The sequence below is a fragment of the Capnocytophaga gingivalis ATCC 33624 genome (assembly GCF_000174755.1).
GTDB classification, from domain to species: Bacteria; Bacteroidota; Bacteroidia; order Flavobacteriales; family Flavobacteriaceae; genus Capnocytophaga; species Capnocytophaga gingivalis.
In genome coordinates, this window is the sequence record NZ_ACLQ01000034.1 from 1 (window position 1) to 96,791 (window position 96,791).

At 40.0% G+C, this 96,791-nt stretch carries 92 protein-coding genes, 1 tRNA gene and 1 pseudogene; 41 read left to right on the forward strand and 53 right to left on the reverse strand.

Annotated elements, in window-relative coordinates; genetic code table 11:
- The 5 genes from CAPGI0001_RS10970 to CAPGI0001_RS10990 form a co-directional block, all read right to left on the reverse strand.
- Nucleotides 1–292, reverse strand: a 292-nt coding sequence (locus CAPGI0001_RS10970) for a macro domain-containing protein (RefSeq protein WP_002670248.1), incomplete at its 3' end; no start/stop codon positions are given.
- Nucleotides 289–1,953, reverse strand: a complete 1,665-nt coding sequence (gene menD, locus CAPGI0001_RS10975; RefSeq protein WP_040360335.1) for a 2-succinyl-5-enolpyruvyl-6-hydroxy-3-cyclohexene-1-carboxylic-acid synthase — start codon at nucleotides 1,951–1,953, stop codon at nucleotides 289–291. The genes CAPGI0001_RS10970 and menD, both read right to left, overlap by 4 nt.
- Nucleotides 1,954–2,042: 89 nt before the next feature.
- Complete coding sequence (locus CAPGI0001_RS10980; protein ID WP_002670163.1) at nucleotides 2,043–2,744, reverse strand: DUF4197 domain-containing protein; 702 nt, start codon at nucleotides 2,742–2,744, stop codon at nucleotides 2,043–2,045.
- 40 nt (nucleotides 2,745–2,784) lie between these two features.
- Complete coding sequence (locus tag CAPGI0001_RS10985) at nucleotides 2,785–4,380, reverse strand: peptide chain release factor 3 (RefSeq protein ID WP_002670322.1); 1,596 nt, start codon at nucleotides 4,378–4,380, stop codon at nucleotides 2,785–2,787.
- Between the two features lie 103 nt (nucleotides 4,381–4,483).
- Nucleotides 4,484–6,430 carry a M3 family metallopeptidase gene (locus tag CAPGI0001_RS10990; RefSeq protein WP_002670276.1) on the reverse strand — a complete coding sequence of 649 codons (1,947 nt, stop codon included), beginning with the start codon at nucleotides 6,428–6,430 and terminating at the stop codon, nucleotides 4,484–4,486.
- A 402-nt stretch (nucleotides 6,431–6,832) separates the two neighbouring features.
- Here CAPGI0001_RS10990 and ansB point away from each other — a divergent pair, with 402 nt between their 5' ends.
- From ansB to CAPGI0001_RS13480, 7 genes and pseudogenes are all read left to right on the forward strand, one after another.
- A complete protein-coding gene (ansB, locus tag CAPGI0001_RS10995) occupies nucleotides 6,833–7,888 on the forward strand; it encodes an L-asparaginase 2 (RefSeq protein ID WP_002670236.1) in 1,056 nt (351 codons plus the stop codon).
- Nucleotides 7,889–8,038: 150 nt separating this feature from the next.
- Nucleotides 8,039–9,193: a dicarboxylate/amino acid:cation symporter gene (locus CAPGI0001_RS11000; RefSeq protein WP_002670229.1), complete on the forward strand. Its 1,155-nt coding sequence runs from the start codon at nucleotides 8,039–8,041 to the stop codon at nucleotides 9,191–9,193.
- A gap of 119 nt (nucleotides 9,194–9,312) precedes the next feature.
- The gene (locus CAPGI0001_RS11005; RefSeq protein ID WP_002670309.1) at nucleotides 9,313–10,242 is read left to right on the forward strand and encodes a PfkB family carbohydrate kinase; all 930 of its coding nucleotides are present in this window, start codon (nucleotides 9,313–9,315) and stop codon (nucleotides 10,240–10,242) included.
- A 3-nt stretch (nucleotides 10,243–10,245) separates the two neighbouring features.
- Nucleotides 10,246–12,147 (forward strand): class II glutamine amidotransferase, encoded by a 1,902-nt coding sequence (locus CAPGI0001_RS11010; RefSeq protein ID WP_002670273.1) that lies wholly within the window; start codon nucleotides 10,246–10,248, stop codon nucleotides 12,145–12,147.
- A gap of 162 nt (nucleotides 12,148–12,309) precedes the next feature.
- The gene (locus CAPGI0001_RS11015) at nucleotides 12,310–12,663 is read left to right on the forward strand and encodes a winged helix-turn-helix domain-containing protein (RefSeq protein ID WP_002670294.1); all 354 of its coding nucleotides are present in this window, start codon (nucleotides 12,310–12,312) and stop codon (nucleotides 12,661–12,663) included.
- Nucleotides 12,664–13,037: 374 nt separating this feature from the next.
- Nucleotides 13,038–13,703 (forward strand): annotated as a pseudogene (locus tag CAPGI0001_RS11020) (IS630 family transposase); the annotation flags it as partial.
- Between the two features lie 94 nt (nucleotides 13,704–13,797).
- Entirely contained in the window at nucleotides 13,798–13,971 is a 174-nt protein-coding gene (locus CAPGI0001_RS13480; RefSeq protein WP_262482335.1) for a hypothetical protein, read from the forward strand.
- A gap of 368 nt (nucleotides 13,972–14,339) precedes the next feature.
- Here CAPGI0001_RS13480 and CAPGI0001_RS11025 read toward each other — a convergent pair whose 3' ends face one another.
- Nucleotides 14,340–15,401, reverse strand: a complete 1,062-nt coding sequence (locus CAPGI0001_RS11025) for a hypothetical protein (protein ID WP_002670246.1) — start codon at nucleotides 15,399–15,401, stop codon at nucleotides 14,340–14,342.
- Between the two features lie 153 nt (nucleotides 15,402–15,554).
- Between CAPGI0001_RS11025 and CAPGI0001_RS11030 the strand changes: the two genes are divergently transcribed.
- Complete coding sequence (locus CAPGI0001_RS11030; protein WP_002670242.1) at nucleotides 15,555–16,685, forward strand: ISAs1 family transposase; 1,131 nt, start codon at nucleotides 15,555–15,557, stop codon at nucleotides 16,683–16,685.
- A gap of 135 nt (nucleotides 16,686–16,820) precedes the next feature.
- On the opposite strand, the gene CAPGI0001_RS11035 is transcribed toward CAPGI0001_RS11030, so the two are convergent.
- Both CAPGI0001_RS11035 and rbfA read right to left on the reverse strand, forming a co-directional pair.
- Nucleotides 16,821–18,029 carry an ABC transporter permease gene (locus CAPGI0001_RS11035; RefSeq protein WP_002670282.1) on the reverse strand — a complete coding sequence of 403 codons (1,209 nt, stop codon included), beginning with the start codon at nucleotides 18,027–18,029 and terminating at the stop codon, nucleotides 16,821–16,823.
- Between the two features lie 6 nt (nucleotides 18,030–18,035).
- Nucleotides 18,036–18,428, reverse strand: a complete 393-nt coding sequence (rbfA, locus tag CAPGI0001_RS11040) for a 30S ribosome-binding factor RbfA (RefSeq protein ID WP_002670299.1) — start codon at nucleotides 18,426–18,428, stop codon at nucleotides 18,036–18,038.
- A 124-nt stretch (nucleotides 18,429–18,552) separates the two neighbouring features.
- Between rbfA and CAPGI0001_RS11045 the strand changes: the two genes are divergently transcribed.
- From CAPGI0001_RS11045 to CAPGI0001_RS11055, 3 genes are read left to right on the forward strand one after another with little or no spacing between them, the layout of a single operon-like run.
- Nucleotides 18,553–19,239, forward strand: coding sequence for a DUF2461 domain-containing protein (locus CAPGI0001_RS11045; protein WP_002670320.1), 687 nt, complete (start codon nucleotides 18,553–18,555; stop codon nucleotides 19,237–19,239).
- Nucleotides 19,240–19,250: 11 nt separating this feature from the next.
- Nucleotides 19,251–20,540, forward strand: a complete 1,290-nt coding sequence (gene brnQ, locus CAPGI0001_RS11050) for a branched-chain amino acid transport system II carrier protein (RefSeq protein ID WP_002670317.1) — start codon at nucleotides 19,251–19,253, stop codon at nucleotides 20,538–20,540.
- Nucleotides 20,540–21,694 carry an aminotransferase class I/II-fold pyridoxal phosphate-dependent enzyme gene (locus CAPGI0001_RS11055; RefSeq protein ID WP_002670234.1) on the forward strand — a complete coding sequence of 385 codons (1,155 nt, stop codon included), beginning with the start codon at nucleotides 20,540–20,542 and terminating at the stop codon, nucleotides 21,692–21,694. Before brnQ ends, CAPGI0001_RS11055 begins: the two co-directional genes overlap by 1 nt.
- On the opposite strand, the gene CAPGI0001_RS11060 is transcribed toward CAPGI0001_RS11055, so the two are convergent.
- From CAPGI0001_RS11060 to CAPGI0001_RS11090, 7 genes are all read right to left on the reverse strand, one after another.
- Nucleotides 21,669–22,814, reverse strand: coding sequence for a CapA family protein (locus CAPGI0001_RS11060; protein WP_002670172.1), 1,146 nt, complete (start codon nucleotides 22,812–22,814; stop codon nucleotides 21,669–21,671). The genes CAPGI0001_RS11055 and CAPGI0001_RS11060 overlap by 26 nt on opposite strands.
- Nucleotides 22,815–22,844: 30 nt before the next feature.
- Entirely contained in the window at nucleotides 22,845–23,543 is a 699-nt protein-coding gene (locus tag CAPGI0001_RS11065; protein WP_002670157.1) for an SH3 domain-containing protein, read from the reverse strand.
- Nucleotides 23,544–23,601: 58 nt separating this feature from the next.
- Nucleotides 23,602–24,300: a hypothetical protein gene (locus CAPGI0001_RS11070; protein WP_002670256.1), complete on the reverse strand. Its 699-nt coding sequence runs from the start codon at nucleotides 24,298–24,300 to the stop codon at nucleotides 23,602–23,604.
- A 15-nt stretch (nucleotides 24,301–24,315) separates the two neighbouring features.
- Nucleotides 24,316–25,800 carry a cysteine--tRNA ligase gene (cysS, locus tag CAPGI0001_RS11075; RefSeq protein WP_002670193.1) on the reverse strand — a complete coding sequence of 495 codons (1,485 nt, stop codon included), beginning with the start codon at nucleotides 25,798–25,800 and terminating at the stop codon, nucleotides 24,316–24,318.
- Between the two features lie 77 nt (nucleotides 25,801–25,877).
- Entirely contained in the window at nucleotides 25,878–27,506 is a 1,629-nt protein-coding gene (locus tag CAPGI0001_RS11080; protein ID WP_002670154.1) for an AMP-binding protein, read from the reverse strand.
- A 19-nt stretch (nucleotides 27,507–27,525) separates the two neighbouring features.
- Entirely contained in the window at nucleotides 27,526–28,302 is a 777-nt protein-coding gene (locus CAPGI0001_RS11085) for a TerC family protein (RefSeq protein ID WP_198541650.1), read from the reverse strand.
- 66 nt (nucleotides 28,303–28,368) lie between these two features.
- Nucleotides 28,369–28,803 (reverse strand): helix-turn-helix domain-containing protein, encoded by a 435-nt coding sequence (locus CAPGI0001_RS11090; RefSeq protein WP_040360339.1) that lies wholly within the window; start codon nucleotides 28,801–28,803, stop codon nucleotides 28,369–28,371.
- Nucleotides 28,804–28,942: 139 nt separating this feature from the next.
- Here CAPGI0001_RS11090 and CAPGI0001_RS11095 point away from each other — a divergent pair, with 139 nt between their 5' ends.
- From CAPGI0001_RS11095 to CAPGI0001_RS13170, 3 genes are all read left to right on the forward strand, one after another.
- A complete protein-coding gene (locus tag CAPGI0001_RS11095) occupies nucleotides 28,943–30,022 on the forward strand; it encodes a M14 family zinc carboxypeptidase (protein WP_002670244.1) in 1,080 nt (359 codons plus the stop codon).
- Nucleotides 30,023–30,088: 66 nt separating this feature from the next.
- Nucleotides 30,089–30,571: an Lrp/AsnC family transcriptional regulator gene (locus CAPGI0001_RS11100; RefSeq protein ID WP_002670257.1), complete on the forward strand. Its 483-nt coding sequence runs from the start codon at nucleotides 30,089–30,091 to the stop codon at nucleotides 30,569–30,571.
- A gap of 24 nt (nucleotides 30,572–30,595) precedes the next feature.
- Nucleotides 30,596–30,733, forward strand: coding sequence for a hypothetical protein (locus CAPGI0001_RS13170; RefSeq protein ID WP_002670305.1), 138 nt, complete (start codon nucleotides 30,596–30,598; stop codon nucleotides 30,731–30,733).
- 85 nt (nucleotides 30,734–30,818) lie between these two features.
- On the opposite strand, the gene hemA is transcribed toward CAPGI0001_RS13170, so the two are convergent.
- A complete protein-coding gene (gene hemA / locus CAPGI0001_RS11105; protein ID WP_040360354.1) occupies nucleotides 30,819–32,057 on the reverse strand; it encodes a glutamyl-tRNA reductase in 1,239 nt (412 codons plus the stop codon).
- 194 nt (nucleotides 32,058–32,251) lie between these two features.
- Here hemA and CAPGI0001_RS11110 point away from each other — a divergent pair, with 194 nt between their 5' ends.
- The 6 genes from CAPGI0001_RS11110 to sucD all read left to right on the forward strand — a co-directional run bounded on the left by CAPGI0001_RS11110 (nucleotide 32,252) and on the right by sucD (nucleotide 37,845).
- Nucleotides 32,252–33,151, forward strand: a complete 900-nt coding sequence (locus CAPGI0001_RS11110; RefSeq protein WP_002670200.1) for a helix-turn-helix transcriptional regulator — start codon at nucleotides 32,252–32,254, stop codon at nucleotides 33,149–33,151.
- A complete protein-coding gene (locus CAPGI0001_RS11115) occupies nucleotides 33,148–33,774 on the forward strand; it encodes a hypothetical protein (protein WP_002670161.1) in 627 nt (208 codons plus the stop codon). Before CAPGI0001_RS11110 ends, CAPGI0001_RS11115 begins: the two co-directional genes overlap by 4 nt.
- A 90-nt stretch (nucleotides 33,775–33,864) precedes the next feature.
- The gene (ybiA, locus tag CAPGI0001_RS11120; RefSeq protein ID WP_002670223.1) at nucleotides 33,865–34,701 is read left to right on the forward strand and encodes a riboflavin biosynthesis intermediates N-glycosidase; all 837 of its coding nucleotides are present in this window, start codon (nucleotides 33,865–33,867) and stop codon (nucleotides 34,699–34,701) included.
- A 5-nt stretch (nucleotides 34,702–34,706) separates the two neighbouring features.
- Nucleotides 34,707–36,290: a DUF6138 family protein gene (locus tag CAPGI0001_RS11125; RefSeq protein ID WP_002670216.1), complete on the forward strand. Its 1,584-nt coding sequence runs from the start codon at nucleotides 34,707–34,709 to the stop codon at nucleotides 36,288–36,290.
- Nucleotides 36,291–36,363: 73 nt separating this feature from the next.
- A complete protein-coding gene (locus tag CAPGI0001_RS11130; protein WP_002670292.1) occupies nucleotides 36,364–36,834 on the forward strand; it encodes a DinB family protein in 471 nt (156 codons plus the stop codon).
- Nucleotides 36,835–36,972: 138 nt separating this feature from the next.
- The gene (gene sucD / locus CAPGI0001_RS11135; protein WP_002670324.1) at nucleotides 36,973–37,845 is read left to right on the forward strand and encodes a succinate--CoA ligase subunit alpha; all 873 of its coding nucleotides are present in this window, start codon (nucleotides 36,973–36,975) and stop codon (nucleotides 37,843–37,845) included.
- 193 nt (nucleotides 37,846–38,038) lie between these two features.
- On the opposite strand, the gene CAPGI0001_RS11140 is transcribed toward sucD, so the two are convergent.
- From CAPGI0001_RS11140 to CAPGI0001_RS11180, 9 genes are all read right to left on the reverse strand, one after another.
- Nucleotides 38,039–38,554, reverse strand: a complete 516-nt coding sequence (locus CAPGI0001_RS11140; RefSeq protein ID WP_050769254.1) for a glutathione peroxidase — start codon at nucleotides 38,552–38,554, stop codon at nucleotides 38,039–38,041.
- 77 nt (nucleotides 38,555–38,631) lie between these two features.
- A complete protein-coding gene (locus CAPGI0001_RS11145; RefSeq protein ID WP_002670156.1) occupies nucleotides 38,632–39,159 on the reverse strand; it encodes a hypothetical protein in 528 nt (175 codons plus the stop codon).
- A 7-nt stretch (nucleotides 39,160–39,166) separates the two neighbouring features.
- A complete protein-coding gene (locus CAPGI0001_RS11150) occupies nucleotides 39,167–40,804 on the reverse strand; it encodes a DUF6138 family protein (RefSeq protein WP_002670191.1) in 1,638 nt (545 codons plus the stop codon).
- Nucleotides 40,805–40,943: 139 nt separating this feature from the next.
- Nucleotides 40,944–41,456, reverse strand: coding sequence for a YqiA/YcfP family alpha/beta fold hydrolase (locus CAPGI0001_RS11155; protein ID WP_040360342.1), 513 nt, complete (start codon nucleotides 41,454–41,456; stop codon nucleotides 40,944–40,946).
- A gap of 22 nt (nucleotides 41,457–41,478) precedes the next feature.
- Nucleotides 41,479–42,525 (reverse strand): sugar-binding protein, encoded by a 1,047-nt coding sequence (locus tag CAPGI0001_RS11160; RefSeq protein WP_248601318.1) that lies wholly within the window; start codon nucleotides 42,523–42,525, stop codon nucleotides 41,479–41,481.
- A 30-nt stretch (nucleotides 42,526–42,555) separates the two neighbouring features.
- Complete coding sequence (locus CAPGI0001_RS11165; RefSeq protein ID WP_002670254.1) at nucleotides 42,556–43,998, reverse strand: M14 family metallopeptidase; 1,443 nt, start codon at nucleotides 43,996–43,998, stop codon at nucleotides 42,556–42,558.
- On the reverse strand, nucleotides 43,995–46,403 hold the full coding sequence (locus tag CAPGI0001_RS11170; protein WP_002670287.1) for a YfhO family protein: 2,409 nt from the start codon (nucleotides 46,401–46,403) through the stop codon (nucleotides 43,995–43,997). Before CAPGI0001_RS11170 ends, CAPGI0001_RS11165 begins: the two co-directional genes overlap by 4 nt.
- 1 nt (nucleotide 46,404) lies before the next feature.
- Nucleotides 46,405–46,713 carry a DUF4834 family protein gene (locus CAPGI0001_RS11175; RefSeq protein WP_002670180.1) on the reverse strand — a complete coding sequence of 103 codons (309 nt, stop codon included), beginning with the start codon at nucleotides 46,711–46,713 and terminating at the stop codon, nucleotides 46,405–46,407.
- A 140-nt stretch (nucleotides 46,714–46,853) separates the two neighbouring features.
- Nucleotides 46,854–47,396: a thioredoxin family protein gene (locus tag CAPGI0001_RS11180; RefSeq protein WP_002670259.1), complete on the reverse strand. Its 543-nt coding sequence runs from the start codon at nucleotides 47,394–47,396 to the stop codon at nucleotides 46,854–46,856.
- Between the two features lie 454 nt (nucleotides 47,397–47,850).
- Here CAPGI0001_RS11180 and CAPGI0001_RS11185 point away from each other — a divergent pair, with 454 nt between their 5' ends.
- Complete coding sequence (locus CAPGI0001_RS11185) at nucleotides 47,851–48,750, forward strand: cation diffusion facilitator family transporter (protein ID WP_002670240.1); 900 nt, start codon at nucleotides 47,851–47,853, stop codon at nucleotides 48,748–48,750.
- On the opposite strand, the gene CAPGI0001_RS11190 is transcribed toward CAPGI0001_RS11185, so the two are convergent.
- Nucleotides 48,739–49,818 carry an AMP-binding protein gene (locus CAPGI0001_RS11190; protein WP_002670260.1) on the reverse strand — a complete coding sequence of 360 codons (1,080 nt, stop codon included), beginning with the start codon at nucleotides 49,816–49,818 and terminating at the stop codon, nucleotides 48,739–48,741. The genes CAPGI0001_RS11185 and CAPGI0001_RS11190 overlap by 12 nt on opposite strands.
- 1 nt (nucleotide 49,819) lies before the next feature.
- A complete protein-coding gene (locus tag CAPGI0001_RS11195; RefSeq protein WP_002670198.1) occupies nucleotides 49,820–50,698 on the reverse strand; it encodes a CPBP family intramembrane glutamic endopeptidase in 879 nt (292 codons plus the stop codon).
- A gap of 195 nt (nucleotides 50,699–50,893) precedes the next feature.
- Between CAPGI0001_RS11195 and CAPGI0001_RS11200 the strand changes: the two genes are divergently transcribed.
- The 12 genes from CAPGI0001_RS11200 to odhB all read left to right on the forward strand — a co-directional run bounded on the left by CAPGI0001_RS11200 (nucleotide 50,894) and on the right by odhB (nucleotide 64,135).
- Complete coding sequence (locus CAPGI0001_RS11200) at nucleotides 50,894–53,068, forward strand: endonuclease MutS2 (RefSeq protein WP_002670269.1); 2,175 nt, start codon at nucleotides 50,894–50,896, stop codon at nucleotides 53,066–53,068.
- A gap of 5 nt (nucleotides 53,069–53,073) precedes the next feature.
- The gene (locus tag CAPGI0001_RS11205; protein ID WP_002670196.1) at nucleotides 53,074–53,694 is read left to right on the forward strand and encodes a hypothetical protein; all 621 of its coding nucleotides are present in this window, start codon (nucleotides 53,074–53,076) and stop codon (nucleotides 53,692–53,694) included.
- Between the two features lie 88 nt (nucleotides 53,695–53,782).
- Entirely contained in the window at nucleotides 53,783–54,568 is a 786-nt protein-coding gene (locus CAPGI0001_RS11210) for a diadenylate cyclase (RefSeq protein WP_002670261.1), read from the forward strand.
- Nucleotides 54,565–55,842 (forward strand): DUF2851 family protein, encoded by a 1,278-nt coding sequence (locus tag CAPGI0001_RS11215; protein WP_002670271.1) that lies wholly within the window; start codon nucleotides 54,565–54,567, stop codon nucleotides 55,840–55,842. Before CAPGI0001_RS11210 ends, CAPGI0001_RS11215 begins: the two co-directional genes overlap by 4 nt.
- 3 nt (nucleotides 55,843–55,845) lie before the next feature.
- A complete protein-coding gene (locus CAPGI0001_RS11220) occupies nucleotides 55,846–56,073 on the forward strand; it encodes a PspC domain-containing protein (protein WP_002670250.1) in 228 nt (75 codons plus the stop codon).
- A gap of 50 nt (nucleotides 56,074–56,123) precedes the next feature.
- A complete protein-coding gene (locus tag CAPGI0001_RS12840; protein WP_002670208.1) occupies nucleotides 56,124–57,125 on the forward strand; it encodes a TFIIB-type zinc ribbon-containing protein in 1,002 nt (333 codons plus the stop codon).
- Nucleotides 57,126–57,524: 399 nt separating this feature from the next.
- Nucleotides 57,525–59,960 carry a bifunctional aspartate kinase/homoserine dehydrogenase I gene (thrA, locus tag CAPGI0001_RS11230; protein ID WP_002670219.1) on the forward strand — a complete coding sequence of 812 codons (2,436 nt, stop codon included), beginning with the start codon at nucleotides 57,525–57,527 and terminating at the stop codon, nucleotides 59,958–59,960.
- A gap of 11 nt (nucleotides 59,961–59,971) precedes the next feature.
- Nucleotides 59,972–60,934, forward strand: coding sequence for a homoserine kinase (locus tag CAPGI0001_RS11235; protein ID WP_002670230.1), 963 nt, complete (start codon nucleotides 59,972–59,974; stop codon nucleotides 60,932–60,934).
- A gap of 130 nt (nucleotides 60,935–61,064) precedes the next feature.
- A tRNA-Thr gene (locus CAPGI0001_RS11240) sits at nucleotides 61,065–61,138 on the forward strand.
- Between the two features lie 88 nt (nucleotides 61,139–61,226).
- Nucleotides 61,227–62,045 carry a 3-methyl-2-oxobutanoate hydroxymethyltransferase gene (gene panB, locus CAPGI0001_RS11245; protein ID WP_002670237.1) on the forward strand — a complete coding sequence of 273 codons (819 nt, stop codon included), beginning with the start codon at nucleotides 61,227–61,229 and terminating at the stop codon, nucleotides 62,043–62,045.
- Nucleotides 62,046–62,048: 3 nt separating this feature from the next.
- Complete coding sequence (locus CAPGI0001_RS11250; protein WP_002670310.1) at nucleotides 62,049–62,756, forward strand: RluA family pseudouridine synthase; 708 nt, start codon at nucleotides 62,049–62,051, stop codon at nucleotides 62,754–62,756.
- 119 nt (nucleotides 62,757–62,875) lie between these two features.
- Entirely contained in the window at nucleotides 62,876–64,135 is a 1,260-nt protein-coding gene (odhB, locus tag CAPGI0001_RS11255) for a 2-oxoglutarate dehydrogenase complex dihydrolipoyllysine-residue succinyltransferase (RefSeq protein ID WP_002670288.1), read from the forward strand.
- Nucleotides 64,136–64,215: 80 nt separating this feature from the next.
- Here the strand turns inward: odhB and CAPGI0001_RS11260 are convergent, their stop codons facing one another.
- Nucleotides 64,216–64,575 (reverse strand): copper resistance protein NlpE, encoded by a 360-nt coding sequence (locus CAPGI0001_RS11260; protein WP_002670238.1) that lies wholly within the window; start codon nucleotides 64,573–64,575, stop codon nucleotides 64,216–64,218.
- A 162-nt stretch (nucleotides 64,576–64,737) separates the two neighbouring features.
- On the opposite strand from CAPGI0001_RS11260, the gene CAPGI0001_RS11265 reads away from it, so the two are divergent.
- The 4 genes from CAPGI0001_RS11265 (at nucleotide 64,738) to CAPGI0001_RS11280 (ending at nucleotide 68,974) form a co-directional block, all read left to right on the forward strand.
- Nucleotides 64,738–65,085, forward strand: coding sequence for a hypothetical protein (locus tag CAPGI0001_RS11265; RefSeq protein ID WP_002670327.1), 348 nt, complete (start codon nucleotides 64,738–64,740; stop codon nucleotides 65,083–65,085).
- Nucleotides 65,086–65,360: 275 nt separating this feature from the next.
- Nucleotides 65,361–65,774 (forward strand): hypothetical protein, encoded by a 414-nt coding sequence (locus tag CAPGI0001_RS11270; RefSeq protein WP_002670155.1) that lies wholly within the window; start codon nucleotides 65,361–65,363, stop codon nucleotides 65,772–65,774.
- A gap of 168 nt (nucleotides 65,775–65,942) precedes the next feature.
- Complete coding sequence (gene mgtE, locus CAPGI0001_RS11275) at nucleotides 65,943–67,298, forward strand: magnesium transporter (RefSeq protein ID WP_002670194.1); 1,356 nt, start codon at nucleotides 65,943–65,945, stop codon at nucleotides 67,296–67,298.
- Between the two features lie 11 nt (nucleotides 67,299–67,309).
- Complete coding sequence (locus tag CAPGI0001_RS11280; protein WP_002670290.1) at nucleotides 67,310–68,974, forward strand: DUF6909 family protein; 1,665 nt, start codon at nucleotides 67,310–67,312, stop codon at nucleotides 68,972–68,974.
- A gap of 11 nt (nucleotides 68,975–68,985) precedes the next feature.
- Here CAPGI0001_RS11280 and CAPGI0001_RS13545 read toward each other — a convergent pair whose 3' ends face one another.
- From CAPGI0001_RS13545 to CAPGI0001_RS11320, 9 genes are all read right to left on the reverse strand, one after another.
- Nucleotides 68,986–69,159 carry an OST-HTH/LOTUS domain-containing protein gene (locus tag CAPGI0001_RS13545; protein ID WP_002670182.1) on the reverse strand — a complete coding sequence of 58 codons (174 nt, stop codon included), beginning with the start codon at nucleotides 69,157–69,159 and terminating at the stop codon, nucleotides 68,986–68,988.
- Nucleotides 69,140–69,775, reverse strand: coding sequence for an NYN domain-containing protein (locus CAPGI0001_RS11285; protein WP_002670189.1), 636 nt, complete (start codon nucleotides 69,773–69,775; stop codon nucleotides 69,140–69,142). The genes CAPGI0001_RS13545 and CAPGI0001_RS11285 overlap by 20 nt, the downstream gene beginning before the upstream one ends.
- A gap of 3 nt (nucleotides 69,776–69,778) precedes the next feature.
- Nucleotides 69,779–70,891 (reverse strand): DUF8184 family protein, encoded by a 1,113-nt coding sequence (locus tag CAPGI0001_RS11290; RefSeq protein ID WP_002670173.1) that lies wholly within the window; start codon nucleotides 70,889–70,891, stop codon nucleotides 69,779–69,781.
- A 5-nt stretch (nucleotides 70,892–70,896) separates the two neighbouring features.
- Complete coding sequence (locus CAPGI0001_RS11295; RefSeq protein WP_002670328.1) at nucleotides 70,897–71,832, reverse strand: phospholipase D-like domain-containing protein; 936 nt, start codon at nucleotides 71,830–71,832, stop codon at nucleotides 70,897–70,899.
- Between the two features lie 25 nt (nucleotides 71,833–71,857).
- Nucleotides 71,858–72,247, reverse strand: a complete 390-nt coding sequence (locus tag CAPGI0001_RS11300; RefSeq protein WP_002670289.1) for a hypothetical protein — start codon at nucleotides 72,245–72,247, stop codon at nucleotides 71,858–71,860.
- Between the two features lie 176 nt (nucleotides 72,248–72,423).
- Nucleotides 72,424–73,038, reverse strand: a complete 615-nt coding sequence (locus CAPGI0001_RS11305) for a phospholipase D-like domain-containing protein (protein ID WP_002670187.1) — start codon at nucleotides 73,036–73,038, stop codon at nucleotides 72,424–72,426.
- Nucleotides 73,039–73,183: 145 nt separating this feature from the next.
- Complete coding sequence (gene lepA, locus CAPGI0001_RS11310) at nucleotides 73,184–74,980, reverse strand: translation elongation factor 4 (RefSeq protein WP_002670296.1); 1,797 nt, start codon at nucleotides 74,978–74,980, stop codon at nucleotides 73,184–73,186.
- Between the two features lie 85 nt (nucleotides 74,981–75,065).
- The gene (locus CAPGI0001_RS11315) at nucleotides 75,066–76,847 is read right to left on the reverse strand and encodes a MutS-related protein (protein WP_002670315.1); all 1,782 of its coding nucleotides are present in this window, start codon (nucleotides 76,845–76,847) and stop codon (nucleotides 75,066–75,068) included.
- 87 nt (nucleotides 76,848–76,934) lie between these two features.
- Complete coding sequence (locus CAPGI0001_RS11320) at nucleotides 76,935–77,270, reverse strand: hypothetical protein (protein WP_002670211.1); 336 nt, start codon at nucleotides 77,268–77,270, stop codon at nucleotides 76,935–76,937.
- 127 nt (nucleotides 77,271–77,397) lie between these two features.
- Between CAPGI0001_RS11320 and CAPGI0001_RS11325 the strand changes: the two genes are divergently transcribed.
- On the forward strand, nucleotides 77,398–77,763 hold the full coding sequence (locus tag CAPGI0001_RS11325) for a DUF488 domain-containing protein (RefSeq protein WP_002670214.1): 366 nt from the start codon (nucleotides 77,398–77,400) through the stop codon (nucleotides 77,761–77,763).
- A 52-nt stretch (nucleotides 77,764–77,815) separates the two neighbouring features.
- Here the strand turns inward: CAPGI0001_RS11325 and pckA are convergent, their stop codons facing one another.
- From pckA to CAPGI0001_RS11370, 9 genes are all read right to left on the reverse strand, one after another.
- Nucleotides 77,816–79,390: a phosphoenolpyruvate carboxykinase (ATP) gene (gene pckA / locus CAPGI0001_RS11330; protein ID WP_002670160.1), complete on the reverse strand. Its 1,575-nt coding sequence runs from the start codon at nucleotides 79,388–79,390 to the stop codon at nucleotides 77,816–77,818.
- Nucleotides 79,391–79,532: 142 nt separating this feature from the next.
- Nucleotides 79,533–80,189, reverse strand: a complete 657-nt coding sequence (locus CAPGI0001_RS11335; RefSeq protein ID WP_002670264.1) for an outer membrane beta-barrel protein — start codon at nucleotides 80,187–80,189, stop codon at nucleotides 79,533–79,535.
- A 39-nt stretch (nucleotides 80,190–80,228) separates the two neighbouring features.
- Nucleotides 80,229–82,220 carry a TonB-copper family protein gene (locus CAPGI0001_RS11340; protein ID WP_002670227.1) on the reverse strand — a complete coding sequence of 664 codons (1,992 nt, stop codon included), beginning with the start codon at nucleotides 82,218–82,220 and terminating at the stop codon, nucleotides 80,229–80,231.
- Nucleotides 82,221–82,228: 8 nt separating this feature from the next.
- Nucleotides 82,229–83,134, reverse strand: a complete 906-nt coding sequence (locus CAPGI0001_RS11345) for a hypothetical protein (protein WP_002670263.1) — start codon at nucleotides 83,132–83,134, stop codon at nucleotides 82,229–82,231.
- Between the two features lie 68 nt (nucleotides 83,135–83,202).
- Entirely contained in the window at nucleotides 83,203–83,583 is a 381-nt protein-coding gene (locus CAPGI0001_RS11350; RefSeq protein ID WP_002670209.1) for a hypothetical protein, read from the reverse strand.
- Nucleotides 83,584–83,592: 9 nt separating this feature from the next.
- Nucleotides 83,593–84,546 carry a signal recognition particle-docking protein FtsY gene (gene ftsY, locus CAPGI0001_RS11355; protein WP_002670265.1) on the reverse strand — a complete coding sequence of 318 codons (954 nt, stop codon included), beginning with the start codon at nucleotides 84,544–84,546 and terminating at the stop codon, nucleotides 83,593–83,595.
- Nucleotides 84,547–84,552: 6 nt separating this feature from the next.
- Complete coding sequence (locus CAPGI0001_RS11360) at nucleotides 84,553–85,692, reverse strand: AAA family ATPase (protein WP_002670158.1); 1,140 nt, start codon at nucleotides 85,690–85,692, stop codon at nucleotides 84,553–84,555.
- An 18-nt stretch (nucleotides 85,693–85,710) separates the two neighbouring features.
- Nucleotides 85,711–86,385 carry a tRNA (guanosine(37)-N1)-methyltransferase TrmD gene (gene trmD, locus CAPGI0001_RS11365; protein ID WP_002670153.1) on the reverse strand — a complete coding sequence of 225 codons (675 nt, stop codon included), beginning with the start codon at nucleotides 86,383–86,385 and terminating at the stop codon, nucleotides 85,711–85,713.
- Nucleotide 86,386: 1 nt separating this feature from the next.
- Nucleotides 86,387–87,001 carry a hypothetical protein gene (locus CAPGI0001_RS11370; RefSeq protein WP_040360347.1) on the reverse strand — a complete coding sequence of 205 codons (615 nt, stop codon included), beginning with the start codon at nucleotides 86,999–87,001 and terminating at the stop codon, nucleotides 86,387–86,389.
- Between the two features lie 210 nt (nucleotides 87,002–87,211).
- On the opposite strand from CAPGI0001_RS11370, the gene miaA reads away from it, so the two are divergent.
- On the forward strand, nucleotides 87,212–88,123 hold the full coding sequence (miaA, locus tag CAPGI0001_RS11375; RefSeq protein ID WP_002670285.1) for a tRNA (adenosine(37)-N6)-dimethylallyltransferase MiaA: 912 nt from the start codon (nucleotides 87,212–87,214) through the stop codon (nucleotides 88,121–88,123).
- A gap of 21 nt (nucleotides 88,124–88,144) precedes the next feature.
- Here miaA and CAPGI0001_RS11380 read toward each other — a convergent pair whose 3' ends face one another.
- From CAPGI0001_RS11380 to CAPGI0001_RS11410, 7 genes are all read right to left on the reverse strand, one after another.
- Entirely contained in the window at nucleotides 88,145–88,585 is a 441-nt protein-coding gene (locus CAPGI0001_RS11380) for a hypothetical protein (RefSeq protein ID WP_002670184.1), read from the reverse strand.
- A 13-nt stretch (nucleotides 88,586–88,598) separates the two neighbouring features.
- Nucleotides 88,599–89,291, reverse strand: coding sequence for a LytR/AlgR family response regulator transcription factor (locus CAPGI0001_RS11385; RefSeq protein WP_002670225.1), 693 nt, complete (start codon nucleotides 89,289–89,291; stop codon nucleotides 88,599–88,601).
- Nucleotides 89,288–90,367 (reverse strand): sensor histidine kinase, encoded by a 1,080-nt coding sequence (locus tag CAPGI0001_RS11390; protein ID WP_002670164.1) that lies wholly within the window; start codon nucleotides 90,365–90,367, stop codon nucleotides 89,288–89,290. Before CAPGI0001_RS11390 ends, CAPGI0001_RS11385 begins: the two co-directional genes overlap by 4 nt.
- A gap of 20 nt (nucleotides 90,368–90,387) precedes the next feature.
- On the reverse strand, nucleotides 90,388–90,975 hold the full coding sequence (locus tag CAPGI0001_RS11395; protein ID WP_002670232.1) for an outer membrane beta-barrel protein: 588 nt from the start codon (nucleotides 90,973–90,975) through the stop codon (nucleotides 90,388–90,390).
- A 93-nt stretch (nucleotides 90,976–91,068) separates the two neighbouring features.
- Nucleotides 91,069–91,677: a porin family protein gene (locus CAPGI0001_RS11400; RefSeq protein WP_248601319.1), complete on the reverse strand. Its 609-nt coding sequence runs from the start codon at nucleotides 91,675–91,677 to the stop codon at nucleotides 91,069–91,071.
- A 286-nt stretch (nucleotides 91,678–91,963) separates the two neighbouring features.
- Complete coding sequence (locus CAPGI0001_RS11405; protein ID WP_002670313.1) at nucleotides 91,964–92,554, reverse strand: porin family protein; 591 nt, start codon at nucleotides 92,552–92,554, stop codon at nucleotides 91,964–91,966.
- A 96-nt stretch (nucleotides 92,555–92,650) separates the two neighbouring features.
- Entirely contained in the window at nucleotides 92,651–93,586 is a 936-nt protein-coding gene (locus CAPGI0001_RS11410; protein ID WP_002670159.1) for a DUF6268 family outer membrane beta-barrel protein, read from the reverse strand.
- Between the two features lie 334 nt (nucleotides 93,587–93,920).
- Between CAPGI0001_RS11410 and lon the strand changes: the two genes are divergently transcribed.
- A complete protein-coding gene (gene lon, locus CAPGI0001_RS11415) occupies nucleotides 93,921–96,404 on the forward strand; it encodes an endopeptidase La (protein ID WP_002670262.1) in 2,484 nt (827 codons plus the stop codon).
- Nucleotides 96,405–96,519: 115 nt separating this feature from the next.
- Nucleotides 96,520–96,791 (forward strand): sll1863 family stress response protein (locus CAPGI0001_RS11420; RefSeq protein WP_002670255.1); only part of this gene is annotated, 272 nt, incomplete at its 3' end.

A 96,791-nucleotide genomic window follows, 5' to 3' on the forward strand; every position in this document is an offset into this window, starting at 1 on the left:
AACGAATAGGAGGGAGTCCTTTTTCATCTTTTCGTATCTTATGCTGTCCAATGATATTGACCACCCATATAAGCTCTTCCACTTGTACAAACTGGACAGCACCTAAGGCGAAGCCATCTTTCTCTTGATACCACTTTCGATATTGCTCTTCAGGAGCTTTCCATCGCTTGAATAGAGCAAGGACAAAGCCTTTTCCCCAGCCTCCTATATCATTGCATATATGTGTGATAATGATATTTCCCTCACTTTGAGGTAGGGTAGCATCAGCTTTTATGTATTCTATTTCAGTCATGATAAAGTGTTAAAATAATCTTTGAGTATGGTATCATTGAGCATTCGAGGAGTAAAAACCTCCAAGAGGATAGGATTTTCATGATCAGAAAAGAGTATTTTTAAGCCTTCAGTAAGGGATTCTTTGTTTTCTGCTTGTAGGTAAGTAATCCCATACATACGACAGAGATACTCAGCGGTAAGAGAGTGAGTTGTTTCTTGAAAAGTCTCAAAGAAAGACGTTTCCTTATCTGTTGGTAAGATGCGGAAGATGCCCCCACCCCCATTGTTTACGATGATGATTTTTAGGGTTTTAGGAATATAGTTGCACCATAAAGCATTGCTATTGTAGAAAAAACTTAAATCGCCTGTAATCAATAAAGTAGGTAAGGATTGTACCACACTAGCGCCTATGGCAGTGGAAGTACTGCCATCGATTCCGCTAGTACCACGATTGCAAAAGATTTCCCATCCGTCCTTGGCGGGGAAAAGTTGCACATAGCGAATAGGGGCACTATTACTAATTTGTATATGATAGGGAGTAGGGATTTGCTCAAGAATAGCTTGATATACGGCCATATCCGAGAAAGGGATTTGAGCTAAGAAAGCAGAACGCTTGGCAAGAGTTTCCTTATAGATAGGTAGCCAAACACCCTTGTAATCAAAGCTAACAAGAGGAAGCTCAGGGGTGACAGCCTCTAAGAAAGTATTAATATCCGTTTTGAAATGATGGGTAAGGGCAAAAAAAGTATCATAGCCCACCTGCTCATCTATATAATAGTGAGCTCTGGGAGGGTACTGGCGTAAAAACTCTTTTATTTTCTTAGAAACCACCATCCCCCCTATAGAGATAAGCACATCAGGCTGCAATAGTTCTTGGAGATTTCTCTTTTGTATAGGAGAAAGGAAAGTATCAATCATCCCAACAAACGATTCCGCTACTACATTAGCCGTACTTTCGGTAAGGACTAAGATAGAAGGATCCTTCTGGAGCCAATCGATCCATTTTTGAGCCATAGCATCAGGAGGCAATACTCCTATGAGTACCATTTTCTTAGGGTAGATCCAGTCTTTGGTGAATTGGAGTAATTTTTCACAATTTAGGGGTATTTGTTTTTTTATTCCTATCTCATTGTGAAAAGTCACTGTAGGAGCGGGTAGGGTTCGGTATAGAGGCTCTTCAAAAGGAGCGTTGATATGTACAGGCAAGAGTTTGAGAGCAGCGGTATTCAGCGCCTCATTGAGCAGATATTCGTTGAAGGAAAGCGCCTTATTCTCCTCAGATAGATTGGCATTGTAAGCGGTATGAGCCGCTAGAGCATGAGGCTGATGAATGGTTTGTCCATCGCCTATATCTATTTTGGAGGCAGGACGGTCGGCACTAATGACCACTAAAGGGATATTACTGTAAAAGGCCTCACTTACCGCAGGATAATAGTTGAGCAATGCTGAACCAGAGGTACAGGCCACTACTACTGGTTCTCTGAGCTGTTGGGCTAAGCCTAGGGCAAAGAAGGCCGCACAGCGCTCATCCACTATACTATAAGTGGTGAAAAAAGCATCACTGGCAAAGCCAATAGTCAGTGGAGCATTGCGTGAACCAGGGGAGAGGACTATATGTCGGATACCTTTTGCCTTGCAGGCAAGGAGTATCTGTTGGGCTAAGGGAATCTCGGGAAACAAAACGAAAATAAATTGAGTGAAAAAATCAAGAGTGAAAAATGAAGAGTGAAAAAGTGAAAATTTTTTCACTTTTCACTCTTTACTTGTGTTTATTGTTTAGCAAAAACTTTTTGTAATAAAGGTGTCGTTCTTGAGCTGATATTAGTACGTATATCCTCCTCTTTTTGAGCAATTTGTAAGAAAAGTCCATCGATAGCCTTTTCAGTCACATAGCTTGTGAGGTTAGGTTCCACTTTGGTTACCAAAGGAATGGAGTTATACTTAGTAATGATATTGTTCCATACCTGATCAGCACCTACTTTGCTTAGAGAGGCTTCAATTTTAGGAGAGAAAGCCTGTACTAAAGATTGAGTAGTGGTATTTTTCAGATACTCAGTAGCGGCATTTTTTCCGCCAGTAAGGATGGCTGTAGCATCGGAGAAAGAAAGATTCTTTACAGCATTAATAAAGATAGGTTTTGCCTGAGTTACTGCATCCTCAGCAGCACGGTTCAGTAGCTTTACTCCCTCATCGGCAAGGCTTCCCAGCCCAATGCTTCTTAGGGTCTTGTCCACCTTTTGGAGTGGTTCAGGGAAAAGAATTTTGGCCAAAGAACTGCCATAATAACCATCTTTTTGGCTAAGCAAATCCACTCCTTGGGAGATACCTAGTTCCAAGGCTTGTTTGAGTCCATTAGAAATATCTAAAGAGGACAAAGCTCCTGTTTGTTGAGTGTTGTTCATAATAGACTGCAAGTCAGCGCAGCTATTGAGGCAGAAAAGACTGCTTACTAATAAAACAATTTTTTTCATTTTTTTATTTTTTAAGGTTTAAGGTGTTAGAGTCCAATTACTACTTATCAAACTCACTAGTGAAGTGTAGCTTGAGTTGAGGATATTTTTGTTTGACCATTTCGATAGAGAAAGCGGAATCGGCCAAGAAGACCAATTGTCCCTGTTTATCACGAGCCAAGTACTTTTGTTTTACGCGGAGGAAGTCGAGATAATCAGGGTCTTTGGGGTTTTCAGGTTCTTCGACCCAACAAGCCTTGAAAATAGGGAAATTCTCATAACTACACTTGGCCCCATATTCGTGTTCCAAGCGGTACTGGATCACCTCATACTGGAGCGCTCCTACGGTACCAATGACTTTTCTTCCGTTGAAGTCCAAGGTAAAGAGCTGTGCTACCCCTTCGTCCATAAGTTGGTCAATTCCTTTCTCCAACTGTTTGGACTTGAGCGGATCGGCATTGTTGATATATCGGAAATGCTCAGGAGAGAAGCTTGGAATACCCTTGAAATGCAACACTTCCCCCTCGGTAAGGGTGTCCCCAATCTTGAAATTGCCGGTATCGTGTAGCCCAACAATGTCTCCAGCGTAGGAAATATCCACAACCTCTTTCTTTTCAGCAAAGAAAGCATTAGGGCTGGAGAACTTGAGTTTTTTGCCCAAACGTGTATGTAGGTAAGGTTTATTGCGCTCAAAAGTACCCGATACGATTTTGACAAAAGCCAAGCGGTCACGGTGGTTGGGGTCCATATTGGCATGTATCTTGAATACAAAGCCTGTAAAACCCTTCTCATTGGGCTGTACTATCCGTACATCGCTAGCCTTGGGTAGGGGAGAGGGAGCTATTTCTACAAAACAATCCAAGAGTTCTCTTACTCCAAAGTTGTTCAGAGCAGAGCCAAAGAAAACAGGCTGTTGGGTGCCATTGAGATAGGCTTGGCGATCGAAGGAAGGGTAAACCTCATAAACCAGTTCCAAGTCTTCACGTAGGCGCTGTGCGGATTGAGAGGAGATAAGCTCCTCCAGTTCAGGGCTGGAGACGTCATCAAAAGCAATAGTTTCCTCGATATTCTTGCGGCTATCTCCAGAGAAGAGATTGATGTTCTTCTCCCATATATTATAGATTCCCTTGAAGTCGTATCCCATTCCGATAGGGAAGCTCAAGGGAGTTACACGAAGCCCTAGCTTCTGTTCCACTTCGTCCAAGAGATCAAAGGCGTCCTTACCTTCGCGGTCGAGCTTATTGATAAAAACAATCATAGGAATATTGCGCATGCGACATACCTCTACGAGTTTTTCTGTTTGTTCCTCAACCCCTTTGGCCACATCGATCACTACGATGACACTATCCACAGCAGTAAGCGTACGGAAGGTATCCTCGGCGAAGTCCTTGTGACCGGGGGTATCCAAGATGTTTATCTTATGATCTTTGTAAGTGAAAGCCAAGACAGAGGTAGCCACAGAGATTCCCCTTTGGCGCTCTATTTCCATAAAGTCAGAAGTAGCTCCTTTCTTGATCTTGTTGGACTTGACTGCTCCCGCTTCCTGGATAGCTCCCCCGAAGAGGAGCAGCTTCTCGGTCAGGGTTGTTTTTCCCGCATCAGGGTGCGAGATGATGCCGAAAGTACGGCGCTTGCTAATTTCTTGTTCTAAGGACACTTTTTAATTGTCAATTATTAATTATTAATTTTCAGTTGTCAGTTGTCAGTTGTCAGTGATCAGAGGTCAGTTGTTAGTTTTTACAAGAATTAATCATTAACCATTAATCATTAATCATTAGTTTCATCATTTCTTGATAGTCCATAGTATTTCCTCTGGAGAGGATTAGTGATCGGAAGCGATCCCCATTCTGGCGCGTAAGACCTCCGTGTGACTCGAACCAGTGATAGGTATCTTCGGCTAATATCTCTGAATACTGATATGCATAATAGCCTGCGGCATAGCCCCCACCAAAGATATGAGAGAAATAGAATGAACGATAACGTACAGGGACTTCCTTAGGGAAACGCTTAATAGCCTCATTCTCAAAAGCAGCCACCTCGGTAACTTGAGCCGAGGCAGGAAGGGTATGCCACTGCATATCCAAATAAGCAGAAGACAAGACCTCACAAAAAGCATACCCACGATTGAAGTCGCGAGAAGCCTTTAACTTCTCTATCAGTGAAGGGGTGATGACTTCCTGCGAAAGATAATGGCGAGCATAGTGAGGGAGTACTTCGGGGTGGAGTGCCCAATACTCATTGAACTGAGAAGGAAATTCTACAAAATCTCTAGCTACAGCAGTACCGGCAAGGGTAGCATATTGTTGCTCGGCAAAGAAAGCATGTAACGCATGGCCAAACTCATGAAAAAGTGTTTCTACCTCAGAGAAGGAAAGTAGACAAGGAAGCGCCTGAGTAGGAGGAGTATAGTTACATACGTTATATATCACAGGTTTCTGTCCAAAGAGTTTAGAGGGAGTTACTAGCTCACTCATCCAAGCACCTCCTCGCTTGCTTTCACGAGTATAGAAATCTCCATAATAGAGTCCTAAAGGAGATCCATCGGCCTCAAAGAGTTCATATACAACCACATCAGGGTGGTATACAGGAAGATCTGTGCGGTGCTTGAAGGTAATTCCATAGAGCTCAGTAGCAGCATGGAAAACCCCTTTTTCCAATACATTGAAAAGTTCAAAATAAGGCTTGAGTTGGTTCTCATCCAAGTCGTATTGTGCTTTACGTACCTTTTCAGCATAGTAATCCCAGTTATGAGGTGCTATTTGATCTTTTCCAGAAAAGTCTTTGAGAAAAGCTACCTCCTTAGCTACTTTTTCAAAGGTAGGCTTTAGGAGTCTTTCAAAGAAATTCATAACCGTCTGGGGAGTTTTGGCTACACTTTTTTGCAAAGACCATTGCGCATAGTTATCATAACCCAAGAGCGTTGCTTTCTTCTGACGCAACGCGATGATTTCCAATACAATATTTTCAGTAGAGAAAGCCCCTTGAGAAGCCCTATTCCACGACTGTTGAAAGAGGCGGTGACGCGTTTCTTCCTTTTCCAGCTGAGAGAGCAAAGGCTGCTGAGTGGTATTGGTCAAGGCGATTTTCCAAGAACCATCTTCCTGAAGAAGCATTTTTTGCTCCTCAGGAGAAAGTCCAACTAAGTCTTCTTCTTTTTCTATAGAAAGAGCTGCCTGGTGGCGTGCTTGTAAGGTATTATAGTTAAAATCATTTTCCAGAGAAGCTAAGCGGTTATTAATCTCTTTGAGGGCTTCTTTCTTCTCAGGAGAAAGGTTAGCCCCTCGTAGGGAGAAAAGATCATAATAGTGTTCCAAGAGTTTAAGGGACTCGCTATCGAGTGACAGTGAGGCGCGTTGTTGATACAATACCTCTATACGCTCAAAAAGCTTGTCATTGAGATAGATGCTATCTTCATTGGCCGCCAATAGGGGTAAGATCTCTTTTTCGGTTTGTTGCAATACTTCATTAGTATCAGCTCCTGCAAGGGCAAAAAAAAGATTAGCTACACGTAGCAGTGCTTCTCCACTTTTTTCCAAGGAAAGGACAGTATTGTCAAAGCTTGGTGGAGCTGTTTGCTGAACAATAGCCGTAATAGCCTGCTGTTGTAGGGCCATAGCCTCAAGTAATGCAGGAGCAAAATCCTCACTTTTTATTTGAGAGAAATAAGGAGCTTGGTAAGGCAGTGCCGTTTTTTCTAATAAAGACATTTGTCAAGTTTTGAGTTATTTATTATGGAAATCAAAAAAACAAGTGAACCTTATTTCATTATTCACTATTTACTAATTTTGTTTTTTCACTTCTCATAAACCTTTTGCCATATCAAAAATTGTACCAAAAAAATAGTTATAAGGTAAATATATTTATTTAACATTTATTTTACATATATAGAAGAGAATAAGATAAAAAATATTGTTTATTTAACTAATTCAGTTTCAGCTATAATAAAAAAATATTTTAGAAAAAATGAAAAAAAGTATTTTTCTTTTTGTGTAATCCAAGGGAAAAGTGTATCTTTGTCCTTGTTTAAGAGGATAAAATGGAGGGATTTGATGGTTGATTTTAATCATAATTATATTGATTATCAAATAAGTAAATAATTAATATACAAGATGCGAAAAACATTTAAAAAAATTGCCCTTACATTATTGGTAATGATGTCGGTGGTAGCTTTGGCACAAAAGCCAAAGGTGCGTATTCTTGCTACAGGAGGGACTATAGCAGGAGTAAGTAAGTCAGCAACAGAAACTAACTACAAAGCAGGGGAACTTGGAATTAATCAACTTCTGCAAGCTGTTCCTCAAGTGAGAGATTTGGCTGATGTGTCAGGAGAACAAATTGTAAAAATAGGCTCTCAAGATATGAATGATGACGTATGGCTCAAATTGGCCAAGCGTATCAATGAGTTGCTCAACAAAGAGGGATATGATGGAGTGGTAATCACCCATGGTACCGATACTATGGAAGAGACTGCTTATTTTCTGAACCTTACAGTGCACAGTGCTAAGCCAGTAGTATTGGTGGGAGCTATGCGTCCTGCAACAGGTATGAGTGCCGATGGACCTTTGAACCTATACAATGCAGTAGCTGTAGCTGCTGATAAGAATGCTCAGGGACGTGGAGTTATGGTATGTATGAACGACCTTGTTCTGGATGCGAAGGATGTAATCAAGAGCAATACAACTTCAGTAGACACTTTCAAAGGATCTATCTATGGACCTTTGGCTTATATCCACAATGGGAAAATATTTTTTGGTCGTACCCCTACCAACAAACATACCACAGAGTCTCCTTTCTATGTAGACAACCTAAAAGTGCTTCCTAAAGTAGGTATCGTATACAGCTATTCCAATGCATCCGAACTTCCTATGAAAGCTTTTATCGATGCTAAGTTCGATGGTATTGTGCATGCTGGAGTAGGAAATGGAAATTTCTATCATACTATTTTTGATTTGGCTGTCAAAGCACAACAAAAAGGTATTCAGATAGTACGTTCTTCTCGTGTACCTACTGGAGCTACCACAGAGGATGCTGAAGTAGATGATGCTAAATATCACTTTGTAGCCTCTCAGGGACTTAACCCTCAGAAAGCACGTGTACTCCTTATGTTGGCTCTTACCAAAACTAAGGATTGGCAACAAATACAACAGTATTTTAACCAAATGTAACATGTAATAATTATGTTTGATTGATATTTTTGATAAGGTAAAAAGTGTAGAGAAAATTCTACGCCCTTTTTACCTTATTTTATAATTAAAGAGACTTTTGCTGGTGTATAGAGATAATACAAATGTTAATAATAGCTTACTTTTACCTAAATGAAAAAAATATACAAAAACTTATTATTCAGGGTATTCTGTGGAATTGTATTGGGGATACTTGTAGGAAAGATAGCCCCAGAGTGGTTCTATAGGATACTACTTACCTTCAAAGGAATCTTTGGGAATTTTTTAGGCTTTGCAATACCCCTGATCATCATGGGGCTGGTAATGCCCTCTATCAGTGCCTTGGGCAAGAGTGCTGGAAAGATGCTCTTGGTTACGGTAGCTATAGCCTATTCCTTTACCCTTTTCTCGGGTTTTTCTACCTATTTTGTCTCCGATGCGCTCTTTCCTTCTCTTTTAGAAGGGCAAAAGATGGATGATATAGGAGAAGGCATATTAGCACTTCCTTACTTTACTGTTCCTATGCCCCCTGTGATGGATGTGATGACTGCTCTGTTGCTCTCCTTTGTTATAGGTATAGGTCTGTCTATAAGGGAACACTCCGTATTTGTAGAAGTCATCAAGGAATTTGGAGAGGTTGTCAGTTGGCTAATAGCCAAAGCGATAATCCCTGTATTACCATACTATATCATGAGTATCTTTGCCCAGATCACCTTTGAGGGTAAGGTAGTGGCTGTGATGGGAGTATTTTTCAAGCTCATAGGAATTCTTTTTGTGATGCATGTGGTGCTACTTCTCCTTCAGTTTGCTATAGCAGGGAGTATCACCAAAAAGAATCCTATAAAAGCTCTGATGACCATGTTGCCAGCCTATGCAACAGCCTTAGGCACACAGTCCTCGGCAGCGACCATTCCTATTACGATGCGTCAGGCGATACAATTAGGCGTATCCGAGCGAGTAGCAGGGTTTGTCATCCCCCTATGTGCCACCATACACCTTTCTGGGAGTACAATGAAAATCACCGCTTGCGCTATAGCCTTGATGCTTATGGAGGGCATGCCCTTTGATATAGAACTTTTTGCAGGCTTTATTCCAATGCTTGGCATCATTATGATCGCAGCTCCAGGAGTACCAGGAGGCGCTATCATGGCTTCCTTAGGAATTCTCTCCTCAATGTTAGGTTTCTCGGAGATACAGCAGGGACTGATGATCGCCCTATATGTAGCTATGGATAGCTTTGGTACAGCTTGTAATGTGACAGGAGATGGTGCTGTAGCACTTATTGTACAGAAAGTTATAAAAGAATAGTTGTGAGTTATGAGTTGGGTAGCTGAAAATTCAAAAACTAAAAACACATTAAAAAGATTGCTATTTCAAAAATAAGTAGTATCTTTGTACCTTATTTAGAAAATGGATTTTTTCAGGAAATGAACAATAAGCTACTTACAGTAGGAACATTGGCTTTTGATACTATAGAGACCCCTTTTGTCAGGGTAGAACGCACTATGGGAGGAGCCGCTAACTACAGCGCTTTAGCAAGTGCTATTTTCGATATAGAACAAGCCGTAGTCTCCGTGGTGGGAGAGGATTATCCAGCTTCTTTCTTGCAAATACTTTCAGAGAGAGAGATAGATATTACTCAAGTGGAGAAGAGAGTAGGGAAGAAGACTTTCTTTTGGAGCGGACGCTATTATGAAAATATGAATGAAAGGGAGACCCTTGAGACACAGGATGGTGTTTTACAGGACTATATCCCTAAACTACCATCACACTTTTTGGATGCTTCCTTTGTCCTCTTAGGAAACCAACATCCACAATTGCAACTAGAGGTCTTAGATCAGTTTGTTGCTCCTCCAAGTCTCATTGTTTCCGATACAATGAACTATTGGATAGACCATAGCTTTGAACAGCTCAAAGAAGTCATCCAAAAGACAGATGTGCTTACCGTAAGTGACCAAGAAGCCTTTGCCATTACCCAAGAGAAAGTCTTGCTCAAAGCTGTAGAAAAACTACAGCAAATGGGAGCTACTTACATCATCATCAAAAGAGGAGAACATGGAGCAATGCTCTTTCATGAGGATAAGAGCTTCTATACCCCCGCTTTACCATTGTGCAAAGTATGTGACCCCACAGGGGCAGGGGATACTTTTGCAGGAGGCTTTGTGGGTTATATGGCACAAACGGGAGATATTTCTTTCGAAAATATGAAAAATGGATTGGTCTATGCCACTGTCTTGGCCTCTTTCTGTGTGGAAGAGGTGGGGGCGTCTAAGCTATTGACCATCAATAAAGAAGAAGTGCTACGCCGCCTCTTCTCCCTAAAGGAACTAACTCAATTTGATATAAAAGTTGTCTAACCTATGAGTGATGCTATCAAGCACGAGTGTGGAATCGCGCTACTTCGTTTGCTAAAACCCTTATCCTATTACCAAGAAAAATATGGTACCCCCTTCTACGGGATACACAAAATGTACCTTCTCTTGGAGAAGCAGCATAACCGTGGGCAAGATGGGGCAGGAATTGCTACTGTCAAGCTACAAATGCAGCCAGGAGAGCGCTATATTGCACGTGTACGCTCCAATGATGCTCAACCTATACAAGATATCTTCAAGCAGATAAACCAACATATCAACGACCTTTTAGAGAAAAACCCAACCCTTAAGGGAGATGTAGACCAACTAAAGCGGCTTGTCCCTTATCTGGGAGAAGTATATTTAGGACATGTACGCTATGGTACCTTTGGTAAGAATAGTATAGAAAATGTACATCCTTTCCTTAGAGAAAACAACTGGAACTATCGCAACCTTATCTTAGCAGGAAACTTCAACCTTACCAATGTTAATGAACTCTTTAATAAATTAGTAGAATTAGGACAACACCCTATAGCTAAGACAGATACCATTACCGTGATGGAGCGTATAGGGCACTTCCTTGATACAGAAGTAGAGGAATGTTACCAAAAGCTCAAGGCAGAAGGAATTAGTAAGAAAGAAGCTTCAGTACTGATAGCTCAGCAGCTTGATATGATCAGAGTACTCCAAAGAGCAGCCACTCGCTGGGATGGAGGATATGCCATGGCTGGGATTGTAGGACATGGAGATGCCTTTGTGATCCGAGACCCAGCAGGAATACGACCTGCTTACTATTATAAGGACGAGGAAATAGTTGTAGTAGCTTCCGAACGAGCGGTGATACAAACGGCTTTTAATGTACCTTTTGAACGAGTAGAAGAACTCTCTCCAGGGGCAGCTATCCTTATCAAGCATGATGCTACAACCCAAATAGCACAAATACTCCCAGCTACAGAACGCAAGGCATGTTCCTTTGAGCGTATATACTTTTCCCGTGGTAGTGATCAAGAAATCTACAGAGAGAGAAAGAAACTAGGAGCCCTATTGCTTCCTAAAGTACTCAAATCTATTGAGAACGACCTTACCAATACTGTATTCTCCTATATACCCAATACTGCAGAAACCTCCTTCTATGGACTCATAGAAGCCGTATCAGAGCATCTTAACCAACAAAAAAAACAGCAAATACTCCAGGCGGGTAATACTCTTAGTGAGTCCCAGCTGACCCAAATTCTCTCTGTGCGCCCTCGTATAGAAAAAGTCGCGGTTAAGGACGTAAAGCTGCGTACCTTTATCACTGAAGATTCTGGAAGAGAGGACATGGTTGCCCATGTATACGACATTACCTATGGAGCTGTACGTCGCAATGAAGATAATTTAGTAATTATTGACGATAGTATAGTACGTGGTACCACCCTGAAGAAGAGTATTCTTAATATCCTCAGCCGCTTAGAACCTAAGAAAATTGTAGTACTTTCTTCCGCTCCAGAGATCCGCTATCCAGACTGCTATGGAATAGATATGGCGCGTTTGGAGGACTTGATCGCCTTCGATGCTGCCTTGGAACTACACAAAGATAGAGGTACCTATGATATAGTGGCACAGATCTACCACAAATGTATAGCTCAGAAACATAAGCCTGATAGTGAGATTGTCAACTATGTAAAAGAATTATATGTGCCCTTCACCTCAGAAGAGCTCGCCCAGAAGATTGTCCAACTATTGCGCCCTGAGACTATGACTTGTCAGTTGGATATTATCTTTCAAAGTGTAGAAGACCTCCATAAGGCCTGCCCTAAGAACTTAGGAGACTGGTACTTTACAGGAAATTACCCAACTGTAGGCGGTAATCGGGTGGTCAATCAAGCCTATATCAACTTCTATGAAGGGAATAAGGAAAGGGCTTATTAATATTTATAAAGAATTATATAACATTTTTTTACAATAATGATCCAAAAAGCAATTGTTTTTTCCAAATAAAATGTGTACCTTTGCAGTGAATTTTAACGATAAGATAATCTTTGATTATCAGCTAAAAGTAGTTATTTAAAAACCAAATTAGCATAAGAACATATGGAAAATAATCTAAAAATAAAAGGGAACATCTGGATAGAAACCGATACAGGTCTGGAGATCAATGCTGCCAAAGCATTACTTTTGGAACAAATAGATGTATTAGGTTCTATCTCAGAAGCGGCAAAGGTGCTCAATATGCCTTATCGCCGTGCTTGGGGAATGATACAGGAAATGAACAGAGACTCTTCTTTTGAGATAGTTGCTAAAGAAGCCGGAGGAAAAGCTGGTGGGCATAGTATACTCACTGAAGAAGGTCGTAACATTCTTCAACTTTTTAAGGATGTAAATGAAAGCCTAAAGCAGTATAGCAAAGGTGAAAATGGCTGTTTTACAGGCTGGAAGGAAGCATAGAGTTGTAGTAAACTCAGCTTTATCTCGAGGGGGTGTGATTCGGAGATAAAAATCCACTCCTTAAAAATTGTTTTGTCTTTTAAAAAAAGGTATAGTTTGTAAAATAAATACTGATATCTTCCCATTCTAAAGTAACTTTTATCTTTTTCATCATTTCTTCTTTAAAACAGGTGGTAATACACTAAATTATCTTCTATATCTTTTATCTATAGTCAAACAAATTTAGATTGCGAATAAATAAAAAATTTATTATTTTTGCACTGTCTATGGAACTAAGACTGTAACCAACAGAAATAGAGGAACTTAGAAAGATCCAACGCAACTTGCAAGGTCGCTCGGATTATGCCCAAGTTACTTGTATTTTGATGCTTTCTATGGGCAATACTCCTATTTTTGTTGCTGATTGCTTAGGTATAGATATTTCTACTATTTATCGTTATCGTTCCTTATATCTTGAAGGAGGACTAGATAAACTCCTTGAGAATCGTTATAGAGGTTATCAAGGTCTGCTTAATATTTTTCAAATAGAATCCTTAAAACAAGAGTTACGCACACATCTTTATACAGATGCAAAACAAGTATCTCAATGGGTTAAAGACACTTTTGGAGTTACCTATACTTCACAAGGGATGGCTGATTTACTTAACAGAATTGGTTTTTCTTACAAGAAAACAACCGAAGTGCCTTGTGAGGCAGATCCTTTAAAACAAAAACTATTTGTTGAAGCACTCTCTAAAATTCTTCAAGAAAAGGAAGAAGGGGATGTGGTGTATTTTGCCGGTGGTGTTCATCCTACGCACAACAGCCGTTCCACTTATGCTTGGATAGAGAAAGGTAAAGAGTTTCAACAACCAACAGTTAGTGGGCGTGATAGATTGAATATCAATGGTTTACTTAATGCTTATGATGTTACAGATGTAATAGCTCTTGATTGTGAATGCGTTAATGCAGAATCAACAAAAGAACTTTACGAATTAGCTCTTAAAAAGCATCCAAACGCTAAAAATATTTATATTATATCCGATAATGCTCGCTACTATCACAATAAAGAACTTCAAAACTGGGTAGAAGATAATAGAATCAAGCAAATTTTTCTTGCCTCCATACTCTCCGAACCTCAATTTAATAGAGCGCTTGTGGAAATTCTTACGAAAAAAAGTAATCAATACGGGTTTCTATCGGAACAAGACAGAATTCCGAGATGCTATAAGGAATTTCTTTGATAATATACATACTTATAAAAAGGAGTTAGAGTCACTTCTAACTCTCAATTTCCGTTTAATAAATTCACAAACCATTTCTTTTTGACTATAATAGCTTATCAACCCAAAGGCAGATGTCTGACGAGGTTTGCCTTTGTTGACATTCAGAATCTTAGAAAGAACTATCTACAATCGTTTTTTGACGGCAACTTATGGCTTAACAAACGGTGTCAGAAGACTGACACGCTTTCAAACGTGCGACTGATAGATGCCGCTTTAAACATCATCAAAGGAGGGCAAGGGTAAAGGAGAGAATTTAGATGTGCTGAAAAAATCTCCACCTTCACTTCGTGCGATCGCACGAAGTGAAGGTGGAGATTTTTTCAGTTCAAACTTTGTGTCGCTAAAACCCTACGGTTGGCATACTTCTGAAGATGAGCGCATAGGCGTCTAACAAGAAAAGTTTTTTCATTGCTAATAATATACTATTTTTCTACTTTGGTGTTCGATATATTTGCCATTCCTGTAGGTTTGTTTTAGGGTCCAGTTACCTTGAGTGTCGTACTTGTAGCGGTAGGTAGTTACGGAGGTTGCTGTGGTATTGTCTTCTTTTTTGTAGCTTAATTCTCTGCGACTTATATCGCCTTGTGGGGTGTATTGATAGCGGTATTTTTCAGCTTGATCTAGAGGGAACTTGGTGTTGTATTCAGTTTTTTCAACTACTTGATTTTTATCGTTGTATTGATATTCTGCTATAAACTGATCGTATCTTATTTCCTTGATTAATTGTCCTTTATCATTGTAGTGATATAGTTTTTCTTCTTTTAGTTCTCCTTCTTTTAGTTGGTTTTTATCGTAGTTAGTAATGCTTTTAATCTGCCTATCGGGGGTGTAGCCTATTTCTAAGCTTAAGGTATTCTTCTCACCAAAAGAACGCAAGCGCTGCAGGTTACCTTTGTCGTCATAATCAATTTTCAGGGAGAAGACCACCTCTTCACCATTATTAAAGAAGACTTCGGTGCAGTATTGTTTACCGTTCTTGGTTTGGTAATTAAAATAAACGATTTTGCCCTCTTGATAGGCAATATGGCTTATTTGTCCGTCATCATTGCGGGTGATGATACGATTTTCAGACAAGAAAAACACATCTAAGCTGCCTTGCAGGGGTGTATCTAAGAAATCTTTAACGTGAGTTTCGTGGTATTCCATCTGGTCTTGGCCTGTGAGGGAATCTTTCGAATAAGAGGGAGGATCCCAGATACATATAGGGAACTGATAGATGAAGGTTTCTTTAGTAAAGAACTCATCATTGAAGTGATCTTGGCGGAAGGTAAGACGCCCTAAGGTATCGTACTCTGAGATGATAGGCAAGGTATCATTTCTGTATTGCTGATAAGTGATGAGTTGTTTTACTCTGCCGCGAAGATGCTCTTTTTCCCAATCGGAGAAAGGATTGGAAGGTTCTGGTCTTTGAGAGCAGCTTATCATCAAGCAAGACAGGAAAAGTGCTATTTGTATTTTGGATATGTATTTCATAGAGTGTTTTGCTATGTGCGGCAAAGGTAAGCATTTATTTTGAGAGAAGCCCCTCTTTGCTGTTTTTTATTAGGTCAAACGCATCAAAATTTAAATTAATCATCTGATTATCATAATTATTCTTATCTTTGCTAAAAAAATAGGAATAAATTTATGAGTGCAGAAATTTGGAATGCTATTGCAGTTGTAAAAGACCCACGAGTTCAAGGAAGAATTGATTATCCTTTAGGGTTGATATTATTGGTAAGCTTATATGCAACTATATCAGGATGTGATGATTGGGAGCAAATTGAAGATTATGCTAATATCCATAGCGAAGACTTAAGAAATCTATATACTAAACTTTCTGGGAAAGAATTGAAGGTTAGCAGAATGCCTACTCACGATACCTTTAATCATGTATTTCAGGTAATTGACCCCAAAGAATTTTTAGAGGTTTACAAAAAATTTATAATATCAATTTACGAAACTCTTACAGGTAAAACTATCGCCATTGATGGAAAAACACCAAGAGGAATAAAACAAACAGCAAACTCACATCCTTCTAATATTGTTTCAGCCTATTGTACTGACCATCATTTTGTTATAGACCATATAAATAGTGAAGTCAAAGGACACGAATTATCCTCAATACTGGATCTTATAAAGCTATTATTTCTTGAAAATAATACGGTAACTATTGATGCAGCAGGTACTTATGTTGAAGTTATTGAGATGATTCTCTCAAAAGGAGGTAACTTTGTCTTGCCAGTAAAAGGTAATCAGAAAAAACTATTAGAGTTCATAGAAAAGGAATTTAGAGAATATCGGGGAAATACAGTATCTGCTGATACACAAGAAGATATAGGACATGGGAGGGTTGAGAAGCGAACGGTTTATTGTATTACAGAAATAAAAACAGACGATGATATAGATGGCTGTATGCAAAAGTGGAAGGGGGTAAAAACTTTGGTGAAGATAGTTCGTGAGGTATATAAGAAAGCAGATAAAAGTACCCGCATAGAAACCGTTTATTACATAACGAATTTGATAGATCCAAAAGAGATAAATCGCGCTATACGAGCACATTGGGGAATAGAAAATAATCTACATAGGTCATTAGATGTGCTGCTCAATGAAGACCATAGTCAAAAAAGTAATCATAATGTGGTTGAGAACTTCCACATAATGAGCTTATTAGCACTTTTTATAATAAAAGAGATAAGTAAACAAAGAGGAATTAGTATGAACCGTACCCGAAAACTATGTGGCTATTCTTCCCCTTCTAAACTCCTTGTTAATTAAAGAATTTTGATGCGTTTACCCTGTGGTAAACCTTATTATATGTGGCTATAGAATTCTATTCAAAGAAAAAGGATATAAAAGATAAGAAAAATTAAGATACAACAACAAAAATCTATTAAAAATAATCATTAATCGTTAATCATTAATTTTCGTTCTACTTGCTCCTATGGCAGAGGCCATGATTCCCAGAATCAGTATAGTAAGGAAGACCACTACAATCTCAGACCAACGAATGTCTATAGGGTAGGGAATAGGGATCATTGCATTAGGGTTGATATATAGCATAGGATAGGCTTTTTGAAGCCAAGCGATACCCACACCTAAGCCGATCCCAAAAATGGCGCCTAATAGGGAGATAATAGCTCCTTGTAGGAAGAAAATACGCCTTATCTGACTAAGGGTCATCCCCATGGCAAAGAGAGTATATAGGTTCTTCTGTTTGTCTAAAATCATCATAATGATTGCTCCAACAAGGTTGAATAGCGCCACAATAAGTACTAAAGTAAAGATGAGGTAAGTGGCGAGGTTCTCCGTTTGGAACATTTTGTACAAGTCTTCGTTAAGCTCCATACGGTCTTTGATGACAAAATCACTCCCCAAGACTGAAAGAAGTCGTTTTTTTCCTTCTTCAGAAGAAATACCCTTGGTCAATTTTATCTCTATGGCGGATACATCATTCTCTTTTACGCCTAATAATCGCTGAGAAAGTGATAGGGTAGTAAAGACATACTTGCTGTCCAAATCCTCTGTAACTTGGTAATAGTCAGATAGTAACACTGTTTCCTCGCGATAGGGGGTGCTGGTGGAGGTGATACTTCCTTTGCCTGCCTTAGGCACTATAATCTGTAGTGGAGTAGTGCTGGTAAAGAGGCCTAAGTTCAGTGTTTCGGCAATGATATTACCCACCACTACATAATCATCGCTAAGTAGCCACTCTTTGGGGCTTAGTACTAAGATACTATCTACAGCATTGACTTTCGGATAGTTTTCATCTACTCCCTTGATATAAGCGATATAGTTTTTGCCTTGGCTATTGAGGAATACACGTTCCTCCAAGATCTTGCTATAGTGAGCTACCGTCTTCTCTTGAGATAGGGCTTTCTCTTGTTGGGCGGTAAGGGAAAAGATTTTCCCACTCTTTGGGAGTACTTTCAGGTCAGGATCGAAATAATTGGAAAACGACATACTGAAAGTCCTCAGCCCTGAGAAGCCCGCCAGAACAATCATCAGGGAGGCACCACCTATGATAAGCACAAAGATGGACATCCAGTTGATAATATTAATCACGTTCTGCGAGCTTTTTGAGCGTACATACCGCCAAGCTATAAAGAGAGAGGCTTTCAAGAGGGGTTAAGATTTTTTACGTTTGATAAGCAATTCAGGATTCTCTATAGGGTTTTCTTCTCCCTTGAGAGAGTGCTCTATCTGGGAGAGGTATTCTAGGGAATCGTCCAAGAAAAAACTCAAATCTGGCATTTTTCTCAGTTGATGTCTCACTCGCTGTGCCACTTCATGCTTTATCTGGAAGCTGTTGGACTGTATGGCCTTAAGGATTTCTTTGCCTTGCTCACTGGGAAATACACTGATGTATACTTTAGCCAGGGTTAGATCGACCGTGATGGCTACTTTTGTCACCGATAGGATAAGGTTGGTGAGTCCACCATTTTGTACGGCACGGCCTAAAATATCTCCCAGATCTTGTTGCAGAAGTCCTGCTATTTTCTTTTGTCGATTGGTCTCCATAAATGCTATAAATACATAAAACGATGCAAAGATAAAAATAATTTGCGAATAATTGTAGGTTTGTATTATAAAAATTGTATCTTTGCACTTTCATAAATAAATTCACGTATACACTATAATGAATATGGAGAAATTAACAAAATTAACAAATAGTATCTTTTCTTTTCTTTCTTCTTTGTCTCAGAACAATAATCGAGAATGGTTTTCTGATAACAAAAAAGATTATGAAAAAGCAAAAAGTCAAGCAGATAGCTTCTTTAGGGCAGTATATGCGGCTATCCAAGAGAAAGATCACTTAGGAGCAATCAAGATATATCGTATATATAATGACTTGCGTTTTGCCAAGGATAAGCCACCTTATAAGACGCATTTTGGTCTGTATTTTGGTAGATTGCAGCCTAAGTATAGGGGAGGTTATTACCTTCATTTAAGTCCTGAACAGAGTTTTGTAGGTGGGGGATTTTTCAATCCTGAGCCTAAGGATCTCTTGCGTATTCGTCAGGAAATAGCTCAGGAAGGGGAACACTTTTCTCAGATAATGAATTCAGAGCCTATCAGGAGTTATTTCTCAGGGCAGTTATGGGGTCAGGAGGTAAAGACCACTCCCAAGGGATTCGATAAGGACGATCCTATGATTGATTTCTTGCGTAAGAAACAGTTTTTGCTCAAGCGGGATTTCACCTTGGATCAAGTGCTTGCAGACTCCTTTTTCCAAGAAGTGGTAGATACTTTTGTAGCCATGCGACCTTTTTATGACTTTATGACCCAAGCACTCACCACAGATGCTAATGGGGAACCTTTGTATAATTAAAAATGAATATAATGAAAAAGAAAATTACCCTTTTGCGAGTTATCGTTACTTCGTTTGCGATGTTTTCCATCTTTTTTGGAGCAGGAAACTTTATACTTCCTCCGCGCTTGGGGCAGCAAGCAGGGGATCACTGGTTATTAGTGGCGATTGGTTTCTGTCTTTCGGCGGTATTGATTCCTATTGCAGGAATTTTAGTACAAGCACGCTTGCAGGGCTCAGTATTAGATTTTGGTAAAAAAGTAAGCCCCGCGGTGGCACTTATCTTAGGTTGTTTGCTCTATGGGATGTGCCTAGCTTTCCCTATGCCACGTACTGCTTCGGTAAGTTATGAGATGGTATCCACTTCTTTTACAGGTACCATTCCTGCTTGGGCTAAGTACTTTTTTTACATAGTTTATTTTCTTTTAGTAGGATATTTGTGCTATCAGCGCAACAAGGTCTTGGATGTATTGGGCAAGTATCTGACTCCTATTATGGTAGGAATTATCTTTCTTCTTATCCTAAAAGCTATTTTTTCTATAAGTGATATAGAGATATCCTCTTTCCAAAAGCCTTTAGCAGAGGGGCTTAAGGAAGGATATCAGACCTATGATGCTATGTCCTCTATCATCATAGGAGGGGTAATTAGTGCTTCTTTGTTTATGGATAATTCATTAGATAAGAGCCAAGTGAAGCGCTTGACTATCTATTCAGGGATAGGGAGTGGAATCTTGCTTTTTATCACCTATACAGGCTTTATCTATGCAGGAGCTTCTCAGGGAGGGTATTTCCCAGCTATTGTTGAGCGAGTACCTCTATTGGTGGCTATTACCAAGCATGTATTGGGAGGGGTAGGAGGATTGCTCCTAAGTATAGCCGTGGGTATTTCTTGTTTTACTACAGCAGTAGGTATTATCACTGGAGGAGCTGATTTTTTCAAAGAAATTACCAAAGGAAATGAGCGTACTTATAGAATATTTGTAACTATTCTCTGTGTATATTGTGTGATTGTAGCCCCTTATGGAGTGGAGTATATCATTAAGATAGCCTATCCTGTACTGGTATTATTCTATCCAGTGGTAATCGTTTTGGTCTTTTTACATCTGTTGCCTTCTTATTTGGCTTCCAAAACGGTCTTCAAAGTGGTTTCATTGGTTACTTTTGTTACTACTATCCCTTTGTTCTTAGAACAATTGGGTTACCACTTCTTCGAAGTGCCTTTCCCCCTACACGAATATGGAGTTTCGTGGTTGTTTCCTGCTTTCTGGGCATGGATTACGACTGTACTAATAGAAAAAACAATTGTTAAATCAAAAAAATAATGTCTCTTATACTTCCTTCTTCTTTGCTCAAGGCAATAGACCAGAGAAAAAAAGAAGATGCTTTTCGTAGTCTCTCACTTAAAAATTATATAGTAGACTTTTATTCAAATGATTACTTAGGGCTTGCGCATAATCCCCAACAAAGGGAGTATGCGCAGGCTTTGCTATCCCGAGAGCCTCAGCATAATGGGAGTACAGGTTCTCGCCTGCTATCAGGGAACTACCCTTTGATAGAGCAAGCAGAGGAGCAGTTGGCTGCCTTTCATCAGGCTCCTAAGGGATTGATATTCAACTCGGGTTATGATGCCAATGTGGGGATTTTCTCCTCAATCCCTCTCAAGGGAGATGTGGTGCTATATGACCAATATATACATGCCTCCATCCGAGATGGGTTACAATTGACAAATGCTCAGAGCTTTAAGTTCAAACACAATTCTTTGGAGGATCTTAGGGAAAAATTGGAAAGATTTTCAGGGAAGTATACCACCATTTATATAGCTACCGAAGCGGTTTTCTCCATGGATGGAGACATACCTAACCTGAAGGAGATGGTTGCCTTGGCTAAACAATATCATGCCTATCTGATAGTAGATGAGGCACACTCAGTAGGAGTATTTGGAGAGAGGGGAGAGGGGCTCTGCCAGCAGTTAGGTATAGCTGATGAGGTCTTTCTTCGCTTGATTACCTTTGGTAAAGGGATTGGAGCACATGGAGCTATTGCGCTGGCTCAGGAGCCAGTAATAGACTATTTGATAAATTTTGCTCGTTCGTTCATCTATACCACAGCCCCTTCGCCAGAGAGTATAGCCTCAGTAATGGCTTCCTACAAGCTTTTGCCTGAGCTGAAGGAAAGGAAAATGTTACAAGAGCGTATCACTTTCTTTAGGGAGAAGATACCCTTTTTTCCTTCAACAGAACAGGTTTATTTTATGGATTCTCAATCTTCTATACAAGGACTCATAGTAAAGGATACACAAAGGCTGAGAAATCTTTCCTCCTTGCTACAAACTCAGGGATTGGGTATCAAGCCTATTTATGCACCTACAGTACCCAAAGGAGAAGAGCGCCTAAGGATTTGCCTGCACAGTTTCAATAGTCAGGCAGATATAGAACAACTCTTTTCATTGATTACTCAATGGCTTGAATCGCAGTAGTGGGTACTACTTCTTTTAGGTAGATGCCATCTTGCTCAAAGCATAAGGGTGTCTCAGGAAAATCCAATTGGGTAAGTCTTTTGAGCTCTTCGTATACCTTACAATTGTTGTCCAATTCCAACCCTTTGGCTTTGGTCTGCTTTACAGAAAGAACATTGGCGAAGAGAAAATCGCCTTTGCGATTGATTTTTATATCCAATAAGGGAGCAATTCCGTTAGGCCCGGCCAAGCTAAAGCGCCCATAAGTATTGAAATTTCCCATACTATAGGCAATGAATTTTCCTTTGTATACCTCTACGGCACGTGTCACGTGGGGGCCATGTCCCAGTACTATATCGGCTCCATTGTCGATAGCTGTGTGGGCAAACTCATACACGTTGCCTCGGTTCTCCCCATAGAAAGTTTCCTTTTGGCGTGTTACTCTGGTATAAGAAGCCCCCTCGGCGCCACCATGGAAGGAGACGATTAGAATATCGACCTGAGGTCGAAGCTCTTGGATGAGATTTATTACCTTTTCTGTTGCATTGATAGAGATCATGTGGCTATTGGGGGAAAAGGCACAAAAACCATACTTGATACCTTCTTTCTCAAATACAACCGACTTATTCTCCACAGGCCCTGCATGATAGATGCCTACTTCATTGAGTACTCGAGCAGTATTGAGTCGACCTTTTTCTCCAAAGTCATTGGCATGGTTGTTGGCAGTGCTCATCAGGTTGAAGCCTGCTTCCTTTAAGATAGTCCCATAGCGATCAGGCATGCGAAAGGCATAGCAAGAACCTTCTTCCTTATCCTTGCACTTATCAGAATCTCCTTCGTTCAGGATAGCCCCTTCTAAATTGCCAAAAACAATGTCTCCCTTTAGGTAAGGCTTTACCTGCTTGAAACTCTCTATAGCATCGTCCTTGGGAAGATACCCAAGGGGAAAGGCCGATCCTATCATCACATCACCTACTGCTACTATAGAAAGGGTGTCCTTGGTAGGGGAGAGGGCAAGGGGGGCTTTAGATAGAGAAGAAGCAAGGGTGTCCCGCTGGACAGGAATAAGGGTAGGTCTTATCTGTCCGTAAGATAAATTACAGAAAATCAGCGATATAAATAGAAAATATTTGTAAGACATAGACTTGTATTACATTCAAAAAATAATGGATTAGTAGACCAAATCACCTACTTTTCTTTCTTTGTAGACCCCTTTTTCGATCTGCCAACATACTTTATAAGGACGTTCAGCATAATTATTATTTGCTACTATATAAAGTATATCGTTTTCCTTGTCATAATGGACAGAATTATGGTCTATAGAAAAAGTAGGTTCATACAAATCGCTATAAGCATCCTTGGGGAGGGACACTTGTTTTCCATGAATGTTTATCACAATACTTTTATATTCTGTAGTTGGCATTTTTCCATCAGTACCATAGGGAAGCTTATCATCTATTACTTCTACTCCACTTGGTGAGTCTTTGTAGTATTCAAAAGAATGTTTACTCTTGTCGAACTTTCCAGAAGTAAGAACAACTTGAATTTCTTTTCCTTCAAAGACAATAGTATTTCCTTTGGCAATGCCTTTGGCTATTATAGGGAATTCATGTATCCACTTGACCCTATCATTATAAATAAACCCCTCCTCATCGGTGTAAATCCAATTACCATCGATTGCCTTATCGTAGTTATACGCAAAAACAATGGTCTTGTTATTGAGCCTTTTGAGCACTTTGCTTTGGGCACTTTTTCCTTTTCGTACATTTACATAACCATCTTTGTCATAGATTACCCCAAAGGCTTCTTCTTGAGCATGAACAAAAGCAAACTGACAAAAAAACAGAAAAGTTAAGAATAGTTTCTTCATAATAATAGGTTTTTAGTTAGGACTATAAAAGTATAGTCTAAGAGATGTGATCTATATTTTAGAAAGGAATACCTACTTTTCTTCCTTTGTAGACACCCTTTTCTATCTGCCAACAAACCATATAAGCCCCTGCACCGTCACCATTATCTGCTACTATATAGAGAATATCATTGTCTTTATCATAATAGACAGAATTGAATTCTGTATATAAATAAGATTCATACAAATCGCTATAGGCGCTTTTGGGAATGGAGACTTGTTTTCCTCGAATCTTTACCTCAATACTCTTATATTCCTTCTTTGGTATATTACCATCTGTTCCCCAGAAAGGTTTTCCATCTATTTTTTCTATTATATCACGATATTCTTTGTGATATTTGAAGGAATGTTTGTCCTTATCAAACTTTTCAGTAGCGAGAGTTACCTGAATCTCTTTTCCTTCAAAAACAATAGTATTTCCTCTGGCAATACCCTTAGCTATTTTGGGTAATTTTTCTATCCATTTGACCCTATCGTTGTAAATGTATCCTTCATTATCAGCATAAATCCAATTGCCTTCTTGAGCCTTATCATATTCAAAAACAAAAATAAGGGTATTGTTATCAAGTTTTTTAAGCACTTTGCTGTGGACACTCTTTTCTTTTCGCACATTTACATAACCATCTTTGTCATTGATTACAGCAAAGCCTCCTTCTATAGCTTGAGCCACAACAAATTGACAAAATAGTAGCAGAAAGGGGACTACTAACTTTTTCATAGTAAGCAAATTTTCTTAGTTAAGGCTATAAGAGGTTCCTTCCTTGCCGTCCTTGAGCTGGATACCGAGTGCTAAGAGTTCATCGCGAATCTTGTCGGAGAGGGCAAAATCCTTGTTGGCACGAGCTTCCATACGCATATTGATCAGCAGCTGGAGTACGCCATCGAGTCTGTCATTATTTGCGGCATTTAGCTCTTCATTTTTTAGTCCTAAGACATCAAAAACAAAGGCATTGACAAGGCTGCGAAGCTCTTCAAGTTCTTGGATGGAGATTTTTTCTTCCCCGCTTTTCACTTGGAAGATCCACTTAACCGCCTCAAAGAGGTGAGCAATGAGAATAGGCGCATTGAAATCGTCCAAGAGGGCATCGTAACACTTTTGTTTCCATTGTTCTATCTCAGAGGAAAGAGGTCCTGGGTGTTCTATCTCAGAGGTTAGCTCATTGAGGATTTTTACAGCCTCCATCAGTCTATTGAAGCCCTTTTCAGCGGCGAGCATAGCCTCGTTGGAGATATCCAATACGCTACGGTAGTGTGCTTGCATAAAGCAAAAACGAATCACCGCAGGAGCGAATGGTTTTTCAAAGAAAGTGTTATCCCCAGAGATAAGCTGCATCGGGAGGATATAGTTTCCGGTAGATTTGCTCATACGCTGTCCGTTCATGGTAAGCATATTGGCATGCATCCAGTAGCGTACAGGGCTCTGGCCATGTCCGGCCTTGCCTTGAGCTATTTCACATTCGTGGTGAGGGAATTTCAGATCCATCCCCCCTCCGTGGATATCGAATTGGTCACCGAGGTATTTAGTACTCATCACAGTACACTCCAAGTGCCAGCCGGGGAAGCCATCCCCCCAAGGAGAAGCCCAACGCATGATATGAGCAGGAGAAGCTTTCTTCCACAGGGCAAAATCCTGAGGATTGCGCTTTTCTCCCTGTCCGTCGAGGTCACGGGTATTGGCAAAGAGCTCTTCTATATTGCGACGAGAAAGTTCCCCATAGTTCAGTCCTCGCCTGTTGTATTCGAGTACGTCAAAATATACAGAACCGTTGCTTTCGTAAGCAAAACCATCTTTTAAGAGTTTTTCAGTTAGCTGTATCTGTTCCAAGATATGTCCTGTAGCAGTAGGCTCGATAGTAGGGGGGAGTAGGTTGAAGATTTCCAAAACCTTGTGGAAATCCACAGTATATTTCTGAACAATCTCCATAGGTTCGAGCTTTTCGAGGCGAGATTGCTTTACGAAACGATCGTTGTTCACATCGCCATCATCGGTGAGGTGACCGGCATCAGTGATATTGCGCACATAGCGTACTTTGTAACCTAAGAATCTGAGTGCGCGATAGATAAAGTCAAAAGACATAAAGGTACGTACATTGCCCAAGTGTACATTACTATACACTGTAGGGCCACATACATACATACCTACATTATTAGCATGTAGGGGAACAAAGATTTCTTTTTCTCCTGTAAGGGAGTTGAATATTTTTAGTTGATGATTCATAATTGTATTTCTAATTAAAATTAGGACAAAGGTAAGAAAAATATTTTATAGATAAACTGTTTTTATAAAATAAATTTTTACTCTTCAGGTTCGAGACCTAATTCACGTGCAGCAATCTCACGCATTTCCACTTTGCGGATTTTTCCAGAAATGGTCATAGGGAATTCGCTAACGAATTTCCAATATTTGGGTATTTTATAGTGAGCAATTCTATCCTTACAGAAGTCACGGATTTCTTCTTCGGTGATGGTAACCCCTTCCTTGGGCTTGATCCATGCCATGATTTCCTCTCCATATTTCTCACTGGGTACCCCTATCACTTGGGCATCCATCACCCCTTTGTACGTATAGAGGAAGTCCTCGATTTCTTTTGGAGAGATATTTTCCCCGCCACGTATGATAAGGTCTTTGATACGACCAGAGATGTGCAAATATCCCTCTTCATCCATCATAGCCAAGTCGCCAGTGTGCATCCAGCGCTGCTCGTCCAATACCTGATGGGTAGCATCGGGACTGTTCCAGTACTTGAGCATCACCGAATAGCCACGAGTACAGAGTTCCCCACTTTCTCCACGCTTGAGAGTGGCTTTGGTCTCTGGATCTATAATCTTGATTTCCAAGTGGTCATGTATAGTCCCTACCGAGTAGATTTGTTTTTCGAAAGGTACGCCAATCTTCGTTTGGGTAGAGACAGGTGAAGTCTCTGTCATTCCATAACAGATGGTAATCTCGTGCATATTCATCTGTTCCTTGACCTTCTTCATGATTTCAGGTGGGCACAAGGAGCCAGCCATTACCCCAGTACGGAGGGAAGAAAGGTCATAGGTCTTCTGTTCCATTTCTTGCAGTTCGGCTATGAACATGGTAGGCACTCCATAGAGAGAAGTACAGCGCTCACGCTCTACCGTCTCCAAGGTTTTTACAGGATCAAAGCTATCGTTGGGGATTACCATAGTTGCCCCATGAACAGTACAAGCTAAATTGCCTATGACCATACCGAAACAATGGTAAAAAGGCACAGGAATACAAACTCTATCCACATGACTATAGTTCATACGTATTCCTATGAAATAGGCATTGTTCAATATATTATGGTGAGAGAGAGTTACTCCCTTGGGATTACCTGTAGTACCAGAAGTGTATTGGATATTGACAGGATCATCAAACTGAACCTTTCCCTCACGCTTGCGCAGGGTCTCATCGGAGATACGTTCCCCTTCCTTGAGAAAATGATCCCAACTTTTATCCCAAAAAATAGTCTTTCGGATCGTATCTGTGAACTCACGTGCATCGTCCATCATCTTCTTGTAGTTGCTGCTCTTGAACTGGAGTGCGGAGAACATGACCGATAAGCCTGATTGATTGATTACATAGATCAGCTCACTGGTACGATAGGCAGGGTTGATATTTACCAAAATTGCTCCAATCTTGGCCGTAGCATACTGCAAGAGTGTCCATTGGTAGCAGTTGGGTGACCATACCCCTACACGGTCGCCACGCTTTACGCCTAAGGCGATTAGTCCTTTGGCCACTTGTATGACCTGCTCATAGAACTCCCTATAGGTAGCCCTATAGTTCTGGTGAGCACAGATAAGTGCCTCTTGGTCAGGGTATTTCTCAACCGTTTTTTTCAAATTTTCATCGATGGTTTCTCCTAACAAAGGGATAGAAGAAGCCCCATGGGTGTAAGCATAATTAGTACTCATAGTATAAAAGTTTTTGAGGTTATGATTTTTTTCGCATGCGCATATTGAGGAACTCTATGCCCAAAGAAAAAGCAATAGCAAAGTATAAATATCCTTTAGGAATGGCGCCTACCTCTTTGCCAAAGATAACCGCATGAGATAAGTGCATACTTTCGGTTAGAAGCATGAACCCAATAAGGATCAAAAAGGATAGAGCTAAGATCTGGATAGAAGGGTTACGATTGACAAAGTTGCCCACAGGAACCGCAAAGAGCATCATAATGCCTACCGAGAGGATAACCGCGATGATCATTATCAGTAGGGCACCTTCTAAGCCATTGGTCATCCCCACAGCTGTAAGGATACTGTCCAAAGAGAAAATGATATCAATCATAAGAATCTGAACAATAGTTCCCCAGAAAGAACTCCTACGAGATTTCTCCGCTTGGGATGAATCGGTAATGTGTTCTATATGGTTTACCTTGGAGTGAATCTCGTGAGTGGACTTGTAGAGAAGAAAGATTCCTCCCACCAGTAGGATAAGTGCTTGTCCATTAAAGTCCGCTCGGCACCAACCATAATCAAAACTGATCCAAGGCTCCTTAAGCTGAACTAGCCAAGAGATACATAAGAGCAGAAGGATACGGATGAACATAGCCAAGAAGAGCCCTACACGAGTAGCTTTCTTTCGTTGTTGCTCAGGGAGCTTGCCGGTGACAATAGAGATGAATATAACATTGTCAATCCCTAATACGATTTCCAAAAATGTAAGGGTCAGCAAAGCGATCATAGCATCGGCGGTGAATAAGTGTTCTATCATAAACCAAATAATATTTATTTCACAAATGTAAACTATCTTATACTTTATTAAAAAGCAAATATACTACAAATTTTCAAATATCTCAAAAGAATTATCTTTATAGAAGAAAATAATTTTCTGTACTTCTTTTTTAGGAATATCTTTCAGAGGAACGTTTTTTTCTATAGGCTTTTCTTGAGCGGGTTCTATAGGAGGAAAAGGAATCTCAGGAGGCGTAATAGGAGTTACTTTTTTAGGAGGTAATTTCTCTTTAGGCTCTTCACGAGGTTCTTCTTTGGGGAAAGAGCCCTTTCCATAAAGTAACCAATAGAGGTCTATTTCTGGATATTTTTCTGTAATCTTGAGTACAAAATCCAAACTAGGCTTGTTCCTCTCGGATAATAAATGTGAAATGCTGGAGCGCAAAACCCCTAAACTATCAGCCAAAGTAGAAGCGTTGATTTCATAATAATTCATGATCTTCTGTAGACGGGCTATGAATTTCTGTTGGTCGAACATAAGTAAAATGTGTAAAAGTTTTAAGGTTACAAAAGTAATTATTATTTTAATAATCGCCAAATTATTTTACAGAAATAAATTTACAATATTTTACAAACATAAATTATATTATATTTACTTTTGTAAAAAATATATAGATATGAATTTCGTATATACAACCGATACAAGAATCAAAGGGAAATATCTCTATAGTGGGAAGCTCCATCAGATACTCCACAATTATAATCTATGGAAATACCAAGAAGGAACCTCAGAGGAAGGGCAGCCTATCCCCTTGTATAGAATAGGTGAGGGGAGTAAGCGGATACTACTATGGTCACAGATGCATGGCAATGAAAGTACTACTACTCGGGCGCTCATAGATCTCTTTAAGCTCTTTGCTACTGAGGGCTATCCCTTTGACAACTGTCAATTGTATATCATCCCGATGCTCAATCCCGATGGAGCTGACCTATATACCAGAGAGAATGCCCGAGGAGTAGACCTTAATCGAGATGCTGTAAATCTCTCTCAAAAAGAAAGTATTTTTTTACGAAAAATATACCAAGAAGTAAAGCCAGATTTTTGTTTTAACCTACACGACCAACGTACTATTTTTGGAGTAGGGCAGAAGCCTGCTACAGTATCTTTCTTAGCCCCTTCGGTAGATGTGACCAGAAGTATTACTCCTGTAAGAAAGAAAGCTATGCAAATTGTTATAAAAATAAACAACTGTTTACAATTGTTAATACCTGAGCAAATAGGTCGATTTGATGATAGTTTTAATCCCAACTGTACTGGAGATCAGTATTCACTATTAGGGACTCCTACTATTCTAATAGAATCTGGGTTTTATCCTGAGGATTACATACGTGAGCAGACCCGCAGGTATGTAGCAGAGGCGATTTTCAGAGGGATAGAATATATCAATGATACAGAAGTAACAGGCGAAGGATATGCTCCTTATTTTGATATTCCTGAGAATAAGAAATCTTTCAGAGATTACTGTATTGTAGATGATAAAGAACCTACTCGAAGGGTGTATGTACAATTGGAAGAACAGCTATCAGAAGGGAAGATTGTTTTTGTTCCTAAAGTAGTGGACAAGAGTGAGGGAGAGGAATTTTATGCCCATACGACCTATAAATTCTCAGAAATTTGTCGATACCCCAATAATGATATATATACAATGATTCCTGATATTTTGGAGTATATTCGAAAAGAAGTAGAGAAAATATAATTTTTTTGCTGTTTTTCTTATTTTTATTGCAAAAAAAGTTATACCTTTGCGCACAAAAATAAAAGTATGGCTTCACGATTTAAATTAGACGAAATTGACCACAAAATTCTCGATATGCTTATCGAAAATACTCGTATGCCCTTTACAGATATAGCCAAGGCTTTGGATGTATCAGCAGGGACTATTCATATACGAGTGAGAAAAATGGAGGAATCAGGGATTATCAAAAGCTCCACCCTTACGGTAGATTATGATAAGATAGGGTATACTTTTGTAGCTTATGTAGGTATTTTCTTGGAGAAGAACCATCAAACTCAGTTTGTTATAGAGCGACTCACTGAGATTCCATACATTACCCAAGCCAGTATCATCAGTGGGAAGTATAATATCCTTTGTAAGATAAGAGCCCGTGATACCAAGCATGCTAAGGAAATTATCTTTATGATTGATGACATTCAGGGAGTCTACCGTACAGAGAGTATGATTTCTATGGAGGAGAGTATCAGTGATAAGAAACGCTTGTTACACACCGTATTTAAAGAGTTGTAGAAAGAATTTTGTAAAAAAAAGAATATGAATATGTTATCCTTTATCCCATTGTACAATCATACCAATGGAACCATGATGATTCTGCTTTTTGCTTTGGTTTGTCTTATGCTTACCTATGCAGTGGCTTCTATCATTAATAAAAACCAAAAGAGAAAGCAATAATTTTAGGATTAAAGAAAAATAAAGGGCTATAGGTTTTTTGCAAAAAACCTATAGCCCTTTATTTCTTCATTCTCCCCTTAAATAACTATAACTCAAAGACCTGTTTCATAAAGAGAAGGCTTTCCTCGGGGGTGCTGCTTTCCTTTAGGTGATTGATGAATTTGGTAGTGATTTTTTGAATGATTCTATCACTAATGATACTGGCTTGAAGTTCGTTGAAGTCAGTTGTTTTTTTGCGTTGGAAATCGATTTCTCCTTCTTTGAGAGTTTCTAAGGATTGCTTGAGTGCTTGTATGGCAGGGGCAAAACGTCGGTTCTGTAGCCATTGGTCGAACTCTTCCTTTATTTCTTCTATAATTTGCTGAGCTTGAGGTATAAAAGCCTTTCTACGCTCCAGAGTATCATCTGTCATTTGGGAGAGATAGTCCATATGGATAAGCCTTACCTTACTAAGTTCTTCTACATCTGTGGCAACATTCTTAGGAATGGATAGATCGAGGATAAGCATTTCTTTGTCAGAAGGCAGCATTTCCTTGGTAATCGTAGGAGTCTTGCTACCTGTAGCCACTACTAAAACATCTGTTTGGGTAAGTTCTTCTTCGAGCAGCGCAAAATCTTTTACCAAAACATTGAACCTTCCGGCAATCTCTTGAGCTTTCTCCTTAGTGCGATTGATCAAGGTGATATGCTCATTTTGGGTATGCTTGATGAGGTTTTCACAGGTATTGCGACCAATCTTCCCCGTACCGAAAAGGAGAATATTTTTCTGAGAAATATCCACTACATTTTGTAGTATATACTGTACCGAAGCGAAAGAGACAGAAGTAGCGCCAGAGGAAAGTTCTGTTTCGTTTTTGATGCGTTTGCTTGCTTGGATTACAGAGTTTAGCAAGCGGTCCATGAAGGCGTTGATTAGGTTGTATTTTTTGGCTAAGGAGAAAGATTTCTTTAGCTGGCTAATCACCTCAAAGTCACCCAGAATCTGGCTATCCAATCCTGTACCCACATTGAAGAGGTGGTTAATAGCCTCCTTATTTTTGTAGATATATCCTACCTTTTCAAAGTCTTCAAGAGTTGCCTTGGAGTGGGCACATAGTTTCTGAATCAGCTGGAAAGGATGCTGGGCAAAGCCATAGAGTTCTGTTCGATTACAAGTAGAGAGGATCGCCAGTCCCTCCATTCCCTCCTGCTGAGAGAGGGAGAGAATACGCTCTTGATGCTCAGCATCAAGGCTAAAAAGCCCACGCATATCTGCATCTGCCTTTTTGTAGCTAATTCCAATAGTATAAAAATGAGTTTCTTTTTGAGTTGTATTTTGAGTCATCTCCATATCCATAAAACGAATGCAAAAATACAGCTATATTATGAAAAAAAATATCGCTAAAAGTTCTTTTTTTTACTCTAAAAGTACTATCTTTGCACTCAGATTTATTTTTTATTGAAAACCAATATTTTACTATATCTATTTATGTAAAATATAGAAAAAGTCTAAATAAGAAATGTAAGATATATTCGATTATGAGAGAAGAAAATATCGCCCGAAGTGCCTCCCTTTTTCAGGAAGTAGAAGAGGGAGTTTTTATCCTACACAAGGAGAATGAAAGTAATGATTATAAGATAGTTAGTCAAGAGATTAAGCAACATTTTATCCAGTTTCATTTCTGCGATAGGGCAGAGGTAGCCTTTGTATTCCATGGAGGAAACTACTCTTTGCCGCTGAAGGAGATGGAGAGTCTTCTGCTGTATAATCCCAAAGAAATATTGCCCTTGCAGGTAAGATTAGCACCAGGAGCGGCTCTATTTTCGTTATTTATTACCATAGGAAAGTTCCATTCACTATTTTTGGAAGAGTCCGGTTTGATAGATTTTCTCTCTCCAGGGCGCCAGCATGAGAAGTACTATACCACAGGAACTATATCGCCCCATCTGTCGGTGATTCTGCATCAGATACGTACAGTACACCTACCTAAAAGCCTTCATTTACTATATCTTAAGGCAAAGGTTTATGAACTGCTGAGCTTATATTTTAATAAGAATCAAGATAATGAGGGAGAGGCTTGTCCATTTCTTTCCAATGAAGATAATGTACAAAAAATTCGTCAGGCTAAGGAGCTTCTTCTTAGTCGTATGACCTCGCCCCCTTCTTTACAGGAACTCTCCGAAGAGGTGGGATTACCCCTGAAGAAGCTCAAGAGTGGTTTTAAGCAGATCTATGGAGAGTCCGTCTATGGCTTTCTCTTTGATTACAAGATGGAGCTGGCGCGTAAGTGGCTGACCACCGAGCAGTACAATGTCAATGAGCTCTCTCTAAAGCTCGGCTATAGTATGCCCAGCCACTTTATAGCTGCCTTTAAAAAGAAGTTTGGCACTACTCCCAAGAGATATATCCTTACGAAAAATACCCTAATAAAGCAATGATAAACTACAAAGCTTTTCTCACTTATTTGGCGGCTATTTTTTGCTTTGCTCCCAGTTTCTTTGTGTTTTACAAAACAATCACCACCTATCAGAGAATAGATACTTTGGAGAAGAAAACCATTTGGGTAAAGGAAGTATTCTATCCTAAGAAAAGAAGGAAAGGAAGTATAAAGCCGATTGAAATTCATATAGGAAATGAAAAAGAGGTTAAAGCAATGACCATTTATGACAAAGTAGAGAAAAGAGAAGCTGATATTTTTATAAGTAGAGAAGGATGGCTTAGGAGAAGCCCTAAAATACACTGGAAGGACAAAGTAACTTACTATGTACTGAATGATCCTTATCTGAAATACACCTCCCTAACTCAAATAATAGGAACTTATAGTATGGGAGGTACTCCCAATATCGTAGGAGTTTGCACAACACATTACACGAGAAGTTCTTTTCAATTATTTTTGGATATACTTCATCACTATGTGAATATTGGGTATCTAATTTTAGTAGTGGCACTTTTTTCTTTTATTAAAGAATCTATTGTTGATTTGGATCATTATAATTGGGCAAAGATTATTTGGATGTTTTCCCTATCTATTCAGATATTGATTTATTTCTTGGTGGGCTAAAAAAAGGAAGGTGGGTAATAGTCCAAAAATATAAATAGTTTGTGATATTCTTAGAAAAATATTACTTTTGTCTCTTAAAAATACACGATAATGAAACCTACATTTGAACTTATGGCACCGCTGTGGATTGCGTTCCCTGCTTATACTGAATTTACGATAGGCTGGCGTATGGGCGCTGGCGAAGATTATAAATCCAAGTTTTGGGACTGGTATGAGTCCCTTACCCCAGCACAACAAAAAGAGTACCAAGCACTTTTTCCGTATCCTTGTTTTTGGCATTACAACAGATGGGAAGAGGATGACCAAGATATAGATGACGAGGAGGATTATTACTACGAAGGAATTCCGGTTTGGCAGCCCAAAGGCGCTTATAAATATTCTAAAGCAACCTTTATCCATTCGGCAAAGAAGCTCAAGTTTGTTTTCTTTTGGAAACCCAATGCAGAGGTAGTAGATGAATCTTGTTTTTCGCAATGGCAACCCTCACCTTTTTGTGTAGATGGTGATGAGTATTACTGTGCTGAACAGTATATGATGGCTGAAAAAGCGCGTTTGTTTGGTGATGAAGAAGTAGAAAAGGAGATAATGAACACTTCTGACCCTAAACTGATGAAAGCCTTGGGAAGGAAAGTGCGCAACTTTGACCCTCAGGTGTGGGACAAACTCAAATACAGTATTGTACTGAATGGAAATTACTACAAATTCACTCAAAATAAGGAAATGATGGACTTTTTGCTCTCTACTGGTGATAAAATACTAGTAGAAGCGAGTCCGCTCGATACCATTTGGGGGATAGGCTTGGGAAAAGACAACGAGAAAGCACATAATATCGCTTCGTGGCGTGGCAAGAACCTCTTGGGCTTTGCGCTCATGGAAGTAAGAGACGAGATAAGAAAGGTATATCAAAATGTACATTTGCTAAAATAAAAGAAATGAATACAACAGAAAAATACGCTGAAGAAATCCTACAAGGGATAGCAAAAGGGTTTGGTAAATATATTGTGAAACCTCCTTATCAGAAGTGGTATCTTGATGAAGGGCTGGCTGATTATATTGTTGTGAAACAAAACAATAATAGAATTGAAGTGGCTTTAGATAGAGATGGTTTTGGATCTGTAGCTACTAAAATAGAAGGTATAGAAAGGCTCTCGGGGGAGGAAATAGAGGAAATTCTCAGTATTGTACAAGAGAAAATTACTGAAATGTTCTTTGATGAGGTACATTTTGGGAAGTTTCAGTACCAACTGACAGTTGTACTAAACTTTAAGCAGGCTAATAAGGAGTTTTATTTGGTGAATGAACCTCGCAAAGTGGAACTTAGAGAGCGCTTTGATAGTTATGTGCAGGAAACTACTATTGATGGTAGTAGGAAGGTGATAGAAAATGAATGGATTAGTTTTTTAGACAAGTTATTCGACACAAATCTTACTCAATACACTGAAAGCCAAATTATAGCAGTGGCTGAAAAGTATATGAAAAGTATAGAGGCTATGCAGAATAGAAACTTTCTTAAAGAGTATCGGAGTTCATTGATTCATCGGGCTGGAAAGTGGAAAAAGGCGGTGTTTATGCCACTTTATTACCAAGTGAAAGGGAATGAAAAATGCGATAAAGAATACATTCTGAAGGCAGAAATTGCCCCTGAAAAGGTTGATGCGGAGAAATTAAAACTATTTGTACAGCAGGCTCTTTGGAAAATTAAATACAAACAATACAGTTGGGATGTGAAGTTTGCTTGTGAAGACTTGGAACGAGCTGCCAATGAACTGGCTTCCGGGAAAGCTAAGCAATACCTTAAAAAAGGTACGGGCGAGCTACCCGATAACCTAATTCACTACAAAGATAGCGACTTGGAAGCTGATGCTAATGATGTATTTGCTACTATTAGCCTTAAAATCAAGCAAGAGACTGCTGAGGCTTATGGCAAAGCATTGGATTTTATCATTGCGCTGCTTAAAGCAGGTTTCTCACATAGTTATCAGATAAAATTCAGTTCTAAAGCCCCTAAACACTTTTTGGATATAAAAGGTCTTGCAAAATCAAGCACTCATCGCTTTTTTGCACAAGCATTGCAATATGAAACCTTACATCCTAAATTAGAGAAATATGCAAAGGTAGCGATGAAAGAGTTTGAATGGTATACCGATGTGGAAGAAGGGGAGAAGAGCTGTATGCCAGGGAGCTATGCTGTATTTGGCTTGGGACTCACTGACAAGAAGTATTTTCCTTTGGTTATAGAATACTTTAAGTTAGTAGATGATGAGCACCAGATGGTACACAAAAACTTTGTGAGTGCACTGATAGAGCAGTATGGATTTAGTGCAGAGACCTTGCCTGTGATATATGAGGGAGTGATTTCTTCACAAGATGAGGTGATATTCAAATCGCTTACAGAGTCGATGAAAAATCCTGAAAACAAAGCACTGCTCAACGACTTTTTGAAAGACAAAGAGGATTACTATCAAGAAGCGATATATTATGCCGTGTATGGCAAAAATTGGGAGAAGAAAAAATAGGGGAGAGTTACCAGTGTATCTTAGATGATAAGAAAAATGATTATCTTTGCACCAAATTTTAAATATAACAACAATGAAAGAATTACTTACACCAGAGGCACTACTGACCAATTTCAAGGATGTACGTGCCCTTACTCGCAAAGTTATTGAGGCTTTTCCAGAGAAAGACCTTTTTGAGTTTAGCATCGCTAATCTACGTCCTTTTTCAGAGATGGTAGAGGAGTTTCTAATGATAACCAATTATATCTTTAGAGAAACCTTACACGAGAAACATACACCCTTTTATACTGAAGGAGAATTTCCTACTACCAAAGAAGGGGTATTGGCCTTGTGGGACAAGGTTACAGAAATCATTGAGCGTGAATGGAAAGAAATAGTAGACTACACCCAGTCACTTACTATTTATCAAATGACCTTTACTTTTGCTCAATGGATACTCTATGCCATAGAAAACGAAAGTCATCATAGGGGACAGGGGTATACTTACCTTAGAGCCTTACATATAGATCCACCTTTCTTTTGGGGTAGAGAAAGCTTTCAATAAAGATTAATGTCAACAATGATTAATACCTGATGCCAGTATGATTTGTGATATTAATCATTAATAAGTGAACATTATTTTGTTTTTTCTTTGAAAATTAAAAATAAATGATTAACTTTGTGCTCTAAAAAATTCAAACCAATGAGTGTATTAGTAAATAAAAATTCAAAAATCCTTGTACAAGGTTTTACAGGGAGTGAAGGGACTTTCCATGCAGAGCAGATGATTCAATATGGAACCAACGTAGTAGGAGGGGTAACTCCGAACAAAGGAGGACAAACACACTTAGGAAAACCTGTTTTCAACTCTGTTAAGGAAGCGGTAGAAAAAGTAGGAGCGGATACTTCTATTATCTTTGTTCCGCCTGCATTTGCTGCGGATGCCATTATGGAAGCTGCCGAAGCAGGAATTAAGGTGATTATTACCATTACCGAAGGGATTCCTGTGGCTGATATGGTAAAGGTAGCCGCTTATATCAAAGATAAAGATTGTCGCCTCATAGGACCTAACTGTCCAGGGGTGATCACTCCAGAAGAGGCGAAAGTAGGGATCATGCCTGGTTTCGTATTCAAAAAAGGAAAAGTAGGTATCGTCTCCAAGTCAGGTACTTTGACTTATGAAGCGGCGGATCAAGTAGTACGCCAAGGATTAGGTATTTCTACTGCGATAGGTATTGGAGGAGATCCTATCATAGGAACTACTACCAAGGAGGCGGTAGAACTCTTCATGAATGATCCTGAAACAGAACTTATCGTGATGATAGGTGAAATTGGTGGTCAGTTAGAAGTAGAAGCTGCTCGCTGGATTAAGGAAACAGGTAACAAGAAACCAGTAGTAGGCTTTATTGCTGGAGAAACAGCACCTAAGGGGCGTACTATGGGACATGCTGGAGCTATTGTAGGTGGTAGTGAGGATACTGCTGAGGCCAAAAAACGTATTATGCGCGAATGTGGTATCCATGTAGTAGATTCACCAGCAAAGATTGGTGAGAAAGTAAAAGAAGTATTGAAATAACCTCCACATAATACTTAGAATTAACGTGTTGAGAGGCGACCATAAAACAGTGGTTAGCCTCTTTTCTTTTGACGGTTTTAAAATACCTATAATTTATATTATGTAAAATAGAATAATAATGATTAATGCCAATAATGATCTATGATGATATTTCTCTTGTTCATTAATCATTATTGGCATTCTGTCTTAATCATTACTTATTGATCCATTCTATGACTTCGGCATCATTAGGTAAGGTTTTCGGTGCGATGACTTTCTCTAAGTGACCATCCTTACCAATGAGATATTTTTGAAAGTTCCAGCTCACTTTTGAATCCATGACACCATTCTTGGACTTCTGTGTAAGAAACTGATACAGAGGGTGCATATCCTTGCCCTTGACAGAGATTTTACTCATCATAGGAAAACTTACCCCATAATTCACCTGGCAGAATGAGGCAATCTCTTCATTGGTTCCTGGTTCTTGTTTGAGAAAATTATTGGCTGGAAAGCCTATAATGACAAAATCCTTATCCTTATACTGTTGGTACAGTGCTTCTAACTCCTTATACTGAGGGGTCAGTCCGCACTTGGAGGCGGTATTGACAATCATTACTTTCTTGCCTTGTAGACTTGACAATGGGAACGCTTTTCCTGTAATGTCCTCTACTTCAAATTGGTAAATGGTTTGGTCGTTCATTTGTTTTTTGGTTTGTGCTTTTCCTAACATGATTCCTATGAGGAAAAGGAAGATTAATTTACTTACTTTCATTTTAATTATTAATGGTTTATTATTAATGGTGTTTCTCAAATAAATAGAAAAATAATCGTATAAATGATACAGAAAAGTTTTATACTCTTATCACTACTATCTACATAACAGTAAAAGGCGCAATTAAGAAAAAATAAGGCATAGAACAGTACATTTTTATAGTAACTAAAAATATCCAAAAACAATTGAAAATCACTTCTTTGGTATTTTTCAGTGGAAATCCCTACTTTGTTGGTAGTACTAAAAACATCATCTTTATTAAAATAGCATTTTTCTATCTCATAATAAGTAATTTCTTCCTTATCCTTTATTTGAGGAACTTGTCTGATAGAAAACAATCCAGTAGCTCTGTATAAAAATGTAATTTTATATTTTTGTTTTATATCATCTATTTTTTCAAGATATGCCCTTAGTTTAAGTCCTTGCTTATAACAAGCATTTACCAAAGCTGTTGTCTTTTTCATTGTATCTATTTGGCTATAAATAGCTATTGTTTTATAAAAAACAAAAGAAATATAAACAGCACTTGCTATAATGAGTATATGAATAAGGATTTTTTTCATCTCAGAGCTAATCTTTTATCTTTTTCTTCCATTGCTTGCCGTAGATCGCGTAATAGATATCTTCTTCGTAATATTTGTAGAAACCGGGTTCTTTGTTGGCAATAAAGAAGGCTTCTTTTTCCTTAAGGAATTTTGCGAGTAACTGCTTGTTCTCTGGCTTTTCCATTTCTTTTTCCAAATTCTTAAACACCATATCAAACTGTGCCGAGGTGATTCCTTGGCAGATAAGCGGTAAGGATTTTTCATTCACTCCATAACGATCGATAAGGGCGCTCACAAAGTATTTGTGTATCATTTGGTGTTCGTCATCCAACAGCGAAAAGTATTGGCTCACCAAAGGAAAGTACTCCTCCCCTATCAAGCCCAAACCAAAGACCGCATAACTGCCCGGCATACAGCTTTTCTCGCCTTCTTCTACATCATTATACCACTGAAATTCTTTCATAGCCACCTCAGCATAAGCTACCAATTTAGGACGCAACTCCTCGTATTGCAGTGCTTGGGCAAAAAAGCGATGAGTAGGCGATTTGGCAATGCCTTTGATATCTAAAAACTGTTTAGGGGCTTTACTGCTGAACTTGATATAGTAACTCGCAGGGAAATCGGCTTTGAGCAGAGCAATGATAAAATCTAAAGCCTTGTCATAAGCCGTGGCTGACTCTTGTTTGATTTTCACACTGATCTGAGCAAAAACATCATTGGCATCACATTCCACTTCACTATCCTTGTAATGGATAAGTTCGTTAGGCAAGATACCTGTCCCCTCTTTGAGGTACATCGCTGCTTTTTTAGAGCCTAATTCCTTAGCGGCACGCTCTAAATCCTCACAAGCAAACTCTACATCCCAACTATATTTTTTGTATTTGATACGCCAAAGGGCTTGTGCCACAAATAGGTTTAGTTTGGTGTTATCTATATCTTTTTCTTTCAAACCTTCCTTAAGTGTATATTTCTTTGACCAATCACTTCCTTCTACTTTGTAATATAGTTTCATAAAAACCTTTTCTTTCCACTCTCGTGTATGGTAAAGCAAGCTCCATTGATATTCTTCTAAAGTCTTTTTCCACTTAGGATCTATGAGGGTAATCCCTTTATCGAGGATTTCAATTACCTTGTCCTCACTATAACCTGTGAGTTCAAAATCAAAGAGCTTATCAAAGAAGCTATGCACTTCCTTCTCTTTCATTTTCTCAGTAGCCTCATAGATTACCTTTTGCACATAGGTATCCAAGCGCTCTTTGAGTTCTGCCTTGCGCTCGGGGTGTTCCAATCGCACTTGTTTGCGGGCGTGATGCCCAGTGGCGGTAAGAAAATCAAGTACTAAGGCAAGTTTGTACTGAAAGCGATAATACAACTCAGGATTGAAGAACATTTGAGTAAATTGTTCTTCCAAAGCAGGAAGCAACTCATTGTCTATAAAATCGTCTGGAAGCTGCTCAAAGTCTTTAATGGTAATAGAAGGACAAGTATATTCTTCCTCATTATTATGAAACTCTATTTTGTTCTTTCTCTGTTTTATTTTGAAATAATCGGTGATACCTTCCCAGAGTTCATTTCTGCCATAGGGCTTTTTAGGAAGGTCTAATTCGTCAAAAGCAGTAGTTACCCCTGTTAGGATTTCATGGATGATGTTTTCCTTATTCATTATTTTTTAGTTTTAAATTTTGAGTATAAGCTTTTCATAAATAAAGAGCTGCAAGCTCTATCCATAGTAGGCACGAGCTAAAGTCGTTGAATACTTGGAAGCGATCATGTGACTCGCGCCAGCTTAGGAATTGCCTTAGTTATAGGGCGAATTGCAATTCGCCCCTACATACCCTGTCAAAGAAAAATTTCAATTCTTGAGAGAAAATCTCGATAGGATAACTATGCGCCATATTTTGTATAAGATGTATATCCACTTGTTGTTCAGGGGCTTTGTCTGTTAAAGCTATAGGCAGACTCTCCTTATAGGGGATCACCTCATCCTGCATACCTATGACAAGGAGCATATACTCCTTATAATGCTTATCCCAAAAAGGGGCAAAGGGCATTTCGTGCTGATAATTCAGTGCAGGATTGAACAAAGCACAGGGTTTTTGTAACTTTTGAGCCAAGAAATAACCGATAAGTCCCCCTGCACTGGAGCCGATAATCACATCAATATTTTGGTATTCCTCACATAAATGAGTGAATAACTCAGGGTTATTTTTGTAATCAAAGACAGGTGCAAGTATTTCCCCATAAGGTGCAAGTACCTCTTCCCTATCGGCGTGTAGATAGCTATCTAAGCCATGCAAATATAAGATTTTTCTCATCACACTATGTGGACAGTTAAGGTTATTTTACAGGAGGTATTGCCTCATAATAGGTATATTTCACCTCTGTTTTCGAGGTGATTTTTTGATCTCGATAGGTTATTTTCTCGGTAAGATTTCCCTTGACATCATATCGGTAGAGGGTACGTTCGTCTTCGGTATTGTTCTTGTAAGTGACATCCTCCAAACGCTCTCTGAAGGGAGTATATAGGTGAAATATACGTTTTTTTTCGAATCCTTCAGGGGTATACTCTACATACTTGGTGATTTCCCCTTGGGGATTGTACTCAAAAGAGACCATGGAGGTGATACTATCCTTAGGGTTGATATAGGTTACTTCCTGTAATAGTCCTTTGTAGCGATAGAGCACACGACTGGGTAGGTTGTGTAGCTTATAGTTATAGAAGAGTTTTTCTACCAATAAGCTATCTTTTTCATATCGAGAAATCTTTTTTTCCTGCAGCATCCATAGGGCTCTATAATAATAGTAAGATTCTTTTTCCTGTTCGTATCCCTTGGTATTGTATTTGTATACCTCCCTATCGGAGAGTTGCCAATCGTTTTGTTCGAAAACAGACTTGACTACACTTTGTATATTTCCATCCTTGTCATACTCGGTATCGAAGCGAGTAACCTTAGGTAAGGAATCAGAGTAATCATACCGAAGGCGAGAGACCTCATACCCTAAGGTATCATACTGATAGTGGGTAAGAGTCATTTTTATTTCGTTATTTTTCAGTGACTTATGCATATAGTTTTCGACAATCACTCTGTGTTCTTCATCATAGTAGAAGCGTGTTTGTTCCTGTAGAGAGTCGTCCTGATAGGAGTTTTCTATCAGATATCCCTGAGGGTCGTAAGTGATGGAGAGCTCATAGGCTTTTTGCTGAAGAGTCTTCTTAGTAAGGGTGTCTTCTATAAAAATATAGTTCACTTGTGTCTGTGTTCTGATACTTCCCTGTAGGGTATCCCTTTTTAGGTCAGGATGTGGTTTTTTCGCCTTAGGTTTCTCAGGCGTAGAAGTACAAGAAAGTAGGAATAAAAGTGAAAAAAAATATAGTAATCTCATGAGGTGGTTTAGGTCTGAAGGAAACAATGTTTATTTTTCTATACTAAATATGGGATATATCCAAAGACTATCCTTAGGGGTTGGGAGCAAAGGGAGCATATTGGTCTTCATAAATCCATTTTCTGAATAAGGTTCGAGGGTTTCCAACAAGTATTTTCTTCCTTTCTGCCCAGTAGGCACCCATATATCTCCTTTGCGAATAGCTATTTTTTGTTTTTTTAGGGTCATTTTTTTCTCCATAGCTTCCTTAGTAAGGAAAGATAAGCTATCTTTGGGAGCTTTTAGGGTATAGGCATATACACTTAGTAGCGAATCTTTCTCAAAACGATGCAATTCTATATGATTTCGTTTGAGATTGTCGATAATTTTTGTCAGCAGCTGAGGAATTACATAGCTTTTTGCAATAGCAATAGTATCCTTAGGCTCATAGAGTGTTTTCTCTATAGGCAAGCTGTCTTTGGCAGAGACAAGCCTATAGGATAGGATATACTTTTGTTGCTTGAGCATTTCCTTACCTTCCAAATCCTGTAGATTCTCTATCAGTTCTTTGTGAGAATCGACAAGTAAGAGGATGTTTTTCAGTGCATTGTACATATCTTCCACACGGTTTTTATAAGGGTTTTTCATGCGGCTGGCCACTTGTATTCCTATAGTGTTCCATAGGGATGCATACCCAACGATGGAGGCTGTAGAGGCAAAAGACTGAGGTGAAGGATAAGCCAGTAGTTTTCTGGAGGCTCTACCAAGGGTATCCTCCGCAGGGTGCTTGGCCAAAGAATCACTAAGCTGGGGTATGAAATTCTCTTCCAAATAGTACTTTACTTTGCCTAATTTTTCAGGAATAATGGTCTGGTAAAAAAGGCTTTGTGAGGGCACATCTCCAGCCAAGGAATATGTATCCACCAAAAAGTGTGGGTTTACCTGATGGAAAATCTCCACAAATGAGCGGGTATTGAGACTTTTATTTTCTATGAAATCCTCGTTGAGATTTCGCTCCAAAAAGGTGTTGATCTGCCCCTTGAAAAGAGCCTCCTGCTCCATCTGTCCTAAGTAGTTCATGATGGGAATTGTTACGACTACTGTATGAGCGGGAATTTCTATTTGTTTCTGCGCTAAGTTTCTCATCAGCTGCATAGTAGCATCAACCCCTTCACGTGCTTTTTCATTCATTCCGTTGGTGATGAAAAGAATCATCTTGTTTTTTCGAATACGGTTGAAGTCAAAAATACCATCGCTGTTGAAGATGACCAAGTACAATGGTAAACCGCTATCGGTAGTGGACATAGTTTTCAGAGAAACAGAACTGTAATTGGTAGCTAATTTCTTATAAAAATCGATAGTCTCCTCATAGGATGTCCCCCCTCCCCCATCAGTAAGCTCAAAAGGAGTGATAAAGTCCTCCTCAGGAGTGAAAAGTGGAGTGTCACAGCTGGCAAAGAGAGTTACTAAGGATAATATCTTGATGATTCTCATGCTTTTTCTTTTTTTCTATGTACAAAAACACTCCCTACAGCGATCACAACAAAGGCTAAGGATGCCGAAAGGCTGATCCACCCGCCTGTTTTTACGATTGTAGGAGCAAAGACAAACTCAATGGTATGCTTACCAGCGGGAATCTCAACTCCTCTGAAGGTATAGTCTACCTGATGAATAGTGAGTTCTTGGGAACCATCAAGTATAGCTTTCCAGCCATGTGGGTAATAGATTTCGGAGAAGACCGCCAAGCCCTCCTGAGGGTTGTCAGTGGAGTAAACGAGCCTGTCCGGCTCATAACTTCTGAGCTCGATAGTAGCTGTGCTATCTACCTGATATGTCTTATTGCTAAGTGACGAATCATAGGTGATAGCCTCAGCCTTAGGATCAAGAGTACTCATTCCTTGCATTGCCTGATCAGCATTGCTCACTTTAGAAAGTTTTTTGACAAACCATGCATTGCCCAGAGCATCAGGATTCTCCATCACAACCATCCCATTCTTGTCATTCTGGAGTATATACTTGACATTCAGTAGGTTAAGTACTTGTGCATTTTTATTTCTATAAAACTGATAATCAAAGAGTTCCTGTATTCTTCTGGGTTTGGCTGCATGATACCCCCCAGGAGAGTGGAAGAAGTAGGAGGTACGAGCACCATTGAGTGCTTCGCTTAGCGAGAATACACGGAAATACCCTTTGTCCTCGAGAATTTTAGTTTCTTCTTTAGAAGGGAGGAAGTAGTCTGCGGTCTGAGAAGGAAGCCAATAGTTGTCTTCACTTAAATAACGATAAGTAACATTTCCTGTATCGGTTACCAAAGTCAATGAGACTAAGGCAAAAGCAATCTTTTCGTTGATTTTTCCTATAGAAAAGAGGTATACTATAGCGAAAGTAGCCACTACATAGAGCAAGCTCCTTAGGATATCAGTTGTATACATACTTTCCCTATCCTGGCGGATAAGGCGGATAAGATCTTCCCCATACGCTTGTGCATAGTAGGCATCATTAGGAGCTTCAAAGGAAAGACCTCCCTTAGCAAGCCATAAAAGTAAAAGTGTTCCTCCCACAATACCTGCGGTGTAATACAGATAGCGAGAGTAAATTTCTTTCTTATAGTGGACTAAGTATTGGTAAAGCCCCAAAATAGCCAAGGCAGGCATACAGAATTCCAAGATAGTCTGTACAGAAGAGACCGCACGGAACTTGTTGTACAAAGGGAAATAGTCGATCATAAGGTCAGTGAGCAGGGCAAAATTCTTTCCCCACGAGAGTAGTAAGGAGAGGATTACCCCAGATAGGAGCCACCACTTGATGCGTCGTTTGACCACGAAAAGTGCTAATACAAAGAAAAAGAAGACTACTACCCCTATGTAAGCAGGAGCTGCTACAATAGGCTGATCGCCCCAGTAGGTAGGTAGCTGACGGGTGAATTGTCCTACGACAATAGGGTCATATCCCTGTGCCACTAAGAAGCTATAAGTAGCGGATTTTTCTCCTATATTTTCGTGGTTAGAGCCTCCCAACAGGCGAGGAACAATTAGGTTTAGGCTCTCATAGACTCCATAGCTATACTCAGTAATATATTCCTTAGAAAGCCCATGAGTATTAGTCTTGGGTGTACCTTCAGCAGTGAGGGTTAGTTCCGAGTTGCCTCGGGTACTAAAGCGTTCATACTCTTTGGTAGTCAAAAGTAGGGTAGCATTCATCAGTACAGCCAAAAGAGCCGCTACTGAGAGGACACCTACCCCCTTGAAGAAAGGTCTTAGTGTCCCTCCCTTCCAAGCATGATAGAGTTTGATTCCTCCCAGAAGTAAGACTAATAGGAGGAGATAGTAAGTCATTTGGAAGTGGTTGGCATTGATCTCCAACGCTAAAGCCAAGGTAGTGAGCAGAAAACCCCATAAGTACTTTCGCTGGAAGGCCATAAGTATACCTGCTAAGACAAACCCAAAATAACCTATAGCATGTGCTTTGGCATTGTGACCTACTGTGAGTATGATGATCAGATAAGTGGAGAACCCAAAAGCCAAAGACCCTAAGAAGGCATATCGGTAAGGGACTTTTACCACCAACAGAAAGAGGTAAAAGCCAACAAAATAAAGAAATAGATAATCGGCAGGGCGAGGTAAGAAGCGTATGACCTTATCTAACTTCTTTATATAGTTATGAGGATATTCAGCGCCTAACTGATAAGTAGGCATTCCCCCAAAGGCACTATTAGTCCAATAACTCTCCCTAACGGATCTGAAGTCATTGCGCTCTTTGGACATGCCTATGTACTGTATAATATCACTCTGTTGCATTTCCTTGCCCTGTAAGAGAGGGTAAAAGAAAGCCATTGCAATCCCCATGAAAAGGAGCAAGCACACCCCATGAGGGAGTAGCTGTTGGATTTTTATCTTCATACTATTCTATTTCTTCGTAATCTATGTATTCTCCTACAATTTTTTTCTCTTTGGATTGTTTGGATTGTTGAGAATGACCTGTTTGCCCAGTATAATTGGTAGAGGAGTTGTAATATCTCTGCTGGGTATTTCTCTGTTCTTCTTTCATCTCTTGGTTGAATTGCTTTTGAAAGGCATCTACTTTTCTACCTATCCAAAAGCGCAAAAAGGTAGGTACTAAGAGAGCAAGGAGCCAAAAACCAATAACAAATACAATAAGGACAGTGAAGAGTCCTCCTAAAAAGTCCATAAAAGAGGCTTGTTGTATCATAATTCAAAATTTTCGTCAAAAGTACATTTTTTCTGATAACCTACCAAATTTTCTAATGAAAAACTTTTGCTAAATAAAAAAATCATCTCAAAAGAAATTTTTTGAGATGATAAAATTAAAAATGTAATAAATATGAAAAATTAATTTTTAAAGGTGCCTTTGAAGGTTTTTAGATACTTATCATAAGCCTCCTGAGTGGTTACTGTAAGATAAGTATTGTTGCCTACGAACTTGATATGAGGTTCCAGCTGGGTGGCAGTAAGGTAGCCTGTGATAGGAAATACAGGAGTACCTTTCTCATCGAAAATGAGCATCGTAGGGTAAGCACTTACGCCCAAAGCTCCTGCAAAATCATGCATACCATTGCGAGTGTTGGCCTTGGCCGGATCATAGTTGTTGTTTTTATAAGTAGTTCCATTGTATACTACCTCCTCGTTGCCTTCAGCATTGAACTTTACAGCATAGAAATTATCATTGATGTATTTTACCAAGTCTTTGTTCTTGAAAGTTTTTTCAGAGAGCAATCTACAAGGACCACACCATGTAGTGTATACATCCATAAATATCTTTTTAGGAGTTTTCTTTTGAGCAGCTAAAGCATCATTCATGCTCATCCACTTGATCTCCTGAGCGGAAGCCACTACAGCTACCAACATAAGGAATATCGAAAAAATTTTTTTCATTGAAAATTTCTTTTTTTAATTACAGAACGATATCCATCAAAAATAATGCCAAACTTTTTAATTACCATTTTTAGTATTTTTCTCAAGAGTAAAAAACTCCTCCAGCTCAATGGTATATTTTACTTTCTTATCATGATTAATTATTTAATAATATATTGAATATCAATTATTTAAATTACTTTATATAAAGTAAAACATGAAATAATTTCAAATAATTTTTTTATAAATACTTGATAATCAAATGATTATATTGATAGTAATGTATTAAATACCATATATTTATATTTTAATTAATTGTAAAATATATTTGTTTTTTAGTTTATATATTATTTTATAATTATATGATAATCATATTTTTATACAATAAATATAATTAATGCTATGAGAATAGTATTTTTTTGTGTAATTTTGCGTGTAAATAAAAATAACTCTAAGCAGAAAAATTTATTCTCTGATGGAAAAAAATCTTCCTTATAGAACCATTGGTTTTAGCATTTTTGGAAATATACTCTTGGCTATAGTCAAAATAGCCGCAGGTATTTTAGGAAATTCGTATGCCTTGGTAGCTGATGGGATAGAATCCGTATCTGATGTTTTTTCCTCTATATTGGTACTGGTAGGGCTCAGGTATGCACAAGAGCCAGCTGATAAGAACCATCCTTATGGTCATGGGAAGATAGAACCCTTGGTAACCTTTGTCATTGTGGGCTTTCTTATCGCCTCTTCCCTACTGATTGCCTACCAGAGTTACCAAAATATCCTCACTCCCCACCAAGCACCTAAGGCTTGGACATTATTGCTATTGGGTGGGATTATTCTGTGGAAGGAGTTGAGCTACCGTATCGTACTTAGAAATAGCAAACTCACAGGGAGTTCTTCTCTCAAGGCTGATGCTTGGCACCATCGAGCAGATGCGATTACCTCTGTAGCCGCATTTATAGGAATTGGTATTGCTCTGTGTATGGGTGAAGGCTATGAGACAGCTGATGATTGGGCAGCGCTGTTAGCCTCTGGGATTATTCTATACAATGCTTATAAAATCTTCCGTCCAGCATTGGGAGAAATATTGGATGAGGATATGTATGAAGATATATCACTAAAAATCAAAGAAGTAGCGAGAGAAGTTCCTGGCGTTATGGCTATAGAGAAGTGCCATATTCGCAAGACGGGTATGTCCTATTGTGTGGATATTCACCTGATTGTCAATGGTAATATCACAGTGAAGGAAGGCCATGATATTGCCCATAAGCTCAAGGATACCCTACAGCGGCAGTTCCCTTCAATCGCTTCTGTACTGATACATGTGGAGCCTGACTATAAAGAAATTCGTTTTAGAGAATGTTTACAAAACTAACTTTGCTGTAATCTCTCTTTGTATTTTTCCGGATTCAGTAGTCTTAAAATGAGGTAGATAGTATATTTTTTTAGGGAGTTCGTACTTAGAGAAAACTGTTTCTTTTTGTAAATTCATAAGTAAATCTCTGTAAGCCTCTTCCCTACCCTCTATCAGAAGGATTACTTTTTCTCCTAAAAGGGTATCGGGTTCTTTCCAAATAAAAAAACGATCAGTAATGAATGCTGCAAGCCTCTCCTCAACCGATTCAGGGAATATTTTCACTCCTGCTGAATTGATGATATTGTCCAGACGTCCCTGCCATTGGAAGCTCCTATCATTATAGAGAGTAACCACATCATGGGTATATATAGGCATATCAGCCACTTCAGGACAATCAATGACCAAACAACCTTGTGGGTCTTGCCTTACAGTAATTGCTCCTATAGTAGTGTAACGAAGGCTGTGCTGTTTCTTAGGAGCGATGGGTCGTAGGGCTATATGAGAGACGGTCTCAGTCATGCCATAGGTGGCATAGATCTGTGAAGGAACCTCTTGAAAAGCCGTTTCCATAGATAGAGAGATAGGGGCACCCCCCAAGATAATTTTTCGAGCTCGGTGTAGCTGCTCTAAGGACTTGAAGGCTTGCATAGGAGTGAGGGCAACAAAGTCCACTTCTCCATCTATAGAGGCAAAAGGCGTGCTACTGGGAGCTACTACCTCAAGGGAAAGGCCTAAGACCAAGGTGCGAACAAGCATCATCTTCCCAGCTATATAGTTGGTAGGCAGTGCACAGAGGGCACGATCACCTACTTGGAGTTGTAAAAAAGCTCCAGTGAGCTGAGCCGAATGGATCATGTGCTCTTTCTTCACTGAAATCTCCTTTGGCACTCCTGTAGTTCCTGAAGTATGCAAGGTGAGGGTATTACTCTCATCGAGCCATTGAGAGAGAAAGGCAGCTGTTTTTTGCAAATGTACTTCATTGCTTTCTGCCCATAGCGTAATAAGAGATATAAGCCCCTTGCTATCGCAAGAGTATCCGTTGATTTTCGCTAATGGATGGCAATGTGTCGCCACAAGTGGATGCATGTTATATATCTTTTTCTTCTATCTTACCCAAAAGTTTTTCCTTCCAGTTGCTCCATTGGTATTTCTTAGCAAAAATAAAGAGTAGGACTACCAAAGGCAGGTAGAAAAGCAGAATATACGAAGGAGTAATAGCCGGTTCGCTCACCTCTTTGAGCAGAGAAGGTGTCTGAAAGACACTCCAAGAAGAGGAAGAGAGAAAGGCTATAAAAAAGTTATTGGCAATATGAAAACCCATAGAAAGCTCTAAACCATTGTCCATTAGGGTGATTATTCCTAAAAAAAGTCCTAAACTGATATAAAAGAAAAGGAACCCGTAGCCCAGCTTAGCAATCTCTGGGTTGGCAACATGTACCAAGCCAAAGAACACAGAGCTCAGTACCAAGGGAATCCATTTGTACTTACAGACCAAGGCCGTAGCTTGTAGGAAGTAGCCACGGAAGAAATATTCTTCGAAACTTGCCTGAAAAGGAATGAGTAATAAGGCAATTAATACCAGGAGAAAGAAAGGAACAGGATCAAAATTCCACAAGTAATCAGAAGGAGTTAGCCAATAACTCACTAAGGTCTGTAGCGAGATAATACTTCCCCATAGGAAGAAGCTAAAGAAGATACGCTTATAGTCGATTTTCTTTCTTCCAGTGGTAAGAGCTCTTATAGGTTGGGCATGTACAGCCATAACAATAAGGAGCAAAACCCCTAAGAGGAATAAGAAAACCAGCAGATTGAAAGTGAAAAAAGGCAACTCTCCGATATGCGCTACCAAAGCAGAATAATCCTGTGATGGAGAGAAAAATGCATTGAGGTTCAGTAAGATAAATAGTGAAATAGGAAGGCAGTAAAACCATTTGTTCTTGACTGAGAAACCATTTTTGATATACATGTTTTTCTGGGATTCTTAAAAATTAAGGTGACAAAGTTACAACTTTTTCTTTATAAAGAAAAAAATAGATGAAAAATTTTATTATATCCTATAAAATTTATACTTTTGCAAATGATTAATGATCAATGCTCAATCTGTTCATTGACCTCTGTTCACTGTTCACAGATCATTGATCACTATTACCTAATTACCTAAATGAAAAAAACTTTAGAGGACTTAGAGTTTCCTGCCCTTTTATCCTTAGTAGCTGCTCACACCCACACTCCCAAAGGGAAGGAAAGGGTGCTGGCGCTAAAACCTTTGACACATAGGGAAACCATCACCTCTCTCCTATTCCAGACTAATGAGTACTTGACCTCTTTGGAGACACAGAACTATATTCCTTCCCATACTTTTGATGAGGTAGATCACGAAATACGTTTTCTGGGGATAGAAAATAGTCTCTTGGAACCACATTCGTTTGCTAAAATACGTACATTGAGCCAAACAGTCAATGCACATCTGTTGTTTTTTAAGAAATTCCATGACTATTATCCTACTATTGCCGTACTTTCTCAGGATATTCCCTATACAGAAGAGATTGTCAGGGCTATAGACAGTGTCTTGGACAAGTTCGGTGAGATCAAGTCAGAAGCCTCAGAGAAACTCTCCCAAGTACGAACTGAGATAGGTACCCTTAAAGGAAAAATCAATCAGAGTTTCTCTCGAGCCCTTTCTGAGTACAATGCTTTAGACTATTTGGATGACATTCGTGAGACAGTTGTCGAAAATAGGCGTGTGCTGGCGGTTAAGGCTACCTATAAGCGCAAGGTAAGAGGTACAGTACTGGGCAGCTCTAAGACAGGAAGTATCATCTATATAGAGCCATTGGTGACTGAGCAATATTCCCGAGAACTCTCTCACCTACTCCATGAGGAAAGAGAGGAGATCAGGCGTATCTTGCTGAGACTCACCAATACCTTACGTCCCTTTGCAGCGCTACTCTCCCAAGAACAGGACTACTTAGTAGCCATAGATGTGATTGCCGCCAAGGCCTACTTTGCCAAAGAAACCCATGCACTCCTGCCAGAGCTGACCCAAGAGCGGGTATTGGAGCTTCGGGATGCCTACCATCCATTGCTCTATCTGAGCAATACTAAAAAAGGCAAACAAACCTTCCCACAGACCATTCGCTTGGACGATGAGCAACGGATTATTGTTATCTCAGGACCTAATGCAGGAGGGAAAAGTATTACCCTTAAGACCATTGGTCTGCTGCAACTGATGTTCCAAACGGGACTACTTCTTCCGGTACATCGCCTGAGTAAAGTGCCTATTTTCTCTCAGATTCTTACTGATATAGGCGATAACCAATCTATTGAAAATCACTTGAGTACCTATAGCTATCGCCTCAAGAACATGAACTATTTTCTAAGAAAATGCAATGAGACAACTCTTTTTCTCATTGATGAGTTTGGAACAGGAAGTGATCCAGAGCTTGGGGGTGCCTTAGCGGAAATTTTTTTAGAAGAGTTCTATCATCGTAAGGCTTTTGGAGTGATTACCACTCACTATGCTAATCTAAAAATATTGGCCAATGAGCTCCCTTATGCGACCAATGCTAATATGCTCTTCAATGATAAGACCTTGGAGCCTATCTACAAGCTCATTGTGGGAGAAGCTGGTAGCTCTTTTACCTTTGAGGTTGCACAGAAAAATGGTATTCCTTACAGCCTGATTAATCGTGCCAAGAAACGTATAGAAAAAGGCAAGGTACGCTTCGATGCTACCATAGCTAAGCTCCAGAAAGAACGTTCTCAGATGGAAAAAACTACTTCATCACTCAAGGAGGAAGAGGAGAAAACCAGAGAAGAAGCCAAGAGACTGGAGACACTTAACAATAAGATACAAAGTAAACTTACTTCCTATCAGGAACTCTATGACCAAAATCAGAAGTTTATCTATCTCGGTAACAAGATCAATGAAATAGCTGAGCGCTATTTCGAGGACAAGAAGCGTCGCCCACTCATTTCAGAATTTCTCAAAATTGTAGAGACGGAAAATAGTAAGAGAAAAGCCAAGAGCAAAAAAGAAAAGCAGGCCGAAGAAGCCCAAAAGAAAATTGCCCAAGAGCAGCTACACAAGGAGATAGAGGCTGTACGCCAACAGAAAAAAATAGAAAAGAAAGCGCGCGAACATTCTGAAATACAGGAAAAACTCACTCTGATACAATCACTAAAAGTGGGAGATCGGGTACGCATAAAAGATAGTAAATCAGTAGGGGTTATTGATAAAATAGAAAAAGATAAGGCGCTGATTAATTATGGTGTTTTTACTACACTCACTGCATTAGCACAATTGGAATTGGTAGAAAAAGTAAAGAAAAAATAATTAGTATGAATCGGTATATCATTACTATAATGGCATTGTTACTTTGGGGATGTCAGAAAAAGCAAATGCAACTTCCACAGGTAGAGGATACTAAAATTATCTCTGTGGAGGATTATTCTCAAGTATACCTCCCTTATGACCCTGAGACAGGTCAGGGAAAGCTCAATGCCAATGGTCTTATCAGTTCCACCAATTGGATTTTTCATATTGATAAAAGAAACAAATTGAGTGGGGTAGCCCAGCATTTTAATAGGCTACAAGAGAAGCGGACAAATCCTCGTAACCCTCATAGCAACCCCGATGCTCATCTTTATATTTCTTTGGCGGATATACCCCATAAGCGCTTAGGTTTTATGGATGTAACAAACCTCATCCTTCTCTCCTACGACCCTTTAAAGATGTCCGAATATGGGAATACACCTATATATGTATATCCTGATGGTTTTCGCCTTAAGGAAGACAAAGGAGAAAAAACACCTTGGAATAAGTTTGGAATGTATAAAAATGTATTTTATGTTTGGATCTTTAGCGGTTCTATGACTTTTCAGCAATTTGTAGATATTTATTATACAAGGTTACATCAGCAGGATGATGGGATTATCTCAAGAATAATGATTAACGACTAATATTTAATGTTCAATCCCTATATGATAGTACTTTTCTATTAGCCATTAATCATTGACCATTGTTCATTAACCATTAACCATTATAAAAGTGTTTGACTTTCTAAATTTCAAATTTGTAGATTTCTTAGACATCGTTCTGGTAGGACTGATGTTATACTACATATATCGCCTGCTCAAGGGAACGGTGGCCATTAGTATCTTTTCGGGTATCGTGATCATCTTTCTCTTTTGGAAGCTCACAGTAATTGTCAAGATGGAGCTGGTTAGCAGTATCTTAGGTCAGTTTATCAATGTGGGATTCTTTGCTCTTATTGTCGTTTTCCAGCAGGAGATTCGAAAGTTCCTTTTGGTGTTGGGTTCTACCAATGTACTTAATAGCAAAAACCTACTAAGGAAGCTATCCTTAAAGAAAACCTCGGAGGATACCGCCATTGTCCAGATGTGTGAGACCCTTGTCTCGGCTTGTCGTAAGATGGGAGCCGAGCGTACTGGAGCCCTTATTATTTTGGAGCGCAACCAGTCTTTGGAGTTTGTTCGTGCCACGGGCGACAAGATGAATATTGAACTGAACCAACCTATTTTAGAGAGTATTTTCTATAAAAACAGCCCTTTGCACGATGGGGCTATAGTTGTTCAGGACGGTTTTATTGTCGCTACTCGTGTGATTCTCCCCGTGGTAGGACAAAGTGTGATCCCTAAGGAATATGGACTAAGACACCGTGCAGCAGTTTCCATTACCGAGAAAACCGATGCTTTGGCCTTAGTAGTTTCCGAGGAGACAGGAAAAGTATCCTATATCAACAATAGTGAGTTTGTCCCTTATAATACTGATAGTGAACTAGTGGCACTCTTAGCAGAAGAACTATCCAAATGATACGTGAAGATTTCATACAATACCTCTGGGGAGCGCACCTTATTCCTACAGCTCCCTTAGAGCTCTCCACTGGAGAAGTCTTGGATATCCTTTCCTATGGGGAGGTCAATCCCTACGGAGGACCGGATTTCTTCAATGCACGCCTGCGTATCGGATCCCTTCAGTGGGCTGGCAATGTAGAGGTACACACCGCTTCGTCCTTATGGTATGCCCATCATCATGAGCAGGATCCTGCTTATGGCAATGTAATTCTCCATGTAGTCTGGGAACATGATGTAGAAGTATTTGATTTTCAACAAAATATTATTCCTACTTTAGAGCTCAAATCATTGATTTCTAATGATTTGGTAGAGAAATACACTCAGTTACAGCAAGCTAAGTCTACTTTTATACCTTGTGAGAGAGAAATTTCTTCTCTTTCTGAAGGGCTCATTACCAATTGGTTGGATAGGCTTTATACAGAGCGGCTTGAGGAGAAGACGCAGACTATTGTAGCACTTTTGCAAGAAAGTCAGCAGGATTGGGAAGCCGTTTTTTTCTTGAAGATACTGGGTAGCTTTGGTGGCAATATCAATGGAGAAGCTTTTGAGCAGGCCGCCAAGCAGCTTTCTTTTTCGGTTATCCGTAAGCAGATGCAGGATCTTTCTCAGCTCGAAGCCTTGCTTATGGGACAGTTGAGCCTTTTGGAAGCAACCGATTTGAGCTGTCCTTACTATCGTTCCCTACAGCAGGAATATCAGTATTTAGCCCATAAGTACGCTCTTGTGAAACCCTGTTTTAGAGTACAGTTTTCCAAACTACGTCCGCCCAACTTTCCCACTATTCGCTTGGCACAGATAGCCGCACTATACCACCAAGAGCAGTCACTTTTTGACCGATGTATGACCTTAGCCTCCTATGACCAAGCTTTGGAATTTTTTGGGAAAGTGATCCCGTCGCCATATTGGAAAAATCATTTTTCTTTTGGCAAGGAGAGCAAGGAGAGCCACAAGTACCTCTCCCCTATGCTGATAGCCAACCTTTGGATCAACACCATTGTTCCTATGCAGTATGCTTATGCTCGTTCTCGAGGCAAGGATACCTTGGCCGAGTGCAAAGCGAAGCTACGTGCTACCCCAGCCGAACACAACAGTATATTGGAGCGTTGGGAAGGACTTCTTCTACCTAATACCAATGCCATGGAGAGTCAAGCTATTCTCCAATTGTATAAAAAATATTGTAACAAACATGCTTGTATGGCTTGCCAAGTAGGGCAAGTCCTCCTAAAAAAGTAACCTATGAACATGACCTTTACTAAAATACGTATTTTCTTTGAGCGCAATGGTTTCAATGTTTCCACTCGCTTGGCCGAACGTCTGGGCTTAAGAGTCAAGTATGTCCGCTTGTTTTTTATCTATATAAGTTTTATCTTTGGCGCGGGCTTTGGCCTATATTTTGCTTTTGCCTTTGCCCTAAAGATCAAAGACCTTATTCGCAGAAAGCGTAGCTCTGTGTTTGACCTTTAATAGTGAAGAGTGAAAAATGAAGAGTGAAGAATCTAATACCTGTTACTTAAATGAAGCGTTACACTGAAAAATATATTCCTATTTGGAAAGAACCCCTATGGGTAACTTGCCCTGAATGTCAGGCAGTAGCACATATTACCTATACCCAAGAAGGAGCCGTTGTACAATGCTCATGCTGCTCTTTTCATTCTTCTCAAGAAGATTTGCAATATTTTGAAGCAATTACTGTCCTTAATTGCCCCAATTGTGGTACCCCTATTAGGCACTCACAGAAAGGACTTAAAGAAAAAAGTGAACTTATCAAGGTCTCATGTCCTCATTGCCATGAAGTGTATGAGGTAAAGCCACGTTATGAAACCTATTATGAATCTTTCCCAACCCAAGATAGTGGGCTTCAGTGCGATGATGTCTTTGGCTTGCCCTACTACTTCCAAGAAAATGTACGGGGACACCTCTTTTGGGCTAAGAATATCAGCCACCTACTGCTAATGGAGGACTATATAGCCTCTGACCTACGTGAGCGAGAAGGTATGACTATGGTAGCTAAACTACCTACTTTTATCAAACTCAGAAAGAACAGAGCACTACTACTCAAAATCTTACGCAGATGGAAAGAACAGCTACAACTCCCACAGAGGGATACCCCTTTAAAACCTTCAATCATGCTCTTCTTTCAAGAGAAAGAAATCAGTATTACTTCCTATTTTGAAGAGCTTGATTTTTATGGGAATTATCGCCATATTACCATCCATACATTTCTCAAAAAAGAAACTCGCCAGTGGACACAATTTGTCAGAAACAATCGTCTTTTAAGAGCTCTCTCCAAGGAAGAGCGTGCAGATATTCCCTTGGAGAATCCCGAATGTTTCTTAGTAGAATATAGTAATGCCGATTTTGGCAAAGAGGTACTTACCCATTTCCTCCAGCGTTATCTACAAACAAACCCATCTCATTCCCTCTATATAGATATGGGGGATACTCTTTATAGTGATCAAGAACTTTATGATCATTTGCTTAAAAATCCTAATTGGGATTGGAATGAGGATAGGTAATAATCTGCTTACTTTCAAAAAATTGTCATTAATCTCTTGACATTTGTTATTAAAAAGTTGTATCTTTGCCCTCAAAATATGTTATTCTAAAAAAAGAAAAAACCAAAGAAAATTTTAAGGTGGAGGGCATTGTGAAAGTATCACCTGAACTTATTTCATTGAAAAAGATGGATTTTGGGAATAGTGATTAAAATATTTAAAAATCTATTCTTTGGAGGAAAAGATTTTTTAAGTCTATTATAGCCCATCAGAAATAATTTGCGAAAAATTAGTATGAGCAGCTGTAGGGGCAAAGTCGCATAAGCAAGCATGTGAGGCAATTCGTCCTTGAAAGTGATTTCACTCGTTTTGTAAAGAAAAAAGCAACCAATCAATAAAAAATTATACCAAGATAAATATATGTTACTAATTAAGTTTGGAGGCTCCTCGGTGGGGTCAGTAGAGAATTTGCAACGTGTGGTGCAGATTGTAAAAAAGCAGATAGAGCCTTTTATCATGGTGGTCTCTGCCTTTTCTGGGGTAACCAATACCTTGCAATCCTTAGGAGAGAATGCTTTGAAGAACACGCATCAGCCTATCCTTGAGGCACTTAAAGAAAGGCATTTCACGATGGCTAAATCCCTCTTACCTATCCATAGACAAACCAATGCATTAGTACATATTGGTAAGACGACACTTGCTCTTGAGAATCTGTGTAATAGTATCAGTACGTTGGGGGAACTCTCCGAGCGTACTCAGGCACGTATCATGGCTCAGGGGGAGCTGCTTTCTTCCTTTATCATTGGTGAATACCTCAACCAAGAAGGGGTAAATGTCAGCTACTTGCCTTCTGAGGACTATATTGTAGCTCAGGGAGACCCGCTGAATGCCGTAGTGGATTTCTCTCAGACACAGTTGCGTATACAACAGATTGATACAGCAGCTTCTTATATTGCTCCTGGTTATATTGCAGCTAACCCTGCGGGGGAATTGGTCGTATTGGGTAGAGGCGGATCGGACTATACCGCTTCTATCTATGCTTATTGCTTAGGAGCTAAACAGGTGGAGCTCTGGAGTGATGTCAATGGTATGCAGAATGCCAACCCTAAGTTGGTCAAGAATACCAAGGTGATCTCTCAAATGAGCTACGAAGAGGCTTTCGAGATGGCTTATTTTGGAGCTAAGGTAATCTACCCTCCTGCCATTCGTCCGGCTATGGAAAAGAAAATTCCAGTACTACTACTCAATACCTTAGCACCTGAGGAAAAAGGTACCCGCATTCATGTGGCTACCCAAGGGCATACAGATAAGGTGTTGGGAGTTTCTACCCTAAGTGATATCAGTATGATCACCATTTCGGGAATAGGTCTGGCAGGCACTAAGGGTAGTGCTCGGCGTGTTTTCCAAGCGCTGGAGCAGGCCGATGTCAATGTAATTCTTATCACTCAAAGTTGTTCCGAGCAGAGTATCTGTTTTGGGATCAAAACCAGTGATGCCCAGAATGCTAAAGAGGCCTTGGAACGTGAATTTGCTCAAGAGATAGGATCACTTATTAATCCTATAGAGCGCACGGACAATCATGTGATCTTAGCCCTTATTGGGGACAATATGAATCACCAAACGGGTCTTAGCGGTAAGGTGTTCAGTGCCTTAGGAGCCAATGGGGTCAATATCCAAGCCATCGCACAGGGAGCATCTGAACGCAATATCTCAGTGGTGATTGATGCCCATGACGAGCATAAGGCGGTCAATGTGGTACATGAGCGCCTCTTCCAAGAAGTTATCAAGCGGGTGCACCTCTTTATCATTGGTGCAGGTAATGTAGGGGGGCAGTTTATTGATATTGTCTACAAACAACAAGAATATTTCCGCCAACAGTACAAGGTAGATCTCAAGGTGGTGATGGTGGCCAATTCTCGCCAATATGTATTTGCTGATGAAGGTTTATCCCAAGAGGCACTTTCTCTACTTTCTACAGCAGAGGCGACTCCTTATGCTTCAGCAGAAGCTTTGGCCGAACTAATTATCGCTACCAACAGGCGCAATAGTATCGTGGTGGACAATACCGCTTCAGCTCAGGTGGCAGCGATCTACCCGCAGCTGATACGCAAGTCCATATCGGTGGTTACCTGTAACAAGATTGCTGGTAGTGCCCCTTTGGAACAATACACTGCTCTGATGGAATTGGTTAAGAATCAAAACTGTGATTTCCAATATGAAACCTCGGTAGGAGCAGCACTCCCTATTATCAAGACCCTGCAGAACCTGCGTCTCAGTGGGGATACTATCCACCGTATTGATGCAGTAGTCTCTGGAAGTCTGAATTTTATCTTCAACCACTACAATGCCACTACACCTTTTGTGGAGATTGTCAAGCAGGCGCAAAAAGAAGGATATACCGAACCTGATCCACGTATAGACCTCAGTGGCTTGGATGTGATCCGAAAGATCCTAATTCTCTCCCGAGAGGCGGGTTATCGCAAAGAGATGAGCGAAGTGGTTTTTGAAAGTTTCCTCCCTGAGAAATCCTTGGAGACTCCATCGGTGGAGGCCTTTTATAAAGTATTGGAAGAAAATGAAGCCTTTTTCCAAGACCTATATCACCGAGCACAACACAAAGGTGCCAAACTCAATGTAGTTGCTCAACTCTTAGAGGGAGATATCAAGGTTTCTCTACAAGAAATCCCTGCTTCTTCTCCGTTCTACCAGCTGGATGGCAAGGACAATATTGTGGCCTTCTATACCGATATGTATCCTACCGAACCCCTTGTAATCAAAGGAGCAGGAGCAGGAGCCAAGGTAACTGCCAGTGGTGTTCTCTCCGATGTCATGTATGTTGCTAACAAACAGAAATAATACAAAAAACTATGAATCAATCGCTTAGAAAAGCAAACCCTATACAAGAAACCATTTGTGGTTTTGCCCCTGCTACCATTGCCAATGTCAATGTAGGTTTTGATGTCTTAGGAATCTCTCTTTCCTCAGTAGGAGATCGAGTGGAAGTGACCCCCAATGGCAGTGGGGAGAATAAAATTACTTTCATTGAGAGTGCCACTCCCCTACCCTATGCAGCTGAGAAAAACTCTTGTACAGTGGTGATAAGTGCCATGCAAGCACAGCTGGAAAACCCTTTGTATGTCGACGTACGTATTCGCAAAGGCTTTGCTTCAGGTAGTGGCTTGGGCTCCAGTAGTGCTAGTAGTGCAGCCGCCGCCTTTGCCTACAATACCCTGATGGGTAATCCTTTTACCTTGGAGGAACTTCTCCCTTTTGCTGCAGAAGGTGAAAGAGCCGCTTGTGGTTCCGCTCATTATGACAATGTATCTCCTGCAATTCTGGGGGGGATTGTACTTTTGTATCAGAACAAACCTATCCGTTTGCCATTGCCTAAGGGGTTACACGCTGTTTCCTTTTTTCCAAATATAGAAGTCAATACTGCTTCGGCTCGCAGCATCGTCTCTCGACATGTGTCTTTGGACATTGTCTCCAAACAGGTATCAGCCATGGGTGCTTTTGTAAGTGGTTTATACCAAGAGGATTATGACTTGCTAAGAAAAGCAGCAAAGGATTTTTTAGTGGAGCCTTCCCGTAAGATTCTCATTCCTTATTTTGATGAGATGAAAGAGGCTACTCTCTCTGTAGGAGGGATTACCTTTGGGATCTCAGGCTCAGGACCTTCTGTTTTTGCACTGGCTGAATCCCGTACAGTAGCCGAACGTATTCTCACGGAGCTGCATAAGATTTATGCTGGGCAAGGTATAGAGACGCTTTCCTTTATAGAAGATTTGGCCAATGGCAAAGGCTGTCGTCTTTCACAATTCGATGAATAATGATTAATGATCAACGATTAATATTCTTATGCTGGCGCGAGTTTGTAGCTTATGTCTCTAAAATCTAAAAAAAACAAAAGAAATCTTTTGTAGGTTTAGAAAAAAGTTGTAACTTTGCACCCGCAAAATCGCCGGTATAGCTCAGTTGGCCAGAGCACGTGATTTGTAATCTCGGGGTCGTGGGTTCGAATCCCTCTACCGGCTCTAAAGCTGTCAGCACTCTGGCAGCTTTTTCTTTTTTTCCTAACCCCGAAGGGAGGAAACTAAAAACTAAGAACTAAAAACTAAAGAAATGTCCATTTCAAAAAAAGAAACCAAGCGTGTAACGGTACAAACGCTACAGGCTATGAAGGCCCAAGGAGAGAAAATCACTATGCTTACGGCCTATGATTATACCATGGCTAAAATCATTGATGGAGCGGGTATCGACATCATTTTGGTAGGTGATTCTGCTGCCAATGTCATGGCTGGGTATGAGACAACACTTCCTATGACATTAGAGGCTATGATATACCACGCTTCGGCGGTGGTACGAGCCTGCTCTCGTGCTTTGGTAGTGGCAGATTTGCCCTTTGGGACTTACCAGTCCGACCCTCAGCGTGCTTTAGATTCAGCTATCCGTATGATGAAGGAAAGTGGAGCGCAGGCCGTGAAGCTTGAAGGTGGGCGAGAAATCGGTGAGGGAATCCGCCGTATCTTGGAAGCAGGAATCCCTGTGATAGGTCATTTAGGACTTACTCCTCAGTCGATCAATAAGTTTGGAGGATACGGTCTCCGTGCCAAAGAACAATCTGAAGCCCAAAAGCTCAAGGACGATGCTCGCTACTTACAGGAATTAGGATGCTCGGCTATCGTTTTGGAGAAAATCCCTTCGGCTTTGGCCAAAGAGGTGACTCAAAACCTATCAGTGCCGACTATTGGTATAGGAGCAGGTCATGAGGTAGACGGACAAGTACTTGTTTCCCAAGACTTTTTCGGTATGTTTGTGGATTACAAACCTAAGTTTGTACGCCAGTACCTCAACCTGCACGAGCTAATGACAGGGGCAGTAAGCCAATATATCACTGATGTAAAAGCACAAACCTTCCCCAACGAGAGCGAACAGTACTAAGGGATGAAGACAAACGCCCAGAACCTACAAGTGCTCTATGAAGATAATCACTTGATAGCTATCAACAAACGAGCAGGGGATATAGTTCAAGGAGATAAAACAGGCGATATTCCCCTGAGTGAGATCGTCAAATCCTATTTGGTGGAGAAGTACCATAAGCCAGGAGAAGCCTACCTTGGGGTAGTACACCGCTTGGACAGACCCACCACAGGAGTCGTTGTCTTTGCCAAGACCTCCAAGGCACTCCCCCGCTTGAATGCAGCCTTTGCCACCAAGGAAGAGGTAAGCAAACAGTATTGGGCTTTGGTAGAGAAAAAAGCGATTCCTCATCAAGGCACTCTGACCCACTTTTTGGTACGTAATACCTCGCAGAATAAGTCCTATGCTTATCCCGAAGAGAAGCCACAGTCTCAGAAGGCGGTGCTTACCTATAAAGTATTGGCGACACTTACCCACTACTTGTTGGTAGAAATCACCCTACTTACAGGTCGTCATCACCAGATACGTGCTCAGTTTGCCGCCTTAGGATGTCCTCTTAAGGGGGATCTAAAGTATGGAGCCAAGCGTAGCAATCCCGATGGGAGCATTTCCCTACATGCACGCGCTTTGGAACTATTGCACCCTGTAAGAAAAGAACCCCTGCATATTGTTGCGCCTCTACCAGAATCATTTTGTAAACTACTGAAAGATATACAGTTAGAAAACTCCTGATAAAAAACTCATTTTTTATTGGGAGTTTCATTTTTTTTTACTATCTTTGTGCATGTGTTTCACTGAGTCAGTGAGCATGGGTTATAATATAATTTAGTTAGATAAAAAATAAAAAATTTATGATCTTAGAAATGAAAGTCCCTTCGCCAGGGGAATCAATCACCGAAGTAGAAATCGCCACTTGGCTTGTGAAGGATGGCGATTATGTAAAGAAAGATCAAGCCATAGCTGAAGTGGATTCCGACAAAGCTACTCTTGAGCTACCAGCGGAAGCCAGTGGGGTGATTACCCTCAAAGCAAAAGAAGGAGATTCTGTAGCAGTAGGACAAGTAGTCTGTCTTATTGATACCGATGCTGCAGCTCCAGCCCAAAGTGCAGCTCCAGTGGCTGAAGTTCCTAAAGCAGAAGCTCCTGCTGCTGTAGTGGCTCCTGTAGCCCCAGCCCCTGTAGCTACTCCTGCTGCCCCAGTGGCACCAGCAGCTTCTAATAGCTATGCTACTGGAGAAGCCTCCCCAGCGGCGAAGAAAATTCTTGCTGAAAAAGAAATCCCTGCTAATGAAGTTAAGGGTACTGGCAAAGGCGGACGTATCACTAAGGAAGATGCTCTCAATGCACAGCCTGCTCGCCATAGTATGGGAACTCCTACCTTTGGCAAGAGAGGAGAAAAACGTACCAAACTCTCTATGCTACGACGTAAAGTAGCTGAGCGATTGGTATCTGTAAAGAACGAAACAGCTATGCTTACCACCTTCAATGAAGTGGATATGTCGGCCATCTATGAGATTCGCAACGAATATAAGGATGCCTTCAAAGAGCGCCACAATGTAAACTTAGGATTCATGTCCTTCTTCACTTTGGCTGTAGTGCGCGCCCTCAAGCTCTTCCCTGATGTCAACTCTATGATCGATGATAAGGAAAAAATCACTTACGAATATTGTGATATCTCTATTGCCGTTTCTGGACCTAAAGGACTGATGGTACCAGTGATCCGCAATGCAGAAAACCTATCCTTCCGTGGCGTAGAAGCTGAAGTAAAGCGCTTGGCTATCCGTGCTCGTGAAGGTCAAATCACTGTAGATGAGATGACTGGAGGAACCTTCACTATTACCAATGGAGGGGTATTCGGTAGTATGCTCTCTACTCCTATCATCAACCCTCCACAATCTGCTATCTTGGGTATGCACAATGTGGTAGACCGTGCTATCGTACGCAATGGGCAGATCGTTGTCGCTCCTGTGATGTATATAGCTCTCTCCTACGACCATCGTATCATTGACGGACGTGAATCGGTAGGTTTCTTGGTAGAGGTGAAGAATGCCCTCGAGAACCCTGTAGAGCTCCTTATGGACAACGACCTGAAGAAGGCCTTAGAACTATAGTATATTGTTGTTACTTGTCTATATAAACCAAGAGCGGTTATTCTACTAAAGAATAACCGCTCTTTTTTAGTTAGAGATTATTATTTTTTCTTAAGAACATAGAAAGACGCTAATTCCCCTTCCACTTCTTGACCTTCTTGCAAGAAAGCAATAGAACCATCTTCTTTTACCTTATATTGCTGTTCCTTTCCTTTTTCCTCAGTACTAGTAAGGGTAAGTACTTTCTTTTGAGCATCATAAGCGACACTACCCTTATCCTTGGTAGTGAGATCCTCCATTACCTCTTCGGAGGTATACCCATCTTTGTTAAGAGTGAGAGTTACATTGATTCCACTGCAATCTGCACAAGGGAAAGTACCTGTGTAAGTGCCTTCATACGAAGAACTTTGTCCGCAAGAGGCCAAGACTAAGGCTACCCCTGCTACTAACATTTTTTTCATGTGATAATATATTTTTATTTCCAAGGGACATTACAATTTCCGTGCCAAAGAGTAAAAAGAAAAGTAAATTTTATCCACTGAGTTAAATTTTTTTTAAAAAGCAGTATTACCTAATTGAAATGACTTACCTTTGCCCCATTAATAATAAAAAACTAGAGAAAGATGAAAAAAATTTTTTTATTCTTGATTGCCCTTGTAGGCATTGTAGCTTGTAGTAAAAGTGATAGTGGAAGCTCTGATAATGGAGGGTATGCTCTTAAACTTCTAAAAACAGAAGCTACTGTAGGAGCAATTGTTATACAATATCATAATAGAGTGGAAACACAAACAACTCCAATTGATCTTAGTAAAGGAGATTATATTTTAGAACTTGAAAGTAAACCTCTACAATTGGCAGTAGGAGGAACAGGAAAAAGTGATACTACTGTTCTGATAGCACAATTCTTAAAAAATGGAAAAGTTCAAAACGAGACTCGTTCAAAAGGTTTAATATTGAATTTATCCTTTTAAAAAGGATATGTTATTATTATAAAAACTGCTCCAAAAGAGCAGTTTTTATTTATCTTTTTTTAAGACGCAATAAATTTACATCTCTACCATTAGCGCTGTCCAAGCCCTCTAATGGGCTTAGTTATCTGTAGAGACGCAATTTATTGAGTCTATTTATTATGTTCCATTTTAAACCAATTCTTCCTTATTTTATTTTACATAAATATTTGTTAAAATATTATCTATATAAATATAAAGCACTATTTTTGCCTTGTGAAAATTAAAAAATGTGTAGAATGAAAAAGATTTTTTTATTTGTAGTAGCCTTAGTAGGGATAATTTCTTGTAGCAAAAGTTCTGATGATAAAGGTAATAATAGAACAGAAAACATTGATACACAAGAGACTACTACCTACAGCCCTCCTGATTGGATTATAGGTACTTGGAAAGGAGAATATGTAAGCTATGTTTTTGAAAAAAATCGCTTTTGTGTAAAACCTAAAATAGGATTGAGAAACTGTAGTACAACTAAAGGTTATGCTAAAGGAGTCGTACAAAAGAGAATTGATGCTAATAATTATTTTATCAAGATGCAATTAGTTGAAAATACTACTACTGTGATAGGGGGTACTTTCAGAAAAATATCAGATACTCAGATAGGTTGGCTTAATCCTAATGGAGAAGTAGAAGAAACCTATACCAAAGAATAAACCAAAAACTGCTCTTTCTTGAGCAGTTTTTTTATTGTATTTTTAGCACTTTACCTTGTTTCTTTCTCTTGACTTTTCTTCTTAAATGTTGTATCTTTGCACGCTATTCAGTGAACAGTGGTCAGTGAACAATGTCATTGATCATTAATCATTAATCATTTAAAAAAGATGCACGCATTCAAACTCACCGAAGAGGTTATCACCCATATCCGAGAGCTAATAGCCTCTGATCAAAAGCAAGAGCTCAAAGAATATCTTGAGAGTCTTCACTTTGCCGATATTGCCGAAATCACCAGCGAATTAGAGCTGGAAGAAGCGGCTTACTTGGTGAGTTTGCTCAACCGTGAAAAGGCCTCTGAGACCCTTACAGAGGTAGATGAAGAGGTCTTGGAGCACATTCTCGAAAACCTCTCCAACGAGGAGATAGCCCGAGACCTGCAAGAGTTGGATACGGATGATGCAGCCTACCTGATTGCAGAACTTCCTGAGGAGCGACAAACGCAAATTCTCTCTCATATAGAAGACAAGGAACACGCACAGGATATCGTAGACCTTCTCCGCTATGATGCTGATACCGCGGGAGGACTTATGGCTAAGGAGCTTGTCAAGGTCAATGAAAACTGGGGGGTAGATACTTGTGTAGCTGAGATACGCGAACAAGGACAGCATGTCACTCGGGTGCATTCCATCTATGTAGTAGATGACGATGAGGTACTCAAAGGGCGTCTTTCCCTTAAGGATCTGCTCACGGCTCCTCCTGAGGCACATATACGGGATATCTATATTCCTAAAGTGGATTTTGTTTTTGTCCATGACACCCCTGAAGAGGTGGCACATGTCATGCAGAAGTATAACCTAGAAGCTATTCCTGTAGTGGACAAGATGCATCGCCTTGTGGGGCGTATTACCATTGATGACATTGTGGATGTCATCAAGGAAGAAGCTGAGCACGACTACCAATTAGCGGCCGGGATCACCGAGGATGTGGAGGCTGACGATACCATCTGGAAACTTACCCGCGCACGCCTTCCTTGGCTGCTCATCGGAATGGTGGGAGGAATAGGAGCAGCCAGTATCATTAATGGCTTTCAGGAAGGACTCACCTCCTACCCTGTACTACTGCTCTTTATCCCACTGATACAATCTACAGCTGGGAATGTAGGGGTACAGTCTTCTGCTATTGTCGTACAAGGCTTAGCCAATAAGAGTATCGATGGAGCATTATTGGGGCGCTTGTTCAAGGAATTTCTATTGGGGTTGATCAATGGTCTGGCACTGGCATTCTTGGTATTGATTATGAGTCACTTTATCTTTGGTAGCTCTTACTGGGAATCGGCCACTGTATGTATAGCCTTGGTAACGGTGATTATCAATGCAGCTGTGGTGGGTACTTTTATCCCTATCTTCTTAGACAAAAGAGGTATAGACCCTGCTGTGGCTACCGGTCCTTTTATCACTACTAGCAATGATATATTAGGAATACTTATTTATTTTATGATTGCCAAAATTATTTTAGGATTTTAAAAATATATACTATGCAAATACAAAGAAGTCGTGCACAGGAGTCTACGGATGCTATAGAAAAACTCTATACCACTATGCGACACCTTTTCAACAGAGGATTCTATAAGCCAATGGGAGTATCTGGAGAAAGTCTCCGGGAGTCGCTCCTATTGCTACGTCCTGAGATATATGGTACCATTGCCCAACGACAAACAGAACTCAATGGGTTGCTCTATGTGCTCGAGCGCTTGCCTATAGGGATAGAACAATGTAGGTTTATCAATATGATCTCCGATGAGGGTTATCGTCAGTCGCACTTTGAACCCATTATTCCTCCTAAGCGCCGCAGAAACTGTTATCGTATCGATGAGGAGCAGATGAATATAGAAATCACTCGTGGGCGTTCGGATATTTATGATATACTCACACACCTAACGTTTCTTTTTATAGAATCTCATAAGATAGCTCATAGTGTTTTGGATGAAGAAAGCGATAAGATTAGTCGCGATTGGGAGAAAATAGAGCTACTTGCCCAAAAGAAGAAACTCACTCAGGCCGAACGTGAATTGGCACTCATCCATATAGGAAAGGTATTAGGTCGTACTTTTGAGGAAATACTCCCTGCGTATCATCAACTTTCTTCGGAGAAGAACCCTGAGCGTTTTATACAAGTCATCTATTGGTTGGGTAAAATTGCTTTGGAAGAAATACTCTCAGACAATAAGCGGGTGATTACCTTCTCCCCTATCCTAAGAGAGCGCTTGGGACATCATATTTATGGAGAGATATGGGCAAATACCCTCAAGAAAACCCTCAAAGAATACAACCTCTTAGAGCGTCCCCTACATATCATCAGTGCCAATATGCACAGTGTGATGAATGCGCTTTTTGCTAAAAAAGCTCTCGCTATCAAGGGTAAAGAAGATTCCCCATGGGATACTTACGCCTCACTAAGCGAAGAGAAGAATCACTCCCAGAGGGAAAAAGTAATGGATTATGCACTACAGCACGGAATGATTTTTATCAAAGACAAATCTGGAACCAATATAGATGTACAGATTGTAGATACTGCCCTCATCCCTGAAAATGATTTCTTTAAGAAAACAAGCTCTGATAAAGCACCTGTACTCTTGGTGATGGATTATGCCTTCGGAGAACAAGCCTATGAAACAATAGATGAGCTGTTAAAGCCTTATAAAACAGAGGGAAAGAGCCATTTTCTTAATGTAGTTTCTGTATCTATCATGGGGAAAGCAGGGATCTTAGAAGGAGAAAAGGGAGATATCATGATTCCTACAGCACATATATTTGAAGGAACTGCTGATAACTATCCGTTTGAGAATGAATTGTCTACATCTGATTTTGAGGGGAATAGCCTTAGAGTATTCGAAGGGACTATGGTAACAGTCTTAGGAACATCCTTGCAGAACAAGGATGTACTTACCTACTTTCATAAATCCACTTGGAATGTTATAGGCTTGGAGATGGAGGGAGCACACTATCAGAAAGCCATACAATCGGCCTCCAAAATTCGTAAGAGTATCCGCCGAGATGTAAAGGTACGCTATGCCTACTACGCCTCCGATAACCCCTTGGAGACAGGAAGTACTTTAGCCTCAGGAGGGTTAGGACTTATTGGAGTAAAACCTACTTACCTGATTACTTATAGAATATTAGAACAAATAGGGAGGGAGTAATCACTTCTTCCCTATCTTTTTATCTTGATATAATAATTGGATTTATCGTTTTTATTTACTTGAAAATGAGTAGGTAAGGATTTGAAAATCTTTATATAATTACTATGTCCATAGTCTTTAGGGGAAAATCTCGGAGCTAATCTTCTCAGTTCGTTGACTACCTTGCTAAGTGGGGGCAGTTCCATCGGCTTCTGCCATATTGGTCACTGCTTCTTTTAACAGTATGAGTTTTGCGTCGGTCTTATTAGCAGGCTTTCCTGCTGGTGGAGTTGTGGTTGTTTTATGGGGAGTTATCACTATTATCTTGGGCTCTTTTGCTACGATAGTAGAAGAGGCAGGGAGCTCAGCAACAATAGGAGTAGTGTAGTCGTAATCATCTGTATATTTGAACTTGTGACAAGCTTTGACAAAGGCAGGAGGTGTTTGCCTCTTACCTATACCCAAGACAAACTTGTTGTTTTCTTTGAGTTTTACTACCAATTCTGTAAAGTCACTATCACTGGAGAGAATACAGAAACCGCTAATATATGGATAGTTATAGAGTATCTCCATAGCACTGATTACCAAGGATATATCGGTACTATTTTTTCCTTTACTATGAGCAAAACTCTGTAAGGGTTTGATAGCGAAGGAGGCCATATATTGTTTCCAAGAGCTTAGTTGGGGAGTTGTCCAGTCTCCAAAAGCCCATTTGAGAATAGGATCTCCATAGAGCTTTACCTCTTCTATGGATTCAGAAAGGTATTCCGCTTGGGCATTGTCTGCATCTATTAGGACGGCTATTTTTTTAATCTCTTCCATAGTTTATGGATTGGTTGTGTTGAGTACTTCTTGGATAAAGTTCAATACAAACTCGCTGTTTTTCAGTTCGTAACTGAGACTTATAGGGGTAATGTTTTTGATAAGCAGTTTGCCATTTTGGTCGCGGGTATATCGTTTTTCTGTAGAGGTAAGGGTTATTTTGTCTTTTTGCATATTGATGTTTTGTAACTCATAAAGTTGCCACTCTCTACGATGGTCGGCAAAGAAAACTTTTTCATCTATGATTTTGGTGTTGGCAATCATATGTTTGCCTTGTAGTTCTCCTTCTTCATTGATGCCCATAGGAAAGACATCAAATCCTCCGTTTTCTTGAAAAATATCAATCGCTTCTCCGTTCTCATCGTATAGTACAGGACGTAGTTCTTTGAGCTGTCCATTTTCAGTAACCAATGTAATACTACTCCAGTGCTTTTCACGTTTAGTTAAGAGTACTTGCCCAGTATGCAAATCATAAATAGCTTTAATCCACACCTTATCCGATGGATATTGTGCCAAGAAGCAGAAGTGTTGAAGTTTATCCCTTGAAAGTACTTCAAAAGATAGTTCACTATAGTCAGGTTTTACTTGTACATTGTAAAGAGGTAGAGGAAAAGGGTCGCCATAAGGGTTCTCATCATAATAGAATTGATGTGTATCAGGATCATAATCCAAACATGCAAAGTTTTCCTCTTCCATACCTCCTAATACTACTGAAAACCAATCAAAATCACCTATTTCCACCCAGCAATAGTACAAATCTATTACTGTAGGGATAGGCTTAAAGCCATACTCCAAGGCTGCTTCACGAATAAAGTCAGTAAGCTCTTTGGTATAGCCAAGATACAAAAATCCCCAAAGGAATTCAGGCATTTCTTCTTCCTCAGGGTTATTAAAAGTAGAGAGCTGCTCGCAGAGGGTTTGTATAGCTTCTGCGAGGTAAGTCTGTTTGTCTGTGGCTTGATTAGATTTTTCTAATTTAGCCAAGAAATCCTCCAAATGAGCGTTACAGTCGGTGATGTTTTCTTCAGTATAGTAACGGTCTTCCTCTGTAGTTGCCAAGAGTTCCGCACGCATTTGCGTGATGATTTGGTCTTTTTGAGTAATAAATTTAGTCATTTGTTTTATGATTGTTTGGCATAGCAACTATAACACAAAGGCGTTGCTACGGTTACTTTTTTCTCTTCACCACAACAATGGCAGTATTTTTCTTCATAAAAACGATTGCCATACTTCGCCCATATAGGGTAGCAACTTTCACACAAAGGCATCAATGGGTTAAATGGTATTTCGGTATTACAACGTATGCAGTGTCCTTTCTTTTCTTGTTGGGTAGCTTGTGCAATAGGTTGTACTGTTTCTTGTGTTGTAACTTGTGGAGCCTCCTCTTCTACTACCTTTTCAGGTGCAGGCTCTCGTTCTGTACGTTGTCTGTTTTCCGCATTTACATAGTTTTCGGGCACAAAAGAAGAGTAACGGATAGGCTTTACCTCTTTGTTGGAGAGTATATCGTCTACCAAATCCAAATGTATGGTAGAGCCTACATAGTCTTTTGCCAACCCTAAAAACTTCTTGTTGTAGTTAGGGCGTTTGGCAAAGATAGTGTAACCGCTGTCGAGCACACTCATAATGGTATTTTTGGAAGTCTCGAAGAAGTTGTTTTTGTTCACAAGGTCGGTAAGGGCTTTTTCGGCGAGTACGCCAAACTCTACATTGTTTACCAAGGAATAGTCCATGAGGTTCATCGAGGTAATGACCGATTGTTTTTCGTTAGCATAATACTTGCCGTGCAATTCGGGGATGTAAACAATAGTAATATTTGGGAAATTCAAGAAGTATTCTATTTCCTCCCTTTTGAAACTGCGCTCTTTGTTGCGCTCGTTTTTACCAAACCCAATGAGAATATGCAGTTTGGAGTTATGGAGGTGTTGCTTAAAGATATTGTCTTTGAGGTAATCACCCAGCTGAATATAAGGCGAAATGATGATAAGTTCCTTTTCTGCCTTAAAAAGAGTATCGTAAATAGTATCCGATAGCGGTTTTCCTGTTAAAAAGTCCATAAGTATAGTTTTGAGTTTTGAGTTCTTAGTATTGAGTTTCTATAGGGAGGGTATCATATCCCAATGATTGTAAAAAGAGCAATCCATTGAGGGGAGTTATTTTTTGAGAGCCTGTCCAACCTTTTGTTTTTGCCCAATCGATGAGTTTAGGGATATATTTAGGTTCATTGAGATTGATTGTATCCTCGGTTTGTGTAATTTTGTTGAGCAATTTGATATTTCCATTAAGGGGTTGCCCCATAAAATCATCTTCGATTGTAATAAAATCAACACATAAGGGGGTATTCTTCTCGCCATTTAAGAAAATACGTACTGAAAGCAGCGAGTTATGATCCCCTTTCCTATTATAAACAGTATCTACCCGATACAAATATTCCTTATCTTTATGTACTAACTTTCGGAGTTTTTGTTTCATATCTTTTACTTTTTAGTCAGTTAGAACTTTAAAACCACCTGCACTACTGCCATAAAACAAAGAATTATTAATTTGAGAAAAGTCAGTTCCCACAAGTAAAAAGAAAAGTAATATATTTTCTTGTTTTCATAGGGGCAAAAGGTAGGTTGTTTTTATAGATAGCTAAACATAAAATATTATTTCTCAAATTGTGATATCAAAAAAGAATATCTTACATGTTCGATACTTCTATTGGCCATTACATCATCTAATAAATTAAGATATACAGCATCACCAGTATACTTTTTGCCAAATCCTAAAAAATTTGTTCCATAGTAAGGTCGTTTTACAAAAACAGTGTAACCACTATCAATTATATCCATAATTGTGTTCTTAGACGTTTCATAAAAGTTGTTTTTACCAAAAAAGTTAGAATTTCTAAGAGTAAATACCCCTAATTCAATACTATTAGTCAAAGGAAATCCAGATAACCCCATTGAAGTAATAACAGATTGGCGTTCATTAGCGTAATACTTAGCGTTGAGTTGGGGGATATATATCAAAGTAAGATTAGGGAAATTTAAAAAATACTCTAACCCACTCCCTCTAAAACCAAATATATTATCATCCTTATAGCTTTTAAAACCTATAATAATATGTAGTTTAGGATTGTTTAAGTGTAGTTTAAATATACTCTCTCTCAGATAACTATCTATCTGAATATTGGGGGAAATGATAATGAGTTCTTTTTTTGCCCTAGAAAGAGTATCATAAATAGTATCCGATAATAATTTTCCTGTCAAAAAGTCCATAATTATATTATTTTTTTTGAAGAAAATAAGTTACATTAGAAATCTATATTTCTATTAAATATTATGTTCTTTTCTAATGATTTTCTTCTTGATAAATATAAGGTTTTAATTCATAAGTTTTATCAGAATGGCCGTGCGGCTCGCACTAATCATTCAACTTCAATACCGCCATAAACGCACTTTGTGGTATCTCTACGTTACCCACTTGGCGCATACGTTTCTTACCTGCTTTCTGTTTCTCTAATAGCTTGCGCTTACGGGAAATATCCCCCCCATAACATTTGGCGGTAACGTCCTTACGCAAGGCTTTGATAGTCTCACGGGAGATGATCTTAGCCCCAATAGCGGCTTGGATAGGAATGTCAAACTGCTGACGTGGGATCAGCTCACGGAGTTTCTCGCACATCTTCTTGCCTATATTATAAGCGTTATCAGCGTGGATAAGGGCAGAGAGCGCATCTACCGATTGGGAGTTGATCAGAATATCCACTTTTACCAGATTAGAAGCACGCATGCCTATAGGCGAATAGTCAAAGGAGGCATACCCCTTGCTGACAGTCTTCAAGCGGTCGTAGAAGTCGAATACGATTTCGGCAAGAGGCATATCAAAGTTCAGCTCTACACGCTCAGGGGTCAGGTAGTGCTGGTTGGTGATAATCCCGCGCTTTTCTATACAGAGCGACATCACTTGACCCACAAAATCGGCTTTGGTGATGATACTTGCCTTGATATAGGGTTCCTCTACTCGGTCTATTTTAGAAGGATCAGGTAGATCAGAAGGGTTATTGACGATGATCGGTTTTTCAGGTTCTTTCTTCGTAAAGGCATGGTAACTTACGTTGGGTACGGTGGTAATTACGGTCATACCAAACTCGCGTTCCAGGCGCTCTTGTACGATTTCTAAGTGGAGCATACCCAAGAAACCGCAACGGAAACCAAAGCCCAAAGCAGCTGAACTCTCAGGAGTAAAGACAAGCGAAGCATCATTCAGTTGGAGCTTTTCCATGGAAGCGCGCAGCTCTTCATAATCTTCCGTATCTACGGGGTAGATACCAGCAAAAACCATCGGTTTTACGTTCTCAAAGCCGTCAATAGCTTCAGTACACCCATCTACAGCCGAGGTAATGGTATCCCCTACTTTTACCTCGCGTGCATCCTTGATACCTGTGATAAGGTAACCCACATCGCCTGTGGAGATCACGGGCTTGGGGACTTGGTTGAGCTTGAGGGTACCCACCTCGTCGGCATCATAGGTTTTGCCATTGGACATGAACTTGATTTTCTGTCCTTTGCGTATCTCTCCATTCATCACACGGAAGTAGGTTTCCACCCCGCGGAAAGAGTTGTACACCGAGTCGAAAATTAAGGCTTGTAGGGGAGCCTTAGGGTCGCCAGTAGGCGCAGGAATACGCTCAATAATCGCTTCCAAAATAGCCTCCACGCCCAAGCCGGTCTTTCCACTGGCTGGGATAATCTCATCGGGCGAACAACCGAGAAGGTCTACTATGTCGTCTTTCACCTCTTCGGGGTTGGCGCTCGGCAGGTCTATTTTGTTGAGTACAGGTATAATTTCGAGATTATTTTCCAGTGCCAAGTAGAGATTAGAAATCGTCTGTGCCTGAATGCTTTGCGCAGCATCTACGATCAGGAGTGCCCCCTCACAAGCAGCGATGGAGCGAGATACCTCATAAGAGAAATCCACGTGACCTGGGGTATCAATAAGGTTAAGGATATATTTTTCGCCTTTGTACATATATTCCATTTGGATAGCGTGACTCTTGATGGTAATCCCACGCTCACGCTCCAAGTCCATATTGTCTAAAAGTTGGTCTTGTTTTTCGCGTTCGGAAACGGTTTGGGTAAAGTCGAGCAAACGGTCGGCTAAAGTACTCTTGCCGTGGTCGATATGTGCAATAATGCAGAAATTACGTATATTTTTCATTCGTTCTTTTTACTTGTTAGTCATTAGTAGTTTGTACAGACTACTGATTAAGGGGCAAAGATACATATTTTTTTGGATTTTTCCATCAGATGATGCCCATTTTTTCCATAAGGAAGGTAGCATTTTTATTTTGGCAGATACCTTCCTTGAGGGTGTAATCAAAATAGAGCTCTCCATCTACTATCTGAGATTCGAAACACTTATTTTGCAGTACCTCTGGATATTTTTCACTCAAGGCACATACCTCTAAGTCATGGGTAGCAATTACACCAATGGCCTTGAGTAAGACCATTTTCTCTATAATCTTGAAGGTGCCAGACTGCTTGTCTTGGGAGTTGGTACCGCGGAGCAGTTCATCCAAAAGTACAAAACAAGGAGCTTGAGCTAAAGTTTCCATGATAGAACGCAGACGATTGATTTCGGCAAAGAAGTATGACTTACCATCGCTTAGTGAATCGGATAGTCGCATGGATACCAATAGCGGCATCGGGTGTATGGTTGCTTTTTGTGCACAGACGGGTAGTCCCATACTTGCCAGTAACATATTCACACCTAAGGCTCTGAGGAAGGTGCTCTTGCCGGACATATTGGAGCCTGTTAGGATCACAAAGCGATGAGGAGCAAAGGAAATACTATTGTCAATACGATCCTTAGCAGGAATCAGTGGATGGCCTAAACCTTCGAAGGAGATTAGTTGCTGGTCATTCAGCGAAGGATAGGCAAAGGTAGGATTGTTATAGGCAAAAGTAGCAAAACTGTGTAGTACCTCCATTTCAGCAATGACAGTAAGCCAAGGGGTGATGTGTTGGGCATGGGTTCGCTTCCAATCCAAGAGCTTTCTATAGGCGTGTAGGTGATAGAAGGTGAAGATATTCAGAGGGATAGAAACCAATATATTGCCTACACTATCCAAGTCGTCCAACAGGCGGGAGAGCCGAGAGATGCTCTTGCTGGCAGAAGATTGTTCTGCTGAAAGCTGTTTCTGTAGGGAGACAAACCGAGAAGAACCTAATCCAGAGGCTTGCTCTATTTGGGTGATGCTCCTTTGGAAAGCATGCAACAGGCGATAGGTATTCTCAAACCCAAGTTTGCTCTTTTGCATTTTGCCAACAAAGGAAAAGAACACTAACAGATTGACCACTATCAAGCTCTTGAATAGTATCTGGAAGAGCTCTTGCTCCCAGCCATATCCTACTATTACACTAAGAATTGCAAGGAAAGAGAGCCCCCATAGTAGTGGTGGTAAGGCACGGGGAAAGGTGTGTTCCTGCTCTTTTGCCCATTGCTCCATCTGTTGGTAGAAGTCTTGAGTATCTTCTATCTGTGAGGTCGTTGCCATAAACTCCTGACGCCACCTAAGGTGCTTCTCTTGGGAAAGTTCTTCTATAGCTTTCTGTAAAGTAGTAATATCATCAGTCTTAGGATTTAGAAAATGATCAGCCAATACTTGGCGTCCCAGAAAAGTATGAGTGCGGTTGATATACTGATAGAGAGAATGGGAACCAAAGATATCTAAATCATAAGAATACGGATGGGAATCGTCTTGAAATTCCTTTCCATCAGCGGTGAAAAACTCATTTTTTTCCAAGAAGGCTATCTCCTTTTCATTGAGGATAATTTTTGCCTGAGCTATTTGGCGCAAAAGATTGGTTTTCTTGTGCAAAGAGACCAAATATAAGAAAAGAACAAGCAAAAGCAAGATTACAAGATCAATAATCCACCTCTGAGCACTAAAAGCAAAGTAGATAGCTCCCAAAAGCACCACGGCAACTATAAGGCGTAAGGAGCCTATCATCTGGGTTTTCCTTGAGAGTTGCTTATGGGTAAGGGTAGCTTCTTGTAAAAGTTGTTGATAAGTAGAAATCATTTATAGTATATTGGTTTATAGATAGTTATTCAATAAAAGAAAAGCTACCCATATAGGATAGCTCTTGTTTTTTGCATAAAAGAGAGATTAGGCAGCTTTCTTTGCAGAGCAGCAACCTTTTTTACCAGTCTTTTTACATTCTTTTTTCTCGCTGTCAGAAGCCATACCATCTTTTTTGTCTTCTTTGCAGCAAGCCTTGTCTCCTTTGCCGTCTTTGCAGCAAGCCTTAGCTTCTTTGCTATCTTTGTCACAAACTTTTTCATCATTTTTACCATCTTTGTGACAAGCAGCACCTTCTTTTTTATCTTTGCTGCAGCAAGCCTTGGTAGTTGCTTTCTCTGGCTGTACTTGTTTGCTATTGTCCTGAGCGTTCATAGCCACAGGAGCCATAGCCATAGCTAATAGTATCAACAAATGTTTCATATGCGTTTGTTTTTTAATGATGGGGCAAAGGTATAAAAAAATAATGATATAAAAGTATTTTTTGCATTTTTTCTTTGGTGATTATTGAAAATAATCTTATTTTTGCTATACTTAAAATTTTTATCTTATGGAAATTAAGCTAAAACGTATCTATGAGCCAAAGGAAGAAGCTGATGGCTTTCGTATCTTGGTTGATAGGCTCTATCCTCGAGGCATCAAAAAAGAAGACTTACAGGTAGACCTATGGGACAAGGAAATAGCTCCCTCTGAGGAGTTGCGCAAGAAGTTCCATCTTGAGAATAATTTTGAGTCTTTCTCGAAGAAATACCTTGATGAGCTTTCCAAAAATCCTCATGCAGCAGATTTTCTCCAACAGGTAAAGGAGTATCCTTGTGTGACACTTCTTACGGCGAGCAAGGAAGTGAATTATTGCCAGCTCCCCATTCTCAAGACATTTATAGAGTGTTCTCTACAGAAAAAAGAGGCTAACTGAAGAAAAACAATTAGCCTCTCAAATTAACATCTAATATTAAGGCAACAAACTATTACAATTTGGGAGCACCTTTGAGTACTTCAGCATCAGCACCTGCTTCGAACTTCTTGAAGTTTTCGATGAAGGCTTCTGCCAATTCTTTGGATTTGGCTGCAAATTGAGCTTTGTCATCCCAAGTATTTTCAGGATTAAGAATACCTTGATCAGATATAGTAGCACAAGATTGAGGTACTTGGAATCCGAAGATAGGAAGCTCTTTGTATTCTACTTGGTTGAGAGCTCCTGTGAGCGCTGCAGTGATAAGAGCACGGGTATCTTTTAGGCTGCAACGTTTCATTTTTCCATTGTATCCAGTATTGACAAGCCATACATTCACGCCAGATTCTTTGATTTTGGCAGCCAACATTTTTCCATATTCAGCTGGGTGCAAAGGCATGAAAGCAGCACCAAAGCAAGCAGAGAAAGTCTTCTGTGGAGTGGTGATACCTACTTCAGTACCTGCTACCTTAGAAGTATATCCAGAGATGAATTGGTAAGCAGCTTGGTTAGGTGTAAGCTTAGAAATAGGAGGTAATACCCCATAAGCATCGAAGGTAAGGAAGAAGATATTCTTAGGATTGTGTCCTATAGAGCCTGGTTGGATATTGGCAATGTGATAGATAGGATAGGATACGCGGGTGTTCTCAGTAATATCGGTACGAGAGAAATCCACGACTCCCTTATCATCCATAATTACATTCTCGAGGATAGCGCCTTTTTTGATAGCTCCAAAGATTTCAGGTTCTTTTTCGGCAGTAAGGTCAATTACCTTGGCATAGCAACCTCCCTCGAAGTTGAATACTGTATTTTCAGGAGTCCAACCATGTTCGTCGTCGCCGATAAGGTGACGGTTAGGATCGGCAGAAAGGGTAGTCTTACCTGTTCCAGAAAGACCAAAGAAAATAGCTGTATCACCATCTTTACCTACGTTGGCAGAGCAGTGCATAGGCATAGTGTTGCGGAATACAGGAAGCTCAAAGTTCATAGCCGAGAAGATTCCTTTTTTGATCTCTCCAGTATATCCAGTACCTCCGATAAGCGCAATCTTACGAGTAAAGTTCAGAATAGCAAAATTCCCTTGGCGTGTACCATCTACTTCAGGGTCGGCCAAGAAGCTGGGAGCGTTGATCACTAACCAATCTTCTTTGAACCCAGCCAACTCACTGTCATCTATACGAAGAAACATATTGTTGGCGAAGAGGTTACTCCAAGGGAGTTCTGTAATTGTACGTACATTTGTACGGTATTTAGGATCGGCACATACATAACCATCATGTACGTATACTTCCTTTTTAGAGAGAAATGCTACTACTTTTTCATACAATGCGTCAAACTTCTCAGATGAGAAAGGGATGTTGATTTTTCCCCACCATACACGATCTTTGGTGATACTGTCTTCAACAATAAAACGGTCTTGAGGAGAACGTCCTGTGAACTTACCTGTGTTCACAGCCAAAGCTCCTGAGGAAGCTTCTTTACCTAAGCCTTTGGCAAGGGTTTCAGCATGTAACTCATCTGCAGTGAGTTGGTAGCGCACATTAGCATCTTTAATCCCGTATTTTTCTACGGAAAGATTTTTTGTACTCATAGATAAAATTTTTAATTATAAAATAATCAGTTAAAAAGTAATCCACTTGTTGGGATTTTGTGTCCCACAAAGGTACAACTTTTTTCTGTAACAAACAACTATTTTACACAAAAATTTTATCTTTTTTCCTCAATGCCTTATTTTAAAACTTATACCCTACTCCCGTCTGTAAGAAAATATTCTGTACTTCTCCTCTGGCGGAAAGGTTTGCCAATCCTATATTGATATTGGTATCCAAGAAAAATCCGGTACGGAAATGGTATTCAACTCCTGCTCCCAAGCCAAAATCAAAGTCGGAATTCAGGTACCTACCTTCTATTTTGGAGGAAGTGCCTCTTCGTCGTTCTCTTACGGAAGCCAAGTAACCCACATAGGCCCCCACTTTAGGACGAAGGCCTGCTACAGCATTGAACTTGAACCATAAAGGAAGGTTCAGCTGGGTAATGTGTACCTTGTCTCCTTCGTAATAATAGTCTCGAGAGTAATCGGAATCTCTACTATAGAAGCGCTTTACATTCCTATACTCGGTACCTAAAAAGGTGAGTTGAGCTCCTGGTTCGAGGTAGAATTTTTTGGCAAGAGGTATCTCTACCAAGAAGCCTACATGTCCTGTATATAGGTAATCCGTTACATACTCTACCCTACTACTATTGGAATAGCGATTGTGGGTATCGAACCCCCTACCATCAATAATAAGGTCAGAAACCGTAAAACCTGCTCGCACTCCAAAATGAGCTCTCTGCCCATAGGTTGTTGATAATGAGAATAATGCAGCGTAAAATAACAATAATTTTTTCATACGTTGTTGCTTTTAATGGGGCAAATATACAATTTTTCACTAAAAAGAGATGCTTACACTGGTAAAAATATTGCGTCCCATACGTGGGATATTCCCCCAATCGGCATAGGTACTATAATAGGTATTCAATAGGTTTTCGACCCCTACTTCCCATCTGAGACTGTTCTTTCCTAAAGGGAAAAGGTAATTGGCTGAAAGGTTATATACTATATAGGCGGGGGTACGGTCTTCTCCGTACTGGGGGGCATAGGCTGTTTGGGTAAAGTCTCCATTGACCGCAAAAGTCACGGCTAAGCGTTCCCTGAGGTATTGCAAAGAGCTCTGATAGCTCAACGGACGGATAAAGGGGAGATTTTCTCCCTGATGGTCTACACCTTGGGCATAGTTGAGACTTCCCTTCCATCGGTAATGGTCTAAGAAGTGATAACTTAAGTGTAGTGAGGTATTGAATATCTTAGCATATTCCAAGGCCTCATACTTTTTAACCCCTACCGAAGCAGCATTCATCGGGAAAGCTACACGAAGGATTTTTCCCAGTATATAGTTTTCTATATAAAAATAATTAGCTTTTACCTCAGCAATAAGAGCATTGTTCTCGAAGCTCACACTTCCATTGAGTTCATAGGAAATTTCGTTTTTTAGGTTTGGGGTGCCTATATAGTCATAGCGGTCAAAACTGTTATAAATATAGTAACCATAAGCCTCGGATACGGAGGGTGCTCTGTGACCATATCCCATTCCTAAAGAGAAGGTCAGAGGGTTTACTTTTGCTTGGTAAGAAGCGTGCATGCTAGGTAGAAAGCGGGTTCTCTCTTGGGGAGAATCGGCTGTATTCTGGTTGAATACACGAATAAAATCCAAGTACTCTATATGGTTGTGGTGTAGCCCTAGGGTTCCACCCAGAGTAAGTTGTTCCTTATCACTCAGCTCCCATTGGTTGGAGAGGGATAGTCCTCCATAATTGGTGGTAACCCCTGGCCAAGTAAAGGCAAATCCCTTGACCTTGCTTCGGTCCTTGGGATACATGGTCATCTCCGCAAGGGAGTAGTTAGAGTATCCATTGAGCTGAATATCAGCAGTGTAGTTATTTTTCTTGAGTAGTATCTTGGAGGTTAGCCCATAGGTAGTACTCCACCCTGGCATATCCATATGTACAAGGTTTTCAGGGCGGGTAGTATCATCCATGTAGTGTTCTATAGCATTGAAGTAGGCTTTGGTGTCCCATACCTTGAGTATTCCTTCCTCGAAGAGTTGTTTGAAGGAAAGAGAGGTAATCAAGGCACGAGCCAGCCAAGTATCCATAGGGAGGGCTGGGTAGCCTACATTCTTGGCTACGTCAAAGATGGCATCGGCCTTCAGGGCGGAAAGCTCTGAAGTCTTGTAAGCCAATCCTAAGGAGGTATTGTACTTCTCAAACTGAGAGTGCTTAACCTTCTCCCCTTGTCCGTCCTTATAGCTTTCAGCCTTGCGATAAGCGGCAGTACCATCAGCGACGAACCTTTGGGAGGAGTAGTATAGGTCGGCCAAGGCAAATCGGTGGGCATTGTTGTGCTGGAAGCCTACCTGAGTGCTTCCTCCCCAATCAGGAGTCTCAGAGAAGGCTACTCGCTTGCGTTGTAGGTCTATACCTCCGGCTATGGTAGCCCCATGCATACCTCCTTGTTGTCCGGAGTGTATATCCACTTTGGAGAGGTTGTTGGTCTCCACATAAGAGGTTACTGGATCCATCTTGTCCGTACATGCACCAAATACATGCATACCATCAATAGTGACAGAGGAGCGCTCAGTATTCATATTGTTGAGCATAGGTTCCCAGGCATAAGCCCCCCGCTTGATAAAACTGATATTGTCAGAAGTGGAAAGGTATTCGTCCACTGTACAAGAGAGTTTTACTTCCGACTGGATTTGTTTTTTGCGAAATTTCTCAGCAACTACTACCTCCTTGAGTTTGATGATACTATCATTACTCTTTGTTTGTCCATAGAAAGAAAGAGGTAAGAGAGGAAGTATATAATATATGGTATTTTTCATTGTGTTTTTTAGAAAAGAATATCGATATGAAGTTCACTTTGCTCACCGAAGACCCCCATTTGTACCCTTTGAGATACTTGAGTGCCTTTTATCACCTGACCAGTGGCATCTTTGAGAATAAAGTTCAGAGTCCAATAGCCCTCCATGGTATAATTTACTTTCCCATGGTAGAAGCCATCTGCTCCTTGGCGTAGGTCTTGGTTGTTAGGAGAAGAGTGGTTCCCCATATCCTCTCCAGGCATACGTGGGTCAAGCTCCAAAAGATAGCCATTGGCCACAGTATAGGTACTATCGGACTGTTGTACCCAGATACCTGCAATCAATTCGTTGACAGCCACCTTAGGAACTTCAGGAGCTGTTAGAGCTATATAGTATTGCTTGCCATCACGCCCTACAAACTGGGTCATATTCAGGTTGGGGTTGCGGGTGTCCAAGACCTCTATGCTTGTTTCTAAGGAATAAGTTGTACCATTTACTTTGTAAGTAAGGACTATATCCCAAGGGGTTTTGATTCCCGAATGGGTGGCATTGAGCACAGAATAATCCTTAGGAGTATCAAAAACGGCAAATCCTTCAAAGGATCTGTTTTTTGTAGAAGGAGTAAGTATAGGACTATGAGGCACAGACTTGGTATTGCCTTCTGTGTCCTTATGAGAAGGGGAAAAAGTCACCTCAGAGATAACATCTTGTTCATTGGAGGTGGAAATCTTTACCGCTATTTTATTGTAACCACGGAGAAATTCGCCATCAGGAGCTTCTATGCTGATAAGGTGATTATTTTTCTTGAAGTAGCCCACTTCTTGTAGCTCTCCACGAGAAGTAAAGTTGAGCCGATTGCCAAAAGGAGTTTTCTCTACTGTACAAGAGGACAACCCTATAGCTATGAATATAAGGAATATATGTATAGTTTTCATTTTTTTACTAATTTAAGAATATAGGGGTTATACCTAACCACTAATAATTAACCATTAACAATTGATAATTAACAGTTAACTGGCGGTCTGAGTGTTTCACTATCTATAGTCTCATAAGTAGAAAAATGATAATAAAAAATAAGTGACTTTTCAGTAACAGGAAGGTAAAGTGGTTCAAATGTAGGAATTTCCATACAAAAAACCTCAGCTTGGTGTTTTGTAAAATCAAATTTGATATTGGTCTGTTCCTGAGTGTTGTCCGAAGATACTTTGGCTAAGAAGCACTTCCCATCACAATGTTTTTGTACATTAGCTTTGTTTTCACAGAAAAGAGCTGTAAACTCCTTAGGAGAAAGAAGGTAATAAGAGAAAAAAAGCCCCCCACGTATGGCACTAAGTAGTACCATACAAGAGAGACAGATAAGGCTTATATGCGCTCTTTTTCTCATGAAAGATTTTTATTTGAAGAAGGAATCGACAAATTCGTATTTGTTGAATACTTGTAGGTCTTCTATGCCCTCTCCCACTCCTATGTACTTGACAGGGATCTGGAATTGGTCAGAAATACCTATGACCACGCCTCCTTTGGCTGTTCCATCCAACTTAGTAATAGCCAGAGCGTTGACCTCTGTAGCCAAGGTGAATTGTTTGGCTTGTTCAAAGGCATTTTGTCCTGTAGAGCCATCCAGTACCAAGAGAATCTCATCGGGAGTCTCAGGCAGGAGCTTTTGCATCACACGCTTCACCTTGCTTAGCTCGTTCATAAGGTTTACCTTATTGTGCAAGCGCCCAGCTGTATCGATAATCACCACATCAGCCCCTTGGGAAAGAGCAGAGGAAAGGGTATCATAGGCCACAGAAGCAGGATCGCTTCCTGTTTGTTGTTTTACAAGAGGGACACCTACACGTTCTGCCCATACCTGTAGCTGGTCAATGGCTGCGGCACGGAAAGTATCGGCAGCCCCTAAGACTACCTTAAGTCCTTTTTTCTTGAATTGATAAGCCAATTTTCCTATAGTGGTCGTCTTCCCTGCTCCATTGACCCCTACGACCATAATCACATAGGGCTTCTTGTTCGAGGGGACAGAAAAGTCCACTTCCTCCCCACGCTGAGTCTGGGAAAGTAGAGCAGCTATTTCTTCTCGAAGGATTCGATTGAGCTCGCTGGTACCTAAGTATTTCTCTTGGGCTACACGCTTTTCTATACGCTCGATGATCTTCAGGGTGGTATCTACTCCTACATCACTACTGACCAAGACCCCTTCTAACTCATCAAGGATATCATCATCTACCTTGGATTTTCCTGCAATAGCACGGGTGAGTTTGTCAAAAAAAGATGTCTTTGATTTCTCCAAGCCCTTATCTAAGGTTTCTTTCTTGTCGGAGGAAAATAATTTCTTGAAAAAGTTCATAGTCTATTATTTGAAGCCTATTTTAGGGCTGTTAGTATCTTCTTTCAGAGCCTTTGTTTCCATATTGGTCAGTTCAGCCAAGGAACAAGGCGAGGTTATGTTGGGCTCTTTGCCTATAGAACGGAGATAACTGTTACATTTCTCTACTGTAAGTTCCTTGAACTTGTATTCGGCTATGAGTCGTCCCTTTCTCAGTAGGGCGGAATCAATCTTGGATATATCCGAGTTGAAGGTACAGATCAGTTGGCACTCCAATACGTCGGAGAGCATACCATCGGCAATGTTGAGTATGGAGGATACTACATCGGTATTGCTATTGTAAGCGGTACGCTCAGCTATATAGTTTTCACAATCCTCCAAAACCAAGACTGAGTTTTTGTGATCTATCAATACTCCCATGAAGGAAGGATCCGTCAGAGAAGCAATCATAGAGGTAGGCACAAAGATAAATTTTTTATTAGGTACCTGACTAGTGAGCCACTTGATATAGTTGGTCTTGCCTGATCCTGCTATCCCATGGAAAAGAACCACCCCTTTGTTTTCATCAGTGATGCTCTTCTTTACTCTATTGTGTATTTCCAAGAAATCATCATTATACATTCGCTCGAAATCAATACGAAAAGGCTTGATCATATGAGTTTTGAGATCGAATCCGTTCTGGTTCTTTAGCAGAATAGAGACTTTTGCCTTTTTAGACTGGTGTTTCTGGAGGTATTCTGCAAAAAGAGTGGTAAGATGTTCCTTTGCTTTGGGATTTTTATTTTCATAATATACATAGTTCACCTTACAAATCCCCTCTTCGAATAGTTCGTTATCATAATCATTGGATAGATTGTAGGATATGAGTAAGAAAACCTCCAATTCTGGGTGGTAATAGCATTCCTCATCCTCATAGAGTCGGTTACTCTTGGAAGCATAGCTAAGAGTGTAAAAATCAGAACATTTTTCGAAATGTTGTAACTGATCTCTGTATATGATAAGGTCATCGTCCTCCAAATAAATATCACAGAGTATATCACTGAGTAATATACGATAAGGATTTCGATAACTAGCAAAACGGTGTTTGTCATAGAGCTGTATCTCATCATCTCCATTTACACGAAGTATATTGATTGCTCTATAATATTTGGATTCTAAAATCTTCATTAATTATCTTTTCACTAATTATTGTAATAAGTCGGGGCGGCGCTCCTCAGTACGTTTATAAGCCTGTTCTTCCCGCCAATTTTCTATCAAAGGAGTGTTGCCACTGAGGAGTATATCAGGGACTTTCCACCCTTTGTATTCGGCCGGACGGGTATATATAGGAGGCGCTAAGAGATTGTCCTGAAAGGAATCCGTAAGCGCTGAAGTCTCATCGGAGAGTACCCCTGGGATCAGGCGTACGATAGCATCGGAAAGTACTGCTGCGGCCAGTTCGCCTCCGGAGAGAACATAATCCCCTATGGAAATTTCCTTAGTGACAAAGTGGTCTCTCACTCGCTGATCTACCCCCTTGTAGTGGCCACAGAGAATGATAATATTCTCCTTGAGAGAGAGTGCATTGGCCATTGGCTGGCTTAGGGTCTCACCATCGGGGGTAAGGTAGATCACCTCATCGTAGGTACGCTCAGCCTTCAGAGCCGAAATGCAAGCGTCTATAGGCTCTATCATCAGTACCATGCCTGCTCCTCCTCCAAAACTGTAATCATCTATCTGTTTGTAATTGCCCAAGCCATACTGGCGGAGGTCATGAAAGTGTACAGTAGCTAAGCCCTTTTCTACTGCACGCTTGAAAATAGAGTGCTCGAAAGGGCTTTGGAGAAGTTCGGGAACAACGGCTATAATGTCAATACGCATCTTACGAACGATGTTTGTTGATTTCGTCCTGCAATTGGCGACGAACCTTTTGCTCGCGCTCTATAGCTTTGGTGCGATATTCCTCATATTCGTTTTGTAGAGATTCTAAATCCTTTAGTGCTCCACGGGTGATACTATTAGAACGAGAGAATCGGGATACGAATACAGCTAAGAATATTGCTAATATAATAATAATCCCCCATACAACAGCAGAATACAAGCCCTTTTCAATGGTCATTCCTAAGAACTCTATACTGTTATTACGATTTTTTTCTTTGTCCAAGTCACTCTCCAAAGAAGTGATTTTTTGGTTGAGCTGTTTTATCTGAGAGGATTGGCTGCTGATGGTGTCAAGCTTTTCTCGGAGTACCTGTTTTTGAGCCTTGAGACTATCGAGCATAAAGCGCTTGAAAGAGTAGATACTTTCCTTCTTGATAAGCTTATACTTTTCCCAATTTCCTGCTTTTTCTACCAGTTGATCATACTGCCCTTCTATGGTAGCAGGATATTGTTTTTCGTTTTCTTGAGGAGTCTGTTGAGTAGTTTGTTCTTCCTGAGCAGTAGCAAAAAAAGGAGCTAAAAGCCCAAGAGAAATGATAAACATTCTTTTTGTCATTTTTTCTATGTTATATTTTATTCCAACGGCAAAAATACTATTTTTTTCTCAATAAAAATACTTACCCCTCATTATTAACAAAAATTTGTTTCTTTTCTTGTTTTCTGCTAAGGGAAAATGAAAGAAATTATATAAGGATGGTTGTTCCTTTTACCCCTTGCTTATAAGGAATGTATTTTATACCTTTGCTGCCTTGGAAAGCATATATTCATGAATCTCTTAATCAATATAGTAGGGACTACTGCCATAGGAAAAACAGCCTTGGCTATTGTCTTAGCCCGACACTTCAAGACAGAAATACTCTCCTGTGATTCCCGACAGTTCTACCGAGAGATGTCCATAGGTACAGCCGTCCCCTCACGTGAGGAATTGGCCACAGCGCCACATCACTTTATTCAGCATAAGAGTATTTTTGACACTTATTCTGTAGGTGATTTCGAAAGAGAGGTTATGGAGCTGCTTCCTAAGCTCTTTGCTCGGAGAAAACTTGTGATCATGGTTGGGGGTAGTGGATTATACAACGATGTAATCCTCAAAGGATTGGATGAATTTCCACCCATCAAAGAGGGAGTGAGAGAATCTCTCAACGCTTTATATAAGGAAAAAGGAATAGGGGTACTACAAGAACAATTAAGGGCACTAGACCCTACCTATTGCCTTAAGGTAGATATGCAAAATCCTCAGCGTATCATACGTGCTTTGGAGGTATGCCTCAGTGGAGACTATCCTTATTCCTACTACTTACAACAGAAAAGCACTCAGCGGGATTTTTCAGTGATTTCCATAGGTCTTACTGCTGAGCGGGAGGTGATCTATGAGCGTATCAATCAGCGTATGGAAGTGATGCTTCAGGCAGGTCTCCTGCAGGAGATAGAGCGCCTTCTTCCCTACCGTCATCTCAACGCCCTACAGACAGTGGGGTATCGGGAGTTCTTTGATTTTTGGGAGGGAAAGGTCTCCCTTGCCGAGGCTATAGAGAATGCCAAAATGAATACCCGCCGCTTTGCCAAGCGACAGCTTACTTGGTTTAAGAAATCTGAGGATATTCAGTGGTTTGACTATAAGGAAGACAGAGGAAAAATCATTGAAAGGATAGAGACTCAACTCTTAAGCAAGGCATAAGCGCTCTCCCCTGCCCTACGGCTATTCCTCTGGAGGCTTAATCATAGCAAGTAGTTTTCCATCCAACCATATCCCTACTCCAAAGCTTGGAAAAGCACCTAAAAGAAGAGAAAAGGCAATCACTTCTAAGAGTTCTTCCATAGATACAAAACCTTTTCCTTGTCCAATAGAAATTATAGTAATACTTGAAAAGACTCCAAAGGAGTAGAAAAAAAGCATCAGGAGAATCCCTAATGGGAGTTTTTTGATAAGAAATTTGTTACTGCGACTCAAGTATTCTCCTATCCCTATAGCTATAGGAATACAACAGATAGCCCCTACAAGTATAAAGATAAAAAAGTTTATTATAATACCCAAGGCTTCTATACCAAAAAATAATGAGCCTACTCCCAATAAAGAGAGGAGAATAACTACAAATTCTATCATAAGGGCTCTACAGAGTAATAAAGAAATAGAAGACATGATTTCTTAATAATTAATGTGTTAATTTCTCAATAACCTCATACGTTCTACCGATAGGAATTTCGGTATCCCCTATATATACAAACTGGTGGGTGTAAGAAGTAATGTGTTGTGTATTCACTACATAACTCTTATTGACGCGTACAAATACCGATTCAGGAAGCTGGCTATGTATGTTTTTTAGATTAATCCACGTGATGTAGCGGTCGGTGAAGGTGTGGATAATCACATAATCTTTTAATGCTTCTATATAGAGGATATCGCTGTGTGCAATACGATAATTGCGCCGGTTCGCACGAATGCTGATATATTGGGCATCGGTCGCTTCTAAGTCAGTTTTTTGCTCAGAGAGCAACTGGTGATAACTTTCGGCTTTGGCAACAGCCTTTTTGAAACGCTCAGGGGTGATGGGTTTTACTAAATAATCAAGGGCATCTACCTCATAACTCTCTAAAGCATACTGACTGTAGGCTGTGGTGAAGATAACGAGTGTTTGCTCGGGTAGGATTTTAGCCAGTTCCAAACCGTTGATTCCTGGCATCTCGATATCTAAAAAAAGCAAGTGCACTTCGTTCTTTTTCAAAAAATCGGTAACACCTACCGCATTCTTAAAAGTGCCTACTACCTTCAAGTTGCTGTATTGCCTGATGAGGCGCTCCATCCCGATACGCGCCAAAGGTTCGTCGTCTATAATCAAACAATTCATAAGGGCAAAGTTAAGGTTACTATATATTCTTGTGGCAAACGCTCTTGCGACAAGCTAAAACGCTCGCCATAGAGCAATTCCAATCGCCGATTTAGGTTGGGTAAGCCTATGCCACTACACTTGTGTTTGCGATGAGGCTCTAAAGGTACCGAATTGCGTACTGAAAAGTGTAGAAGCCCTTCTTTTTCCTCACATTTCATATAAATATAAGTAGGGGAGAGGGTGTCAACACTGTGTTTTACGGCATTTTCAGCTAAGATAAGCAGAATATTAGGGGGGATTTGTATGCCTTGTAGGTTTTTTTCGCTGTAAGTAAGCTCATAAGTAAAATCATCGCGACGCATTGCTTCCAAAGAGAGATAATCGTTTAAAAAACGCAGTTCCGAACTGAGAAAAACCTGTTCTTCGTGCGTTTGATACAGCAAATGTCGCAAGAAATCGGATAGTTTTGTAATGGTATAAGAGGCTTTTTCGGGGTCGATATACAACAACGTGTTGATACTGTTGAGCATATTGAACAAAAAATGCGGTTGTATTTGGCTTCTTAGGGCTTGCAGTTCACTTTCGGTGGCTTGTCGCTCCAATTCTTGCATTCTTTCGCTATCTTTTACCCATACTTGAAAGATTTTGATAAGCGTAGAAGTCATTATAAAGGGTACTATATATACCATACTAGAAAAAATTGCTACAGAAACAGGAATTTCTGATGCTATTTTGATTTCTTTCCCAATCATATAGTCTTTCCATAGTACAAAATTGAGATAATAGGTAGAGCCCAACATAAAAAGTACCCATAGCGTAAGGAGGATGATATAGGTAGCGAGCTTCCCTTTGAAGAAAAAGCGCGGAATGAGCACATACATATTTAGGTAAAAAGTAGCAGTAATCCCCAGCCATTTCTCTATCCAATCCCAATAATCTATCATTCCTTCGTAATCACCCCATTGTCTGCCCAGTATGAAAAATAGCAATAATGAGCTACAAGCCACAATATGCCGATAGATACGAAATCTATCGGCAATAAGGAACTGCAAGAAGAAATTATTCTTTAAAAATATGTATGGATTTTCATTCATTAACCATTAATCATTATTCATTAAAATCTGTATCCTACTCCTATAAGGATAGAGCGTGTGCGCAAATAGTCACTACTGTGGCGAGGATCTTTGGTGAGGAGATTGGCTAATCCTAAATAGAAATTGGTTTCTATAAAGTACTTTTCATTGAAGTTGTATTCCAAACCGAAGAGCGCCCCATAGTCAAATTTTTCAATATCCTTTCTGGTTAATGAACGGTATTTGTTTTCAAAAGAAGTAACCCCAGGTATATAACTCACATAGCCTCCTACTTTAGGACGTAACCCACTGATATCGTATTTGATAGCCAGAGGCACATCAATTCTGTGAAGCATTGTTTTTCCCTTTCCTATAGTGGAATAATTGGTATACATTGCCCCAAGATCTAACAATAATTTCTCAGAAGCAGGGATTTCAACAAAGAAACCACCATAAGAAGAGGTGCTAAAAGGCTCTTTGTCCGTTTTGTTTTGTCCTTCATATCGGTCGTCGTGAACATCTTTGCTCATCAATCCAATTCCAGCACCCGCATGGACGCCAAATTTTACTTGTGCTGTAGCCGTAGCGGTGAGTGCTATTAAGGCTATAATTGTAATAATTTTTTTCATTTTTTATATGTGTTTATTAGTGATGAGAAACTCCGAGAAGCTCAGGGCTTTCAGGGAATCTCCGATTGTTAATTATTCATTGTTTATTGTTCATTAAAATCTGTATCCCACTCCTAAGGTATAAGAAACGTTCAAAAAGTTATTGTTACTGCTTATGTTAAGGTTTCTCACAGAGGAATTAGAGGAATTAAGTGCGTTGACCAATCCTTGATTGAAACGAATATCAATAAGGAAATGGTCGGTTACATTAAATTCAGCTCCTACCACTGCTCCAAAATCAAATTTAGCAAAATCACTTCTGTCGAGTTTTACAGTACGACCGTTGAAAGTGTTTTCAAGAGAAGGTTTGTTTACCAAAATACCCCCTTGAACTCCTGCCAAAATACCTAAATTACCTATTTTAAGGCGCGCCAAGATAGGTAGGTTGATATATTGCGTATGAAGGGTGTTGGAATATTTCTCATTTCCTTGTGTAAATTCCCATTTTGCTCCATAACTACTGAAAAGTAGTTCAGTGCGCAAGTCGAGGAAAGGAAGCAACTGAGAATCACTAAAAATACCTACGTAATACCCTGCTTTGTATTTTACATTGGTATAATTGGCTTCTGTTTTTCCATTGTATCCGGTGATGCTTCCTCCACCACGAATACCAAAACCCATACTTTCATTTTGTGCTGTAGCTGTAGCAGTGAGTGCTATCAAGGCTACAAAGGTAATAATTTTTTCATTTTTTTATATATTTATTAGTTATGAGAAACTCTGAGAAGCTCAGGGCTTTCAGGGAATTTCTAATTGTTAATTATTTAATTATGACTCTTGAGTTGTGAGAAACTCTGAGAAGCTCAGGGCTTTCAGGGAATCTCCGATTGTTAATTGTTAGTAGCCCCCGACTCACTTACTCGGCAATTGCCGACAACCCCGAAGGGGGACTATCCGCAAAAGAGGTACTTATTGTTGCTACACTTTGTTAATTATTCATTGTTCATTGTTAATTGAATCTATATCCTACTCCTACAAGGATAGAGCGTGTGCGCAAATAGTCACTACTGTGGCGTGGGTCTTCTTTTAGGAGATTGGCAAGTCCTAAGTTGAAATTAGCTTCTATAAAAAATCTATCAAAGAAGTTGTATTCCAAACCAAAAGTAGCCCCACAGTCGAATTTTTTAAGGTCGTTTTTAGTAAGTGAACGATGCTCATCTTCAAAAGAAGTAACTCCAGGGATATAGCTGGCGTAGATTCCTACTTTAGGCCGGAAGCCCGAAATATCGTATTTCACTGCAATAGGCAAATTGATATTGTGCAACATAGTACTTCCTTCGCCTATGGTTACTTGATTGATATAGATAAGTCCTATATCTAAGAACCATTTTTCAGAGGCTGACACTTCAGCGGTAAGTCCTGCATAAGCCGACCCACAACTACTCGCTGATTCGCTATGAGCTTGGTTTTCATAACGGTCGGTGTGAATACTTTTACTCACGGGGCTCAAAGTATAGCCTCCACGCACTCCAAATTTCACTTGTGCTGTAGCCGTAGCAGTGAATGCTATTAAGGCTGTTAAGATAATAATTTTTTTCATTTGTTTTTATTTGTTTATTAGTTATGAGAAACTCTGAGAAGCTCAGGGCTTTCAGGGAATCTCTAATTTACTTACTCAATAATTGTTAATTGTTAATTATTTAATTGTGACTCCAGCAGCAAAATACAAAGCAGGATTGAACTGACTGGAGCGAGAACTGCCGTCTTCATTTTTAGCTTCTGAGGCAAACATAGCACTGAGTTTGCGCTCTCTATAACGCCCTGAACGGATAAAACTTCCTCCTACAGTAAGTGGAATACTCACGTGTTTACCTATCTTGAACTCAGGTTGCAATCCTACAACAAAAGTCTGCTGACTGAATATTTCCTTTTCTCCATTGCGCCTGAGGTAAGCGGAATAACCTCCCATATTAGCTATTAATTTAAAGTCGAGGTTTTCGCGGTAGTTATACCCTAAGGCTACTTTTAGCCCATCAATACTCCCCACTTCAATAGTAAATTTATCGCTAAAAGCACCGTTGTATTTAAAATAAAATGCAGGAAATACCATAGGATACCCAAAAGTATTATTCAGCGCCACCCCACCACCTATTTCGATATTAGGTCGCCAGTGCCATACAAGCACAAAAGCGCCATTAGCTACCACATTTTCACCTATGTGAATAGACGAGAGGCGGTTTTCGGGGGTATAACTTCCCGCACCGAGTGCCATTAGCATAGACCAACGTTCTTTTAACGGACGTAAATGCAGGAATGTAGCCCCAAGGTTCATCACCTGCGAGGGAAGTTCTTTGCCAATAGGGAAGTTGTGGTTGTTCATCTTTACAAAAGAACCACTGAGCGATACGCCCCACACGGTAGGTCGCTGGTAAGGGTCGTCTTCCTTAGGGGCTTTCATCGAGAGGGGCACCAAAGCCCCTACCGAGTAAATCATCGCCGAGCCGTCGCCTATATTGCTATCACTTACCGCATCGTAGAATTTGGAATTGCTGATGTATTCTGTTTTTACGCTAATTTGAGCTGAGACACTCACTATAAATAGCAGTGCTACAAAGAAAAACGTTTTTTTCAAGAGAAGATAATTTAATATTGAGAGGCAAAGGTATAAAAAGGGAGAGTGATAAAAAGAATAAAAAGTGTTTTTCTATATCAAATGCATAATTTACTATACCAAAATTAAGTGAAGTACCAAGATTTGGAGAATTACTATCTCTTAATTCCCAAAAAAAGAGAACTGTTCACAGCTCATTAATTTTTGGCATACATCTTGCCTATATATTTCAGGTTGGTTTGTCCCAAATACCTACATAACTAAAAACCAATGGGTTAATTTTCTCTTGTAGTAAAAAAAATAGAAAGAGTATGACAAACTGACAGTATTGCATAATAATTAAGGAATTAAACTTATGAAAATAGGAAATTTTGACATCTTTTCTTCGGAGGAAGAACCTGAAATACACATGGAAGTAATTCCTATCTCTTTGTCAGAAATGGCTAAGGATGTTTCCGAAGACCAAGAGGAGAGCGAGGAGGAAGAAGATCCTTTCCCAGAGCAACTCCCCATTCTTCCTGTTAAGAATATGGTACTTTTCCCTGGAGCACTCTCCTCTATCACTATTCGCAGGGATAGTGCTCTTGAGTTGATTAACGATGCCCGTCATTCTCGCTTGATTGGGGTAGTCAGTCAGCGTAGCAATGAGGAAGAAGCCACTCCAGAGAATCTCTATTCTATAGGAGTGGTAGCACATATAATTAAGGTATTGAAAACCCCTGAGGGGACAACGCATATATTGGTACAAGGGCGTGATCGTTTCCAAATAGAATCTTTCACAGCTACTACCCCTTATATAGTGGCTAAGATAAAGGAAGTCCCTGAAATCGTCCCCAAGGAAGATGATCAAGAGTTTCTCTCCTCAGTAGAAGTAGTCAAGGATATTTCCTTAAAATTAGCCAAAGAACTCCCTGAGGGAAATCAGGAGATAGCTTTTACCATACAGAATATAGAAAACAACTATTTTTTACTCAACTATGTAGCCTCTTCCTTTCCTTTATCTGTTACAGAAAAACAGGAAATTTTAGAACAGGATAGCCTACTTACCCGTGCTTGGACTATTATCAAATATCTTGGAGTAGAGCTACAGAAGGCTTCTTTGAGAAAGGAAATACAGAAGAAAGTACATATAGACTTTGACAAACAACAACGGGATTATTTCCTTCATCAGCAGATACAGACCATTCAAAAGGAATTGGGCAATGAGTCTTTTGAGGCAGATATAGAAAAATTCAAACAGCAGGCCAAGGAAAAGAAATGGAATGAGAAAGTACAAAAACATTTTGATAAGGAATTGGCCAAACTTCAGCGCCTAAATCCTCAGATGCCTGACTATGCCATTCAGCGTAACTATATTGATTTACTTTTAGACTTACCTTGGGGGGTGTACTCCAAGGATAAGTTTGATCTGAAAAAAGCCCAAAAGATCTTGGACAAAGATCATTATGGTTTGGAAGATGTTAAGCGCCGTATCATAGAATATTTGGCAGTACTGAAACTCCGCAATGATATGAAGTCGCCTATTCTATGCCTCTATGGACCTCCTGGTGTGGGAAAAACCTCCTTAGGTCGCTCCATTGCCAAGGCTTTAGGTCGTGAGTATGTACGTATGGCTTTAGGAGGCTTGCGCGATGAAGCTGAGATACGTGGACACCGCAAAACTTATATTGGGGCGATGCCTGGGCGTATCCTCCAGCTAATCAAAAAGGCAGGCACTTCTAATCCAGTTTTTGTCCTTGATGAACTTGACAAGCTTAGCATTGGCTATGGAGGAGATCCCTCTTCGGCTATGCTGGAAGTGCTCGATCCTGAACAAAATAATGAGTTCTACGATAATTTCTTGGAGATTGGTTACGACCTCTCCAAAGTGATGTTTATCGCTACAGCTAATGATCTTAGTACCATACAGCCTGCTCTGAAGGACAGAATGGAGATTATTAATATCTCTGGATATACCATTGAAGAAAAAGTAGAAATAGCCCGACATTTTCTTCTTCCTAAAGTGCTTAAAGAACATGGCATGATGGACAAACATATTCAACTGGGTAAGAAAGAGATAGAACGTATTATCGAGGGATATACCCGAGAGTCGGGGGTGCGTAATCTTGAAAAACAAATCGCTAAGATAGTGCGCTATATAGCCCGTGCCATCGCGATGAAGGAGGAATATAACCCTAAGATATCTCTTGAGGATATCCGAAAGATACTCGGTATCCCTTCCGAACATGACAAGTATGAGGACAATGAAGTAGCAGGAGTAGTTACAGGATTGGCATGGACAAGTGTAGGGGGAGATATTCTCTTTATAGAATCAGCTTTCTCCAAAGGCAGTGGAGATCTTTCTATCACCGGAAATATAGGAACTGTGATGAAGGAATCAGCAACAATAGCCTTGGAATATATCAAATCACATGCCCAACAGTTTGGCTTGGATACGCATATTTTCGAACAATACAAGATACATATGCACATCCCAGAAGGAGCAACACCTAAGGATGGTCCCAGTGCAGGAATCGCGATGCTTACCTCTATTTTCTCTGTACTTACCCAAAGGAAAGTAAAGAAGCACTTGGCCATGACTGGAGAGATTACCCTCAGAGGGAAAGTACTTCCTGTAGGAGGACTCAAGGAAAAAATACTTGCGGCTAAGCGTGCTGGGATCAAGGAAATTATCCTTTGTAAGGAGAACGAAAAAGATATCAATGAGATAAAAACCGAGTACTTGGATGGACTTACCTTTTACTATGTTACAGACATGCAGGAAGTACTGCAACTGGCTCTAACCCAAGAAAAAGTAAAAGATGCTAAGGAATTCAGCTTTGAAAAAGTGAAAAGTTAAGAGTGTCTTCCCTATTCCTTGTTATTGGTATTAACAATTAACAATTATTTGGCGTTTTATTTCGTGAAAACAGTGTATTTTTGCACGTTTTAAAAATATAATATTTAGATAGATTATGGATAAAGAACAATTCCTAAAGGATGCACAAGATAAGATTAGTGCCCTTACTGAGAAAATCAGCTCTTTAACAGAGTCCTTAGGACTACAAAGTGGCGACCTTAAGGCTAAAGCTCAAGAGGAAATCAACAAACTTCTTGAGAACAAAAGTGCGCTTACAGAGAAGTTTGAAGCCCTAAAAAGTGTTCCAGAAGATAAGTGGGAAGAAGCTAAAAAGGCTTTCAATGAACTTCTTTCTGGCAATACAGAAGGTCTCCTTCAAAAAGGTAT

Coding starts and splice junctions, on each gene's coding strand:
- CAPGI0001_RS11280 (WP_002670290.1), top strand. CDS start 67,310: ATGCAAATACAAAGAAGTCGTGCACAGGAGTCTACGGATGCTATAGAA.
- CAPGI0001_RS11095 (WP_002670244.1), top strand. CDS start 28,943: ATGAATTTCGTATATACAACCGATACAAGAATCAAAGGGAAATATCTC.
- CAPGI0001_RS11405 (WP_002670313.1), bottom strand. CDS start 92,554: ATGAAAAAAATTATTATCTTAACAGCCTTAATAGCATTCACTGCTACG.
- CAPGI0001_RS11170 (WP_002670287.1), bottom strand. CDS start 46,403: ATGAAGATAAAAATCCAACAGCTACTCCCTCATGGGGTGTGCTTGCTC.
- CAPGI0001_RS10980 (WP_002670163.1), bottom strand. CDS start 2,744: ATGAAAAAAATTGTTTTATTAGTAAGCAGTCTTTTCTGCCTCAATAGC.
- CAPGI0001_RS11345 (WP_002670263.1), bottom strand. CDS start 83,134: ATGAAAACTATACATATATTCCTTATATTCATAGCTATAGGGTTGTCC.
- CAPGI0001_RS11000 (WP_002670229.1), top strand. CDS start 8,039: ATGAAAAAAATATACAAAAACTTATTATTCAGGGTATTCTGTGGAATT.
- CAPGI0001_RS13545 (WP_002670182.1), bottom strand. CDS start 69,159: ATGGAACTGCCCCCACTTAGCAAGGTAGTCAACGAACTGAGAAGATTA.
- CAPGI0001_RS12840 (WP_002670208.1), top strand. CDS start 56,124: ATGAAGCGTTACACTGAAAAATATATTCCTATTTGGAAAGAACCCCTA.
- CAPGI0001_RS11005 (WP_002670309.1), top strand. CDS start 9,313: ATGAACAATAAGCTACTTACAGTAGGAACATTGGCTTTTGATACTATA.
- CAPGI0001_RS11315 (WP_002670315.1), bottom strand. CDS start 76,847: ATGATTTCTACTTATCAACAACTTTTACAAGAAGCTACCCTTACCCAT.
- CAPGI0001_RS10990 (WP_002670276.1), bottom strand. CDS start 6,430: ATGTCTTTATTAGAAAAAACGGCACTGCCTTACCAAGCTCCTTATTTC.
- CAPGI0001_RS11150 (WP_002670191.1), bottom strand. CDS start 40,804: ATGAATAAGGAAAACATCATCCATGAAATCCTAACAGGGGTAACTACT.
- CAPGI0001_RS11195 (WP_002670198.1), bottom strand. CDS start 50,698: ATGTATATCAAAAATGGTTTCTCAGTCAAGAACAAATGGTTTTACTGC.
- CAPGI0001_RS11100 (WP_002670257.1), top strand. CDS start 30,089: ATGGCTTCACGATTTAAATTAGACGAAATTGACCACAAAATTCTCGAT.
- cysS (WP_002670193.1), bottom strand. CDS start 25,800: ATGAATCATCAACTAAAAATATTCAACTCCCTTACAGGAGAAAAAGAA.
- CAPGI0001_RS11160 (WP_248601318.1), bottom strand. CDS start 42,525: ATGAGATTACTATATTTTTTTTCACTTTTATTCCTACTTTCTTGTACT.
- CAPGI0001_RS11055 (WP_002670234.1), top strand. CDS start 20,540: ATGTCTCTTATACTTCCTTCTTCTTTGCTCAAGGCAATAGACCAGAGA.
- CAPGI0001_RS11205 (WP_002670196.1), top strand. CDS start 53,074: ATGAATCGGTATATCATTACTATAATGGCATTGTTACTTTGGGGATGT.
- CAPGI0001_RS11090 (WP_040360339.1), bottom strand. CDS start 28,803: ATGTTCGACCAACAGAAATTCATAGCCCGTCTACAGAAGATCATGAAT.
- CAPGI0001_RS11175 (WP_002670180.1), bottom strand. CDS start 46,713: ATGATACAACAAGCCTCTTTTATGGACTTTTTAGGAGGACTCTTCACT.
- CAPGI0001_RS11260 (WP_002670238.1), bottom strand. CDS start 64,575: ATGAAAAAAATGTTAGTAGCAGGGGTAGCCTTAGTCTTGGCCTCTTGC.
- pckA (WP_002670160.1), bottom strand. CDS start 79,390: ATGAGTACAAAAAATCTTTCCGTAGAAAAATACGGGATTAAAGATGCT.
- panB (WP_002670237.1), top strand. CDS start 61,227: ATGTCCATTTCAAAAAAAGAAACCAAGCGTGTAACGGTACAAACGCTA.
- CAPGI0001_RS11300 (WP_002670289.1), bottom strand. CDS start 72,247: ATGAAACAAAAACTCCGAAAGTTAGTACATAAAGATAAGGAATATTTG.
- thrA (WP_002670219.1), top strand. CDS start 57,525: ATGTTACTAATTAAGTTTGGAGGCTCCTCGGTGGGGTCAGTAGAGAAT.
- rbfA (WP_002670299.1), bottom strand. CDS start 18,428: ATGGAGACCAATCGACAAAAGAAAATAGCAGGACTTCTGCAACAAGAT.
- CAPGI0001_RS11395 (WP_002670232.1), bottom strand. CDS start 90,975: ATGAAAAAAATTATTACAATTATAGCCTTAATAGCACTCACCGCTACG.
- hemA (WP_040360354.1), bottom strand. CDS start 32,057: ATGACTCAAAATACAACTCAAAAAGAAACTCATTTTTATACTATTGGA.
- odhB (WP_002670288.1), top strand. CDS start 62,876: ATGATCTTAGAAATGAAAGTCCCTTCGCCAGGGGAATCAATCACCGAA.
- CAPGI0001_RS11130 (WP_002670292.1), top strand. CDS start 36,364: ATGAAAGAATTACTTACACCAGAGGCACTACTGACCAATTTCAAGGAT.
- CAPGI0001_RS11325 (WP_002670214.1), top strand. CDS start 77,398: ATGGAAATTAAGCTAAAACGTATCTATGAGCCAAAGGAAGAAGCTGAT.
- CAPGI0001_RS11340 (WP_002670227.1), bottom strand. CDS start 82,220: ATGAAAAATACCATATATTATATACTTCCTCTCTTACCTCTTTCTTTC.
- CAPGI0001_RS11030 (WP_002670242.1), top strand. CDS start 15,555: ATGAGTGCAGAAATTTGGAATGCTATTGCAGTTGTAAAAGACCCACGA.
- mgtE (WP_002670194.1), top strand. CDS start 65,943: ATGCACGCATTCAAACTCACCGAAGAGGTTATCACCCATATCCGAGAG.
- CAPGI0001_RS11180 (WP_002670259.1), bottom strand. CDS start 47,396: ATGAAAAAAATTTTTTCGATATTCCTTATGTTGGTAGCTGTAGTGGCT.
- CAPGI0001_RS11250 (WP_002670310.1), top strand. CDS start 62,049: ATGAAGACAAACGCCCAGAACCTACAAGTGCTCTATGAAGATAATCAC.
- CAPGI0001_RS11285 (WP_002670189.1), bottom strand. CDS start 69,775: ATGGAAGAGATTAAAAAAATAGCCGTCCTAATAGATGCAGACAATGCC.
- CAPGI0001_RS11270 (WP_002670155.1), top strand. CDS start 65,361: ATGAAAAAGATTTTTTTATTTGTAGTAGCCTTAGTAGGGATAATTTCT.
- CAPGI0001_RS11295 (WP_002670328.1), bottom strand. CDS start 71,832: ATGGACTTTTTAACAGGAAAACCGCTATCGGATACTATTTACGATACT.
- CAPGI0001_RS11125 (WP_002670216.1), top strand. CDS start 34,707: ATGAATACAACAGAAAAATACGCTGAAGAAATCCTACAAGGGATAGCA.
- sucD (WP_002670324.1), top strand. CDS start 36,973: ATGAGTGTATTAGTAAATAAAAATTCAAAAATCCTTGTACAAGGTTTT.
- CAPGI0001_RS11380 (WP_002670184.1), bottom strand. CDS start 88,585: ATGTCTTCTATTTCTTTATTACTCTGTAGAGCCCTTATGATAGAATTT.
- CAPGI0001_RS11110 (WP_002670200.1), top strand. CDS start 32,252: ATGAGAGAAGAAAATATCGCCCGAAGTGCCTCCCTTTTTCAGGAAGTA.
- CAPGI0001_RS11320 (WP_002670211.1), bottom strand. CDS start 77,270: ATGAAACATTTGTTGATACTATTAGCTATGGCTATGGCTCCTGTGGCT.
- CAPGI0001_RS11190 (WP_002670260.1), bottom strand. CDS start 49,818: ATGCATCCACTTGTGGCGACACATTGCCATCCATTAGCGAAAATCAAC.
- CAPGI0001_RS11235 (WP_002670230.1), top strand. CDS start 59,972: ATGAATCAATCGCTTAGAAAAGCAAACCCTATACAAGAAACCATTTGT.
- ybiA (WP_002670223.1), top strand. CDS start 33,865: ATGAAACCTACATTTGAACTTATGGCACCGCTGTGGATTGCGTTCCCT.
- CAPGI0001_RS11215 (WP_002670271.1), top strand. CDS start 54,565: ATGATACGTGAAGATTTCATACAATACCTCTGGGGAGCGCACCTTATT.
- CAPGI0001_RS11220 (WP_002670250.1), top strand. CDS start 55,846: ATGAACATGACCTTTACTAAAATACGTATTTTCTTTGAGCGCAATGGT.
- CAPGI0001_RS11025 (WP_002670246.1), bottom strand. CDS start 15,401: ATGAAATACATATCCAAAATACAAATAGCACTTTTCCTGTCTTGCTTG.
- CAPGI0001_RS11335 (WP_002670264.1), bottom strand. CDS start 80,189: ATGAAAAAATTATTGTTATTTTACGCTGCATTATTCTCATTATCAACA.
- CAPGI0001_RS11115 (WP_002670161.1), top strand. CDS start 33,148: ATGATAAACTACAAAGCTTTTCTCACTTATTTGGCGGCTATTTTTTGC.
- ansB (WP_002670236.1), top strand. CDS start 6,833: ATGCGAAAAACATTTAAAAAAATTGCCCTTACATTATTGGTAATGATG.
- CAPGI0001_RS11015 (WP_002670294.1), top strand. CDS start 12,310: ATGGAAAATAATCTAAAAATAAAAGGGAACATCTGGATAGAAACCGAT.
- CAPGI0001_RS11140 (WP_050769254.1), bottom strand. CDS start 38,554: ATGTTAGGAAAAGCACAAACCAAAAAACAAATGAACGACCAAACCATT.
- CAPGI0001_RS11065 (WP_002670157.1), bottom strand. CDS start 23,543: ATGAAGAAACTATTCTTAACTTTTCTGTTTTTTTGTCAGTTTGCTTTT.
- CAPGI0001_RS11185 (WP_002670240.1), top strand. CDS start 47,851: ATGGAAAAAAATCTTCCTTATAGAACCATTGGTTTTAGCATTTTTGGA.
- CAPGI0001_RS11265 (WP_002670327.1), top strand. CDS start 64,738: ATGAAAAAAATTTTTTTATTCTTGATTGCCCTTGTAGGCATTGTAGCT.
- CAPGI0001_RS11045 (WP_002670320.1), top strand. CDS start 18,553: ATGGAGAAATTAACAAAATTAACAAATAGTATCTTTTCTTTTCTTTCT.
- CAPGI0001_RS11060 (WP_002670172.1), bottom strand. CDS start 22,814: ATGTCTTACAAATATTTTCTATTTATATCGCTGATTTTCTGTAATTTA.
- CAPGI0001_RS11305 (WP_002670187.1), bottom strand. CDS start 73,038: ATGGACTTTTTGACAGGAAAATTATTATCGGATACTATTTATGATACT.
- CAPGI0001_RS13170 (WP_002670305.1), top strand. CDS start 30,596: ATGAATATGTTATCCTTTATCCCATTGTACAATCATACCAATGGAACC.
- CAPGI0001_RS11360 (WP_002670158.1), bottom strand. CDS start 85,692: ATGAAGATTTTAGAATCCAAATATTATAGAGCAATCAATATACTTCGT.
- CAPGI0001_RS11080 (WP_002670154.1), bottom strand. CDS start 27,506: ATGAGTACTAATTATGCTTACACCCATGGGGCTTCTTCTATCCCTTTG.
- CAPGI0001_RS11350 (WP_002670209.1), bottom strand. CDS start 83,583: ATGAGAAAAAGAGCGCATATAAGCCTTATCTGTCTCTCTTGTATGGTA.
- lepA (WP_002670296.1), bottom strand. CDS start 74,980: ATGAAAAATATACGTAATTTCTGCATTATTGCACATATCGACCACGGC.
- ftsY (WP_002670265.1), bottom strand. CDS start 84,546: ATGAACTTTTTCAAGAAATTATTTTCCTCCGACAAGAAAGAAACCTTA.
- CAPGI0001_RS11370 (WP_040360347.1), bottom strand. CDS start 87,001: ATGACAAAAAGAATGTTTATCATTTCTCTTGGGCTTTTAGCTCCTTTT.
- miaA (WP_002670285.1), top strand. CDS start 87,212: ATGAATCTCTTAATCAATATAGTAGGGACTACTGCCATAGGAAAAACA.
- CAPGI0001_RS11290 (WP_002670173.1), bottom strand. CDS start 70,891: ATGACTAAATTTATTACTCAAAAAGACCAAATCATCACGCAAATGCGT.
- CAPGI0001_RS11010 (WP_002670273.1), top strand. CDS start 10,246: ATGAGTGATGCTATCAAGCACGAGTGTGGAATCGCGCTACTTCGTTTG.
- CAPGI0001_RS11200 (WP_002670269.1), top strand. CDS start 50,894: ATGAAAAAAACTTTAGAGGACTTAGAGTTTCCTGCCCTTTTATCCTTA.
- trmD (WP_002670153.1), bottom strand. CDS start 86,385: ATGCGTATTGACATTATAGCCGTTGTTCCCGAACTTCTCCAAAGCCCT.
- CAPGI0001_RS11155 (WP_040360342.1), bottom strand. CDS start 41,456: ATGAGAAAAATCTTATATTTGCATGGCTTAGATAGCTATCTACACGCC.
- CAPGI0001_RS11145 (WP_002670156.1), bottom strand. CDS start 39,159: ATGAAAAAAATCCTTATTCATATACTCATTATAGCAAGTGCTGTTTAT.
- CAPGI0001_RS11385 (WP_002670225.1), bottom strand. CDS start 89,291: ATGAATTGTTTGATTATAGACGACGAACCTTTGGCGCGTATCGGGATG.
- CAPGI0001_RS11070 (WP_002670256.1), bottom strand. CDS start 24,300: ATGAAAAAGTTAGTAGTCCCCTTTCTGCTACTATTTTGTCAATTTGTT.
- brnQ (WP_002670317.1), top strand. CDS start 19,251: ATGAAAAAGAAAATTACCCTTTTGCGAGTTATCGTTACTTCGTTTGCG.
- CAPGI0001_RS11390 (WP_002670164.1), bottom strand. CDS start 90,367: ATGAATGAAAATCCATACATATTTTTAAAGAATAATTTCTTCTTGCAG.
- lon (WP_002670262.1), top strand. CDS start 93,921: ATGAAAATAGGAAATTTTGACATCTTTTCTTCGGAGGAAGAACCTGAA.
- CAPGI0001_RS11165 (WP_002670254.1), bottom strand. CDS start 43,998: ATGAGAATCATCAAGATATTATCCTTAGTAACTCTCTTTGCCAGCTGT.